This is a genomic window from Enterobacter chuandaensis, from assembly GCF_003594915.1.
GTDB classification, from domain to species: Bacteria; Pseudomonadota; Gammaproteobacteria; order Enterobacterales; family Enterobacteriaceae; genus Enterobacter; species Enterobacter chuandaensis.
In genome coordinates, this window is the sequence record NZ_QZCS01000017.1 from 1 (window position 1) to 98,233 (window position 98,233).

Below are 98,233 nucleotides of genomic sequence, written 5' to 3' on the forward strand. Positions count from 1 at the left end.
TGGTGCTCGATCAATCTCAATAACTGTTTGTACAAGTATGAGGTCGCGAAAGCAGTCATTTTTAATAGCAATTAGATGATATCTAAATACTTTCTGTTTTATGTATTTGTGGCAAAAACGTGGGGGGAACTGCTCATTCCCTGTACAAAACCGTAATGTTCATGTGAGAATTAGAATCTAAAAAAACAACACAAGTACAGGAAGTTATGACCAAAAAGATTCATTTTTATGCACCAGGTACAAACGATTACATCAGCCCAACTTTACTTTTCTCAGTTGCCCGGATGACGGTAAATGATGACGGGGCTCAGTGGTTAGAGACTCAGTGGGCTGGCGGTGGCAATATTCAGGGGATGGCTCTTTACACTTCGATTCTTGATGCGGCAATTGCTGCTGAAGTACTGAATCAGGCAGAAACACCGTCGGAATGGAAGGTTTACTCATTCTCTGATCTGAACATTACAGAGATGATGATCAACACGAAAGCCCATAAATCCCATTACGGCATGATGCTTGTATTTGGGTTCTCAATCGACGATTTCAGAAACCTTATACTGCAATCTGCTCTATACCGAACTCTGCAATTCCCTGAATCATTCCCTATCGGTAACTGCTTAGATCCCATCACAAACAAGGTAATCCTGAAATTCGATGAATCCCTGTTCGAGGGGATGAATGGTTACTGGCATGAAGAGTTTCCCAGCTACTGTGAATCAATGGAGATCCTTAACTCTCAACCTCTCGACTTTATAAAAGAACATGCCCGGAATGCTGTATCAACGGTACTTGTCACCGCAACACCGATTATCAGCTCGGCAACGCAATACTGTGTATCCACCTATTCCATCGAAAAGCAAATGTGGATCGTATCTTCTCTGGCAGTGAATGGTTCTAAACCTGCTAACAAACTTCATTAAGGATGATTCTATGGCTACTGGTCATTTTCTGAGGATTGGCGACAAGACAACGTGCGGCGGTAGCATTCTTTCAGGTTCCCCAAATCACAGCTTTGGAGGGATTGCGACCGCGAGAAATGGCGATTCTGTCTCTTGTGGTAAAGATGGCAAGGTATACCATATCGCAGGTGGTATCCCCACTTACTCGATTCATGGAGTTGCCGCAGCAGGTACTTTGCATAGCCGCAGTACATGCCCCTGTGACACAACTTTCATTTCGTCATTCCCAAATGCTTCCTATTGGGTCGAGGAAAAGAAAGCAGTTAAGGCTGCCCCTTTAGCTGTTCCTGTACCAACAAAAACGGAAGAACCCGTACAGCACGCCCAGACAGCTAAAAAACTACATAAGGAAGAAACCAAACGTGAACCAGTAGATGCTGGCTTCTGTGTACTTCCTTACGGTGCTGAAACTGGTGCTTATGAGCGATACTTATTCGAAGGTAGTTCACCAGCAGGAACAAAGGAACTTTACCGTTCACTAAATGGAGAAGGTAAGGAATACAAAGCTGGTTCTATCCTACTTGTTGTTGATCCAGAAAAACAGCACAGTGATCAGATCGCACATATGCAGGCTGCTAAACAACGTATTGATACAGCATTAGAACCGCTTACGCATAAAGAGGCTAATTTCTTACACGATCACTATGCAACAATAGCTAACTTTAGCAACATCGCCGATAAAGGAATAGGACTTGCTGCTGAACCTGTTGGGAAGTATTTCGAGAATATAGAGGAAATCCTGAAAGAAATTCAGGAAACGTACAAGAATACATACACCACAAGAGGGGTTTTGATTGGTGAGCAATTCTATGTGAGACGTGCTCAACTATTCAAGAAACTTGATCATGTACTTAAAGTCGGCTTCCTTAATAAAGGTATGAAACTTGGTGAGTACAACAACTTAAAAAGTGCTCTTGGTTTATCAACTAAATCGATAACTCATAAATGGAATGAAACGGGAATAAGTGATATTGATGGTTACGCTACACATATAGAGCGAGCTGCAAAATTTGTAGCAGCTATGCGATATGTTGGTTATGTCGGGATTGGCTTTAGTGCTTTGCATTCTATTAATGAAATAAATGAGGCTTGTTCTGTTGGTCGTGAAAGCGAATGTACTAAAAAGAAATACACGGAAATAGGTAGCTTTGCAGGGGGGCTTGCTGGTAGTTATGCTGGCGGTGCTGCTGGTGTTGGCCTCTGTTCTGTTATTTTGGGGACTTTAACAATAGAAGCTGCCGGAGCAGGTGCATTAGCTTGTGGTGTAATTCTTGGTACTGGTGGGGGGTATATAGGCGGAGAGTATCTCTCAGACAAAGGTGAAGAATATGGTGAAATAATTTATAACGCAGTAGGGAACTGATGAAAATTGTATCTGCTATCATATTCATATTGTTTGTCTTATCGACAATTGTAGCATGTGCATATTCGGTGACGAAGAATAAACAACACCTTTTATTGTGCGATATTTTTAAAGAACGATTTGGACACGTACCCGCAGGTATAATCCTTGCGCAAGCAGGGGGGATATTCTTAGCTTTTCAAAAAGATATGTACTTCATCTTCCCATTTGCTTTTAAAAAGGGAAGTTTTCCTGTGAGAAATATGAACCCCGAACATTATGATTTCATCAAAAATTTACCTAAAGAGGAAGTGTCGTGGCTAAAAATTAAGTTTACTTTATTCTTAATAATGATTGTTCTGTTTTGTGCAACCATCATAACATCTTACTTATTTCTCTAAGCCTATTTTATAAAGCCGCTAAAGCGGCTTTTCTTGTAAGTGAATACGAAAGAGATTAGGTTACTGGTCTTTAGAACACAAAATAAGCAAATCCCAGGCCTCACGATTTTTGGAAAAAATCTTAAGTAATCTTTTACTCAGGAAAAAGCAAAGTCTGTTTTTTTCCGCCTAATTTATAATCTCGTTCATCTGATCAGCTTCTACCCCGCCGACAAAATGCCGTGTACTCAGATCTCAGTACTGAATTTTACACTAACCCTGTATTGGCGGAAAAACGATCGATTAAGAATCTCTTTTGGATATAGCGTAAAGGTGTGTAAACCTGCCAGAGGTCATATTTTGGCATAAAAACAGACCGGACAGCAGGACGCTGTCCGGTGCATGTGGCTATTTCGCAGGAGATAAACCGGCGCTTCCCACCGTTTGTCGTGTGGCATCGCCTCCCCACACCTGGTCATACTCGTATCCCGTAAGCTGCTTGATGATCACGCGAGTATTGGCGTCGCAGTCGCGGTAATCTCCGCCCAATTTCCGGCGGGCAATCTCCTTGAGCAGTTGTTTATGCGTCTCGCGGGTGAGCTTAAACTTATAGGTCGTGAAGAAACTCACCGCCAGCAGGGCGGCCGTTGCGAAAATCATCAGGCCGATAATCGCTCCCAGCGCGCTTTCTGGCTGTGCGCCGCTGCCCTTCACGAAGCCGGACTCCTGCAGTACCAGGCCGATAATCATGATGGCAATTGCCACGGTGCTTTTGCGGGTCAGAACCATCACGCCGGCAAAAATCCCCTCGCGGCGCTGCTGCGTCACTATTTCGTCGATATCGGGAATGAAGCTGTAGATATTCCACGGAATATAGTAAAGGCCGGAGCGGGCGGCCCCCAGCAGAATAAAGACCGCCGAGAACAGCAGCGTCGGTACCTGCGTTTTGGTGAGGTAGACCGTAAACAAGAATACCAGCACGCAGAAGATACAGCCGTAGGAGAAACGCAGTGCTGCGGAGGGAGTAACATTCAGCCGGTTCAGCAGCAGCATAAACCCGTAGGTGCCAGGCACCGAGGCGAAGGCGGCGATGCTCAGCCAGCCGGAAACCGCGGCCGCATCCTGGCTCAGACAGTACACGACATAATAGGTAAACACCGAGCCGAATACGTCCATCGCCGTAAACGAAAAGATATAAATAATAATATGCAGGCGGAACGCGCGAATACGGAATGAAGAAAAGAGATCCAGAACCAGATATTTCAGGTGATTAAGTAGCCCGCCGCTGCGCTGGGTATCTATTTTAAAATCGGACTCCTGCGGAACATCTTTGGCTTCCCAGGTGGTGTACCAGGTAATAAACACCGCAATGCAGAATACGCAGGAAAATATCAGCCCGGTGAGGGTATAGGTGAATGGATTGTCTTTGCCCGTGAACTGCATGATCACGCCGGGGACGGACACCGCCAGAAAACCACCTAACTGGGAGCAGATCATGCGCACGCCGGAGAGGCGGCTACGCTCTTCATAGCGGTTTGTCATTTCCGCCGCCAGCGTCTCCCACGGAACCAGCACCATCGCCGACAGCAGTTCAATCGAGAGATAGGTGCCCAGGTAATACCAGTAGCCCATATCCGTCAGCCACAGCAGGGCATACAAAAACATTAATGGGGAGCTGAGTAATAAAAAGAAGCGGCGACGACCAAATTTACGGCCAAGCCAGGTATCGCCGAAATTATCGGTGATATAACCCATAATCGGGCTTAAGAGTGCATCAATGACGCGGGCAATCGCAAATATTGAACCTGCTTCAATAACCGAGAGCCCGCAATAGGTGGTGTAAAAAAATAGCAGCCAGGTGCCGATAATGGCGAAAGCGCCTCCGCCAAACAGATCGGTTACGCCGTAGCCAAGCGCTACGCCATAACCAACTCTACGTTCAGTTGGTTTGACCATAATAATATCCAGTGTAGGGTAATGATTAACCTGTTTTTCAGGTCGTATTTTTATTTACTGCTGGACGACACATTACGTTCTAATTATTGATATCTATCCATTGTCTTAATTGAGATGAGCGATAAATGGCCTCCACAAGGGTGAGTGATTTTCCGGCAGCATGGATATCGGTGTAATCCGTTTCTCCCGGGTGAGTAACGGCATGATAAAAACGGCGGATCGCCTGTTGATGTCCCAGCCCCCAGTAGCTTTTAACTGAGCCGTCAGGGGAGTCATCGCTTACCAGCCTGCGACGCTCTCCGGGGGTGATGCGCCAGAGCACGTTGTCATTCAACAGCAGCGAGCCCCGTTCGCAGTGGATCTCCAGCCAGAGAGGGGAATCCGTGGTATTGCAATTACTGGCGTAAAACAGGCCGCGCGCACCGTTGGCAAAGTGCAGCGTCGCCATCGCGCTGTCTTCCCCTTCGGTCACGTCTGCCAGCTCTCCGCTGTCCACCACACCTTTCAGACGCGTCACGCCGCCGGCGAACCACTGCATCAGGTCGAGGGTGTGGATCGCCTGGTTAATCAGCAGGCTGCCGCCCTCCGTTGCCAGCCGCCCACGCCACGGGCTTTCGGTGTAGTACGCGCCGGAGCGTGACCACGTCAGCACCGCTTTCAGGCTAAGCATCTTCCCCAGCTCGTCATCGCTCAGCGCCTGCCGGATGCGAAGGCTGGTGGGGTTGAGCCGGTTCTGGTAGCACACGCCAAGCAGGCCCGGAGCCTGCTCAGCGGCGCGGGCGATATCACCGAGCTCGCTGCTGTTCATCCCCACTGGTTTTTCGCAGAACACATGCTTCCCGGCGGCGAGCGCCGCCAGGATCATGCTTTTATGTTCAAAATGCGGCGTGCAGATATGGACTACGTCGATGGCATCATCCAGCAGCATTTCCCGGTAATCCTGATAAAAGCGGCACTGATAGGCCATCGCCAGCGTCAGTCCTTTGACGCTGTCGATGTCTACCAGTGCGCGCAGCGCAACGTTGGGGATCTGGCGTAAAGCATTCACATGGCAGCCGTGAATGGCTCCAGCGCCGATTACCGCCGTGTTCAGGATCGTCATGGTTACCTCCCGTTATGCCGTCGCGTTGGCCAGCATCTGCGCCTTCACGCAGAGTTCCGCCGCCTTAAAGGCGTGAGCCTGCGTCATGGCGTTTTCGGTACGATTCAGGCAGTCGAGGATCAGCTCGCCAAAGAACGGGAACCCGACCTGTCCGGCGACCGGGTAACGGAATTCCCCCTCTTTATTGACCAGGTAAACCACGTCCTGCTCGCCGCGGGTGAGATCGACATATTTACGGATTTCGATATAGCCTTCGGTACCGAGCAGCGTCAGGCGGCCATCGCCCCAGGTTGAGAGTCCGTCCGGGGTGAACCAGTCGCAGCGGAAATAGCCGCTGGCGCCGTTTTCTCCCTTCAGCATCGCGTCACCGAAATCTTCGAAGGCCGGGTATTGCGGATGTCTGAAATTTCGCGCCTGGCTGGCCATCACGCAGGCCTCATCGTTGCCGGTATAAAACAGAAACTGCTCAATCTGGTGGCTGCCGATATCGCACAGGATGCCGCCGAAGTAGCGACGATCGTAGAACCAGTCCGGGCGACCGGTACCTTCCCGGTGCGGGCCGGTTCCCAGGGTTTGCACCACGCGGCCAATCGCGCCCTGCTGCACCAGCTGCCCGGCAAAGACCGCGCTCTCCACGTGCAGGCGTTCGCTGTAGTACACCGCGTATTTCTTCCCGGTTTTTTCCACCATCGCTTTGGCGTCCGCCAGCTGTTCAAGGGTGGTGAGCGGCGCTTTATCCGTGAAGTAATCCTTGCCTGCGGCCATCGCTTTCAGCCCCAGCGCGCAGCGCTCGGACGGGATGGCGGCTCCCGCCACCAGACGCACCTCGTCGTCGTTAAGGATCGCATCCAGCGAGTCCGCCGCTTTGGCCTGCGGATACTGCTGAAGGAATTTATCCACTTTCGCCGGGTCGGGGTCGTACACCCACTTCAGCGTGGCCCCGGCTTCAATCAGGCCGTTACTCATGCCGTAGATATGGCCGTGATCGAGCGCGGCGGCGGCAAACACAAATTCCCCCTCGCGAACCACCGGCTGGGGTTTGCCCACCGGGGCGTAGTTCATTCCGTCATTCTTGTTCATGCTGACACTCCTCGATCCAGAGCTTTGCCCAGAGGGATAGCGCCCACTTCGCTGAAGTTGGCGACGCTTGCGGATTTCTCATAAAAACGGGGGGCGAGGGCGTTGATCCCGCCGGTACGGTAAAACGGGTCGTCGCGCTGAATCGGCAGCGCGACCACTGTGCGGGTAATGGCGGATTTATAAATCGCGGCGATCAGCTCCAGCGAGCGTTTGCCCTGCAACCCATCCACTAGCGGCGCCGTGCCGTGCTCGATGGCATACATCAGGTCATTAATCTGCCCGGTGTGCAGCGTCCACTTGAGCTTCGGCGTCTCCTGAAAAACGGCGTTAAGCTGCGCTTCTCGCTCAAGATCGTTAGTTTCCTGCGGGAAGCCGTTATCGGCACTCACGCTGGAAAAGGCCTGCCACGGGGCGGAGATACGGGCTTTTTCACCCTGAATGATGATTTTCTGATCTTCCCCGTGGTGTACCACCGAGGCGGTAAGCTGCGCGAGTGCGCCGCTGGGGTATTTGAAGATTGCGGCGCTCAGGTCTTCCACTTCGGCGTTGTCGTGCGCCACGTTGGTCATCATCGCCACCACCTCGGACGGGAAGCCGAGCATCCACTGCATGGCGTCGATATGGTGTACCGCGTGGTTAAGCGTGCAGCCACCCCCCTCTTTTTCCCAGGTGCCGCGCCACCACAGGTCGTAGTAGCAGTGCCCGCGCCACCAGAGCGAATCCACCTGCGCGTGGCAAACCTTGCCTGCGAGCCCCGAGTCCAGCGCGGCTTTTAAGCGCCAGAAGGCATCGGTAAAGCGGTTCTGGGCGATGATGGAGAGGGTCTTGCCGCTGGCCTGTTGCGCGGCGATCATCGCGTCGCACTCCTCCAGCGAGGCGGCCATCGGCTTTTCGCACAGCACATGACACCCGGCGTGCAGCGCATCAATGCTAATTTCCGCGTGAACGTAGGGCGGCGTGCAGACGTCGACAATGTCGATATTCGGCTCAGACGCCAGCATCTGCTGGTGGCTTGCATACACGCGGGCGTCCGTCAGTCCGTAGCGCGCTTTTTTCTCGTGGGCTTTTTCCGGGTAAATATCCACCAGCGCGACGATCCTGCAGCGCTGGCCAAACTGCAAATAGCCCTGAATATGGTTATGCGAGATATTCCCTGTTCCCACAATGGCGACATTTAACATCGTTTATCTCCGAAGTTACCAGGTGCCTGAGGCGTCCAGCGTGACGCTGGCGGTCTCTTTAGCCACTGAGGTGCTGATACGCTGTTGAAGCAGGCGCAGATACTGTTTCTCGTTGAGCGGCAGATCGACCCAGTCGTCTGTCCAGGTCGAGAGGTGCATGGCGTTGGAGAGCGTCAGCCCGCGGATCCCTTCCAGACCCGGCGCAATCAGCGGCTCGCCGCGCAGGATGGCGGCAGAAAAGTTGGCGGTAATGACGTGGTGTTCGCTGCATTCCGGGGCGACGGGGATCGTCACCTCCCAGCATTCGGGTTCACCAAAGCCGTTTTGCCAGCGGGCGTTGAAGGCGGTTTCGGACTCGCGCAGTCGCCAGTAGCGCAGCTTGCCCTCTTCGACGACCACCTTGCCGCAGTCGCCGACGATTTCCAGCCGGTTAGTGCCCGGCGTTTCCGCCACGGTAGTGATAAACACGCCGGTCGCGCCGTTGGCGTATTCCGCGTAGGCGGTGACCTCGTCCTCCACTTCGATATTGCGATGCTTGCCGAACTGGCAGAACGCGCGCAGGCGGACCGGCATCCCCACCAGCCACTGCCAGAGATCGAGCTGATGCGGATCCTGGTTGAGCAGCACGCCGCCGCCTTCGCCTTTCCAGGTGGCGCGCCAGCCGCCGGAGTTGTAGTAGCTCTGCGAGCGATACCAGTTAGTGATGATCCAGTTGGAGCGGCGGATCTCACCCAGCTCGCCGCTGTCGATAAGATCTTTCACCTTCTGGTAGAGCGGATTCGGGCGCTGGTTATACATGATGCCGAACACCACGCCGCACTCCCGGGCGCAGGCGTTCATCTCCTGCACCTGCGCCGTATACACGCCCGCCGGTTTTTCACACAGGGTATGGATGCCGTTACGCATCGCCAACATCGACAGGCGCGGATGCTCGTAGTGCGGCGTGGCAACAATCACCGCGTCGATAAGCCCGCTCTGGAGCATCTCCTGTGCGTCGCTGAATAACGGGAGGGTGCCGACCAGCTGGCGAATGGCCGGGTGCTTTTCGACGGCATTATCGCAAACCGCCGCCAGGCAGGCGTCGCTGACGGTACCCGCCAGTAAATAGCGCGCGTGGACCGTACCGATATTACCTATTCCAATAATGCCAAAACGTACCTTCTCCATGTCACACCTTAATTTCAGTTGAAAAGAAGTGATGACCGGAAAATAGGAAAGGCGAGCCGCAGCGACAATGTGTTTTTGTGAGAATACTCGCAAGGTGATTAAGTAATCTCCAGGCTTTCTGAAATTTAGTTTTAAAATCAAAAGACTGTTTCTGCAAATATTTGCAAAAACTGAATGAGAGCGAGGTCACACTATGCCTGGCAGGTTAAAAATGGAGGAAATTGCGGCCCTGACGGGCTATTCCGTCAGTACCGTGTCGCGGGTATTAAGCGGCAAATCGTATACCAGCGATAAAGCCCGGGAGGCGATCGTTCGCACCGCCAGAGAATTAGGCGTGCTGGAGTCCATGGCGAGCGGCAGACTATTAATTAACGGAATCGCTGTTTTTGCGCCAGAAAGAACCTTTCAGGGCCGCGGGGATATTTTTTATCTGGAAGTGACGAAAGGCATTGCTGAAGCCTGCGCGCGACATAACGTGTGGGTGACCTGTTGTGGTTTAGAAGAGCAGCACGCCGATGTGAAAGTCTTTATGGAAAAGGCAAGCCAGAAGAATATTAACGCGATAATTATTATTGGGACTGATGATTCCACCATATTTAAACTTGCCAGCACGCTGAATAAACCCTGCGTATTAATTAATTCCGTTGACCGGGAAAGGATGCTGGATGCCGTCTCGCCCGATCACCGGGCGATTGGCTTCACCGCCATGCAGTACCTTTTTGAGCAGGGGCACCGGCGGGTATTAACGCTCACCTGCCTGCGACGAGAAACGCTGTATGCGCGTCTGGACGGCATCAAAGAGGCGTACCGCCATTTTCACGTGGCTTTTGATCCCCAGCATGATTTGCTGGTGACTGAGTGGTTTACCGCTGAGGAGGCCGAACGGGCGCTGGACGCGTGGCTGATGAGTCATGACAGAACCCAGTGGCCGGAGGTGATTTTCCCGAACAGTACCAGCATGGTGGAAGGGGTGATCAGGGCGTTGACGCGTCATGGGCTGCGCATTCCGGAAGACATTTCGCTCGTTACGACCGATTTTGCATGGAACCTGGCGCACCGTCTGGAAAAACCGGTCACGGGCGTGACGGTGCCCTGCCGCGAGCTGGGGATTGAAGCCGTACACCTGCTGCAAACGCGGCTCAACCGACCGCAGGCGCCGGTCTTTAACCTGCTGCTACAGGGAAAGGTGATGGATTACGGCTCGGTCAGCAATGCGACGCGCCACGCGGCTCGCGTGGCGCTGGAGCGGTAATCAGGCCAGCTGTGGCGGCAGGCAGACGCCGATGCCCCCGATCCCGCAGTAGCCGTACGGGTTTTTATGCAGGTACTGCTGGTGATCGTCCTCGGCGTAGTAGAACGGTTTTGCGGTGGCGATTTCTGTCGTCACGTCGCGCGTATCGCCCGCCTCTCGCATGGCCTGCTGGAAACGCTCAAGGCTGGCGCGGGCGGCGGCATCCTGCTCAGGCGTGAGCGGATAAATCGCCGAGCGGTACTGCGTGCCGTGGTCGTTGCCCTGACGCATGCCCTGCGCCGGGTCGTGGTTTTCCCAGAAGACCTGCAGGAGCTGTTCGTAGCTAATGACCGCAGGGTCGTAAACCACGCGGACCGCTTCCGCATGACCGGTTTCGCCGGAGCAGACTTCGCGGTAGGTTGGATTCGGCGTGTAACCGCCCGTGTAGCCGGCCGCGGTGCTGTAAACGCCGGGCAGCTGCCAGAAGAGGCGCTCCACGCCCCAGAAGCAGCCCATGGCAAACAGGGCGATTTCCATTCCATCAGGAACGTTGGTCATTGAATGGTTATTGACGGCGTGTAAGGTCGCCACAGGCATAGGGGTGTTGCGTCCCGGTAATGCATCAGCTTGTGAAACCAGATGCTTTTTGTCGAATAAACTCACGATGGGGCCTCCCGGGGTGCGATGTTTCGGTTAAGGTTGTCACGAAGCGTTTAATTGAACACAATAAATGCGCTGAATGAGACTAGATTTAATCATAAGAAATATTTGGGTGTTACACCCGTTTTCAACCCACGATTTGGGTTTTTGGCTTCCAGGCCGTATTTTGCCGCACCGCGGCATACATTTGCTTCCAGGGTGGAAAAGGGATATTCAGGAGAAAACGTGACAAAAATCCGCCAGTTATGTTTAGTCAGTGTGTTGCTGACAAGCGGGGTTGCCAGCGCGGCGAATGTCCGTTTGCAGGTTGAGGGGTTATCCGGGACGCTGGAAAAAAACGTGCGTGCGCAGTTGTCGACCATCCAGAGCGATGAGGTGACGCCGGACCGGCGTTTTCGTGCGCGCGTGGATGACGCGATCCGTGAAGGGCTAAAAGCGCTGGGGTATTACGAACCCACCATTGATTTCGATCTCCGTCCGCCGCCAAAGAAGGGGCGTCAGGTGCTTATTGCCCGCGTTTCGCCGGGCGAGCCGGTGCTGATTGGCGGTACGAACGTCATCCTGCGCGGCGGCGCGCGTACCGATCGTGACTATCTGGACCTGCTCAGCACGCGGCCGAAAATCGGCACCGTGCTCAACCACGGTGACTACGACCATTTCAAAAAAGAGCTGACGAGCGTCTCCCTGCGCAAGGGCTACTTTGACAGCCAGTTCAACAAAAGCCAGCTGGGCATCGCGCTGGAGCGACGTCAGGCCTTCTGGGATATCGACTACGACAGCGGCGAACGCTATCGCTTTGGCGATGTAACGTTTGAAGGTTCGCAAATTCGTGAAGAGTATCTGCAAAACCTCGTACCGTTCAAAAAAGGCGATTACTACCAGTCAAGCGATCTGGCGGAGCTGAACCGTCGCCTCTCCGCTACCGGCTGGTTTAACTCCGTGGTTGTCGCGCCGGAATTTGATAAGTCTCGCAAAACCAAGGTGTTGCCGCTGCATGGCGTTGTCTCGCCGCGCACCGAGAACACCATTGAGACCGGTGTTGGCTACTCGACGGACGTCGGCCCGCGCGTGAAGGCCACCTGGAAAAAACCGTGGATGAACTCCTACGGCCACAGTCTGACCACCAGCGCCAGCATTTCCGCGCCGGAACAGCAGCTCGATTTCAGCTATAAAATGCCGCTGCTGAAAAATCCGCTTGAGCAGTACTACCTGGTTCAGGGGGGCTTTAAGCGCACCGATCTGAACGACACCGAGTCCGATTCCACCACGCTTGCGGTATCCCGCTACTGGGACCTCTCCAGCGGCTGGCAGCGCGCGATCAACCTGCGCTGGAGTTTGGATCACTTTACCCAGGCTAACGTCACCAACACCACCATGCTGCTCTATCCTGGGGTGATGATCAGCCGCACCCGCTCCCGCGGTGGCCTGATGCCGACCTGGGGCGACTCCCAGCGCTATTCCATCGATTACTCCAACACCATGTGGGGTTCTGACGTGGATTTCTCTGTGATTCAGGCGCAGAACGTCTGGATCCGCACGCTGTATGACAAACACCGCTTTGTGATGCGCGGCAACCTCGGCTGGATTGAAACCGGCGATTTCGACAAAGTCCCGCCGGACCTGCGCTTCTTCGCCGGGGGCGACCGCAGCATTCGCGGCTACAAATACAAATCCATCGCACCTAAAGACGATGACGGCAAGCTGATCGGTGCCTCCAAGCTGGCGACCGGCTCGCTGGAGTACCAGTACAACGTCAGCGGCAAGTGGTGGGGCGCCATGTTCGTCGACGGCGGTGAAGCGGTGAGCGATATCCGCCGCAGCGATTTTAAAACCGGCGCCGGCGTGGGTGTGCGCTGGCAGTCACCCGTCGGGCCCATCAAGCTCGACTTCGCCGTGCCGGTCGGCGACAAAGACGAACATGGATTACAGTTTTACATCGGTCTGGGGCCTGAATTATGAGTTTATGGAAGAAAATAAGCCTCGGGGTGCTGATTTTTATCGTGCTGCTGCTCGGTACGGTGGCGTTTCTGGTGGGAACGACAACCGGGCTGCATCTGTTGTTTAACGCCGCGAACCGCTGGGTGCCGGGGCTGGAAATTGGCCAGGTGACGGGCGGCTGGCGCGACCTGCGTCTGAAGAACTTCCGCTATGAGCAGCCGGGCGTGGCGGTCAACGCCGGGGAGTTTCATCTCGCGGTGAAGCTGGGCTGTCTGCGGGATAGCAAGCTCTGCGTTAACGATCTGTCGCTAAAAGACGTCAACGTGGCGATAGATTCAAAGAAAATGCCGAAGTCTGCGCCGGTTGAGGAAGAGGACAGCGGCCCGCTGAATCTCTCCACACCGTACCCGATTGCGCTCTATCGGGTGGCGCTCGATAACGTCAATATCAAAATCGACGACACCACCGTTTCGGTGATGGATTTCACCTCCGGCCTGCGCTGGCAGGAGAAAAACCTCACCCTGACGCCAACCTCGCTGCAGGGCTTACTGATCGCGCTGCCGAAAGTGGCGGACGTGGCGCAGGAAGAGATCGTCGAGCCAAAAATCCAGAACCCGCAGCCGGAAGAGAAGCCGCTGGGCGAAACGCTGAAAGATCTCTTCTCGAAGCCTGTCCTGCCTGAAATGACCGACGTGCATCTGCCGCTGAACCTCAACATTGAGGAGTTCAAAGGCGAGCAGCTGCGCCTGACCGGCGATATCGATCTGACGGTCTTCAATATGCTGCTGAAAGTCAGCAGCATTGACGGCAACATGAAGCTCGACGCGCTCGATATCGACACCAACCAGGGCTCGGTGAATGCGTCAGGGAATGCGCTGCTGCGTGATAACTGGCCGGTGGATATCACCCTCAATAGCGCACTCAACATCGACCCGCTCAAGGGCGAAAAAGTGAAGGTTAAAGTGGGCGGGGCGCTGCGTGAGAAGCTGGATATCGGGGTGAATCTCTCCGGCCCGGTAGACATGGCCCTGCGCGCGCAAACCCAGCTGGCGGAAGCCGGGCTGCCGCTCAATCTGGAGGTTGTCAGCAAGCAGCTTTACTGGCCGTTCACCGGCGAAAAACAGTATCAGGCCGACGATCTGAAGCTGAAGCTGAGCGGCAAGATGACCGACTACACGCTCTCGTTCCGCACCGCGGTGAAGGGGCAGGGCGTGCCGCCCGCCACCATCACGCTGGATGCAAAAGGCAACGAACAGCAGGTTAACCTCGACAAGCTGACCGTCGCGGCACTGGAAGGGAAAACGGAACTGACCGCGCTGCTCGACTGGCAGCAGGCGATCAGCTGGCGCGGCGAGCTGAAGCTGACGGGGATTAACACCGCCAAAGAGGTGCCGGACTGGCCGTCGAAGCTGGATGGCCTCATCAAAACCCGCGGCAGCCTCTACGGCGGCACGTGGCAGATGGACGTGCCGGAAATCAAGCTCACCGGGAACGTGAAGCAGAACAAGGTGAACGTTGAAGGTTCGGTGAAGGGCAACAGCTACCTGCAGTGGATAATCCCGGGACTGCACGTGGCGCTGGGCCGCAACACGGCGGATATCAAAGGCGAGCTGGGGGTGAAAGATCTCAATCTTGACGCCACCATCGACGCGCCGAATCTGGATAACGCCCTGCCGGGTCTGGGCGGCACGGCGAAAGGACTCGTGAAAGTGCGCGGCACCGTAGACGCGCCGCAGCTGCTGGCAGATATCACCGCCAACAATCTGCGCTGGCAGGAGCTGAGCGTCGCCCGCGTCCGCGTGGAAGGGGATGTGAAATCCACCGATCAGATCGGCGGTAACCTGAACCTGCGCGTGGAGCGCATTTCCCAGCCGGACGTGAACATTAGCCTGGTCACTCTGGACGCCAGGGGGAACGAGAAGCAGCACGATCTCCAGCTGCGCGTGCAGGGCGAGCCCGTCTCCGGGCAGCTGCACCTGACCGGCAGCTTCGACCGCAAGGAAGAACGCTGGAAAGGGACGCTGGACAACACGCGTTTCAATACCCCGGTGGGCCCGCTGGCGCTGTCGCGCTCCATTGCGCTGGACTACCGCAACGCCGAGCAGAAGATCAGCATCGGGCCACACTGCTGGACCAACCCGAATGCGGAGCTGTGCGTGCCGCAGACCATTGATGCGGGCGCGGAAGGGCGCGCGCAGATCAACCTCAACCGCTTCGATCTGGCAATGCTGAAGCCGTTTATGCCGGATACCACGCAGGCCAGCGGCGTCTTCAGCGGAAAAGCCGATGTCGCCTGGGACACCACCAAAGAGGGGCTGCCGCAGGGCAGCGTCACGCTTTCCGGGCGCAATGTGAAGGTGACGCAGGAAGTCAACGACGCGCCGCTGCCGGTGGCCTTCGACACCCTGAATGTGAGTGCAGACCTGCATAACAACCGTGCGGAGCTGGGGTGGCTTATCCGTCTGACCAATAACGGCCAGATGGACGGGCAGATACAGATTACCGATCCGCAGGGGCGGCGCAATCTGGGCGGCAACGTCAATATCCGCAACTTCAACCTGGCAATGGTCAACCCGATTTTCGCGCGCGGGGAAAAAGCCGAGGGCATGGTGAATGCCAACCTGCGCCTGGCGGGCAACGCGCAAAGCCCGCAGCTGTTCGGCCAGCTGCGCCTCAGCGGTGTGGATATCGACGGGAACTTTATGCCATTCGATATGCAGCCCAGCCAGATTGCGATGAACTTCAACGGCATGAGCTCGACGCTGAGCGGCTCGGTGCTTACCCAGCAGGGGCAAATCAACCTGAGCGGTGACGCGGACTGGAGTCAGCTCGACAACTGGCGCGCCCGTATTGCCGCGAAAGGCAGTAAGGTTCGCATCACCGTACCGCCAATGGTGCGCCTGGACGTCTCGCCTGATGTGGTCTTTGAGGCGACGCCAAGTCTCTTCACCCTGGATGGCCGCGTGGACGTGCCGTGGGCGCGCATCGTGGTTCACGAGGTGCCGGAAAGCGCGGTCGGCGTCTCCAGTGATGAAGTTATGCTCAATGAAAATCTGAAACCTGCCGAAGAGAAGAGCGCTGGCATACCGATTAATAGTAACCTTATCGTGCACGTGGGAAATAACGTGCGGTTGGATGCGTTTGGGCTGAAGGCGAGGCTCACGGGCGACCTGAAAGTGGCGCAGGATAAACAAGGGCTTGGCCTCAACGGGCAGATCAATATTCCTGAAGGGCGTTTCCATGCCTATGGTCAGGACCTGATTGTCCGTAAAGGCGAGCTGCTGTTCTCCGGTCCACCGGATCAGCCGCTGTTGAACATCGAAGCGATTCGTAACCCGGAAGCGACGGAAAACGACGTCATTGCTGGCGTACGCGTCACCGGCTCTGCCGACGAACCGAAGGCGGAGATCTTCTCTGACCCGGCGATGTCGCAGCAGGAAGCCCTCTCTTATCTGCTGCGCGGACAAGGTCTGGACAGCGGTCAGAGCGACAGCGCGGCGATGACCTCGATGTTAGTCGGTCTGGGGGTTGCACAAAGTGGGCAGGTTGTGGGTAAAATCGGCGAGACGTTCGGCGTAAGCAATCTGGCGCTGGATACCCAGGGCGTGGGTGACTCCTCGCAGGTGGTGGTCAGCGGCTATGTGCTGCCGGGTCTGCAGGTAAAATATGGTGTGGGGATCTTTGACTCACTGGCAACACTCACGTTACGCTATCGCCTGATGCCTAAGCTATATCTGGAAGCAGTGTCCGGCGTAGACCAGGCACTTGATCTGCTCTATCAGTTTGAGTTTTAGCAATGCGAATATTTGTCTACGGCAGTTTACGAACCAGGCAAGGCAACAGTCACTGGATGACCAATGCCCAGCTACTGGGGAATTACAATATCGAGAACTACCAGTTGTACAGCCTGGGCCACTATCCAGGCGCGGTTCCCGGCGAAGGAACAGTACAGGGTGAAGTTTATCGTATTGATAATGCTACACTTGCCGAACTTGATGCCTTGCGCACCAGGGGCGGTGAATACGCTCGCCAGTTGATCCAGACGCCGTACGGAAGCGCGTGGATGTATGTCTACCAGCGTCCGGTCGACGGGTTAACGCGGATTGTAAGCGGTAACTGGTTAGACAGAGACCAGTACTGAAAAACGACAACGCCACCGTGAGGTGGCGTTGTTTTTTGTGCTTTCAGCTCTCTTCTGCATCCCGGCGCCGGGTTAAAAACAGAGGAACGAACAGCATGATGTACGGAGCAATAAGCCATAACAAGCACAGCGCGCGTGAACGTCCATAGTAGTTTATGCACCGCGTATTGCTTGAAATGACGGGCAGGAAAAACAGTAAAAACAGCAGAATCGCATAATCGCTTCTATACGGGATCCATAAGTAAAACAAAAACCAGGCAAGCTGGAATGTCATGATGCACAGATACTGCCATTTGCTGTCTTTGCCGTAACAGTCAAACGCCTTTATGTAGCCCATTTTTATGCTTTGAAGAAAGAAACTTAGCATGTATAACGCTCACGATCGCGACGGTCAGGAGTGTGCTTGTCACCAACGCCCCTAAAAAATAGCTGTGGGTGATATCAGTAACACCCGAGCCTAAAGTATGCAATTTACTATAACCTCTATCGACTGCAACAAAAAGAGTATATAGCCCGATGTTAATAAATAACTGAAGCAGGCAAGAAGTGATGATATTTTGCGGGATTCTTTTTAAAAGAGTGAGTGCCGCATGGATAATACCTGCCGACAGAGCAAAAAAGAGACCGTTAAATAAACTGGATAGTATGAAGCTATTTATTTCACTAAATACTAAGCTATCACTTCCATAATACCATGCCATGTATTCAACATAGGTACTTCTGCCAAAGATAAAAGCGGCAATAATAAGGATGAGCAGACTCACAATATGCCTTTTCTTACTCATAATTTTGCTCCCTTAGATAACAGCTCCTTCATCGTTTTACTGGCTTCTAGCTGATCTTTGATGATGGCAAGATCACGAGTATTGTGGTTATATTTTGCAATAGCGGTTGGCGTACCCTTTCCACCATTGTCCATAAAGAAGACGATATCCTTACGACCATAAAGAAGAACTTGCGGGATGGGATCTCGTCCATAACTTACCGCTTGTGGAAGGGAGTGGATAGACTCTGTCGTGAGGAAGCGAGGAATATTTTCATGCTCAATATTACCTAAAGGCGTTGTGGCAACAAGGGAGCCAATAAAATCGGTCGTATATACTAACGCATCTGTATCTTTAGTGGTTATTTTTGAACCTGTAATATATTTAATCTGTTGCCAAAGAGTAATATCTTTAGGGATAACCTTAACGCCATCCATAAACATATCTTGCTTGCGTTTTAGCTGAATGACAGTACGGTGCACTTGGGTTAAAGAGGGGCTGATTTCCCCAACTGAAGGCATTAGGCCATCGCGGGAATACAGCCTTTCAATGATAAAATAAATTCCAGTTGGGCGGGCAACATCAATGTTAATGGATGACATATGAATCCTAAAATGAATGGGGATTAATGTTCATAATGACAGTATGTTGTGAACAGACAGGCTATTCAACCACTCCCACTATAAATGATAGGGTGGCTTTTCTGTTTTTTATAGTTCATTCAAAAGGAATGAGATTTTTCTTAAAGAATTCGTCTGTATTGCTTTTAACCAGGGAAATAATAAAGCCCCGACTCGCGGGGCTTTATTGATCGGCAGTAAGAATTACTTCTTAGCAGCACGTTCGAAGGAGGCGATGATTTCTGCTTTCGCCGCTTCTGCGTTGTCCCAGCCGTCAACTTTAACCCACTTGCCTTTTTCGAGGTCTTTGTAGTGCTCGAAGAAGTGAGTGATCTGCGCTTTCAGCAGCTCTGGCAGGTCGTTCACATCTTTGATGTGATCGTATTCTTTGCTCAGCTTGGTGTGCGGTACCGCAACCAGCTTCGCATCTTCACCGGATTCGTCGGTCATCTTCAGGACGCCAACTGGACGGCAGCGAATAACAGCGCCTGGCTGCAGTGGGTATGGCGTTGGGACCAGCACGTCAACCGGGTCACCGTCCAGAGACAGGGTATGGTTGATGTAACCGTAGTTGCACGGATAGAACATCGCGGTAGACATGAAACGGTCTACGAACAGGGCGCCGCTCTCTTTGTCCACTTCGTATTTGATCGGATCTGCGTTGGCCGGGATTTCGATAACTACGTAGATGTCTTCTGGCAGTTCTTTACCCGCTGGGACGTTGAGTAAGCTCATGTCGGTGTCCTTTAAAATGGATGGTAAACAAGTGGCAGGTATTATAGCCAACTCACGCTGAATGTCTCCGCCTGTTTTCGCATTCTCTCCCCGCACGCGCCACTTTTCAGACCGATTCCATGACAGGAAAATCCATAAACTCAGCCGCATTTTTAATGGTGAAATGAAAGCGATTACAAACTTGTGATTAACGTTTTATTCACTTTTCTGAAGTGTGATGTAACGCAATTCGTTACATATTTCATTGGCTATAGTCATTTCGCAGAACATCTTTTAACCAACAATAAACACCCCTACGAGGACGCTCATATGTGGAAGCGCTTACTTCTTGTCACAGCAGTTTCGGCAGCCATGTCGTCTATGGCGATGGCCGCACCCTTAACCGTAGGTTTTTCGCAAGTTGGCTCTGAATCCGGCTGGCGTGCGGCAGAAACCAACGTTGCGAAAAGCGAGGCTCAGAAACGCGGCATCACCCTGAAAATCGCCGATGGTCAGCAAAAGCAGGAAAACCAGATCAAAGCCGTGCGCTCGTTTATCGCCCAGGGCGTGGATGCCATCTTTATTGCTCCGGTCGTGGCGACGGGATGGGAGCCGGTTCTGAAGGAAGCGAAAGACGCTGAAATTCCGGTGTTCCTGCTCGATCGTTCCATCGATGTAAAAGACAAATCTCTCTATATGACCACCGTCACCGCCAACAACGTGCTTGAAGGGCAATTGATTGGTGACTGGCTGGTGAAACAGGTCGACGGCAAGCCGTGTAACGTCGTTGAGCTGCAGGGCACCGTCGGGGCGAGCGTGGCCATCGACCGTAAGAAAGGCTTTGCTGAAGCCATCGCCAAAGCGCCAAACATCAAGATCATCCGCTCCCAGTCCGGAGACTTTACCCGCAGTAAAGGTAAAGAAGTCATGGAGAGCTTTATCAAGGCTGAAAACAACGGCAAGAACATCTGCATGGTTTACGCCCACAACGATGACATGGTGATCGGTGCGATTCAGGCGATTAAAGAAGCGGGCCTGAAGCCGGGCAAAGATATCCTCACCGGCTCTATCGACGGCGTGCCGGACATCTATAAAGCGATGATCGACGGTGAAGCCAACGCCAGCGTCGAGCTGACGCCGAACATGGCGGGCCCGGCATTCGACGCGCTGGAGAAATTCAAGAAAGACGGCACGATGCCTGAGAAGGTGACCGTCACCAAATCCACGCTCTACCTGCCGGATACGGCGAAAGAAGAGTTAGAGAAGAAGAAAAATATGGGCTACTAAGCCCCGCCGCGCCCCTCACCCTAGCCCTCTCCCCGGAGGGGAGAGGGAAAAAGGCAGGGCGGAGCTGGATATTAACAATTGGCACGATCAATCCCCTCTCCCCTATGGGGAGAGGGTCAGGGTGAGGGGGGGCGTTATGAATAATGAACAACACCAGGAAATCCTCCGCACAGAGGGCTTAAGCAAATTCTTCCCCGGCGTAAAGGCGCTGGATAGCGTTGATTTTAGCCTGCGGCGCGGCGAGATCATGGCGCTGCTGGGCGAGAACGGCGCGGGGAAATCGACGCTGATTAAATCCCTGACCGGCGTTTATCACGCCGATCGCGGCACCATCTGGCTGGAAGGCAACGCCATTTCGCCAAAAAATACCGCCCATGCCCAACAGCTGGGGATCGGGACGGTGTACCAGGAAGTGAACCTGCTGCCGAACATGTCGGTGGCGGATAACCTGTTTATTGGCCGTGAGCCAAGACGTTTTGGCCTGCTGCGCCGCAAAGAGATGGAAGCGCGGGCGACAAAACTGATGGAATCGTACGGCTTCTCCCTCGACGTCCGTGAGCCGCTGAACCGCTTTTCCGTGGCAATGCAGCAGATCGTCGCCATCTGTCGGGCGATCGATCTCTCTGCGAAGGTGCTGATCCTCGATGAACCCACCGCCAGCCTCGATACCCAGGAAGTGGAGATGCTCTTCACCCTGATGCGCCAGCTGCGCGATCAGGGCGTCAGCCTGATCTTCGTCACGCACTTCCTCGATCAGGTTTACGAGGTGAGCGATCGCATCACGGTGCTGCGCAACGGCAGCTTTGTCGGCTGCCGCGAAACCCGCGAGCTGCCGCAGATCGAGCTGGTCAAAATGATGCTGGGCCGCGAGCTGGAAACCAATGCCCTCCAGCGCGCAGGGCGCACGCTGCTGAGCGAGAAGCCGGTCGCCGCATTCAGCGATTACGGCAAAAAAGGAACTATCGCGCCGTTTAACCTGGAAGTGCGTCCCGGCGAAATTGTCGGCCTGGCGGGCCTGCTGGGCTCAGGCCGGACCGAAACCGCCGAGGTGATCTTCGGGATCAAGCCTGCCGACAGCGGCAGCGCGCTGATCAAGGGCAAACCGCAAACGCTGCGATCGCCGCATCAGGCCTCCTGTCTGGGCGTCGGCTTCTGCCCGGAAGACCGGAAAACGGACGGCATTATTGCCGCCGCCTCGGTGCGGGAAAACATCATTCTGGCGCTTCAGGCACAGCGCGGCTGGCTGCGCCCGATCCCCCGTAAAGAGCAGAACGCCATCGCCGAGCGCTTTATCCGCCAGCTCGGCATCCGCACCCCGAGCGCGGAACAGCCCATTGAGTTTCTCTCCGGCGGCAACCAGCAGAAGGTGTTGCTCTCCCGCTGGCTGCTGACCAAACCGCAGTTCCTGATCCTCGACGAGCCGACGCGCGGTATCGACGTGGGCGCGCATGCCGAAATTATCCGGCTTATCGAAACGCTCTGTGCGGACGGGCTGGCGCTGCTGGTTATCTCATCCGAGCTGGAGGAGCTGGTGGGCTATGCCGATCGCGTCATCATCATGCGCGATCGCAAACAGGTGGCAGAGATCCCGCTGGATAAACTGTCCGTTCCGGCAATCATGAATGCCATCGCGGCGTAAGGAGTGAATCGTGATGTCTCGTTCGCTTTCGCAAACCGGTGAGTCAAAGCGCCGCTTTAACTGGCCAACCGGCACGCCGCAAATTGCGGCGCTGCTGGTGGTACTGCTGGTAGACAGCCTTGTCGCGCCGCATTTCTTCCAGATTATCGTGCAGGATGGCCGCCTGTTTGGCAGCCCGATTGATATTTTAAACCGTGCCGCGCCCGTGGCGCTGCTGGCCATCGGGATGACGCTGGTCATCGCCACCGGCGGGATTGACCTTTCTGTCGGCGCGGTGATGGCGATTGCCGGAGCGACGGCAGCGTCAATGACCGTCGCCGGGCACAGCCTGCCGGTGGTACTGCTGGCGGCCTTATGCACCGGCGTGCTGGCCGGACTATGGAACGGTATTCTGGTGGCGGTACTGAAAATTCAGCCCTTCGTCGCGACCCTCATTTTGATGGTGGCCGGGCGCGGGGTGGCGCAGTTGATTACCTCCGGACAGATTGTCACCTTCAACTCCCCGAGCCTGGCGTGGCTCGGTAGCGGCAACCTTCTGTTCTTCCCGACGCCGGTGATTATTGCTCTGGTCACGCTCGTTGTCTTTTGGCTCTTTACCCGCAAAACGGCGCTCGGCATGTTTATTGAAGCGGTGGGGATCAACATCCGCGCCGCGCGCAACGCCGGGGTCAATACCCGATTGATGGTGATGCTGACCTACGTGCTGAGCGGCGTATGCGCCGCCATTGCCGGGGTCATCGTCGCGGCGGATATTCGCGGGGCCGATGCCAACAACGCCGGACTCTGGCTGGAGCTGGATGCGATCCTCGCGGTGGTAATCGGTGGCGGATCGCTGATGGGCGGGCGCTTTAACCTGCTGCTCTCGGTGATCGGCGCGCTGATCATTCAGGGCATGAACACCGGGATCCTGCTTTCGGGGTTCCAGCCGGAACTCAACCAGGTGGTGAAAGCGGTGGTCGTGCTCTGCGTGCTGATCGTCCAGTCGCCGCGCTTTGTCAGCATCATTAAGGGGATCCGTGGCCATGATAAAACGTAATTTACCGTTAATGATCACGCTGGGCGTGTTTGTGCTGGGGTATCTCTACTGTCTGACGCAGTTCCCCGGTTTTGCCTCAACGCGCGTGATCTGCAACATTCTGACGGACAATGCCTTTTTAGGCATTATTGCCGTCGGCATGACCTTTGTGATCCTCTCCGGCGGGATCGACCTCTCCGTCGGCTCGGTGATCGCGTTTACGGGCGTATTCCTCGCGAAGGCGATCGGCTTCTGGGGCATCTCTCCGCTGGTGGCGTTTCCGCTGGTGCTGGTGATGGGCTGCGCGTTTGGTGCCTTTATGGGGCTGCTGATTGACGCGCTGAAAATTCCGGCGTTTATCATTACGCTTGCCGGGATGTTTTTCCTGCGCGGGGTAAGCTATCTGGTGTCGGAGGAGTCGATTCCGATCAACCACCCGGTCTACGACACGCTCTCCAGCCTGGCGTGGAAGATCCCCGGCGGCGGTCGTTTAAGCGCGATGGGGCTACTGATGCTGGGTGTGGTGGTGATTGGCATTTTCCTTGCCCACCGCACCCGGTTCGGCAATCAGGTTTACGCCATAGGCGGTAACGCTACGTCGGCAAACCTGATGGGGATTTCCACCCGCAGCACCACCATCCGCATCTATATGCTCTCGACCGGCCTGGCGACGCTGGCAGGTATTGTCTTCTCGGTGTATACCCAGGCGGGTTATGCCCTGGCGGGCGTCGGCGTGGAGCTGGATGCCATTGCCTCGGTGGTTATCGGCGGCACGCTGCTCAGCGGTGGGGTAGGGACGGTGCTGGGCACACTTTTCGGCGTGGCGATCCAGGGGCTGATACAAACCTACATCAACTTCGACGGCACGCTGAGCTCATGGTGGACGAAGATCGCCATTGGCATCCTGCTGTTTATATTTATCGCCCTGCAGCGTGGCCTGACGGTGCTCTGGGAGAACCGACAAAGCTCACCTGTTACCCGTGTGAACACATCGGTAACAGAGCCATAACATGCTGAAATTGCTTAAACTCTAAACATTTTCCGGTAGCGGCCGATACTCTTTTTTTATGCCCAGAAATATCTCGCTACCGGAAATAATATCATGCTTAAAACGCTATCGATTCGTACCGGCTTGCTCTCTTTACTGGCCGTTATGACCCTTCTGCTGCTGATTGTCAGCGGCATCGGCATTTATGCCCTCACACAGAGTTCTTCCTCGCTGCAACGCATTAATCACCTCCAGGGTGAGCAGATGGTGCAGCTGAATACCGGCTATACGCTGATCCTGCGCGCGCGCAATGAGGCGGGGCAGGCCGTCCGCATGATGGAAATCGGCATGCTGGACGATGCGGCCAAAGCGGTAAAAAACATCAATCAGGAAGTCGCCCTGGCCCAGAAAACGTTGAAAGGCGTGATTGACAGCGGCGTGGCTGACGAGCAGGGGCAGCAGCTCCTCGATAAAGTCGCGGCCAGCCTGGCGACGTACAACCAGCAGGGGATCGGCCCGATGCTGAAAACCCTGAATGACCAGAGCGCAGACAGCTATTACGACCTGCTGGAAAACACGCTGATCCCGCTGGCGAAGCAGTTCGATAACGACATGCAGGCGTTTCAGAAATGGAGCGAAGCGCGAGGCCAGGCGGAAGTGAGCGCCGTGCAGGCGAGCAAAACCCGCGTGCTGATCCTGATTATCGTCGCCGCGCTGCTGACGGCGGGCATTATCGTGCTCGCCTGGCTGGTGCTGCGCCATATGCTGCTTAAGCCGCTGTCGGCCTCCATTGCGCAGCTGGAGAATGTGGCGGCGGGAGACTTAACCCATACGCTGAATGCCCCGGCGAGCCAGGAGTTTAACCGCCTCAACGCGGCGATAGAGGAGATGCGTCAGTCGCTGATGAACTCGGTTCTGCGGGTTCGCGATGCCAGCTCGCAAATTGATACCGGCAGCCGCGAGCTGACGGCGGGGAACCGGGATCTGGCTGAGCGCACCGAATCCACCGCCACGTCGCTGGAGCAGACCGCCGCGAGCATGGAGCAGATCACCGCCACGGTGAAGCTTAACGCCGACAACGCCGAGCAGGCGCACCAGCTGGCGAAGTCCGTTTCCGACACCGCCGATCACGGCAGCGAAATGGTCTGCTACGTGATTGAAAAAATGCGCGATATCTCCGGCAGCTCGGCGCGCATCGCCGACATCCTGAGCGTGATTGACGGTATTGCCTTCCAGACCAACATTCTGGCGCTTAACGCCTCCGTGGAAGCGGCGCGCGCGGGCGAGCAGGGGCGTGGGTTTGCCGTTGTCGCCGGTGAAGTCCGTAACCTCGCCAGCCGCAGCGCCGACGCGGCGAAAGAGATCCGCTCTCTTATCAGCGATTCGCAGACCCACGTTAACGAGGGCAGCGAGCTGGCCCAGCAGGCGGGTGAAACGATGGACGAGATTGCTACAGAAGTGCTGCGCATGACCAAACTGATGCGTGAAATTGCCACCGCGTCTCAGGAGCAGAGCCGCGGCATTGAGCAGGTGAATATTGCGGTGAACCAGATGGATGAAACCGCGCAGCAGAATGCGGCGCTGGTACAGCAATCCTCCGCCGCGACCCGCTCTCTTGAGGAGCAGTCGCGCCAGCTGATGGACGCCATGTCATCATTTAAAGTGACGGCTCAGACTGCGGCATAATATTTCCCAGCCCCGGTGCGTTCTGTGCCGGGGATTTATTTCTCGCGGAATTTATCGTCGCAATATTATCGTGAATATCACCCATTAATATTTCCAGCGAGCTGGTTAACGCTAACGCTTTTTCCGTGGGTTCAAGATATAAACCTTTGCGGAAAAATAACGGTTCATCAAACAGTTGATTAAAGCGTTTCAACGCCAGGCTCACCGCAGGACGGGACATCTCCAGACGCAACGAGGCTTTTGCCATACTGCCGCAGCGGACGACTTCAATAAATACAGGAATAAGGTTTAAATCAATGCCGGTATTAGCACGGGAATAATTTTTCATTGCAATTCTGCTCCAGGAAATAATTGTCAAACTGTTATGGAAATAATGCAGGAGCAGGGATAAAGATTAAAGCGTGATTTTTATAAACACTTATACGGTAAAATATATAAATGTGTTGGGGAGCCTGACTGGCTCCCCGGGAGAGGTATTACGCGTCCGGGTACTCACGGATAAAACGTTCAACGTCTTCAACCATATGGTTGTTACCGACGAAGAACGAACGACGCTGGTGCAGGCTTTCCGGCACGATGTCCAGAATACGCTCTTTACCGTCGCTCGCCTTGCCGCCCGCCTGTTCGGCGAGGAACGCCATCGGGTTGCATTCGTACAGCAGGCGCAGCTTCCCGTCCGGGTGGCTGGCGGTGCTTGGGTAGAGGTAGATACCGCCTTTCAGCAGGTTACGGTGGAAATCAGCAACCAGAGAACCAATGTAGCGGGACGTGTACGGACGCTGGGTTGCTTTATCTTCTTCCTGACAGAATTTGATGTACTTCTTCACGCCGTTCGGGAACTTGATGTAGTTGCCTTCGTTGATGGAGTAGGTGCTGCCTTTCTCCGGGAAGCGCATACGTTCCTGGCACAGGCAGAAGACGCCCAGTGAAGGATCGTAGGTAAAGGCGTGAACGCCGCATCCGGTGGTGTAGACCAGCATAGTGGAGGAGCCATAGACGACGTAACCGGCCGCAACCTGTTTACTGCCCGGCTGCAGGAAATCTTCTTCTGTTACCGGCGTGCCGACAGGCGTAACGCGGCGGTAGATGGAGAAAATGGTACCGACAGAAACGTTAACGTCGATGTTGGAGGAGCCGTCGAGCGGGTCCATCAGTACGACGTATTTCGCGTGTTCACACCCTTCGAATACAACAATTTCATCTTCTTCTTCGGAGGCGATACCCGCAACGATGTCGCGCGCGCGCAGTGCAGCTTTCAGTTTTTCATTTGCGAACAGATCGAGTTTCTGCTGAACCTCGCCCTGAACGTTCTCGGCACCGCTGGCACCCAGGATATCGACCAGACCGGCCTTGTTGATATCACGATGGATGATCTTAGCGCCCAGCTTTATTGCCGACAGCAAAGCAGTGAGTTCACCCGTAGCATGAGAGAACTCGTGCTGCTTTTCGACAATAAATTCACCTAACGTTTTCATAACACTTTCCCTGCATCTTTGTGAGTAGAGCGATTGTATGTTCACTAAAACGACTAAAGCCCAACAATCTTAACAAATATTCAAATAGTAGCGCAGAGGTGAATCGCGCCAGCAACATACGGATTTACCTGAAATGCGTTTCACAGCCGCTAACATGTGAGTAAAATGTGCGCCACATTGAAGAAGGATAGTGACGTATGCGCATTCATATATTGGGGATTTGTGGCACTTTCATGGGCGGACTGGCAATGCTGGCGCGCTCGCTGGGCCATGAAGTGACAGGTTCGGACGCCAATGTGTATCCGCCGATGAGCACGCTTCTGGAGAAACAAGGCATCTCGCTGATTCAGGGCTACGATGCCAGCCAGCTGGATCCGGAGCCGGATTTGGTCATTATTGGCAACGCCATGACCCGCGGCAACCCGTGCGTTGAAGCGGTGCTGGAACGCAATATTCCGTTCATGTCCGGCCCGCAGTGGCTGCATGACTTCGTGCTGCGCGACCGCTGGGTGGTTGCCGTTGCCGGTACCCACGGCAAAACCACCACCGCCGGCATGGCGACCTGGATCCTCGAAGCCTGCGGCTACAAGCCGGGCTTCGTGATTGGCGGCGTGCCGGGTAACTTCGACGTCTCTGCGCGTCTCGGCGACAGCCCGTTCTTTGTGATTGAAGCGGATGAATATGACTGTGCATTCTTCGACAAGCGCTCCAAGTTCGTGCATTACTGTCCGCGTACGCTGATCCTCAACAACCTTGAGTTTGACCACGCGGACATCTTTGACGATCTGAAAGCGATTCAGAAACAGTTCCACCACCTGGTGCGCATTGTTCCGGGCCAGGGCCGCATTATCCTGCCGGAGAACGACATCAACCTGAAGCAGACCATGGCGATGGGCTGCTGGAGCGAGCAGGAGCTGGTGGGCGAGCAGGGTCACTGGCAGGCGAAAAAACTCAACGCCGATGCTTCCGAGTGGGAAGTGCTGCTCGACGGTGAGAAAGTGGGCGAGGTGAAGTGGGGCCTGGTGGGCGAGCACAACATGCACAACGGCCTGATGGCGATCGCTGCGGCGCGCCACGTGGGCGTACTGCCTGCTGATGCCGCTAATGCGCTGGGTACGTTTATCAACGCCCGCCGTCGTCTGGAGCTGCGCGGCGAAGCGAACGGCGTGACGGTATATGACGATTTCGCACACCACCCAACCGCCATTCTGGCGACGCTTGCGGCGTTACGCGGCAAGGTTGGCGGCACCGCGCGCATTCTGGCCGTGCTGGAACCGCGCTCGAACACCATGAAAATGGGCATCTGCAAAGACGATCTCGCGCCGTCCCTGGGACGCGCCGACGAAGTCTTCCTGCTGCAGCCGCAGCATATTCCGTGGCAGGTAGCCGAAGTGGCGGACGCCTGCATTCAGCCTGCGCACTGGAGCGCGGACGTGGATGCGCTCGCGGATATGGTGGTGAAAGCCGCTCAGCCTGGCGATCACATTCTGGTGATGAGCAACGGCGGGTTCGGTGGGATCCATCAGAAGCTGCTGGACGGTCTGGCGAAGAAAGCGGAAGCGGCCGCCGACGCGTAAAAAAAAGCCCGGTGGCGCTCGCGCTTACCGGGCCTACATTACTCTTCTCCCTCTCCCCTTTGGGGAGAGGGGCTTACTCTGCGTTCTCAGACAGCTCGCGCAGATACTGGAAAATCAGACGCGCGGACTTCGGCGGCTTATTCCCTTCTTTCTCTTTCTTCGCGTTGCGGATCAATGAACGCAGCTGCTGGCGGTCGGCATCCGGCCACAGGTTCAGCACTTCCGGTACCGCATCATCGCCCTGTTCAATCAGACGATCGCGGATCTGCTCCAGCTTATGGAACAGCGCAACCTGCTGGTTGTGGCGGTTTTTCAGCTTGTCCAGCGCCTGACGGATCGGATCCACGTCGCGCTGACGCAGCATTTTACCGATAAGCTGAAGCTGGCGACGACGGCCTTCTTTTTTGATTTTCTGTGCCAGTTCAATGGCATCACGCAGATCCTGGTCGAGCGGGATCTTATCCAGCGCGTTTTTACCCAGTTCTACCATTTCTGCGCCAAGCTGTTTTAACTCTTCGGCGTCACGTTTAATTTCACTTTTACTGACCCAGATGATCTCATCATCTTCGTCTTCGATGTCATCACCGGGAACGTCGTCGAGCCAGTCTTCGGGCTGCTTAGTCATGTCAGGCTCCTTAAAAAAAGAGGCTAATGTTACCAGTTAAGACGCGCACTGAAAAACGGTTCTCTGTTAGACTTCACTTAACTCTCTCTTACAGTATGGCATTTGCGATGAAAGTAACCTCACAAGTTGAAGCGCAGCGTAAGATTCTGGAAGAAGCCGTCTCCACCGCGCTGACGCTCGCTTCAGGTAAATCAGATGGCGCCGAAGTGGCGGTCAGCAAAACCACCGGCATTAGCGTGAGCACCCGCTATGGCGAAGTGGAGAATGTAGAATTTAACAGCGATGGCGCGCTTGGGATCACGGTGTATCACCAGAACCGCAAAGGCAGCGCGTCGTCTACCGATCTCAGCCCGGATGCCATCGCCCGTACGGTGCAGGCGGCGCTGGATATCGCCCGTTACACCTCTCCGGATCCATACGCAGGGGTGGCGGATAAAGAGCTGCTGGCGTTTGACGCGCCGGATCTCGATCTTTTCCACCCGGCGGAAGTGACGCCGGATGAAGCCATTGAGCTTGCCGCGCGCGCCGAGCAGGCGTCTTTGCAGGCTGACAAGCGCATCACCAATACCGAAGGCGGCAGCTTTAATAGCCACTACGGCATCAAAGTCTTCGGCAACAGCCACGGCATGCTGCAGGGCTACTGCTCCACCCGTCACTCGCTCTCAAGCTGCGTCATCGCCGAAGAGAACGGTGACATGGAGCGTGACTACGCCTACACCATTGGCCGCGCGCTGGGGGATTTACAGTCTCCTGAGTGGGTGGGTAAAGAGTGTGCCGAACGCACGCTGTCACGCCTGTCGCCGCGCAAACTCTCCACCATGAAAGCCCCGGTTATTTTTGCCAATGAAGTGGCGACCGGCCTGTTTGGCCATCTGGTGGGCGCTATCGCGGGCGGCTCGGTTTATCGTAAATCGACCTTTCTGCTCGACTCGCTGGGCAAGCAGATCCTGCCGGACTGGCTGACTATTGAAGAACATCCGCACCTGCTGAAAGGGCTGGCCTCCACGCCGTTCGACAGCGAAGGCGTGCGTACGGAACGCCGCGATATCGTTAAAGACGGCATTCTGACCCAGTGGCTGCTGACCAACTACTCCGCGCGCAAGCTGGGTCTGAAAAGTACCGGACACGCGGGCGGGATCCACAACTGGCGCATTGCCGGGCAGGGCCTCAACTTCGAGCAGATGCTGAAAGAGATGGGTACCGGCCTGGTCGTAACGGAACTGATGGGCCAGGGCGTAAGCGGCATCACCGGCGACTACTCGCGCGGCGCGGCGGGCTTCTGGGTCGAAAACGGCGAAATTCAGTATCCGGTGAGCGAAATTACCATCGCCGGTAACCTGAAGGACATGTGGCGCAATATCGTTACGGTCGGTAACGATATTGAAACACGTAGCAATATACAGTGTGGTTCTGTATTACTGCCGGAAATGAAAATCGCCGGCCAGTAATACCCGAAAAGCGTTTTAATAATAAAAAAGGAAGTGAGCAATGCGTAAACACCTGTTAGCGATCGTCGCGGCTTCAACGCTGGTTCTTGGCTCTTCTGCGTTTGCTGCCGATCTCGAAGACAACATGGACATCCTCAGTCAAAACCTGAAGGTCGTGCAGAAAACGGACAATGCGGCGGAAATGAAAGGCGCACTGACCAAAATGCGTGAAGCGGCGCTGGACGCGCAAAAAGCGACCCCGCCAAAGCTGGAAAGCAAAGCGGCAGACAGCGCAGAGATGAAGGACTATCGCCACGGCTTTGACGTGCTGGTCGGTCAGATCGACGGTGCGCTGAAGCTGGCTAACGAAGGCAAAGTGAAGGAAGCCCAGGCGGCGGCTGACCAGTTTGTTGCGACGCGTAACACGTATCACAAGAAATATCGTTAATTGGGTGCCTGAGCTGTACGTCGTTTCTCCGTATGCGGAGGCGCACTAAAGCGCCCCCGCATCCTTGCTCCCTACTTGCCGGAGCGACAATCCATCCGCGCTGTCACTTCAAGCGAGCCGTTTCGAAAACGGATCTCGCACAGTGTTTTCCTCGTCACCAGCGTTAAGATGATTATTGTCAAAGCAACAATCATCGAAACCCGGATAATTGGGGATTGGCGTTTCATGGATGCCTCCTTGCTTTAAAGCGGGCGAGGTAGCGAACTCCACGGTGTGACGTGTCGTTTCGAGCCCCCGCCCTGATTTTCTATCAGGCGGGGCTTTCCACTTTCCGTCCCATGCCTGAGACGGTCAGTCTCAAGCACCCGCTGCCACTCTAGCGAATCCCCATAAGAAAACCTTATCCACGTCACATTTCTACGAGCCTGCTCGTAAACTTTTCCACTCTGCTTATCTGTTTAGAGCCGCTTAATAGCATGATATTCATCACGTAAATACAGCGGTTTATACGGATTCACCGCATTTATGTGGCACAGATCACTGCTGCGGCTCGCCTTTCCACTTCGAAGTGGAAAACAACTCGCTACAAACCCTTCCCGCCCAACGTTAGTTTTATTCCAGAGCCATTAACGGGGTAAGACGAGTGATTAACGGAGCGGTAATGAACGACGTTGGGGAACAGGCGGTGCAAACAGAACAGCTCGCGACCACCATGCTGCAGCAGGTTTATGCCCTGCTGGCCCGGCACAACATCATCCCCAATGCGGTACAGGAGCAAATGCTCACCTCCCACGTGCGCGCAATGGCGCACCGGTCCGTGACCGGCGAGCCGCTGCCGGAGGTTGAAGCAGAGCTGTTCGACGAAATTTCACCAGATTCAATGCAGCTTGCCCGTGAAGTGGTGGCGCAGTTTGGCAACCTTCCTGATGAAGAGGCCTGGCTGCTCTCCGTTCACTTTGAAGTCGCGAAAGACAACCTTTAAGGAGTAACACATGGAACAGATTACAGTCGTGATTGGCGATCGCCTGGGTAAAGGTCAGAAAGTGGCTGCCGGCGTGGAAAAAGCCGGCGGACGCGCGGTTGTCGTGCCGGGCATGGCGGCGGATATGAAGCTCGGCGACGTGATGAAAGCGGAAAACGCCACCTTTGGCATCTCCTTCTGCGGCAGCGGCGGCGCGGGCACCATCACCGCCCAGACCAAATATGGCTACAAGGCCAAATACGGCATGCGTTCGGTTGAAGAGGGCGTGACCGCCATCAACGAAGGCTGCAACGTGCTGGGCTTCGGCTTTATGGATAAAGAAGAGCTGGGCGAGCGTCTTGTGCAGGCGTGGCAGAAAAAATACGGCGCATAAGCATGAAAGAACAGTTCACAACCACGGTGAGAGTGAAGGGGAAGGGCGACGCGAAAGCGCGCGCCTTTGCCGACGCCCTCAACCACGTTCAGGCCGCGGTGATGAAAGCCTCACCGCATATCTTACTGCGTATTGAGCCACAGGATGTGCAGGTCGTTCAGGCGCATGAAGCGGTGCGAAAAGAAGCGTTTCTGTTCTTCTTTTTGCGCCGGGAAAGACGCACCTACAGCGTGGAGCTGGATGTGACCGTCAACGTGACCGCCATCAATCTTGACCAGGTGGATTTCGTCACGCAACGCTGATTATTCATAAAAGGGCAGACTGATGTTCTTAATTATATTAATAAAATCGCTCATCATTGGCGGCCTGGTTGGCGTCGGTGTCGGAGCCGGGGCTGCACGCATGTTTCATGCGCCTACCACTCAGGGTATGGGCGCGTTTCGTACGTTGGGGGAACTGAACTCCTGTGAAGGGGATCCGGCGTCCCACTTCTCCTTTGGGTTAGGTTTCTTCTTTAACGCCTGGGCCTCTTCCGTGGCCGCAGGTGCCTTCACACAGGACGTAGACCACCGCATCATCCCGAACTGGGGTGCTGCTGCACTGATGATCAAAAACCGTAACGTCGGCGAAACGCTGCACGACCCGCGCAAAATGGCGATTGCCTGCGGCGTGATCGGCATGCTCGTCGTCACCTTCCTGAACCTGACCGCCTCCTCGGTGCCGGCTGCGCTTCAGGTCACCGCCGTGAAGGTGCTGGTGCCCGCCGCGAACCTGCTGGTTAACACCGTGATGCCGGTGATCTTCTGGCTGGCGGCCATTGACGCGGGTAAAAAATCGGGCTTCTGGGCCACCATCTTTGGCGGCGCGGCGCAGTTGATCATGGGCAACGCCGTACCGGGCCTGGTACTGGGGATCCTGATCGGTAAAGGCGTGGAAGAGAGCGGCTGGAACCACGTCACCAAAGTAATGATGGTGGCGATCGTCCTGCTCTTCGTGCTGAGCGGCTTCTTCCGCGGCTTCGACATGAAGATGATCGAATCCTTCCATCTGACCGTGCCGAACTGGCTCGACATGATCCACAACTCGCTCAGCGGTAAATAACAGGAGCCTCTAAATGGAACAGAATAAAGGTTTTTGGTATGCCGACTGGTCGTTCCCGATCTTCGTTGGCCTGCTCTCCTCCGGCGTCTTCGCCGGGACGCACATGTACTACCTCTACGGCATCGGCGCGTTTAACGAAGTGGCCTTCGTGGCGATGCTGAAAGCGGGAATCGATACCGGCGTCTATGGCGCGGTAGCGGCGTTCGGCGCGAGCTTCCTGTTCGCCCGCATTATCGAAGGGTCGCTGGTGGGTATTCTCGACATCGGCGGGGCGATCCAGACCGGCGTGGGCCTCGGCGTTCCGGCACTGCTGCTGGGCGCGGGGATCATGTTCCCGGTGACCAACTTCATTGCCTCGCTGATTACCGGCCTGGTGATTGGTCTGGCGATTGGCTACGTCATCATCCTGGCGCGTAAGTTCACCATCAACCAGAGCAACTCCACCTACGGTGCAGACGTGATGATGGGCGCGGGTAACGCCTCCGGCCGCTTCCTCGGGCCGTTGATTATCCTCAGCGCCATGACCGCCTCCATTCCAATCGGCGTCGGTTCGCTGGTGGGCGCGCTGCTGTTCTACATCTGGCAGAAGCCGATTACCGGCGGTGCGATCCTCGGCGCGATGATTTTGGGCTGGCTGTTCCCGGTCGCTCTTTAATACCCGCGGGCGCTCCGGCGCCCGCCTTATCAGGAGATCCTCATGTTTGATTTACTCCTGCGCCGTGCGCGCCTCGCCGACGATACCCTGACCGATATCGCCATTCAGGACGGGAAGATCGCCGCGACGGGCGAAATTGACGCTCCCGCCCGCAAGACGGTTGAGCTTCACGGTGACGTGTACGTCAGCGCAGGCTGGATTGATTCCCACGTTCACTGCTACCCGAACTCCCCGATTTACCACGACGAGCCGGACAGCGTGGGCATTGCCACTGGCGTCACCACCGTGGTGGACGCGGGCAGTACCGGGGCCGACGACGTGGACGATTTTTACGACATCACCCGCAAAGCCTCCACCGACGTCTTTGCCCTGCTGAACATCTCCCGCGTGGGGCTGATTGCCCAGAACGAGCTGGCTAATATGGCCAACATCGACGCCGACGCGGTGAAGCAGGCGGTGAAGCGCCACCCGGATTTTATCGTCGGCCTGAAGGCGCGCATGAGCAGCAGCGTGGTGGGTGAGAACGGCATTACGCCGCTGGAGCGCGCCAAAGCCATTCAGAAAGAGAACGGCGATCTGCCGCTGATGGTACACATTGGCAATAACCCGCCAAACCTCGACGAAATTGCCGAGCTGCTGAGCTCCGGCGACATCATTACCCACTGCTACAACGGCAAGCCAAACCGCATTCTGACGCCCTCCGGCGAGCTGCGCGCCTCCATTACGTCTGCGCTGAAGCGCGGCGTGCGTCTGGACGTCGGCCACGGCACGGCGAGCTTCAGCTTTGAGGTGGCGAAACGCGCCATCGCGATGGGCATTCTGCCACACACCATCAGCTCGGATATCTACTGCCGCAACCGCATCAACGGCCCGGTCGGCTCGCTGGCAAGCGTGATGTCGAAGTTTCTCGCCATCGGCATGTCATTGCCGCAGGTGATTGACTGCGTGACCTCGAACGCTGCCGATGGTCTGCGCCTGGCGCGGAAGGGCCGCATCCAGCCGGGTCTCGACGCGGATTTAACGCTGTTCACGATTAAACGCCAGCCAACGGTGCTGACGGATGCTGAAAACGACAGCCTGCAGGCTGAACACATTCTGGTGCCGCTTGCCGCGATCCGCGCGGGCAAGGGCTACATGACCGAACAAGGGAGCACGGAACATGTCTTCGATTTATGAGAAGTACAACTTAAAGCAGGTTATCAACACCTCAGGCCGCATGACGGCGCTGGGCGTCTCCACGCCGCGCCCGGAAGTGGTGCAGGCGGCGATGGACGGCATGAATCACTATTTTGAGATGAAGGATTTGGTTAACAAAACCGGGGAATACATCGCGAAGCTGCTGGACGTGGAGGGCGCGACGGTGGTCTCCTGCGCGTCAGCGGGCATTGCCCAGTCCGTGGCGGCGGTGCTGGTAAAAGACAGCGACTGGCTGCTGGAAAACCTGCACGTCACCCCTATCGAGAACAACGAGATCGTGCTGCCGAAAGGCCACAACGTTAACTTTGGCGCGCCGGTCGGCACCATGGTGGCGCTGGGCGGCGGTAAGCTGGTGGAGGCGGGGTACGCCAACGAATGCTCCGCCGATCAACTGGCGGCGGCGATCACCCCGCGCTCCGCGGCGATCCTCTACATCAAATCGCACCACTGCGTGCAGAAAAGCATGCTCAGCGTCGAGCAGGCGGCAGTGGTGGCGCGCAAGCACGATCTCCCGCTGATCGTCGATGCGGCTGCGGAAGAAGATCTGCACGTGTACTACCGCTCCGGCGCGGATCTGGTGATCTACAGTGGCGCGAAGGCGATTGAAGGGCCCACCAGCGGGCTGGTGATCGGCAAAACCCAGTACGTTGAGTGGGTGAAGCGCCAGACGGCGGGCATTGGCCGCGCCATGAAGGTGGGCAAAGAGGGCATTCTTGGCCTGACCTGCGCCATCGAGCACTACCTGACGGCGACCAAAGAGAGCGGCGCCGAGATGGTGGCGAAGATGACGCCGTTTATCGACGCGCTTAACACCCTCAACGGCGTGACCGCGCGCGTGGTCTGGGACAGCGCCGGTCGCGATATCGCGCGCACCGAAATTAAGTTCGACGAAGCCACCACCGGCGTCGGCACGGGCGACCTGGTGGCGAAGCTCAAGCAGGGCGAATACGCCATCTATTTCCGTGGCTACAAGGCCAACGAAGGGATTATCGAAGCGGACGTGCGCAGCGTGACTGCTGACCAGCTGAACATCGTGTATCGCCGCATTAGCGAAGTGTTAGGACAGGAGAAAAAAGCATGAAACTGACCCCCAATTTTTACCGTGACCGCGTCTGCCTGAACGTGCTGGCAGGCTCTAAAGCCAACGCCAGCGCCATTTACGAGGCGGCGGAAGGTCACGTGCTGGTGGGCGTGCTCTCCAAAAATTACCCGGACGTGGCGAGCGCCGTTGCCGATATGCGTGAATACGCCGCGCTGATTGATAACGCGCTCTCCGTAGGCCTCGGCGCGGGGGATCCGAACCAGTCGGCGATGGTGAGCGAGATCTCCCGTCAGGTGCAGCCGCAGCATGTCAACCAGGTGTTCACCGGTGTGGCCACCAGCCGCGCGCTGCTGGGGCAGAATGAATCGGTGGTTAACGGTCTGGTCTCTCCGACCGGCACCGTGGGTATGGTTAAAATCTCCACCGGCCCGCTGAGCAGCAATGCGCCGGACGGCATCGTGCCGGTTGAAACCGCGATCGCCCTGCTGAAAGATTTCGGCGGCAGCTCCATCAAATACTTCCCGATGGGCGGCCTCAAGTGCCGTGACGAGTACCAGGCGGTGGCGGAAGCCTGCGCCCGTCACGACTTCTGGCTGGAGCCAACCGGGGGCATCGATCTGGAAAACTATGAGGCGATCCTGCAGATCGCCCTCGACGCGGGCGTGAGCAAAATCATCCCGCATATCTACAGTTCAATTATCGACAAAGCCAGCGGCGATACGCGCCCGGAAGATGTGCGTACGCTGCTGGCGATGACGAAGAAGCTGGTGAAGTAGAACTCACACATATACAGGAGCCATCATGCACACCCGTAACCTGCTTGTCGCTTCACTCTCAATGCTCGCCACCGCCGCTGTCGCCCAGACGCAATACGCCTGGGTGGGTACCTATAATCCGAACGGTGAAGGGCTGTACCGTTTCACTGTTAACCCGCAAACCGGCGCGCTGAACGATAAAACGCTGGTGAGCAAACTGCCGAATGCGGCGCAGTTGACCCTTTCACAGGACGGCAAAACGCTGTATCTGGCAAGCGAAGTGGAGCAGGGCGTGGTGCAGGCGCTACGGGTGGGCGATGACGGCGCGCTGAGCGAGCTGAATCAGGTGGCGTCCGGCGGCGCGGGGCCGGTGTATCTTTCGCTGACGCCAAACGGTAAGCATCTGCTGGTGGCGAACTACGTCAGCGGATCGATTGCCGTGTTGCCCGTCAACGCGGACGGCAGCCTGGCTGACGCGACGGACACACATCAGGATCAGGGCGAACCGGGTGCGGCGAAGCCGGAAGCGGCTGTCGAGGGGAGCTTTGCCATCAGCGATCACAACGGCCCCCATGCGCACATGATCGCCGCCGATCCGAGCGGGAAATATGTGTTTTCTACCGATCTGGGGCTGGATCGCATCTATCAGTACCGCTTTGACGATCGTACAGGAAAGCTGACGCCGAACGATCCGCCGTTTATCAGCGCCTCCTCAAAAGGCGCCGGCCCGCGCCACTTTGTCTTTACGCCGAAGGGCGATGCCCTGTGGCTGATTAACGAAGAGGCGTCTACGCTCACCCATTATACCGTGAGCGCCGACGGTACCTTAAAAGAGGGCAAAACGCTTTCAGCCCTGCCGGAAGGTTACAAAGGCACCAGCTTTGCAGCAGGGCTCGCATTAAGCGCAGACGGTAAGCAGCTGTATGTGGCGAACCGTTTGCATAACAGCATCGGGCACTTTACCGTAACAGCGGAGGGCACGCTGACGCATCAGGAGGATGTCTGGACCCGCGGCGACTACCCGCGCACCCTGACGCTCGATAAACAGGGACGCTGGCTGTACGTCATGAACCAGCGCAGCGACAACATTACCCGTTTCCGCGTGACGCAGGACGGCAAGCTGAGCTTCGAGCCTGACTATACCCCGGTCGGCAGCCCATCCCAGATGGTCATTTCACCCTGAGCAGTAAGAGGACAACGACGTGCGATTTCCGAACCAACGTTTAGCGCAACTTTTCGATCTGTTGCAAAACGAGACGCTGCCGCAGGACGAACTGGCGCAGCGGCTGTCGGTCTCCACGCGAACCGTCCGCGCAGATATAACCGCCCTTAACGCGCTGCTGGCGAGCCACGGCGCGCAGTTTATTCTGAGCCGGGGCAACGGCTACCAGCTCAAAATTGACGATGCCGAGCGCTATCAGCAGCTGCAGGCATCGCATCCGCGCGCGCTGCGCATTCCGCGAACGGGACCGGAGCGCGTGCATTACCTGGTGGTGCGCTTCCTTACCTCCGCATTTTCCCTCAAGCTTGAAGACCTTGCTGACGAGTGGTTCGTCAGCCGCGCCACCTTGCAGAGCGACATGGTGGAAGTGCGCGAGTGGTTCCAGCGCTATAACCTGACGCTGGAAACCCGCCCGCGCCACGGCATGAAGCTGTTTGGCAGCGAGATGTCGGTCCGCGCCTGCCTGACCGATCTCCTGTGGGAGCTGGCGCAGCAGGACAGCCTCAACCCGCTGGTGACGGAGGTCGCGCTCAACGCCGGAGTACCGGAGCAGATGGTGGCCGTGCTGCACGACGCGCTCACCCGACACCACATTCGTCTGACCGACGAAGGGGAGCTGTTCCTGCGCCTGTACTGCGCGGTGTCGGTGCGTCGTATCAGCGAAGGTTTTCCGCTACCGGAATTCCACGCCGAAGACGTGGAAGAGAACGTGCGGGAAGCGGCGAAAGATATTGCGGTGGCCATTCAGGAGATGGCGGGCAAAGCGCTGTCGCCGTCCGAAGAGAGCTGGCTGTGCGTGCACATTGCGGCGCGGCAGATCCAGGAGATCGCCCCGAGCGCCATTAACGCCGACGACGACGAAGCGCTGGTCAACTACATCCTGCGCTATATCAACACCCACTATAACTACAACCTGCTCAGCGACGCGCAGCTGCACGCAGATCTGCTCACGCACATTAAAACCATGATCACCCGCGTGCGGTATCAAATCATGATCCCTAACCCGCTGCTGGATAACATCAAGCAGCACTACCCGATGGCGTGGGATATGACCCTCGCGGCGGTGTCGAGCTGGGGCAAATACACGCCGTATGTGATCAGTGAAAACGAGATTGGTTTTCTGGTGCTGCATATCGGCGTCGGGCTGGAGCGCCACTACAACATCGGCTACCAGCGCCAGCCGCGCGTGCTGCTGGTATGCGATGCCGGTAACGCGATGGTGCGCATGATCGAGGCGGTGCTTCAGCGTAAATACCCGCAGATTGAGGTGACGCGCACGCTCACCCTGCGCGAATACGAGCTGGCGGATGCCATCGGCGAAGACTTTGTTATCTCCACCGCTCGCGTGAGTGAAAAATCCAAACCGGTGGTGACGATCGCCCCGTTCCCGACCGATTATCAGTTAGAGCAGATCGGCAAGCTGGTGCTGGTGGACCGCACCCGTCCGTGGATGCTGGATAAATACTTCGACGCGGCGCATTTCCGCATTCTCGACACGCCCGTTGACCAGCAAACGCTGTTCCGGGAACTGTGCGCGCAGCTTGAAGACGAGGGGTTTGTCGGCGCGGAGTTCCTGGATTCGGTCATCGAGCGCGAAGCCATCGTCAGTACCATGCTCGGCGACGGCATCGCGCTGCCGCACTCCCTCGGCCTTTTAGCGCAGAAAACGGTGGTCTACACCGTGCTGGCCCCGCAGGGTATTCAGTGGGGGGATGAAACTGCTCATGTGATCTTCCTGCTCGCCATCAGCAAAAGCGAGTACGAAGAGGCGATGGCAATTTACGATATCTTCGTCACCTTTCTGCGCGAACGGGCGATGGCGCGCCTGTGCCAGTGCGGGGATTTTGCCGGGTTTAAGGCGGTGGCGATGGAGAGTTTGAGTCGGTTTTGAGGTAAGGGCGGACGGATAACATCCGCCTTTAATTAGCGCAGATGATGCACAACCTGGTTGCTGCTGCCGCGCCAGATAAGCATAGGATCTTTTAGATCCTGCACGAACTTGCCGTCGACCAGGACGTTAATCAGATCCACCACTTCCATCTGCTGCGCATTCAGTTCATCCAGCTTATATCCCGTCCAGACCCAGATATCTTTTCCCGCACACTCTGCCCGAATGCGCTTCACCAGCTTCAGGATCTCCGGCACGTTTTGCGGGTGCAGCGGGTCGCCGCCGGAGAGGGAAATTCCCTGGCGTTTGATGCGCGTGTCGTTCAGGTCGTTGATGATTCGGTCTTCCATCCCGGCGGTAAACGGCATGCCGGAATTTACGCGCCAGGTGCTTTTGTTGTAGCAGCCGGGGCACTCATGAACGCAGCCTGAAACGAACAGGGTGCAGCGGGTGCCGGGGCCGTTGACGATGTCGACGGGGTAGTACTGATGATAATTCATAGCGTTAACCTGATGCCATTACCCCTCACCCGCCCTCTCCCCACAGGGGAGAGGGGGAAAGGCCGCACCGAGCAGTCCCCTCTCCCCTGTGGGGAGAGGGTTAGGGTGAGGGGAAAATTCGATGAAGAACTTACCCGATCTGCCCATTCCCCAAATGCTTCACGCGGCGCTTCACCTCTTCCTGCTTGCCGGCGTTAAACGGACGCGCGTCCGGGCTGCCGAGATAGCCACACACGCGACGGGTCACGGAGACGCGGGCCGCGTCGTGGTTGCCGCATTTCGGGCAGGTGAAGCCTTTGCTCGTACATTCGAACTCACCGGTAAAGCCGCACTCGTAGCACTCGTCGATCGGCGTGTTGGTCCCGTAATACGGTACGTGCTGATAGCTGTAATCCCACACGTCTTCCAGCGCCTTCAGGTTGTGCTGGATGTTCGGGTACTCGCCGTAGCAGATGAACCCGCCGCTGGCGATCGGCGGATAGGCCGCTTCGAAGTCGATCTTGTCGTACGGGTTCACCTTTTTCTCCACGTCGAGGTGGAAGCTGTTGGTGTAGTACCCTTTGTCGGTCACGCCTTCCACGATGCCGAACTCGGCGGTGTCCAGACGGCAGAAGCGGTCGCACAGGTTCTCGCTCGGCGTACTGTAGAGGCTAAACCCGTAGCCGGTTTCCTCTTTCCACTGGTCAACCGCGTCGCGCAGACGCTGGACAATCGCAATGCCTTTTTCGCGCAGGGCCTCGCTGTCGTACATATGCGCGTCGCCAAACAGGGCGTTGATGGTTTCGTGGATGCCGATATAGCCCAGCGAAATCGACGCGCGGCCGTTTTTAAAGATCTCAGACACGTCATCGTCCGCCTTCAGACGCACGCCGCAGGCCCCTTCCATATAAAGGATTGGCGCGACGCGGGCTTTGACCCCTTCAAGGCGCGCAATGCGGGTCATCAGCGCCTTACGCGCCAGCTGCAGACGTTCATCCAGCAGCTTCCAGAATTCAGCTTCGTTACCTTTCGCCTCCAGCGCGATGCGCGGCAGGTTCAGGCTGATCACGCCCAGGTTGTTACGCCCGTCGTGGATCTGCTCGCCGTTTTCATCTTCGTACACGCCGAGGAAGCTGCGACAGCCCATTGGCGTTTTAAACGAGCCGGTCACTTTGACGACCTGATCGTAGTTCAGGATGTCCGGGTACATACGCTTGCTCGCGCACTCCAGCGCCAGCTGTTTGATGTCGTAGTTCGGATCGCCAAACTTGTGGTTCAGGCCGTCGCGGATGGCGAACACCAGTTTCGGGAACACCGCGGTTTTGCGGTTCTTGCCGAGGCCGGAAATACGGTTGCGCAGAATGGACTGCTGGATCAGGCGCGATTCCCAGCTGGTGCCCAGACCAAACCCGAAGGTTACAAACGGCGTCTGACCGTTGGCGGTGTGCAGCGTGTTCACCTCATATTCCAGAGACTGGAAGGCGTCGTAGCACTCTTTCTCGGTGCGGGAGTGCGCGTAGCCGTCCGCGTCCGGGATCTGCCACTCTTCGGCCGTTTTACGGTGCTTGTTGAAGCTTGCCGCCACGAACGGGGCCAGCACTTCATCAATGCGGTTGATCGTGGTGCCGCCATAAATGTGGCTGGCAACCTGAGCGATAATCTGCGCGGTGACGGCGGTGGCGGTGGAGATCGACTTAGGCGGTTCAATCTCGGCGTTACCCATTTTAAAACCGTGGGTCAGCATGCCTTTCAGGTCGATCAGCATGCAGTTGAACATCGGGAAGAACGGCGAATAGTCGAGATCGTGGTAGTGAATTTCACCGCGCTCGTGCGCCGAGACCACATCGCGCGGCAGCAGGTGCTGACGGGCATAGTGTTTGGCGACGATACCGGCCAGCAGGTCGCGCTGGGTCGGGATCACTTTACTGTCTTTGTTGGCGTTTTCGTTGAGCAGGGCAGAGTTGGTCTGCTCCACCAGGCCACGGATCTCCTGGTTCAGGCGACCGCGCTTCTCACGCTGCACGTCACGATCGTGGCGATATTCAATGTAGGCGCGGGCTAACTGCTTGTAAGGCCCCGCCATCAGCTGGTTTTCAACCGCGGTCTGGATCTCGTTGATATCAACCTGGCTGCGTTCATTCATCTGGCTGCTAACGACTTCTGCGACGGTGGCGCAGTAATCTGCGTCATCGACTCCCGCTGCTTTAGCTGCACGCAGAATGGCTTCCTGGATGCGCTCTGATTTAAACGGCACTTTACAGCCATCACGTTTCATCACATGCGGTGTCATGATCACTCCATTTTTAAAAACAGGTTATCCACAGAGGCGGAGAAGTATTCACCGGGCGTATCCTCAGCCAGTCCAGTTACTTCCCTCGTTCCCAATATTTGTTATCCACAATTCCGGAGAGCTGGCTCGCCGTCTTGTTGTAGGAATAGTAGTCGATTAATACAAGATGTTGGGTTGGAGTGCATTTTAAATGCTACATATAGTGATTTGCATCAAACAAGTTTGCGATTTATTTGATGCAGAACAAAGTAAAAAGACGAGAGTACAAACGGCGGGCGCTTCAGCCTTTGTAAAGACCTGAAAGAAAAAATTGATTAATTATTCAACAAAAACAAGCGCTCAGCATAGCCTGCACTGAGCGCTGCTTGTTTAACTCACGCTGCAGACCCAGCTCAATCCCGCCTGCAAAAAAGCGGCGATAGCGATACTGCCCAGCGCCACCGGGATGAGAAGGGAGCGTTCAGGAGCATCTTCCTGTTTTTGAGGTTCTTCAGCACGCAGGGCGAACATCGCCTCTTCCCGGGTGCGCGCCGCCAGAAGCTGTTCGCGCATCTGATCTTCCGTTAGTCTGCTGGTCAGCGTCGTCAGCAGCTGCATATGGGTACTGCCTGCTTCTGAGGGCGGAATGGCGAGCAGGAAAACCATTCTCACTTCTTCATCACCGTCCAGCCCCGGCCAGCGTATCGGGTCGTCAAAGAGCGCCAGACAAAACGCCGCCTGCTGCACCGCCTCGGTTTTACCGTGCGGAACGGCGAGCGCTTCACCCAGCGCGGTAGGACCTTCACTTTCGCGTTGTAAAACGCTCTGGATAAACGTTTCTTCATCGCTGATGATATTTTGCCCGGCGAGCGGTTCGGCGAGCCAGCGGATCAATGCTTCAGGCGTACGCTGTGGCGGATTGATAAACACCAGTTCGGGATGCGTCAATGCAAGCAAGTTCATATTAAGCCTCCATCAAAAAATCGCAGGTTGCGGAAGGGGCAATTGCCATTACCGGCTGCACAAGCTCTTCCAGATAGTTGATCTGACGGAGCGCTGTCAGACTTTCCGGGACGGGAACCGGCTGCGTCCCGGCGTTAAACACCCGGACGACGCTGCCATTCGACCGTTGCGCATGGGGCAAGGCAGAAAGGACCAGCGGCTCCGGCAGGGTCAATAATGAGAATTCAGCCGGAAGCTGACGCTCGGGCAGACGCAACGCAAAGCGCTCAAGGCGGTGATCGAGCGTGTGCAACGATTGCCGTTGATAGGTGAAGGGCTGTCCGGCCGCATGATTTTCCAGCTGGCGAAGCGTGATATGGTCGGCGTTGTCGGCCAGCGCGACGGTGAATGAAAAGTGCAGCGGTTTCAGCAACTGGGCATCAGGAGTCTCAACTACCGTATTATTAATGCCCGACGCCCGGCCCGGTCGCCAGTCGAGATCGCTGCGTCCGAGCACGCCCGTCGATTTAAACATCGTCAGGGCAATAGCTGCCGGTTCGCTGCCGAGAATCTGAAATTCCTTCATGCCGCGGCTGGTCACAATCAGCGCTTTGCCCAATTCCGCGACAGCGATAATGCCTTCGGTGGTTTCGATATCCACGGGCATCTCGCGATAGCGCTCCTGCCAGTTTTCATCGGCACACCCCGTTTCACGCTGGATGATCGCGAAGGGCTGGGAGGCGATAGCGTGACGGGTGTGAACATCGCTGCCGATCAATACACGTAGCCGGTGATCGCAGTGGCTGTTTTCAAGCGTACTCTCGACATACAGGTTCGGATCGTCATGGCGTAATTCACACACCAGACGAAGAGATAGCGGCGTTCGGGTATCTTCCTGACGACCAGCGAGATCCTGCGGAAGCAGCATCGTGGCCTCAACGATCAGCTTTTCGATAAGCGGCGTTTTCAGGCAGTCGACGAGCGCGAAATGCGAACAGCGCGTCGGCGCGTCGTCCGCAAGCGGTGAGAAATCGTAGCTGTCGCCCGCGTCCGCGCAGTCTTCAAAGGTAAAGAAAGAGGGAATACGTCTGCCGCTGCGTTTGTCCTGCAGGGTAAGCGTTCCGGCGTCCAGCGACAGCCGATAATGTGCATTCTCTATCTCACCGCCCTTTATCGGTTCAGGCTGGCGGAACGGCGCAGGGTTATCTTCCACGTTAACGCTAAGATAGCCGACCGACGGCAGAACCGGGGTCTGCACCGCAACGTGCCAGCGGAAGTAAGGGGGAAGGGGTGTTTCGCACTCGCCTTCGGCGGTAAGGGAGATCGCCGTTCCGCCAGGCAACACGTCTCTTTTCAGGATGTCGAAGGGGATGAGCTGCCCCTGATACGTCAGCGCGATATTTTCAGCGCGGCTATAGAGAGTGGTTTTCACCACGCGCTGCGTAGGGGTGGCCAGCGGGTTGATAATCAGCAGGTCGCCTTCCCGAATGCAGGCGGTGGCCAGGGTTTTTACCACCAGGTTCCACAGGCTGTGGCACAGCTGTTCGGTTTGCTCCAGCCGATGCAGTATGTCGCGGTTGGTGGCGTCACTGTTGCAGCCGCCGACGGAGTCGTGAGCATGGCTTCGCAACAGCTTTTTCCAGAGCGTATCGACCACTGAGAGGTTGACCGGGATCCCCTTATGGCGCGCCATGGCGATGGTCGGCTCAAGCTGCCGCAGGATGAACTGCTCAACCTCATCATTTTTCTTTTTGATATCGTAGCGCACGGAACCGATCGTTTTATGAATGCGGGTGTAGCGCGGTGATTTCAGCTCCCCTTCCCAGATTTCAAACTGTTCACGCTGCGCGCGCAGAATGTCGACGTAGCGTTCCAGAGAACTCATAACGTACTGGTCGTGGTCAGGGGACTGTGCGCTGGCGACCTCCAGGATTTTCGGCAACGCCGGGTCGATACTGACCTGATCGCCGCCGCAGGGCAGGAGCAGGTCATTGATTCCGGCCCGCGAGCGCAGGAGATTGACCATCGGGTAGATTTTACCCTGCAGATGGCAGGCCTCCGGACGCATGTTTTTCGCCGCGCCATAGCCGAGCGCCATCGCGCAGGCGATAACGGTCGCCCCTGACGGCGCGCGCCAGAGGAACTGGCTGCTTTTGGCGTGTCTGTCATGATCGATACCGCGCCAGAAGACGATGTTGTCGAGATTGCAGCCCTGCAAAATCGTGGGCATCTGCGCATTGTGGCCGAAGGTATCCGGAAGATACCCAACCTGCATGGCGTGCCCCAGCTTACGGGCGGCGAAGATGCCGTACTTCAGGTTGCGGATGATGGATTCGCCATGCACGTTGTAGGTGTCCGTCTGGGTATACCACGGCCCCACAAAAATCCTTTTCTCTCTGACCAGCGTTTCCAGCCGGGCGCGATAATCGGGATTGATGGCGAGAAAATCCTCCACCACCGCCATCTGTCCGTCAAGGTGATAGCAGCTGTAAGCCGGGTCCTGCTCCAGCGTGTCGATGACGTCCGCAACGTTATATGACGCCAGCACCATGCTGTCCTGGCGGGTGAAATACCACTCCTGATCCCAGTGCGTGTGGGCAATGACGTGGATCTGATTCATGACGCTCCCCTTATCTGGCGTTCTTTGGGCTGACGTAAAGCACGCCCAGGGCGCAAATCAGTGCGCCAATAAGGACGCTCGCCAGGTAGCCCGCTACGTTGGTTGCCAGCGGCCAGCCCCAGATCGCTGGCAGAGGCAGCGTCTGCTTCACGCCGAGTGCAATGGCGAGCAGCGCACCGGCGACGGCGCCGGTCATGAACACCGGGATCAGGCGTGGGTTTTTCAGGATGAACGGGATCGCACCTTCCGAGATGCCAATCACGCCCAGTAACAACGAGGTGCTACCGACGGTTTTCTCTTCCCGGCTGAAGACATCCGGTAGCCCAAAGCGGCCGTTGAGGAACGCTGCAAAGCCGACGCCAATGGAGGGGATCACTATGGAGAGTTCGCGGGCGGTTAAATCAAACGTCTCGCTCATGCCATTCAGGCCGAGCGCGACCGAGCCTGCCGCCTTGTTGACCGCGCCGCCCAGGTCAAACGCGGTCCCCGCGGCGATCATCGCGGAATAGAACCCGCGCCCGGTGTCACCTGCCGAGGTAAAAAAGACCACCATAAGCTGGTTAAGCGAGCCAAAAATGGGGTTAATCAGATATTCCATGACCATCACCAGCGTAATGCCGGTGATCAGCGGGACGAGCAGCATGGTCTTAATGGTGGTGAGCTGCTGACGGACGTGAATCGAATCATTGAGCCAGCGCACCAGATAGCCCACAAAAAAGCCAATGCCAATGGCACCGAAAAAGCCGGATGGCATAAAGCCTTCGATATCAAAGAAGCGCTTGTAGACTTCATCGGACATGATGCCGCCGATAAGCCCGGGGATCAGCGCTGGCTTACCGGCAATGGAAAATGCCAGATACATGGCGAAGACCGGATACATGAACTTGATGGTCATAAAGCCCACTTTATCCAGCACGCTAAACGGCGAATGTTCGATGTTAATAAACTGGCCGGTAATTTTTGCCGTTGCCATCATCAGCCCGCCCATCACCACCACCGGCAGCATATAGCTGATGGCCGCCATGATATGACCAATAAAAATCTGGTAAGCCGAACGTGGGAGATCGTCTTCGTGGGCGACAGTGGTGACGTTTTTTTCCATGGACAGCGCCTGACGCAGATAGCGATCGGTGTGCTTGATCAGCTCTTGCGTACGGGTCTGAAGGTGAGGAATGTTTTCAAAACGCTCGGCATCCTGAATGGGAACGTCGGTTGCCAGAATAATGGCCGTGGCGGAGGCGATATCCTGTTTAGTTAAGCGGTTTTTGACGCCGTCACTGCCCTGCGTTTCGACCTTTACTTCGATATTGTGCTCTTTAGCCCATGCAATAATTTTATTTGCCGCCATAAAGGTGTGGGCGATGCCTGTCGGGCAGGCCGTTACCGCGACAACTTTTTGTTTCGTCATTGTCATAATTCCCTGGATGTGAAAACAGGGAAAGTATAAAGAGAACCTAAAACAGTTTTTAATGTTTGCTAATACTAATTACGTATCGTGATACGCGTAAATGCAATGTGTGAAGCGCCTTCCAGAGACTATTTTTCTGTTGTGTTAATATCATTCCGGGATTAAACAGGGCGTAACAGATGAATTCATTCCAGGGAAGTGAACGTTTGATATTTGAATACATTCAGCATCACGCGTGTAATATTTCTAATATATCGGCAAAAGAGATTGCCCGTGATACCTTTACAACGACAACATCCGTTAATCGTGTGTGTAAAAAAATGGGCTATAAAAGCTATACCGAGCTTCGGTATCGTTTTTTGCGCGATCACTTTACACCAGCACCTGCCGCCCCCGACGCGGGGCTGCAGGCGGACGATATCGTGGCGGAATTCTCCAGGCTGCTCATCCATTCCAGCCATATCTATCTGTATGCTCGGGGCGCCTCGCTCACCAGCCTCAACTACCTGTCGCGATTTTTATCACTGGCGAGCCTGCCGCATCTTATTTTGAATGACATGCACCAGCTGACACGGGTATCGAAGGGGACGCTGGTGCTGATCAGTAAATCCGGGGAGACCCAGTCGCTGGTTGAAATGGCGCGTAACGCGCTGCGCAAAGGCTTGAAGATTATTGCGATTACCCGCCAGGGCTCGACACTGGCGTCGATCTCAACGCTATGCTGGCCGTTACCGATCGACATTAACGCGGTTTCGCTGTATCAGCGGGAAGGTCAGCTTGAACTGTTAAGCGCCGTGGACCGTATCGGCTGCAGGCTGCTGCAGCACGATACGGTGTAGTCTGGCCGTCAGAGCTGCTTCACTATCCCCAGGCGTACGGCATAATCATTTTCATGGTTGCCGTCATCGTTGATATAGGTTTTATCCAGCGATACCAGCTCGACATAAGGCGTCCAGCCATCGTCGAGCTTGTAGTTGAACGCGACGGTATGTTCCCAGTAGGTATCATCCCCGGTTCCCTGATCGACATTATCCTGCCAGCGGAAGCGCGGGTTGTAGGACATACCGAATTTGCCAATGTTATACGCGAACCAAATGTCGAACTGGTGTGACTGACGGCGGGTGTAGCCGCTGCCGTCGAGTTCTTTGTCGCTGTGCGCATCATTGACGGTGTTATAACGATAGCGGGCGGAGAGGTTCAGACCGTTATCAAACGCTTTCCAGCCCTGAATGAAGGGGCGGTAATGGGTATTGCTGGTGGTGAAAACCGTCACCATGCCAGGCGCAACGGCGAAGCCATTGCCCAGATCGAAGCGCCAGCGCGTTTCGATCTCCTGCGCCGCTTCCGTTAACCCCTTTTCGTCTGGATTATATCGGTCAGTATCACCAAAAAAGGTGTCGTTGTGGTTTTGTGCGGCTTCAACGGAGAAGTAAAAACCGTTATCTGCCTGATGCATGACCTTAATACGAGAATCATTTACGTCTGAGCGCGTATTATGACCAAAGCGAAGATCGACGGACGTATTTCCGCACCATCCCTGTGTGCTCAATAATAATGCGCTAATACATGTTGCTTTAATAATTGTCTTTTTCATAATATCCTGCCGAGGTTATTTAATTGGCAGGCTATTTTTATTTTGGGTGCGGCATATTGTAAAAGTTATCGTCGTACATTTAGCGTATCGCTAAACATAAAAAAAGGAGATACAGCATGCTGTATCTCCTGACGTTTATTCCTGCAGCCACCAGATGGCTTCAAACGGGCGCAATAGCAGCGTATCTGGGCGGGGCGGAACGTCCTCATAGTTGCTGAGTGCAACCCGCCATGTTCCCTGTACCGGGTCCGGCTGCCACTGCTGGCGCTCGCGGCTCAGGTTCGCCACGACTATCAGCGTCTGCCCCTGCCACTGGCGGCGATAGCACCACAGCGAAGGATGTTCCGGCAGCAGATCGTCGTAATCCCCCCATGTCAGCACCGGCAGGGTTTTACGCAGGCTTATCAGCGACCGATAGGTGTAGAACACCGAATCCGGGTCGTCCAGCGCCGCGCGCGCGTTCACGGTTTCGTAGTTGTCACAGACGCCAATCCACGGCTCGCCCTCGGTAAAGCCCGCATTGTGTGAGGCGTCCCACTGCATTGGGGTTCGCCCGTTATCGCGGGATTTACTCGCCAGAATCGCCAGTAACTCCTCCGGTTCGCGGCCGCTGGCGCGCAGTTCCGCGAACATATTCAGGCTTTCCACGTCGCGATAATCGGTGATGCGGCTGAAGTGCGGGTTGGTCATCCCCAGCTCTTCACCCTGATAGATATACGGCGTGCCCTGCATGCCGTGCAGGACCATGCCGAGCATCTTCGCCGCCGCCACGCGGTGTTCCCCTTCGTCGCCAAAGCGCGACACGATGCGCGGCTGGTCGTGGTTACACCAGAACAGCGCGTTCCAGGCTTTGTTGTGCATCCCCTGCTGCCAGTGGCGGAAAAGGGTTTTCAGCGCCACGAAGTCCGGCTTCGCCTTCGTCCATTTTTCACCGCCGGGGTAGTCCACCTTGAGATGGTGGAAGTTAAAGGTCATCGACAGTTCTCGCCCGTCGAGCGACGCGTACTGCTGGCAGTTCTCCAGCGAGGTCGAGGACATCTCTCCCACCGTCATCAGGTTGCGTGGGGTAAAGACGTCGCGGCTCATCTCCTGAAGATATTCGTGGATGCGCGGCCCGTCAGTGTAGAAGCGGCGACCGTCGCCAAGGGTGTCGTCCGGGAAGTCCTGATCTTTTGAAATCAGGTTGATCACGTCCAGACGCAAGCCGTCCACGCCGCGATCGGCCCAGAACTCGCACACCTTTTTCAGCTCGGCGCGCACCGCCGGGTTTTCCCAGTTGAGATCAGCCTGCTCCGGCGCAAACAGGTGCAGGTAATACTGCTCGCTCTCGGCGTGCCAGCGCCAGGCGTTGCCGCCAAACTTGGAGCGCCAGTTGTTAGGAAGCTGCTCCGGCGTGCCGTCGCGCCAGATGTAGAACTGGCGGTACGGGCTCGCTTTGTTCAGCGACTCGCGGAACCAGGCGTGCTGCGTGGAGGTGTGGTTAAACACCATATCGAGAACGATGCGAATGCCGCGTTCGTGCGCTTCGGTAACCAGTTCGTCGAAATCATCCAGCGTGCCGTAGGCTGGATCGATGGCGGTGTAATTCGCCACGTCGTAGCCGTTATCCACCTGCGGGGAGATATAAAACGGCGTCAGCCAGATGGCGTCAATGCCGAGGGTTTTCAGATAGTCCAGCCGCTGGGTTACGCCGCGCAGATCGCCCGTGCCGCTGCCGGTGGTGTCCTGAAAACTCTTTGGGTAAATCTGGTAGATGACGCCGTTCTGCCACCAGTGAGGAAGGGTATTCATAGTGCGTTCCTGCAAATGCGAAGGGGCGCAACTGCGCCCCGAAAGATGAAGTTAAACAATCTGCAGCGTGCCCTGACGGAACTTACGCTGGTAAACCACGGTGGTGAGCGCCATGGGGACGATAATCGCCACCGCCATCGCCAGGGCAAACACCTGCCAGAAAGCGGGCTGGATGGAGAGGATGCCAGGCAGGCCGCCGACGCCAATACCGTTCGCCATCACGCCGTTCAGGCCGCACAGCAGGCCCGCCAGGCCAGAGCCGATCATCGCGCAGAGCATCGGGAAGCGGTATTTCAGGTTGATACCGTACATCGCCGGTTCGGTCACGCCGAGGTAGGCGGAGATGGCCGCCGGAACGGAGATCTCCCGCTCGTTGTGCTTACGGCTGACGATAATGATGCCGGTCACCGCAGAGGCCTGCGCAATGTTAGAGAGGGCGATAATCGGCCAGACAGGCGTACCGCCGAGGCTTTGAATCATCTGCATGTCGATCGCCAGCGTGGTCTGGTGCACGCCGGTGATCACCAGCGGGGCATAGAGGAAGCCAAACAGCGCGGCACCAATCGGGGCGAAGCTGCCGGTCATCAGGTGACGCACCGCGAAGGCCACGCCGTCGCCAATCATGCGGCCAAACGGACCGATAAAAGCGTGCGCCAGGAAGACGGCCAGGATCAGTGAGCAGACCGGCACCACCACCAGATAGAGGTAATCCGGCACGATGCGCTTCAGGCGCGTTTCAATAAAGCCTAGCGCCAGACCGGCCAGCAGGGCCGGGATGACCTGCGCCTGATAGCCCACTTTGGCGATGGTAAACAGGCCGAAGTTCCACACTTCCGGCACCTGCTGACCAAGTAAGTAAGCGTTCATTAACTGCGGAGAGACCAGCGTGACGCCCAGTACAATACCGAGAATCGGCGTACCGCCCATCTTGCGCACCGCGGACCAGCAAATCCCCACCGGCAGATAGAAGAAGATTGCTTCGCCAATCAGCCACAGGAAGTCATAGATGCTTTGCAGCGCCGGGTACATCTGCGCCAGCGTTTTGCCGTCGCTCATCGGCACATCGCCGATGACGTTACGGAAGCCTAAAATCAAGCCTCCGCTGATCAGCGCCGGCAGCAGCGGGAAGAAGATCTCCGCGAAGTGGGAGATCAGCTGCTCGTGCCACTTCATATTCTGGCGCGCGGCCTTCTTCGCCTGCTCTTTATCGGCAGAGGAGTGCCCGGTAGTCGCCAGCAGAGCCTGATAGTAATCGCCCACTTCGGTACCAATCACAACCTGGAACTGTCCGGCGTTGGTGAAGCAGCCTTTCACCATCGAAAGCTCTTCAATCGCCTTCGGGTTGGCTTTGGCCGGATCGTTCAGCACGAAGCGCAGGCGTGTAATGCAATGGCTGACGGTGGCGATGTTTTCGCGACCGCCGACCAGGACGATCAGCCGATCGATATCTGCTTGTTTGACTTTACTCATCATGAAACCTCATGACCGATGTTGAAGGGGGTAATGACCTGAGCGCAAGCCTACTCCTTCAGCGTGACGGCGAAAATGGGAACGTTCCCGAAATCGGGCGAAGATCACAATAAACAATTCAGGAGGGTTATGAGAGACGGGCAGGAATCACGATCTGGCGCGGTTCGATCCGCCCGTTGATCTGCTCAATCAGCTGCAGGGATGCCGGGAAGAGATATAAAAATTTACCAGGATTTTATATGAGCCAACTACTTAATGTTTTTAGAGATTCCGGGTCATTATCTTAAAAAGAAAGTATCAGGTCCTAAATGTGATCAGGTTGGAATATCAATACTGTGTTCAGGCATAGGCTTGCTTCAATTTGCTGAAACACGTATGGAGCGCTTATGTACGGAAACAATGAAATCATCCGTTATTTACAGGCCAATAAAATTCTTGCGCTTAAACTCGACCATGCCGTCACGGCTGTTGGCCAGCAGGTCAAAAAACAGGTGGATACCATAGGGAATGGCGCGACACGTCTTTTGTATTACACCTCATGCTTCACCGATGAATATTATGACGTCTGCCAGCGACAACAGATTGAAGATATACGTTTCAGGGATGCTGTTTATCAGGTAGTGAACGGTATTGATGTAGTCTATAACATGCTTCGAATCTACTTTGAGGAAATTTTCCGGTATAAAACATCAGACCAATTAGAGTATATCAAGCAGCACCTGATGGCGGTAAATGTCCATGTCGCATCGGTCACCCTCACTGGAGCAGGATTTACGTTTGCTGTCGCCACCTGTGTTCGCCTTGGATTAAACATCAGCCTTGAATTAAGCGCCCTTGCGGGTACCTGGGCTTCCCGTGGTATTGCCCTTATTGGTGTCTATGGGGTAGTGCAAAAAGCCGCTGACAGTGCTCATCGCCTGCATGTCGAATTTCCCGCCTTGTACGCTGCTTTTTATGCACAAGGACTTGAAATGCTCTACTTCATTATTGAGCCAGTGTTTCAAAGGTCGCACGCAGTGGATGCGCAATGGGCATCAGATAGTGACATTGCGGACATCATCAGCAGGATGATCTTATAGCCATGTTGAACTACATCAAACGTTTTTTACGCTGGCAGGGGCGAGTCTTTTTTTCAATCTATGGCCCAACGGCGTTAACAATTCTATTTGCCCTGATTCAGGCGCATTTTTCCCCGGGAAGCCCAGTCTGGCCTATTGGTGTTTTCTTTGTTGTCGTAATGATTATTTTTGGTCGTTATGTGAAATGGTAAATGCTGAGCTTCCTAATATTGATACCCACCAATAAGGATATGACATGTCTACTCCTGCACATTTATGGCTTGAAGATGAGAACGGCTCGCCGGTAATTGGTAGCTGTATAATGCCACTTCGGCTGGGTTCTATTGAGTTAAAATCATTTTCCCACGGGGTAACCATTCCTGTTGATCCAAGCTGGGGAAAACTCACCGGAACGCGTGTTCATCGCCCTATCACCATAGTTAAAGAATTTGATCAGACTACCCCACTTCTGTACCGCGCGGTGTGCGAAGGGCGAACCATGAAGAAAGCGACAATTAAAATGTACCGTCTTCTGGAGGCAGGAATCGAGTCCGAGTATTTCAATATCATTTTGGAAAACGTTAAGTTCACCACGGTCGCGCCATACCTTTCTCCTGGCGGCATGAGTAGTACCCACCTTGAAACGCTTGAATTGCGTTATGAGGCGATCACATGGAAGCACATGGAAGGCAATATTATCTACCGTGATTCATGGAACGATCTCTGCTGCAGATGATAACTAACGAGCTAAGAGAGACGGGCAGGAATCACGATCTGGCGCGGTTCGATCCGCCCGTTGATCTGCTCGATCAGCTGCGCAGCGGCCTGTCTGCCGGACTCGGCGTAGCCCGGGTCAACGGTGAGGATCTCCGGGTGCAGGAACTTCATCAGCGGCGTGCTGCCGACGCTTGCCACCTGCAGGTTATCAATGCGCTGCTCCTGCAGAAATTTACTGGCACCCAGCGCCAGGGTATCCGTGGCGCACACCAGCGCGGTGGTCTGCGGCGTCAGGACGCTGGCGACCTGCTCGTAGCCCTGCTTCATGCCGAGCCCCGGCAGGGAGGCCACGGCGGAAAGGTTGTGGTTTTTGCAAAAGGTCAGGTAGGCCTCATGGCGACGCTTGCCGGTAGTGACGTCCGCGTGCGGCACGCCCAGATAGCTGATGTGGCGGTGGCCGTCTTCGTACAGACGCTGCATCAGGGTGATAATCGCCCCTTCGTCGTCATAACAGACGGAGGCAAACCCGCTGGCATCGCGTGCCAGCAGCACCAGAGACGGCTGCCAGGGTTTCAGCATCTCCTCATTAATACCGGTAAAACCAAACAGTACCACGCCGTCAATGTTGCGCCGCTGGAGCATGCCGAGATGTTCTTCCACCAGCTGTGGCGAGAACTGACTCTCCATCATGATCGGGTCATAGCCCTGTTCGTAGAAGGCGGGCAGCATGGTCTGTACGGCGAGGTTTTCTGACAGGGAATCCAGACGCGAAACAATGATCGCGACCACCTTGTCACTCTGCCCGCGCATGGCGCGTGCGGAGCGGGAAGGGGAAAAACCGTGCTGATTCATAACCGCCTCAACGCGTTCGCGGGTGCGTTCGCTGACACCACTTTCGTTGTTCAGCACGCGCGACACGGTGGATTTCCCCACGCCGCTTAAACGCGCGATGTCTTTAATCGTAAGGCGGTTCTGCATGCTGTTTTCCCTGTAACAACGACAAAATGGTCAATTGAGCCTAATGCTATAGCGCGATTTCGCTATGGGCAAAGTCTGGTTTACGTACTGTTTATTTGCAGGCGCGTATAATACCGCCCGAATCGTCACAAAGGGTACGCTTAAATCCTTATACTGCGCGGCGACACCCTGTTTTTTTACTTACCGGAGGCTTTATGGATCCCGATCCCACACCTCTCCTGAACGGGAGACCACGTTCTTTCCGGTAAGCCAGCTTTTGCTGTCTCACCGGTATGTGAGGCAGCAACGTCCTAAACGTTCCTGCTTGAAAATTAAGTGCCTGACAGGTACGACTTTGCCACGCCTGAAGGGAATGCTGCGTCCGCCCTGCGGATGCGGAGGAATGTCTATGTTTAAAAATATCACCCGGCAGCTGCAGGCGCTGCTGAGCCGCCACCTGCCACACCGTCTTGTTCAGCGCGACCCGCTGCCCAATGCCAAAAACATGGCGGGGGCGGAGATCCCCGCGTCCCTGACCGAACGCTGCCTGAACGTGGCGGCGATGGATGAAAACGAAGTCTGGCGTGCCTTTGGCGGTCATCCGGAAGGGCTGAACGCGTCTGAAGTGGAAAAAATCCGCGCCGTGCACGGCGATAACCAGATCCCGGCGCAGAAGCCCTCTCCGTGGTGGGTGCACCTGTGGCTCTGCTACCGCAACCCGTTCAACCTGCTGCTGACCGTGCTCGGCATCATCTCCTACGCGACGGAAGATCTGTTCGCCGCGGGCGTGATTGCCCTCATGGTCGGCATTTCCACGCTGCTGAACTTTATTCAGGAGGCCCGCTCCACCAAAGCGGCGGACGCCCTGAAGGCAATGGTCAGCAACACCGCGACCGTCTCGCGTGTGATTAATGATCTCGGCGAAAACGCCTGGGTGGAGCTGCCTATCGACCAGCTGGTGCCGGGCGATCTGGTGAAGCTGGCGGCGGGAGACATGATCCCGGCGGATTTACGCATCATCCAGGCGCGGGATCTGTTCGTGGCGCAGGCCTCTCTGACCGGGGAATCCCTGCCCGTTGAAAAGGTGGCGCGCAGCCGCGACCCGCAGCAGATGAACCCGCTCGAGTGCGATACCCTGTGCTTTATGGGAACCACGGTAGTCAGCGGTACGGCGCAGGCGATTGTCACCGCCACCGGGGGCAACACCTGGTTTGGACAGCTTGCCGGGCGCGTCAGCGAGCAGGAGAGCGAGCCGAACGCCTTCCAGAAAGGGATTGGCCGCGTCAGCATGCTGCTGATCCGCTTTATGATGGTGATGACGCCGATCGTGCTGCTGATCAACGGCTACACCAAGGGCGACTGGTGGGAGGCGGCGCTGTTTGCACTCTCCGTGGCCGTCGGCCTGACGCCGGAAATGCTGCCGATGATTGTCACCTCCACGCTGGCGCGCGGGGCGGTAAAACTGTCGAAGCAAAAGGTGATTGTTAAACACCTCGACGCCATTCAGAACTTTGGCGCGATGGACATCCTTTGCACCGACAAAACCGGCACCCTGACGCAGGATAAAATCGTGCTGGAGAACCACACCGACATTGCCGGTAAAACCAGCGAGCGCGTGCTGCACAGCGCGTGGCTGAACAGCCACTACCAGACCGGGCTGAAAAACCTGCTCGACGTGGCGGTGCTGGAAGGCGTGGACGAGGAGTCTGCCCGCACTCTCTCCGGCCGCTGGCAGAAGGTGGACGAAATCCCGTTCGACTTCGAGCGCCGCCGTATGTCGGTGGTGGTGAGCGAGCAGCAGGACGTGCATCAGTTGATCTGCAAAGGCGCGCTGCAGGAGATCCTGAACGTCTCCACGCAGGTGCGGCATAACGGCGAGATCGTCCCACTGGACGAGACCATGCTGCGCCGCATCAAGCGCGTGACCGACAACCTGAACCGTCAGGGGCTGCGCGTGGTGGCGGTAGCCAGCAAGTTCCTGCCCGCGCGCGAGGGGGACTATCAGCGTATCGACGAATCCGATTTGATCCTCGAGGGTTACATCGCATTCCTCGATCCGCCGAAAGAGACCACCGCGCCGGCTTTAAAAGCGCTCAAGGCGAGCGGCATCACCGTCAAAATCCTGACCGGCGACAGCGAGCTGGTGGCGGCTAAAGTGTGTCACGAAGTGGGGCTGGACGCGGGCGACGTGGTGGTGGGGAGCGACATTGAGCACCTCACCGACGACGAACTGGCGCAGCTTGCCCAGCGCACGACGCTGTTTGCCCGCCTGACGCCGATGCACAAAGAGCGCATCGTTACCCTGCTGCGTCGTGAAGGGCACGTGGTCGGCTTTATGGGCGACGGCATCAACGACGCGCCCGCGCTGCGTGCGGCGGACATTGGTATCTCCGTGGACGGCGCGGTGGATATTGCTCGCGAGGCGGCGGATATCATCCTGCTGGAAAAGAGCCTGATGGTGCTGGAGGAGGGCGTCATCGAAGGGCGTCGCACCTTCGCCAACATGCTGAAGTACATCAAAATGACCGCCAGCTCCAACTTCGGTAACGTCTTCAGCGTGCTGGTGGCCAGCGCCTTCCTGCCGTTCCTGCCGATGCTGCCGCTGCATCTGCTGATCCAGAACCTGATGTACGACGTGTCTCAGGTGGCGATTCCGTTTGATAACGTGGACGACGAGCAGATCCAGAAGCCGCAGCGCTGGAACCCCGCCGATCTGGGTCGCTTCATGCTGTTCTTTGGGCCGATCAGCTCCATCTTCGACATTCTGACCTTCTGCCTGATGTGGTTTGTGTTCCACGCTAACACTCCGGAGCATCAGACGCTGTTCCAGTCCGGTTGGTTCGTGGTAGGGCTGCTGTCGCAGACGCTGATTGTGCATATGATCCGCACCCGCCGCATTCCGTTCATCCAGAGCCGCGCCGCCTGGCCGCTGATTGTAATGACGGGCATTGTGATGGCGCTGGGCATCGCGCTGCCGTTCTCGCCGCTGGCAGGCTACCTGCAGCTTCAGGCGCTGCCGCTGAGCTACTTCCCGTGGCTGGTGGCGATCCTCGCGGGCTACATGGTGCTGACGCAGATGGTGAAAGGCATTTATGCGCGTCGGTATGGGTGGCAGTAAGTTATGTTTGCCGGGTGGCGGCTTCGCCTTACCCGGCCTACTCACGAAACGTAGGCCCGGTAAGCGCAGCGCCACCGGGCAATAGCTTTCCTCCCAAATTCAACAACCTGTGATCTCCGTCGGCGCATTCGCTTGACGACAATTTGAGCGCATGTTAACAGAATGTTTTGCCTTTATTTGGCCCGTCAGATAAGGAACATTCATGTTACGGTACAGTCTCTTAACCGCCGGGCTGATGCTCGGCGCCTCTGCCTTTGCCGCCCCGGCAGGCGATCTCCCCTTAATGCCCTGGCCCGCGAAGGTTGAACGCCCGACAACCCAGGGCGCGCTGGTGCTTAACGATAAAATTTCCATCAGCGTCAGCGGGGACGATCTTGGTGACGCCGTCAACCGCCTGCGCCAGCGCATTGCCCTGCAAACCGGCTGGACGCTCCAGCCGCAGGCCGAACAAACGGATAAACCGACCATCCGCATCGCCATCGCTAAAAAGGTGAAGCCGCAGCCGCTGCCGGACAGCGATGAAAGCTACAAGCTCACGGTGGATGCCAACGGCGTAAACATCTCCGCCAACACCCGCTTCGGCGCGCTGCGCGGCATGGAAACGCTGCTCCAGCTGATGCAGAACGGCGCGGAAAACACCTCGCTGCCGTGGGTCACCATTGAAGATTCGCCGCGCTTCCCGTGGCGCGGGCTGCTGCTCGACTCGGCGCGCCACTTTATTCCGCTGCCGGATATCAAGCGCCAGATCGACGGCATGGCCGCGGCGAAGCTCAACGTCCTGCACTGGCATCTGACCGACGATCAGGGCTGGCGCTTCAGCTCGAAGCGCTACCCTAAGCTGACGCAGCTCGCCAGCGATGGGCTGTTCTACACTCCGGAACAGATGCGCGAGGTGGTGCGATACGCCACCGGACGCGGCATCCGCGTGGTGCCTGAAATTGACATGCCGGGCCACGCCTCGGCGATTGCCGTGGCCTACCCGGAGCTGATGAGCGCGCCGGGGCCGTACGGCATGGAGCGCAGCTGGGGCGTGCTGAAGCCGGTGCTGGATCCAACAAAAGAGGCAACCTACGCCTTTGCCGACGCGATGGTGAGCGAACTGGCGGCGATCTTCCCGGATCCCTATCTGCATATCGGCGGCGATGAGGTGGACGACAGCCAGTGGAAAGCGAACCCGGCGATCCAGAATTTCATGCGCGACAACAGGCTGGCGGACAGCCACGCGCTGCAGGCGTATTTTAACCGCAAGCTGGAGACGATCCTTGAGAAGCACCACCGGCAGATGGTCGGCTGGGACGAGATCTACCATCCCGACCTGCCGAAAAGCATTCTGATCCAGTCCTGGCAGGGACAGGACGCGCTGGGGCAGGTGGCGCAGAACGGCTACAAAGGCATTCTCTCTACCGGTTTCTACCTCGACCAGCCGCAATCCACCGCCTATCACTACCGCAACGAAATCGTCCCGCAGGGCTTAAACGGTGTGGATGTGATCGCGGATACCGACAGCGCCCAGAGCTGGGCCTTCTCCATGCCGCGACTGAAGGGCAAGCCGGTAGAGGGGAGCTTTACGCTGGTAAAAGGGGATGCCGGCTGGCGCGGATTTATTGATTTTGCCGGGAAATCCCGCCGCGCGGTGGATAACATTCAGTGGCGTGACGACAATCAGGTGACCTTTACCGTCGACACCTGGATGGGTGAAACGCGCCCGGTGGTCAATGTTGATAACGACAAACTCACCGGCTATTTCCTGGTGGGGAATACGCGTTACCCGATTAGCGGCACGCGTCTGGACGAGGTGCCGAAAGGCATTCCGCCCGTCGTGCCGGACGTGGCGAATCAGGCCAACCTGCTCGGCGGCGAAGCCGCGCTGTGGGCGGAGAACGTGGTTGCGCCGGTGCTGGATATCCGCCTGTGGCCGCGCGCCTTTGCGGTGTCGGAGCGGCTGTGGTCCGCGCAGGACGTTAATGACGTCGACAACATGTATACCCGCCTGCAGGCGATGGACAGCTGGTCGACGGTGTCCGTCGGGCTGCAGCAGCATACCCAGCAGCAGGTGCAGTTCACGCGCCTTGCTAACAATGCGGACACCCTGCCGCTGCAAATCCTCGCGCAGGCGCTTGAACCGGCCCAGTATTACACCCGTCAGCACCTGAAGTTCCAGGCCGGAAACTACCATCAGTTTGAGCCGCTTAACAGATTTGCAGATGCGCTTAACGCTGAAAGCGCCACCGTGCGCCAGATGCACAAGTGGGCGGACCGCCTGGTGAGCGACGCGGAAGACACGGAAAGCGCCGACGCGCTGCGCCACGTCTTCAACCGCTGGCAGAGTAATACCAGCGACGCGCTGGCGCTAAGCGAAAACAGCTATCAGCTGAAAGCGATCAAGCCGGTGATTCAGGAAGTCGATAAGCTTTCGTCGATTGGCCTGCGGCTCACCGACCTGGTGGCGCGTCAGGGCACGCTGGACGATAAAGAGATCGCGTCGATTCAGAGCGAGCTGGATAACGCGGCGAAGGTTCAGGACGAGGTGGTGATTGCGGCGGTATATCCGCTGGAGACGCTGCTTAGAGCGACGCGGAATCAGTAACAAAAGCGCCCGGTGGCGCTACGCTTACCGGGCCTACGTAACGTGTAGGCCCGGCAAACGAAGTGCCGCCGGGCGCAAAGGCAACTCAGTTTTTCAACACCCACGCCTCTTTCCAGTGTGCGCCAACGCCTGGCTCAAACTGGGTTGCAAACTTGCTCCACTGCACGCAGTAGCCGCTGTACGGGAATGGCTTACATTCGTAGGTCTTACCGTCTTTAGGCTGTAACACTACGGTGCCCGCTTTGTAGGACGCAATGCCGTCCGGGAAGATAAAGTCATGCTGACCGGTGCCATCTGCGGCTGAACCGCCTTCCAGCATCAGGTTCAGCACGTCCTGGGCGAACAGGGTGCCGTCTTTATTGGTGGCGTAGTATTTCAGCATGTGGTGGCCCGACGTCACGTCATTCAGGGTCATGGTCACGTCCTGGTTGGCGTTGTTCATGTCCTGTTTCAGATACCCTTTTTCCGCACCGCTGTGGTTCATTACGTGTGCTTCAAGGTTCACGTCGCCTTTGGTGTTCACGTGGAAGGTGACGGTTGCCTTGCCGTTCTCGATTTTGCTGTACTGCAGGTTAGAAACGGCAATGGTTTCATGCACTTCCGCTTTCTGCTCTTCGTACGAGATCGCAACGGACTGCAGGGTACTGCCGTCTTTGACGAAGACGCTGTTCGCGCCGTGGACCGGGCTGATTTCACCCGCTTCATCCTTTACCCCGACGCGCACGTCGCTGTGCGCGGCGTTGATCTTCTGCGCCAGATCGTATGCCCACTGGTTCGCATCTCCCTGGGCAGCCGAACTAATAGTCATCTCGGTGCGCAGAGCGGCAACTTCGCCGTTGGCATCGAAGAAGCGTGCAATGACTTTATCGCCTGCGTTCAGGTTATTCCCGGCAATCTGCCCGCTCAGCGTTTTGCTCCACTCGGACACCACCGCAGGCGTGTCGTCCGGGGTCACGTTGCCGCCGTTACCGAAATCTACGTCAATGGCCTGATAAAAACTGTTTGCGGTATCCGCAATTTCCCATACGCCATAAATAACCTGATAGCCCGTACGTTCCGGGACGTTACAGGTCATGGATTTTGTCATCGCTGGTGCCTGACCATTCCCGTTAATAGTACAGAACGGCGTTAATTCAAACTGGTCGCGGGTCAGCGGCTTATTTGGGTCCCAGTTTTGTTTGGTGATGTAATAACGCCAGTTGGTGGTTTTATGCGGTGCGGTATGGTGCCAGACAAATTCATGCGGGCCTGCCGTCATGGGGCTTTTGGACCAGGCGTTCAGGCTCTGCTTATCAAGCTGGGAGTAGTTGGCAATGCCTGCGCTGGCGAGCTGGCCGTCAGGCGGCATCGCGCCGGTCGGGAAGCCGGAGGCCTTTTCTACGCTCTGCGGTTCGTACTGGACGGAGCCACAGTCAATATTCTGGCCGAGCTTACACATATAAGCGCGGCTGGCGGGGGATTCTATATATCCGTGTGCAAGTGCGGAAGACGCCACCGTTAATGTGGCAACGGCCAGCGCAATTTTAGAGAGTTTCATTCTTCATCCATTAATTAGAATATAACAAGGCAGCGTCAGTCTATTAATGGAGTAGGGGAAGCGTCATTTCCTGAAGAGAGTAAAAATGGTCGAAATAAAAAAGGCAGCCTGAGCTGCCTTCTCTTTATTGAAATAAATTAGCGACGTACGGCAATCGCTTCAATTTCAATTTTCACGTCTTTTGGCAGACGAGCTACTTCAACACAGGAGCGCGCCGGGAAGGAGGCGTTATGCTCGGTGAAGAAGGCTTCGTAAGTGGCGTTAACGGTCGCGAAGTCATTCAGATCTTTCACGAAAACGGTCGTTTTCACGATGTCGCCCACTTTCAGACCGGCAGATTCAACGATAGCCTGCACGTTTTCCAGCGACTGACGCGCCTGCGCCGCTACGTCGGCTGGCACTTCACCGGTTTTTGGGTTCACCGGGATCTGGCCAGAGGTGATGATCATGCTGCCCAGATCAACGCCCTGAACGTATGGGCCGATAGCCGCTGGTGCATTTTCCGTCGCGAGTATTTTGCTCATTTTTTCTCCAGAATTACAGCGTTAAGAATGTTCCCGGCCATTATAACAGCCGGGATTTCATTACCAACCTCAATTAGTTGGCCAGCACCACATAATGAGAAAACTCTTTTTCGCAGTATTTGCATTTGAGCGCGATGTCATTGGCGCGTTTTTTCACTGCAAAACTGGAGGAAACCGGCTCAGCATGACTGATGCAGTTGCTGTTCGGGCAGACCAGCACGCTTTCGATGCGATCCGGCAGGCTCGGGCGAGATTTACCCACCACGTCGTAATCATCGATGCGGTTAACGGTGGCCTCCGGCGCGTACAGCGACAGCTGGTTGACCTGCTCGTCGGTCAGGAAGGTGTTCTCGATCTTGATCAGATCTTTGCGTCCCATTTCGCCGGACGGCAGGTTCAGGCCGATGGTGATGCGCTGGTCGGTTTCGGTCAGTTTGAACAGCGTCAGCAGCTTAAAGCCGACCTGCGCAGGGATGTGGTCAATCACGGTGCCACGCTTGATGGCTTCAACCTGGAGTTTGTTATCGTGTGTCATTGTCGTTTCCCCTTACAGTGCCAATTCGCGATTCAGAACCAGTGCCAGTAACGCCTGGCGGGCGAAGATGCCGTTTCCGGCCTGCTGGAAGTACCAGGCGTGCGGCGTTTTGTCCACGTCGGTGGTGATCTCATCGATGCGCGGCAGCGGGTGCAGCACCTTCATATTGTCGCGCGCGCCCTCAAGGTCGCTGGCGCGCAGGACGAACTGCGCCTTCACGTTGGCGTATTCGGACGGATCCAGACGCTCTTTCTGCACGCGGGTCATGTAGAGAATATCCACGTTGCCCATCACCTCTTCGATGCTGGCGTGCAGGCTCCACGCAATGCCTTTCTCGTCCAGCATGTCGAGAATGTACTGCGGCATCGCCAGCGCGTCCGGGGCGATGAAGAAGAAGCGGTTGCCGTTAAATTTCGCCAGCGCCTGGGTCAGGGAGTGGACGGTGCGGCCGTACTTAAGGTCGCCGACCATGGCGATGTTCAGGTTCTCAAGCGTGCCCTGGGTTTCCTGAATGGTGAACAGATCCAGCAGGGTCTGGGTCGGGTGCTGGTTGGCACCGTCACCGGCGTTCAGCACCGGAATGCCGCCGGAAAACTCGGTCGCCAGACGCGCCGCGCCCTCCTGCGGGTGACGCATCACAATCGCGTCAACGTAGGTGCTAATCACTGAAATGGTATCCGCCAGGGTCTCGCCTTTTTTGCCCAACGACGTGTTGCTGCTGTCCGAGAAGCCCACCACGCTCGCGCCCAGGCGGTGCATGGAGGTTTCAAAGGAGAGGCGCGTGCGGGTCGAAGCTTCAAAGAAGCAGCTCGCAATCACCTTGTGCTTCAGCAGCTCCGGTTGCGGATTGGCCTTCAGTTTTGCCGCGGTTTCCAGAACCAGTTCCAGCTCTTCGCGGCTGAGGTCGTTTATGGAAATGATGTGTTTTTGATAAAGCGGATTCATGTTTATCTCCTGACGCCGGGCAAAAAAAAAGCCCCTCAAATGAGGGGCTCTGGGAATAGGTTTAGCAACGGGAAGAAAAACGGCAGGCCAGCGTCTGATTTCAGACGCGGTAAGACGTTATGTCGTACACGCTTGACCATGCTTCCTCCCGGCAAATTGTCGGGCATTATACGCAGCTCGTTATGCGGATCAAGCGATTTAATGCACGCTTTACTCAATGCAAACGGTTCTTTATGAATATTAATGCGTTCTGAGTAAATAATTAATTTGCTTATGCACCAGCGCGGTGCGCTTCACGACGCGGGGGGCGACCCAGACGATACTGCTTCCTGCCACCACGCCTAAAATTTCCGGTAACTGGTGATAATCCAGAATACGCGCCACCGCGCGGCCATATCCGGCAACGGTATGGATAAGGATAAATTCGCTATTGTGCTCCACGCTCACCACCATTTCGGAGACGGTGCGCGCGGCATCGGGGGCAGGGCGCAGTTGGGGATTCAACGAATAAATCTTTAGCCCTTTGGCATTTCGAATTTTTATGACACCAAGCAACTTGAGCAGACGTGAAACGGTGGACTGGCTGATGGTCTCAAAACCCCGCTCCTGCAAATCGCGGCGGATCTCCTCCTGAGAGAGATAGCTCTTTTCCGCGATCAGACGCTGGCAGACCGTCAGCTGAAGCTGTTCTTTTGGAGAGTAATCACCATATTCCGTCATAACTATTTCCCATGTAAGTGGCTGAAACAAAACGCCCGGTGGCGCTACGCTTACCGGGCCTACAACTTCAAAACATCACAACATCGCCCCCAGGCTTAACGCCACCATAATCACCACCGTTAATATTCCCAGCAGCGGCGCGACCCATTTCAGATAGCGCACGTAGGGCACGCGGGCGATAGCCAGCCCGCCCATCACGACGGCTGAGGTGGGAGTGACCAGGTTAACGATGCCGGACGCCGACTGGTAAGCCGTGACCACCAGGTCGCGGTTGACGTTAGCGAAATCGGCAAGGGGCGCCATGATCGGCATCGTCAGAACGGCAAGGCCGGACGAAGAAGGCACAAGAAACGACAGCACCACTTCCAGCCAGTACATCACGTTGATGAACGCCACCGTTGACAACCCGGTGACCATCCCCTCGGCGCTGTGCAAAATGGTGTGGGTAATCATGCCCTTATCCATGATCACTACGATACCGCGTGCGATGCCGATAATCAGCGCGACGCCCAGCAAATCTCGCGCGCCGTTGATAAAGGTTGAGGTCAGCTCCTCTTCGCTCATCCGCGCAATCAGGCCGACGATAATGGCGCTGGCGAGAAACACCGCCGAGATCTCCGCCATCCACCAGCCCAGCACCGCCACGCCGTAGATCATCACCGCGAAGGCGAGGGCGAAGATCACCAGGATGAGTTTGCGCACCGGGGTAAATTCCAGCGACTGCTCGCCCTTGTTACCGAGGAAGTGGGCGAGGTTCTCCTCCTGCTTATCCGCCACGATCGACAGCGACGGATCCTTGCGCACCTTACGGGCGTAGCGCATCACCCACGCCACGCAGATGACCCAGCCAATCACCAGCAGCGCGATGCGCAGCATGATGCCGTTGGTGAAGGGGATCCCGGCGGCGTTGGCGGCGATCACCGTCGCGAACGGATTGATAGTCGAACCGAGGGTGCCGATCCCCGCCCCGAGCAGCACGGTAGAAGCCGCGACGACCGGATCGAACCGCGCCGCCAGCATCACTGGCACCAGCAGGGTGTAGAAAGGCAGCGACTCCTCGGCCATGCCGTAAATCGTGCCGCCAGCGGCAAACAGCGCCATCAGGATCGGGATCATCCACTCCTCGCGTCCGCGCAGTTTAGTGGTGACGCGTTCGATCCCGGCGTCAATCGCTCCGGTTTTGGTGACGATCCCGAGGAAACCCCCGATGATCAGAATAAACAGCGCGACGTCGATCGCCCCGGCCTGGCCGGATTCCGGATCGTACAGCCCGGCAATCGGTGCCATCAGCACCGAAACCACCCCCTGCGGATGCGCCGCGACGTGCGCGTAGGTACCGGCAACCGGCACATCTTTGCCGAGCGCCTCGTTCATCGCCATATGGTACTGCCCGGCCGGCACAATCCACGTCAGCACGGCGACCACGGCAATCAGAAAAAAGAGAATGGTGTAAGCGGAGGGAAACTTGAACTTGCCCATGATGTTCTCCTGAAACCCGGCGCACCCGCGGCGCGCCGGGCGGTGATTAGTCGCCGAGTGTCGCCACCATGACCGCTTTAATGGTGTGCATGCGGTTCTCTGCTTCGTCGAAGACGATGGAGTTCGGTGATTCAAAGACCTCTTCCGTCACTTCCAGCCCCTTCAGGCCGTACGCCATTTCGATCTCGCGGCCCACTTTGGTGTGCTCGTTGTGGAACGCGGGCAGGCAGTGCATAAACTTGACGTTGGGGTTTCCGGTGGCCTTCATCACGTCCGCGTTAATCTGATACGGCTTCATCAGGCTGACGCGCTCGGCCCAGGCCTCCTTCGGCTCACCCATGGAGACCCACACGTCGGTGTAGAGGAAATCGGTCCCCTGCACGCCTTCTTCCACATCGTCGGTGAGGGTGATGCGCGCGCCGGTTTCTTTGGCGATGGCGCGGCACTGCTCAACCAGGCCCGCCTCCGGCCAGAAGGATTTCGGCGCCACAAGGCGGATATCCATCCCCATTTTGGCCGCGCCGACCATTAGGGAGTTGCCCATGTTGTTGCGCGTGTCGCCGAGATAGGCAAAGCTCAGCTCCGGCAGGGTTTTGCCCGGCGCGTGCTCCAGCATGGTCATCAGGTCAGCGAGGATCTGCGTCGGGTGGAACTCGTCGGTCAGGCCGTTCCACACCGGCACGCCCGCGTACTCTCCCAGCTCTTCGACGATGGCCTGGCCGTAGCCGCGATATTCGATGCCGTCATACATGCGGCCCAGCACGCGGGCGGTATCCTTCATCGACTCTTTATGGCCAATCTGCGAGCCGCTTGGGCCGAGGTAGGTCACCTGCGCGCCCTGGTCAAACGCGCCCACTTCGAAGGCGCAGCGTGTGCGGGTGGAGGTTTTTTCAAAGATCAGGGCGATGTTTTTCCCGACCAGGGTTTGCTTCTCGCGCCCGGCTTTTTTGGCGGCCTTTAGCTCGATGGCGAGGTCGATCAGGTACTGGATCTCCGCCGGGGTGTAGTCCAGCAGTTTCAGGAAGTTGCGGTTTTTCAGGTTGATGGTCATGTGGGAAATCCTTTTTAAAATTTTGCTGTCTGGTGCCCTCACCCCGGCCCTCTCCCACGGGGAGAGGGAGAGTCGGGTGAGGGGGAACGAATCAACGTGCCTTTCTCGCCCGCGAGGATCTCCGCGCCGTCATTCAGCGCGCCGATCCCGGCAATGCCGTTGCAGGCCTCAACAAACTCGCGGCAGGCGGCCACTTTCGGCCCCATCGATCCGGCGTCGAACTGCATGCCTCTGAGCAGATCCGGCGTTACCTGCGCCAGCGGGCGCTGGGTCGGCTTGCCCCAGTCGAGGTACACCGCGTCGGCATCGGTCAGGATCAGCAGAGCGTCGGCCTCGATCTGGCGCGCCAGCAGCGCGGCGGAGAGGTCTTTGTCGATCACCGCCTCAATACCGCGATAGCCGTTGGCGTTCTCCACTACCGGCACGCCGCCGCCGCCGTTGCAGATCACCAGATGGTCGCGCTGGATCAGCGCCGTGATGGCGTCGCTCTCGACGATGCGCTTTGGCTGCGGAGACGGCACCACGCGGCGGAAATAGCTCCCGTCGGCCTTGAACACCCAGCCTTTTTCCCCTGCCAGCGTTTTTGCCTGGGCTTCGCTGTACACCGGGCCGATGTACTTGGTCGGGTTGCTGAAGGCCGGATCGGCGGCGTCCACCTCCACCTGCGTGAGCAGAACGCTCACCTCGCGCTGCGGCAGATTGTTTTTCAGCGCCTGCTGGAGCATGTAGCCGATCATCCCCTGGCTTTCGGCACCGAGAACGTCCAGCGGGTAGGGGGTGACTTTGTCGTAAGCGCTGTTCTGCAATGCCAGCAGCCCGACCTGCGGGCCGTTGCCGTGCACCAGCACCACGCGCCACTGCGCCGTCAGCCCGGCGATGGTGTGGGCGGCCTGCTCGATGTTCTGGCGCTGGATCTCCGCTTCCAGCGGCTCGCCGCGCTTGAGCAGCGCGTTGCCGCCCAGGGCCACAACCAGAGTGGGTTTTCGTTCCATGATGGCTCCTTTAAATTCCGTCGCGTTCCAGCGGGCAGCTCATGCAGCGCGCGCCGCCGCGGCCGCGTCCGAGCTCATCACCGGGGATAGGCAGCACGGTGATGCCCGCCTTGTCGTACTTCTCGTTGGTCCAGACGTTGCGCTCGTAGCCAATCACCACGCCCGGGCGGATGGTCAGCACGTTGTTGGCGTCGTTCCACTGCTCGCGTTCGGCTTCAAAGGCGTCGCCGCCGGTGGTGATCAGCCGCACCTGGTTAATGCCGAGTGCTTTCTCGATGGCGTGCAGCAGGTCGGTTTCCTGCGTGCGCAGCAGGCCGCCGCGTCCGTCCGGGGTGAGCGTCCAGCACTGGGCGTCTTTTCGCACCACTTCCGGGTAGACGGAGAAGGTGTCCACGTCGATGTGGGTCATGACGGTGTCGAGGTGCATGCAGGAGCGGTGTTTTGGCAGCTCAACGGCAATCACACGCTCGGCCTGGCGATGTTTAAACAGGCTATTAGCGAGGAACTCCACGCCCTGCGGGGTGGTGCGTTCAGACATGCCAATTAATACCGCGCCGCGGCCAATCACTAATACATCGCCGCCCTCCAGGGTGGCGTGGTCATAATTAATATTCTCGTCGCCGAAATACTTAATAAATTCGCCATCGGCGAATGCCGGGTGCCAGCGATATATGGCTCGCAGGTTATTGGTTTCACGCTGACGGGCCGGTTTGGCCATTGGGTTAATCGACACGCCGTTATAAATCCAGCACGAGGTATCGCGGGTAAATAAATGGTTCGGCAGCGGCTTCATAATAAAATCATTCGCCGTGTGGGTATCGACCACCATATTTTTAATCGCCGCCGGAATTTCGCCGTAGGTTAATCCGCCGCTCAGCCTGCGCGCCAGTTCGCGGTGCGGCATATCCGCCAGCCAGCCGCGCACGTCGCCAGCAAAGGTTGGGCCGAGGCGATAGTCGGAAATTTGTGTTTCAAGAAGCCAGGCTTTCGCTTCTGCAATATCAAGCGTTTGCGTGAGAAGGTCGGTCAACAGCAGGACTTCCACACCCTGCTCGCGCAGCGTGTTTGCGAAGATGTCATGCTCCTCACCCGCCCGCTCAACCGAGAGTACGTCATCAAACAACAGCTCCTGACAGTTTGACGGGGTTAACCGCTTCAGACTTAAATTTGGGCGGTGCAGCATAACGCTACGCAATTGACCAATTTCAGAACCGACGTAATGCTTTTCCATAATTATTCCTTTAACTTTTTTTCAGAATAAAAAGGGCATGCGCCATGCGTTGTGTTTAATTACATGGCGGCTAAGCTCAATTGATTTCGTGATTCATACTAGGCGGTTAAATAATCCGTAATGTGATGCAACTCACGCGAAAATCGATATTTAGGTGTTTGTTTTCATTTGCATGATTCGCATCAGATAATGATTAATTTCATATTATTGCAGGCTGAATAGCTAAGCAGGATCCGGTGGCATTATTTGAGGTTGTTATTAATTTGTAGATTTTAATCTTTTGACATATTTTGTTATGCTACTGATTTTTAATATTTTATTTCACGTTGAGGAATGGCTATGCAATCAACGTAATTAACTATTTTTGACTTAAGAAAAAACCATAAATAATTATTGATTTTTTGAGCAAATAATCAGAACGGTAAAATGTGAGATGGCAATGGGTTTTGTTAATTAAGCTGAATGATCAGTGGGTTAGCCGAGCAGTGCGATAAGCGCCTACCAATGTTATGCATAACCCCTGCATAAATGCCTGTGCAGGTTTAACAGAGAATTAACAGCATTAGCGATAAACATGCGCTCGCGCAAATCTCACCGAAAAAGGGCTGGTATGGCAGCCTGGATTCTCGTATAAAAGATAAAAATGAAACAATGTTTTATATTGAGGGTTTGAACATGATTATCGGCAACATCCACCATTTGCACTCCTGGCTGCCTGGCGAACTGCGTCAGGCCATTGAGCACGTCAAAGCCCACGTCACCGACGCCACGCCGCTTGGGAAACACGACATCAACGGTAACAGCCTGTTTTATCTGATCTCAGAGGACATGACCCAGCCGTTCGCCGAGCGCCGCGCGGAGTACCACGCGCGCTATCTGGACATTCAGATTGTGCTCAAAGGTCAGGAAGGGATGACGTTCAGTACGCTGCCGCACGGTACGCCGGACACCGACTGGCTGGCGGACAAAGACATCGCGTTCCTGCCGGAAGGCGAGCAGGAGAAAACCGTGGTGCTGAGCGAAGGGGATTTTGTGGTGTTTTACCCGGGCGAAGTACATAAGCCGCTGTGTGCGGTGGGAGCACCAGCACAGGTGCGTAAAGTGGTCGTTAAGATGTTAATGGAGTAACCCGTCACCCTAACCCTCTCCCCTTTGGGGAGAGGGCCGGGGTGAGGGGAACAATATGTGATCCAGCTTAAACTTCCCGCACTCCCTCCTCATCTCTCATTTACCTCTCCTTTTTCTGCGTCATAGTATGATCGTTAAATTAATGAACGCTGTTCTATAATGTAGAACAAAATGATTCAGCAAGGAGATCTCATGCCGCAGTCCGCGTTGTTCACGGGAATCATTCCCCCTGTCTCCACCATCTTTACCGCCGACGGCCAGCTCGACAAGCAGGGCACCGCCGCGCTGATCGACGATCTCATCAAAGCAGGCGTTGACGGCCTGTTCTTCCTGGGCAGCGGCGGCGAGTTCTCCCAGCTGAGCGCCGAAGAGCGTAAAACCATTGCTCGCTTTGCTATCGATCACGTCGATCGTCGCGTGCCGGTGCTGATCGGCACCGGCGGCACCAACGCCCGGGAAACCATTGAATTGAGCCAGCACGCGCAGCAGGCGGGCGCGGACGGCATCGTGGTGATTAACCCCTACTACTGGAAAGTGTCGGAAGCGAACCTGATCCGCTATTTCGAGCAGGTGGCGGACAGCGTCACGCTGCCGGTGATGCTCTATAACTTCCCGGCGCTGACCGGGCAGGATCTGACCCCGGCGCTGGTGAAAACCCTCGCCGATTCGCGCAGCAACATTATCGGCATCAAAGACACCATCGACTCCGTCGCCCACCTGCGCAGCATGATCCACACCGTCAAAGCCGCCCATCCGCACTTCACGGTGCTCTGCGGCTACGACGATCATCTGTTTAATACCCTGCTGCTCGGCGGCGACGGGGCAATCTCGGCCAGCGGCAACTTTGCACCGCAGGTGTCGGTAAATCTTCTGAAAGCCTGGCGCGACGGGGACGTGGCGAAGGCGGCTGAGTATCATCAGACCTTACTGCAAATACCGCAGATGTATCAGCTGGATACGCCGTTTGTGAACGTCATTAAAGAGGCAATCGTGCTCTGCGGCCGCCCGATTTCTACGCACGTGCTGCCGCCCGCCTCTGCGCTGGACGAGCCGCGTAAGGCGCAGCTGAAAACCCTGCTGCAACAGCTCAAACTCTGCTGAGCCGGACGATAACGATGACCATTGAGAAAATTTTCACCCCACAGGACGACGCGTTTTATGCGGTGATCACCCACGCGGCGGGGCCACAGGGCGCGCTGCCGCTGACCCCGCAGATGCTGATGGAATCCCCCAGCGGCAACCTCTTCGGCATGACGCAGAACGCCGGAATGGGCTGGGACGCTAACAAGCTCACCGGGAAAGAGGTGCTGATTATCGGCACCCAGGGCGGCATCCGCGCCGGTGACGGACGTCCGGTTGCGCTGGGCTACCACACCGGACACTGGGAAATCGGCATGCAGATGCAGGCGGCGGCGAAGGAGATCACCCGCAACGGCGGGATCCCGTTCGCGGCCTTCGTCAGCGATCCGTGCGACGGGCGCTCGCAGGGCACGCACGGCATGTTCGACTCCCTGCCGTACCGCAACGACGCGGCAGTTGTGTTTCGCCGTCTGATCCGCTCCCTGCCGACGCGCCGGGCGGTGATCGGCGTGGCGACCTGCGATAAAGGGCTGCCCGCCACCATGATTGCGCTGGCCGCGATGCACGACCTGCCGACCATTCTGGTGCCGGGCGGGGCGACGCTGCCGCCGACCGTGGGTGAAGATGCGGGCAAGGTGCAGACCATCGGCGCGCGCTTCGCCAACCACGAGCTGTCATTGCAGGAGGCCGCCGAACTGGGCTGTCGCGCCTGCGCGTCACCGGGCGGCGGGTGTCAGTTCCTCGGCACGGCGGGCACTTCGCAGGTGGTCGCGGAGGCGCTGGGCCTGGCGCTGCCGCACTCCGCGCTGGCCCCGTCCGGGCAGGCGGTGTGGCTGGAGATCGCCCGCCAGTCGGCGCGGGCGGTGAGCGAGCTGGATAACCGCGGCATCACCACGCGCGATATCCTCACCGATAAAGCGATCGAAAACGCGATGGTGATCCACGCGGCGTTCGGCGGCTCCACGAACTTACTGCTGCACATTCCGGCCATCGCCCACGCGGCGGGCTGCACGATCCCGGACGTTGAGCACTGGACGCGCGTCAACCGCAGGGTGCCGCGCCTGGTGAGCGTGCTGCCTAACGGCCCGGACTATCACCCGACCGTGCGCGCGTTCCTCGCGGGCGGCGTGCCGGAAGTGATGCTCCACCTGCGCGATCTCGGCCTGCTGCATCTGGACGCCATGACCGTCACCGGCCAGACGGTGGGCGAGAACCTCGACTGGTGGCAGACGTCCGAGCGCCGTAAGCGCTTCCGCCAGTGCCTGCGCGAGCAGGACGGCGTGGATCCGGATGACGTGATCCTGCCGCCGGGGAAGGCAAAAGCAAAAGGGCTGACCTCGACGGTCTGCTTCCCGACGGGCAACATCGCGCCGGAAGGATCGGTGATCAAGGCCACGGCGATCGATCCGTCGGTCGTCGGTGACGATGGCGTTTACCGCCACACCGGCCGGGTGCGGGTGTTTGTTTCCGAAGCGCAGGCGATCAAGGCCATCAAGCGGGAAGAGATTCAGCGGGGCGATATTATGGTGGTGATCGGCGGCGGACCATCCGGCACCGGCATGGAAGAGACCTACCAGCTCACCTCCGCGCTGAAGCATATCTCGTGGGGCAAGACGGTGTCGTTAATCACCGATGCGCGCTTCTCGGGCGTGTCGACGGGCGCCTGCTTCGGCCACGTGTCGCCGGAGGCGCTGGCGGGCGGGCCGATTGGCAAGCTGCGCGATAATGACATCATCGAGATTGCCGTCGACCGCCTGACCCTTACGGGCTGCGTGAACTTTATCGGCACGGCGGAGAACCCGCTGACGCCGGAGGAGGGCGCGCGCGAGCTGGCACGGCGGCAGACGCACCCGGACCTGCACGCCCACGACTTTTTGCCGGACGACACCCGGCTGTGGGCAGCACTGCAGTCGGTGAGCGGCGGCACCTGGAAAGGCTGTATTTATGACACCGATAAAATCATTGAGGTAATTAACGCCGGTAAAAAAGCGCTCGGCATTTAATTATTTTATTAGCGTAAGCCGTCTGCGGAAAATATTCCGCGGTCGGTTTACGCTTGTCTGTAATTTATTAATTTAAACAATCAGTTGCGATATATCGTTGGCGTCACAAAAGCAAAATAACGTAATTCGGAAATAAGATATGACCATTGCTGGTTAATTGAACAGCTCATTACACTCCATTAACACGATGTTGTAATTCAGCACACTACCAAAGGGTGTAATTCTGATGACGCAATTAACCATGAAAGACAAAATTGGCTACGGGCTGGGTGACACCGCCTGCGGCTTCGTCTGGCAGGCCACGATGTTCCTGCTGGCCTATTTCTACACCGATGTGTTTGGTCTCTCCGCAGGCATTATGGGCACGCTGTTTTTGGTCTCCCGCGTGCTCGACGCCGTGACCGACCCGCTGATGGGGCTGCTGGTGGACCGCACCCGCACGCGGCACGGCCAGTTCCGCCCGTTCCTGCTGTGGGGCGCCATCCCGTTCGGCATCGTCTGCGTGCTGACCTTCTACACGCCGGACTTCTCCGCGCAGGGCAAAATCATCTACGCCTGCGTGACCTACATTCTCCTGACTCTGGTCTACACCTTCGTTAACGTGCCGTACTGCGCCATGCCGGGCGTCATCACCGCCGACCCGAAAGAGCGCCACGCCCTGCAGTCCTGGCGTTTCTTCCTCGCCGCCGCGGGCTCGCTCGCCATCAGCGGCATCGCGCTGCCGCTGGTGAGCATCATCGGCAAAGGGGACGAGCAGGTGGGCTATTTCGGTGCCATGTGCGTGCTGGGGCTGGTTGGCGTGGTGCTGCTCTACGTCTGCTTCTTCACCACCAAAGAGCGCTACACCTTTGAGGTGCAGCCGGGCTCGTCGGTGGCGAAAGACCTTAAGCTGCTGCTGGGCAATAGCCAGTGGCGGATCATGTGCGCGTTCAAGATGCTGGCGACCTGCTCCAACGTGGTGCGCGGCGGGGCGACGCTCTACTTCGTGAAATACGTGATGGATCACCCGGAGATGGCGACCCAGTTTTTACTCTACGGCAGCCTTGCCACCATGTTCGGCTCGCTCTGTTCGTCCCGCCTGCTGGGCCGCTTCGACCGGGTCACCGCCTTCAGGTGGATCATCGTCGCCTACTCGCTGATCAGCCTGCTGATTTTCTTCACCCCGGCTGAGCACATCGCGCTGATTTTCGCCCTCAACATCCTGTTCCTGTTCGTCTTTAACACCACCACGCCGCTGCAGTGGCTGATGGCCTCTGACGTGGTGGATTACGAGGAGAGCCGCAGCGGTCGCCGCCTCGACGGGCTGGTGTTCTCCACCTACCTGTTCAGCCTGAAGATTGGCCTGGCGATTGGCGGGGCGGTGGTGGGCTGGATCCTCGCGTACGTGAACTACTCCGCCAGCAGCAGCGTGCAGCCGGTCGAGGTGCTCACCACCATCAAAATTCTGTTCTGCGTGGTGCCGGTGGTGCTCTACGCGGGCATGTTCATCATGCTGTCGTTCTACAAGCTCACCGACGCCCGCGTGGAGGCCATCAGTCAGCAGCTGATCAAGCACCGCGCGGCGCAGGGCGAGGCCGTTCCCGACGCCGCGACAGCCGCATCCCATTAACCGGAGGCAATATGGAAATCACTAACCCAATTCTGACCGGCTTCAACCCGGACCCGTCCCTGTGCCGTCAGGGCGAGGACTACTACATCGCCACCTCGACCTTCGAGTGGTTCCCCGGCGTGCGCATCTACCACTCCCGCGACCTGAAAAACTGGTCGCTGGTCAGCACCCCGCTGGATCGCGTGTCGATGCTGGACATGAAGGGCAACCCGGACTCCGGCGGCATCTGGGCGCCGTGCCTGAGCTACGCCGACGGCAAGTTCTGGCTGCTTTACACCGACGTGAAGATTGTCGATTCGCCGTGGAAAAATGGCCGTAACTTCCTCGTCACCGCGCCATCCATCGAAGGGCCGTGGAGCGAGCCGATCCCGATGGGCAACGGCGGGTTTGACCCGTCCTTGTTCCACGACGACGATGGCCGCAAGTACTACCTCTACCGCCCGTGGGGGCCGCGCCACCACAGCAACCCGCACAACACCATCGTGATGCAGGAGTTTGATCCGCAGACCGGCACCCTCTCGCCCGAGCGCAAAACCCTGTTTACCGGCACGCCGCTCTGCTACACCGAAGGCGCGCACCTGTACCGCCACGCGGGATGGTACTACCTGATGGTCGCCGAGGGTGGCACCAGCTACGAGCACGCCGTCGTGGTGCTGCGTTCCCAAAATATCGACGGGCCGTACGAGCTGCACCCGGAGGTGACGATGATGACCAGCTGGCACCTGCCGGAGAACCCGCTGCAGAAGAGCGGCCACGGCTCGCTGCTGCAGACGCACACAGGGGAGTGGTACATGGCCTACCTCACCAGCCGCCCGCTGCGCCTGCCCGGCGTGCCGCTGCTGGCCTCCGGCGGACGCGGCTACTGTCCGCTTGGCCGCGAGACCGGTATCGCCCGAATTGAGTGGCGCGACGGCTGGCCGTACGTGGAAGGCGGCAAGCACGCGCAGCTGACCGTGAAAGGCCCGCAGATGGCGGAACAGCCTGCATCCATTCAGGGCAACTGGCGGGAGGACTTCGACGGCAGTACGCTTGACCCGGAACTGCAGACCCTGCGCATTCCGTTCGACGACACCCTCGGCTCGCTCACCGCGCGCCCCGGCTACTTACGGCTCTACGGCAACGACTCGCTCAACTCGACCTTCACCCAGTCGACCGTGGCGCGCCGCTGGCAGCACTTCGCCTTCCGGGCCGAGACGCGGATGCAGTTCTCGCCGGTCCACTTCCAGCAGAGCGCGGGCCTGACCTGCTACTACAACAGCAAAAACTGGAGCTACTGCTTTGTGGACTACGAGGAGGGGCAGGGGAGAACCATCAAGGTTATTCAGCTCGACCACAACGTGCCGTCATGGCCGCTGCACGAGCAGCCGATTCCGGTGCCGGAGAGTGTGGAGAGCATCTGGCTGCGGGTAGGTGTGGATACGCTGGTTTACCGCTACAGCTACTCGTTCGACGGCGAGACGTGGCACGCCGTGCCGGTCACCTATGAGGCGTGGAAGCTGTCGGACGACTACATCGGCGGGCGCGGCTTCTTCACCGGCGCGTTTGTGGGACTTCACTGCGAGGACATCAGCGGCGACGGCTGCCACGCGGACTTCGACTACTTCACCTACGAACCGGCATAGCCCAGTGCACGTGAGAGCGCGAGCCCGGCCTGCTGAAGCTGCTCGCGGAAACTAGCCAGCTCTGCGTCGTCCACGCGGGAGGTCAGCGTCGACAGGCTCAGGGCGGCGATGACGCGGGACTCGTGGTTCCACACCGGCACCGCCACGCAGCGCACGCCCTGCTCGTTCTCTTCGCTGTCCAGGGCATAGCCCTGCTCGCGGGTCTGCGCCAGGGCGGTCATTAACGCTTCACGAGAGGCGAGGGTAGAAGGAGTATAGGTGGTGTACTGATAGCCCTCCAGCAGGGCGTTCAGCTCGGCCTCGCCCAGCCAGGCAATCAACACCTTTCCGATGGCGGTGGCATGAACCGGCAGGCGGCGGCCGATGCGCGAATAGGCGATGGCGGCGAGCTTGCCTTCAATCTTCTCGATATAGACCCCTTCACGCCCATCCAGGATCCCCAGATGGGTGGTCTGTCCGGTCCGCTGTGACAGCTCCGTCAGCCAGCCTTTCGCCTTCTGACGAATATCGATGGAGCCCACGACGAAATGACCGCGCTCGACCAGCTTCATGCCGAGGCGATACTTACCGTTTTCCGGGTTCTGATCGATATAGCCGTGAAGCTGCAGGGTTTTCAGCAGCGAGTGGAGGGTACTCTTGCTCAGCCCCATCAGTTTGCTGATGTCGGTGATCTTAAGCTCGGTGGCCTGCTCGTTGAACAGGTCGAGGATCTGCAACGCACGTTCAACAGACTGAATAATCGGCATAATGCTGGCATGTCCACGCTGGAATTAAGGCGAAAACGTACCTTTTTCGGGGTGAAAAATCAATTGAGTAGAGCGGGTTGTGGGAGAAAGGGCATCAGCCGCATCGTCGCCTTTGTTGCCGGGTGGCGCTGCGCTTGCACGGGCCTACGGGTTTTGTAGGCCGGGTAAGCGCAGCGCCACCCGGCAACAAAGGCGGCTCCATTATTGTTAGCGGGGGGGCATCAATTATTATCCCGAGCGGCGACAGACTGAATTTTCCAGATCCCATCTTCTTTAACCATGCAATCAATGACTGTGTGCTGGGTCTTTTTGCCAAACGTGATATTCACGTTTACACAGACCGGGTCTGAATCATACGAATCAATAGCCACATTCTCAGCCCAGTCCTCGCCGATATATTGCGATTTCATAAAAAAATCAGCCTCGTAAAATTCAGCGTCGGCATAACGGGGATCGTCTGCATGACGTAATTTTTTCATGGTGCTGGCCGTAACGAACTTATCGATTTCATTTCCCTGTTGGATGGGATAACGATCGTTGTTCACTTGTTTAATGTACCAGCGATTGAATTCAAGAGCGCGCTGCATCGGTATCTGAAAATCTTCGGCCCCCAATGCTGCTGTGCTGAATAACACAATTAAGATGAGCTTATTCATATTAATAATGCCTGTATAAGGTTATTGCTGGCTGAAGTTGGCGATAGGTTGGCCCCGGGTACAGTGTTCTCTGTTTAAAATCTGAATACCAGGTTCCAGCTCCATCGTAAATACAGACATGCCCGTACTGATTCGGGCCGGGCAAGGCATCAATCACCGCGATATCCCCCTCTATGGGAGTGCCATAGACTTTTGAGAATCCTGCTTTTTCAAGAGAACGCCAGAAATCCTTAGCGTTTGCCCCTTCGATTTTAAGCCCTCCGGCTCGAATGGCGGCGGCGATTGCTCGAGCGCAATAGTGTCCAGTATGGGTTAGTGCGTGGCTACGGGCGTATGACACAGCTTCATGTTTATTCCATGACATAAAAAATCCTTATTAATGAAATGCAGCAATAAGGAAATATTACGCCGATAATATACGGTGTTTTGTAATTGATAATGACCTGATATTAACCATTATCTACTCAGTAAATAATGGTTAATAAAAATATAAATACCTATTATGGTTAATGCGTATCTGAGAAAGCGTCAGTAAAATGAATTTTTCTGCCTGACGATAACGCTGTTGTCGTTTTTAGGTTTTTCTCCCTCTCCCTGTGGGAGAGGGCCGGGGTGAGGGCACCAACGCGCAGAGGACCCAATCACTCCCCAAGCGTCGCCACCATCACCGCCTTAATCGTATGCATCCGGTTTTCCGCCTGGTCGAACACGATGCTTGCCGCCGACTCAAACACCTCGTCCGTCACCTCCATCCCGCCGTGCAGATCGAACTCTTTCGCCATCTGCTTGCCGAGCGTGGTCTGGTCATCATGGAACGCGGGCAGACAGTGCAGGAACTTCACGTTCGGGTTGCCGGTCAGCGCCATCATCTGCGCGTTCACCTGATAACCGCGCAGTAGCGCAATCCGCTCCGCCCACTTCTCTTTGGCTTCGCCCATCGACACCCAGACGTCGGTATAGATAAAGTCCGCGCCCTTCACGCCCGCCGCCACGTCTTCCGTCAGGACGATCTTCCCGCCGTGCTTCTCCGCCAGCGCGCTGCACTCCGCCACCAGGCTCTCTTCCGGCCAGCAGGCTTTCGGGGCCACCAGGCGTAGATCCAGCCCGGTCAGCGCCGCCGCTTCCAGCATCGAGTTGCCCATGTTGTTGCGCGCGTCGCCCGCGTAGACCAGCGTCATCTCGTTAAACGCCTTGCCCGGCAGGTGCTCCTGCATGGTCAGCAGGTCCGCCAGCAGCTGGGTCGGGTGGAACTCGTTGGTCAGCCCGTTCCACACCGGCACGCCCGCATACTGCGCCAGCGTCTCGACCACTTCCTGGCCGTGGCCGCGATACTGGATGCCGTCGTACATCCGCCCGAGCACCCGCGCGGTGTCTTTAATTGACTCTTTATGCCCAATCTGGCTGCCGCTCGGCCCTAAGTAGGTGACGCGCGCGCCCTGGTCAAATGCGGCAACTTCGAAAGAGCAACGTGTACGGGTCGAGTCTTTTTCGAAGATGAGCGCGATGTTTTTACCGGTAAGCTTCTGTACTTCCTTGCCATTTTTTTTATCGGCTTTGAGCTGTGCGGCAAGGGTCAGCAGAGAAGTGAACTGTGCAGGGGTAAAGTCGAGCAGTTTCAGAAAGTGTTTCTTGTATAAATCGGACATTTTATCCTCACATGGCGAACGCCACTTATTGAATTAAAATTCACTTTATATGTGTAATTATTCATTTGCAACCCCGTTTCACAAATCTTTCCAACAAAGGTGGAGGCAAACCCGTCCGTGTGTGAAAATAGAAGTATCTGCCGCACTTTAAAGAGGATTGAGCCATGGCAAACCCGGAACACCTGGAAGAGCAACGCGAAGAGACGCGTCTGATTATTGAAGAGCTGCTGGAAGACGGTAGCGATCCGGACGCGCTGTACACCATCGAGCACCATTTCTCTGCGGATGATTTCGACGCGCTGGAAAAAATGGCCGTGGAAGCCTTCAAGCTGGGTTACGAAGTGACCGAGCCGGAAGAGCTGGAAGTGGAAGAGGGCGACACCGTCATCTGCTGCGACATCCTGAGCGAAGGCGCGCTGAAGGCGGAGCTGATCGACGCGCAGGTAGAACAGCTGATGAACCTGGCCGAGAAGTTTGAAGTGGAGTACGACGGCTGGGGAACCTACTTCGAAGATCCAAACGGTGAAGACGGCGAAGAAGGCGACGACGAAGATTACGTCGACGAAGACGACGACGGCGTGCGTCACTAAGTGATTCAGGCGGTGGCGCGCGCCACCGCTTTTTTCAAGGCAGAACCATGGATTACCCGCAGATACTCGCCCCCGTACTCAATTTCCTCCAGTGCCCGACCCCGCAAGCATGGATTGATAAAGCCCGCGACCCGGCGAACCTGCCGCTGTTGCTCACCGACCACATGGTGTGCGAGCTCAAGGCCGCCCAGACCGCGCTGCTGCTGGTGCGCAAATACGTCGCCGACGAAAGCGGTGCCGACGCGCTGCTCGACTGGCTCAAACCCTACGAACAGTTCACCTTCCGCGACGGCCCGGAGCCGGACTTCATCGCCCTGCACAAGCAGATTGGCAAAAGCGTGATGCCCAAAACCGACGACCCGTGGGGCCAGGCGCTTATCGACAGCATGGTGCTGCTGATTAAAGAAGAGCTGCACCACTTCTGGCAGGTGCGCGAGGCGATGCTGGCCCGCGACATTCCGTACGTCAAAATCACCGCCAGCCGCTACGCCAAAGGGATGCTGAAGGAAGTGCGCACCCACGAACCGCTGACGCTGATCGACAAGCTTATCTGCGGCGCCTACATCGAAGCCCGCTCCTGCGAACGCTTCGCCGCGCTGGCCCCGTTCCTCGACGACGACCTGCAGAAGTTCTATCTCTCGCTGCTGCGCTCGGAAGCGCGCCATTATCAGGACTACCTGACGCTGGCCCGGCAGGTGAGCGACGACGATATCTCACCGCGCATACAGCTTTTTGGCGAAATTGAAGCCACACTTATCTCGACACCGGACCACGAGTTTCGCTTCCACAGCGGCGTGCCGGTGTAAACCGGCATAACTCAAGGATAAGGATGCGAGATGAATAAAACGTGGACCCGTATTGTGATTGTCGTCATTGCGGCTGCCGCCGTGGCGTTCTGGGTGTTTTTCGACAGGCAGCGCGCCCCAGAACGGCAGATGGATAACGCCCTCAACGCGATGCCCGCCTGGCAGGTGATTAAGGAGCAGGAGCCCGCGCTGCATCAGCGCATCCTCGACCAGATGGCCGCCCTGCAAAAAGCGGGCGAGCCGGAGCAGCAGATTATCGACACCATCCAGCCGCAGATCCTGCATCTGCAGATGACGCGCCTGCAAAACGCCCCGGATGCCAACGTGGTGAACTACATGACCATCAACATGGAGCAGACCGCCGCCATCCAGAAGGTGAGCGATGACGCCTGCTTCCGCTTCCTCTACCCGATGGTGAAGGGCGGCGTGAACCCGATGCGCATGCTGGATAAAGACCTGATGGCGCGGCGCATGCAGGCCGACGCCGACATGATGCGCGCGGCCTACGGCAAAAACCGCCACACCGTGACCCCAGCCGAACGCGAGGCGGCTGTCGAGGATGTGCGGCCGATTATGAATGCGCTTGCCGACAAGTACGGTGAGGACATCCAGCTGCTGCAGATGCCGGAGAAGGCGGCGGGCAAAGAGAAGCTCTCCTGCGATATGGTGCAGGAGATGTGGGCGAAGGTGCTGGCGCTGCCGGAGCAGAAGGCGGCGAGGGTGATTCGGCTGGCGGTGTCTGAGCTGGACTGACGAAGGGCGCTGGTTTTTTGGGCACTTAGCGCGGGTTTCGCGCGTCGTCGCTTGCATGGCGGCGCGCGACAGGTATAATCCACAACGTTTCCGCATCCCCTTCAGTGCCGAAGTGGCGAAATCGGTAGACGCAGTTGATTCAAAATCAACCGTAGAAATACGTGCCGGTTCGAGTCCGGCCTTCGGCACCAAGTCACTAAATTTCTTACAATACAGCTAGTTAGGCAGTAAAATCTGTCTCTTTTGCCTGTAAGAAATGCTCTGTTATGTCCCTTGAAAAAGCCGCTGTGGTTGATAGTGGTAATTGGGATGTTAACTCATAGCGGCGTGTAGTTCCAAGCGTCAAACACGTACTGACTCAACTTGAAAGCTATGACGTAGCCACCGTCTCTAAACAATCCCAAAAACTTTTAGTGAAGCGCATTTTAGCCCGATGCCCCGCTCTGTCGCCGTCGCGAGACGCCGCAGGGGATAAACAGGTTTATGGTGGTCACGGTACTTGCAGACCATATGCAAGCTCTGCCAGCGGTTCGGCCTCGCTCCCTTTAGGTACATGGTCATCCTGATAAGCCTCACTAACTGACACAACCCTGATGAAGTCGCCAGAGGCTCCGCTTGTTGTCTTACCACCAACGGGGCTTTATGGATTCTATTGCGGTGTGTTTGAAAGTGCGCGGGGGGTCATTCCCGCGCGTCCGGCGCTTTATGGTAAGTATTTAAGTATTTCTGCTGCCCAGTTTACACGGTGGATGACACGGGCATGGTGCAAGTTTCCGTCTAGTATTTCGGCTTTAGTTAGCTGGGATAACTGCTGCCAATTATTGTTAAGTATATAAGTTGCGTTATTACATTGTGAGCTTTCTAGCACGTAAATGTTTTGGCCTGTGAACCCAAATATCACGTAGCCTTGGAACCCAGCTTGCCCAACCGCTACGAAATCTGGTTTTTTACTATTGATAAGTTCAAGTCTGCCTTCAACAACAGCGGTATTGCCCTTTCCCCTGATCTTAATAGCTGAAAGGATTTTTGAACCGATAGTACTCCAAGGCTGTTGACCCTGAGGCAGGAGGCTCCAGTTTAGTTTTATAGATTTACTTTTAACGATGGTATTAAGTTGGTCGTCAACAGTTTCGCACAACCCAAAAAGCTCTAAAAAAAGATTAATGCAGTGAGCCACTAACTCTTTGTTGTTAGCTGTCAAACTTAGCTTTGGAGAGATGATCAACTTCTCCCCTTGCAGATTCTCTACAATCTTTAACTCTATGCTTGGTGGAGGGGTGAGGATTCTCTTGTAGCGCTTATACTCAATTTCACGAGTGTCAGTAACTTCTTGAGTTGCGCCCCCTCCGATCCATTGCTTTCTAGTCCATGAAATTTGTCTGTATGCAGTTTCTTTAGGTGCTGTTTTGTCAGGTACTGATTTGCCATTAGCATTGAATCTGGTTATTGGCCCTAAAATTTTGGGGAGGACTTCTTCACCTAAAGCTCTTTGACTTGAGAAACCAATAGAGTCCGTTTTCCCCGCATCTGGCAAAGAATGTGCAATGTAGATATCACGGCCATCAAAGTTAGGTATGTAATTATCAATATTTCGAATACGCTTTTTCTGAATAAGCATGGATCGTTCCTTTTGATTTTATCTTACTGTTTACATAACCAACCAAGCCGGGCACAATCGAGCCGTTAGAAACGATAGTGAGGCTAACAATCGTTATGAGTTTGCAGACTCATGGCGGTCATGCTTCATAGACCGGATTCACGCAGGTGACTCCGGTTTTTTTATGCCCATCATTTATACATGGGCACAACATATAGGGTGTGTTAATAAGATTACCCCCTACATGTTCAGCATTCTAGTTAGGATTCTTTGCAGTACAAGGGTTGATTTTGAGGTTAAATTGAGGTTGTCAAAGGGAAATTTCGACCAACCCTACGTGCCGTAAGGCTTAGGCTGTATGTCAATGTTTCAGAAAAAAAAATGAAAATTTGATCGAGTGCTGATTTCTTTAGCACGAGAACATGAGATCGAACCAAAATATTGCAAAGTTTTGAACAAAACTTGAACTGCCTCGTGTCTCCATAGCCAAGACGAATGCAGTTTAAATAAGCTAAGTCAGCTCTCAAAAGTCCTTTATGACCCGAACCAAAAATTGTACCTCTTAAACCCCCACCGCAAGCGGCTCTCCGGGGTTTGTGCGCATGGAGTAATGCGGTTGTACTGGGTATGTGCGCACAACCCTCTACAAGCCGCATTCTACCGTTAGCCTATAGCTGAATCCCCGGCTTGAAAAATTGCACGCTTATGGTTGCCCCTCCCTCGACAATTAACAGTCCGATTTCCCCCGCATGGCGTCCCTCGCCGAAGGCGAGGCGGGCGCTCTATCGATTTGTATCTGATTTGGCCGTCTGGCCGTCCATATGTTGTCAGCGTTGCTGGAGCTGCGGCTGGCTGTGTTACTGCTGCGATGTGTCTGTGTTTGAGTATCGTATAGGTACACTCAATGGATACTCTGTGCTGATGCCGCATCGCTGTATCAATAATCAGTTTACATGAGTTAATTGATACAGTATCTTTGGTCTCACCTTTTTGATACTGAGGGCTGAGTGATGAGGTTCGGATACATTCGAGTTAGCACCAGAGAGCAGAACATCGCGAGGCAAGAGACTGCTTTAGCTGGCCTGTGTGATGAGCTGCTGATTGATAAGGTGTCGGGCAAGAGCACTGACAGGCCGAAACTGGCCTCGCTGATGCAGCGTGTTCGCGCTGGTGATGTGGTTGTGGTGAAATCCGTTGACCGTCTGGCACGCAACACCAAAGACCTGCTAACCATGCTGGATGAGCTTCTGAGCAAGAACGTGTCTGTTCAGTTTCTGGATAACAGTATGACGTTTGAGCCAGAGAATCCCACGAGCCGCTTTATGATTACCATGCTGGGCGCAGTGGCCGAGCTGGAGCGGAGCTTCATCCGCCAGCGCCAGACCGAAGGGATTGCAATCGCTAAAGAGGCTGGTCGCTTTAAGGGCAAGCCGAAGGATACAGAGTTACGCGCGAAGGTGGCCGATCTGCTCGGTCGTGGCCTGTCGCCTGATGAGGTGGCGAAGTTAGCCGAGTGTGGCCGTGCTACCGTTTTTCGCATCAAGCGAGAGCTGGCCGCCAGCGTTACGGAGTGATGGCCTACAAGCGAATGAGGTGCTATGACTGGCCGTTACTGGGCTGTGGGTGATGGGTGGCCTACAGCTTTTATATGAATATCAGGGTGTTATGTTATGCTTAATCTCGTAATGCTATGATTTATAGTGTATTTTCGTATTACTTGCGGCTCTCGATGTGAAGAGGTGGCGGGGCTTTAGCCGTGCCAGACGATGAACATCGAGATCAGATTGTGAATGTGATTCATCACTGAACAATTCGAGGGATGGGGCAGGGGAAGGGATCAAAGGCTGCGTTGTCCAATCACTAAGCTAGATTTGAAGCTGGTCAACACGTTAGTAGTATCTTTAAAGTTGCATTTAAAATACATGTACAAAAAAGGGTTCTTCCCTTACATCCCTTCTCCTAAATGTAGTTACGAGTGCTTCGCTCTCTTCACTTGCTGCGCTTCTCGCTATGCTCCAGCCCGCTCCATCGCCTTTGGCTCATTCCCGGTCTTCGCCCGCTGCTGATGCTCGGCCCTCCACGCAACCGTGCTTGCCGGGCGGTCAACGCGGCGGGGATGTGTAGTGGAACGGTACTCTTTATAGATATTATTAATGTAATCAACTACATACTGTTATCGGTAGGTATTCTTCAAAACATCTTCATTCATTTCTGTATCGTTCAATCATCTTTCTTGTTCGTTTCCTTTCAGGTCTTAGCCGTTGTTCATTGGTCTTACTGCCTGCTGTGCTACTGCCAGCTATGGCACGCCGTTACGGTCTACTGTGTCACCTGTCCTACTGCCTTCACTGTCTGCCGTCTATCATCCTATCGGATTCTATCCGTCATCCGTTCGGCGCTCGCTCGAATCGGCTGCGCCGCGCTCGCTCTGCGTATCTAGCGATACTTATCACTATAGATGCTTTCATAATTATCTAATGATTACAGTAACTTATATTTTTAATTTTAAAGGCTACTAATAAGGAGATATAGAGCATTACTTTCCCGCTTTTGACCGACAAAAATCGCGTTGTTAAGTATTGCCAGCCCAGGCTCAGTAAGGCTTAGCGAGGTGGTGGTTAAAAATTGACCTAATGAAAGTATCTACTAAGGAGAAAGAATAACTCCCGAAGCGAGACAACCTCTCCGATTTTGAAAGTGACTATTAAGGCAGATAAAGACACTGACACTGTTGCCGACATGAAAACCTCTATAAGGGCAGAGAGTCTGCCGCACCTGTACCACCGCCCCAACCTGAGCTAATACCTACCCCTATTTTCTGGAGATTTCACCATGCCAACAAACCTATGCCGCCTGCTTGTGCAGGCTGCCGACGCTGACCCGCTCAATACTGCGGACGCAGATGTACAGCAAATGATCGCTGACGGGATTGTTATTCGACGTTCCAAGATATGCCCTGTAAAGCGTAAACCCGTTAAGGCGGCATACAACACAAAGACCGAAGAGTTTTATTACAATGCAGATGGCTCCGCGATGACCTTGCGGGAGTGGCGAACGCTGTACGGTGTTCAACCGAAGAAACAAAAACAGCGCTCTGACACTGGGTTGCGGCAAGTCATCCAGCCCGGCGACGCGATTTATTGCCGACGCGCCGAGATTGAGCAATGGTTGAATAAGAAGCCCGCTCGTTATGTTGACCCGCTGTCGCCAGATTTTCCCGGCGTCCGCGTAGACGATGCCGCATTGAAACCGCGCGAGCACGCCGTGCCGGAATCAACAACCGGACAGAATGCTTTTCTCAAAGCCTGCCGCGAGTTTCTGATTTGCGATGAGAAAACCATGCGCCGCATTAACAGGGGCATGAGTAAACTGGAAGCGATACGCAACGCAGATTTCAAACGCTACGGAGACTCAGGGGAGTTTCGTCAATTGTGGTGTGGAGAGTCTAAACCTACCGAGGATAAATTTAACAGTACAAATCATCATTGTGACCCAAACGGCTTGGCAGTGTCGCCGTCTGTGCCGTCACTGAATACAGCCTCTTATGAGTTCCGCCCGCTGGTTCGCTGTGACCGAAACGCACGCGTTAGCCTGCTGCCACCCGATGGGCTGGAGTGGAGGCCGGGGCAGTTGTCTGTTGCTGATGCGATCTTCTCCCGTGGTAGTGATGTGCTGGCCGTTCTGCCGACTGGGTATGGGAAAAGCGCCGCCTTCACTTATCCATTGATTTATGAATCCCGCGCTGGCGTTGGCCTGTCTGTTATCGTTGTTCCTACTAATACCCTTAAACGTCAGATTCTCCGCCAGTTGCGGGAGGCTGGCGTTCACGCTGTGGCATTTGGTGACAAGCTGCCGAGGCACCGCAATGCGCAACAACTGGCGGGGCTGGCTGCCGGGGCGTTCCGGGTTGCAGTCGTTTCGCCTGAACATCTGGTTCCGTCGAGTCAGGTTCTCGCGGCGCTGATGGCTTATGGCGTTGATCGTTTTATTATCGATGAGGCACACACGGTCAAAGACTGGGATTTCCGCCCAGCTTACGACGCAATGCAGCACACACTACTGAATGCCTTTCCTTCGGCTCAACGCTGCGTGTTTACGGCTACGCTGCTGCGCGAAAATGAGCGCAGTTTAATGGAGTCGCTTGGCTGCCGTGGCGATTACGTAACATTCCGCGCTGATGTTGCTCGCGAGAATATCCAGTTGACGCCAGTCAGACAGTGCCGCGAACGTTTCCGAGCGGCTGTTGGTCTGGCTGAGGCTCTGCCGGATGAAGAGAAGACGCTCATTCTCGTCAATGACCTTAAGACGTTGCGGGCGTACCTGAAGCTCTTGGGCGACCGGGCGCGGCCATATCATTCGAAGACGATGCACCTGAGCAACGAGGAACGCCACGCAAACGCTGAGTGGTTTGCCTCTACACCGGGCGCGATTCTGATTGCTACTAAAGCCTTCGGGCTGGGTGCTGATGTTCCTGATATCCGTAACGTTGTAGTGACATACGTCCCCGATGACTTGCCTGATCTCGTTCAGATGATTGGACGAGCCGGGCGCGATGGGGAACCTGCCCGCGCTTTTCTGCTGTGGTCATCGCTGGCGCTGGATGTTGCGCCTGATGAGCTTGCTTACTTCTACCGCCCTGAAAACTGCAACTGGCAGTACATCGCTAAATACCTCTGAGTCGAAAGGCTCTCCCTGATTCTCTGGAGTTAATCATATGCCTGTTACCGAACATGCGCAGCGTCGTGCTGCGCGTGCGGATGCGCTCATCACCGCACAACTAGCTTTCGCCCTGAATGGGTACAACTGGGATGAACTGGCCGAACCTCATCGCAAGACCCTTAATCGTGAGGCCATCATTCGCGAGGTATCTACACCGCTGGAGCGATATTGCCTGCTGAATGATTGCGAGCCGTGGGAGTGTCTGGCCGCTGTACTGAACCGCATGAAAAGGCCGGATGGCTCGCGTCGCTGGAAAGCCGTCCGGTTGTCCGACCGGATTTTCAATGGCCGGGTGCATCCGGTACGCAAGACTCCTGATGAAGTTTACGCCGCCATTGCCCGCCGTTTGTTTCTGCCGAAGCCCGTGCATCAAGAAGTGATTCAGCACATCCGTGCGCTAGGCCTGTTACCAGTTGGAGATAACCACCAATGACGAAATCTGAATTTGAAGCCGGAGCATGGGAACTAAAAACCCTGCTGCTGGGTGCGTTGACGCGCAGGCTTAAGGAGGACGAGGCGGGAGAGTCACGCATGGCTGCTGCCGAGTTGTCATCCTGCGTGAACTTCCTCAAGCAGAACGCCGCCGACTCGCCTGATACAACCTTTAACAACGTGTTCCCGGAGGATGACGACCAATGACCCCTGAACAGTTCCGGCAATGGTTCGCCACGCTGCCGGAGAAATATCAACGTGTAGTCCGCTTCATGTACGACAACGCCCGCAAGTCGGGCACACACACCGCGTCAAGCCTTGCGCTGATTCACACGTTGGTTACTGACCAGATCAAATTTGATTCGGAGTTTAATTTATGACTTTGAGTATTACCGATATCCAGCGCATTAACGCGCTGGCTCATAAGCACCTAAAGAACAATGAAGAGATTGCAGCGGAGACAGGTCATACCCTGACCGATATTGATGCAGTAATCCGTGGCGTCTATGTCGATGACTTGGCCGAACATTGGAAAGACGATGCTGATATTAATCTGGCGGAGTACAACGCCATCCGCAGCCGCTATAAGCCCGGCAAGCTGCACCGCGATACAGAGTTTATGATTGCCCGCGATATGCTGATTCGCCCTGAGACGGTGCTGGCTATCGCCCATTCCCGCTTTAGCAACGCCCACACGCACCCGGTACAGAAACCCTTGAAGGTGAAGCCAGCGAAGCCGAAAGTAGTGCGCAAGTTAGTGCCTACTGATTTAGATGAAATCCACAAGTTAGAGCGCTTCGGTTGGCCTGCTGCGGAGATCGCCGGGAAGCTGGGCGTCCCTGTTGAGGTCGTCGCGCATGTGCAACGCTGCCTGAGAAATCGTTGGTCGTACCCGGATACTCTGGAGTCTGTTAACTCCAAATTCAGCGAGGCTGAATGATGGCAGAGAACGAACCGCTGCACCCCGCCGTTAACCCTGATCTCTACGTGAACCTTGACGAACAACGCGAAGGATACGCTCCGATTGAATCACGGGGTTGGGATGTGCTGACGCAGAACCTGACCGGGAAAGGTCGAACTGACCCCAGCCAAACACTTAACCAGAATCCGAAACAACGCCCGCGCGGCTCCGTTGGTGAGCGTCGTTGGCTTCGTAAACGTGGATTACTTTAACGAGGAATTACCATGAGCAAAACTATCGTATTGCTGCCGCCCCGCAAGAATACAGACTGGGCTGCACAATTAAAGCTGATTTCTGAATCGCTTGAGGTGAGTCAGGCAGACCTCGCCCACGCCTATCAGGTTGATCGTCGGGATATGGGTAAAGCGTATCACGGTGTGCGCAAACTGCCGGAACGTTGTGTGCCTGTTCATATGCTGTTGTTAGCGCAGGTACACGACCTTAGAGCATTATCAGGAGAGTAATTTATGTCTGACCAGAATGTTAATCCGTACCTTTCCGGTGCTGATGCTGCATCGCAGCAATCGCCATACATGGCTGCACCTGTTGGAGCTGACAATGGAGCATCCCGCTTTAGCTCTGCGCCTGCTGATGCTGATTTCCTCCGTACCCAACCCGTTAACGGCAATGATGGCGGACAATGGAATAATGGCAATATCGCAAATCAGCAAGACCAGAACGCTGACAGCTCTGGGGCGCAAGTGGGCGACACACTGCAATTACAGGATGGCACCACTGTTGAGTTGACTCCTGAACTTCATGGGCTGATGGGGCAGTTTCACCAGTCTGTCGAAAGCCAGCTAGGTCAGGGTACAGTTGACGCGATGTTGCAGTACGCTGGCACGCTCGACGCCGGGACGCAATCAACCCTTGAACGGATGGTCATGTCTGGCGATCCCGCGCAGATGTCGCGTGCGGTTCAGTATCTGCAAGAGCGTATGGCTGGCGGTTCCATTACCGGTTACGTCCCGAACGGCCAGACTGCCGCGCAACCTGTCGGAATGTCACATGCTGAGTTTATAGCAGCGTATGACCAGCTTTCGCAGTGGGCGCAGCAATCAGGGTATGGCCCCGGCCATCGCCAGTACGATGAACAATACCGCGCTCTGGTTGCGCAGCGCTCCGCTGGCAAACGTGCTGGTCGCTAACGCCCAACTGTGGAATGCGCCCTGCAAGACCGAGTGCGCACCGACCCGGTACTACCACACCAATCTATGCGCATGAGTCCCCGCAAGCCGCATTCTGCGCGGCATCTGAAAGCCTGTTTTTAATTAACCGAGGTTCGTAATGAGTACCTGTAATTTCCATGCTGTGGAGCGTGTCGCTGACGTGCGCCCGGATTTCGCCTTGCCGCTGGGTAGATGTGATCATGTTTACCCTGAGCGTGTGCCGCACGTTTTCAATCCAGACGAAGCGGTTTATATCGTTGCACGGTCTGCCACATCCGGCACCCGCACATCTGGCGTTAGCCGTGGGCTTTCCCCTGTGCTGCCGCCGAAGATGGCCGAGCGGATGCGCGAACGTGAACGGCACGAGAAGAATCGAGCCAGACCCCGCAAGGTAATCACTGAGGCGATACGCGCTGACATTATCGTTCGCTCTGCAAAAGGCCAGAAGAATCGTTACATTGCAAGCAAGGTTGGCGTGTCTGAAACCTCTGTGCGGAAGGTGTTGAACATGGCGCGTATGAGTGCGCACTAATGCAAGGTAATACGTTCGCCTTACTTCACGCGCACTAACCCCTGAGAACCGCGCCAGCTCTGGCCTCAAAACGCCCATTTCGGGGCACCTTATCCCTTTAATCGATACCGTTCTGAATCCTGCCTCGGCGGGAGGATTCCGCACGTCTGTGCCATGACGATGGCGCGGGCTTCATCAACCTACGTAGGAGTTTTGTTTATGGCTGATACTTCGTACAGTCCCGATCTGTTTCGCCCACATTATGGCGGGGTGGAATCCGACAATGATATTCACATCGAGGCTTATGACCGGGATGTCCAGACCCGTTTAGAGTCCAAATCCGTATTTCTGGCCGAGGGGCTGTCTACATACAGGCCGCTGAAAGGCAGCAACCAATACCGCATTGATCGCCTGAGTGGTGATCTTGAGGTGAAGGGCAGAACCGCAGGGCAATCGCTGGAGCCTACCGCCGTTAAGTCGGACAAGTTGGTTATCTCTGTGGATACGCTGAGTTATATCCGCGTCCCGATTGACTATCAGGACGATTGGACAGCACCCACATTTCGCGCAGAGCTGAGCCGCAATATCGGCACTGCGCACGCTAAGTTCTACGACGAAGCGCACACCATCCAGTTAATCAAAGCGACTGACTTTGTACCGCCGCCGACACTGCAACCAACGTTTAACCCGCTTACGAATAACGTTGTCTCGCTCGACCTGACAGCGGGGAGCGAAGAGGACGCCGCAAACGAATTGGTTCACGCCGTCAAAGCGGCTGCTAATCGCTTCCTCACTGAGAAAGATATTCCGGTGGCCGAGCTGGTGCTTCTCATTGACCCTGCATGGTTCAGCATCCTGATGGAACATAAGAAGCTGATGAACGTCCGTTACAGCCGGGATAGTGGCAACGATTACGCATGGCGTCGCGTTGGCTATGTCGCTGGGGTGCGAGTCATTGAGCTGAACAGTTACCCGCAGGAAGTCATTACCGGGCATGAACTGGGCGCTGATTATGACGTTACCGCAGAGGAAGCGATGACGAGGGCGACGCTGTTTAAACCTTCCTCTGTGCTGCTGACGGTCGAAGCGCAGAGCGTCATCAATCGCCAGTGGGATGATGAACGCGAAATGACAATGGTGATGGACTCATATCGGCTGTTCAACGTTGGGCTGCGTCGTCCTGACTGCGTTATCAATTTCCGACAAGCTGCATAACTGGAGGGGCTGAGTCATGGTTAATGATGCTTACGCCCCTGAGCTGCTGTGTTCCCTTTTCCTGTATGACCCGGTGACAGGCCGCCTGCACCATAAAGCTAACCGACGCCGGGTTAAGACTGGCTCCTATGCTGACTCCACCCGGCGAGCTGATGGCTATCGTCAAGTTGCCCTGCGACTTGATGGCAAGCAGTACCAGCTAAAAGCCCATCGCGTGGCGTGGATTCTTGCGCATGGCGCTATTCCTCATGGTAAGCAGATCGATCACATCAACGGTATCCGTGACGACAATCGCCTATGCAATCTGCGCTTGGTTACGCAGCGGGAAAACGACCAGAACCGACGCAAGGCAAGGGGATATAGCTGGAATAAAGGCTGTAGCAAATGGGAGGCTTACATACGCGTTGATGGTGTACTCCGTCACCTTGGCTTATTTACTACCGAAGCGGCGGCGCGTGCTGCCTATCTAAAAGCTAAAGCCAGATACCATCCCTCAACGCCAGCCGATTTGTTGCAGGCTGCCTAATCCTCGGAGGTTCCATATATGGCTGATGAAAAGCCGATTAGAGCGCTGGCAGATGATGACCCACGCCGCCAGCGGTACGCTGAACTGATGGCGCAGGCTGGCCGCATGACTATTCCCCGACTGCATCCGGGCGATGCTAATAGTGTTATGAGCCAACTTGCGACGATGCTCGGCGCACCTGTCCCGATAGTCGGTGCTATGACTGAGCACGCCGCTGCATGGCGTGCCTGTATGCTGGAGCAAGGGCTTGGCGATCTTCTGGATGGCTTGAGTAAACAGGTGCTGACCATCTTCTTTCTGCTCTGCTGGAGAGACAGCGCCTTGCGATTGGCGGGTAAGCAAAAGGAACGGCTTACAGCGGCCAGCGAGGGTTTGACCATTGAGCAATACCGGGCAATGCACCCGGCTTACAGAGAGAATAAAGAAGATGATAACCACGATTAAATTAAGGTGGCGGTACATCGAGCCGCCGCCAATGACTGGCGCACTCGCTGACCTGAAACAGTGGGTAATGGATACCGAAGAGCCTGAGCTGGAAGCTGAATTTCGTAAGCTGCTGGGGCTAATGCGCCGCAACGGTATCAGTGACGAACGCGTTAATGCGATGGCTGATGAGCTTTATGTTCTGGTTTGCCAACGCCAGTGCGAAGAATACGAAGCCTGCAAGCGGGCTGCGTCTGACAATGGAGACTTTGAATCATGGTTACACGGACAGACCAACTACTAAGAAAAGCGATGCGGGACTATCTGGAACACCTCGGCAACATGCCGTTGGCTGAACGGATTACAAATGCTGCTGTATTCGAAGATGTGTATCGCTTCCTGTTGAATGGTTCCGGTCGGCTGGAGTTGCGCCGCGCTGATGTGGCCGCTGTCCGTATCTTCCTGTGGAATTATCAATACCGACGCTGTGCGGTGACAGGTAAGCCGCTGCGCCTTACGTCTGCCGTGCTAGATCACTGCCACCGAACCGGGCGCGTGCGTGCTGTGGTGCATCGTTCTGCTAACGCTGCTGAGGGAGGCCGCTACGTTGGGCGGACGTGTGGTGTTAGCGTTGCGAACTTAAGGGCTATGGTTGGCAGCTATCGCAAGCAATACACTGGTATTGGCGTGTTATATCCATAACTGCGGGGTAATAAACCCCGCCGAAACAGTAACGTAGCTACTCAAACAGGAATGTTGTAGTAATGGCAAATGGCGTTAGTCAGTAGCGCGGGAGCAGCGGAGGCAGCAATGTTTAATGTACCAGCATATGCTTTACCGATCATATCTCCGACCCATTTACCAATCTTTCCTCCAAACGCGTCTGAACTGGTGGGGGGCGTGGATTCCTGTATCGCTTGGTGTAATGCCTCAATATCTTCGTCAGTTGCACCCCATTGTTTGAGCTGTTCTTTGAGAGAGTTGAAGTCCCCCGCTGTTATTTTATTTGCTTGCTTAATATTTCCTGTACTACCCGCAACTATCGTTCCAGCGTTATTGACAGGTGCGTGGAAATTATTAGTGTTATTGTTCACAGTCACGGTCATGATCTCCCTTTGCTGTTGAGTAATTGATAAGTTTTCGCAAAGCACTCCTTTTTCTTCTAATTCTAAGGCCCAATTAAGTATCATCATTTTTACATCTAAAATGATCTTCACCATATGTGAACGATGAGGGAATTGAGCATAGTTTTTAAAATTTCCAAAGAGATTAGAAAAGAACTGCTTTTGCTTTTCAGATAAGAAAGCTGTTATTGGTTCGTCAGAAGAGGCCATTCGTTCAATATCAGCTATAGGGTTTTGAACCGCGCACATCTTAAAAAGGTTAAAGTTATCGTGCTCAAGTATATCTTTTAAAAAAGTTCGATCTAGGTTCATTGGCTGCCAACTGCCATTGTGTAGCTGGGCGTAATGGGGAAGATCAAAAAGCCTATAAACTGGTGTGAGAGCTTTAGATGGGTATCCCCTGTACTCGTATTCGAGCCAATCGCCGAACTCTTTGTCCCCGATTTTCCTAGCAATAATAATAGATTGCATTAATATCGAAGACATACCATAAGAGTCGGCGTGTATCATCTGTCTTAGCTGTATTACTGGGGAATTTTGCATGGGACTTCCTCTTCGCGTTGTCGCTTAGCATTCTACCCCAACCTAAAAGCTCCCCCACCGTTTTTAACTGATTTTTATACCCTCGCTTTCAAGCATTTCTATGTAGCGTTTAAGCTCTTGGGGAGCTGCTGCGTTTTTTGAGTAAGTCTTGAAGCTCTCAGTATTCCCTCGCTCATGGCCTACCAGTAGCGCAATTCTGTCCTCTGGCACTTGAGCACGGTCGAGCTGTTGCACAAACGCATGGCGGAGTGAGTGAAACACTTTTCTCTCTGCGGCAAGTTCGCCAAGAGCTTTACGCTTTGCCCGTGTGAACTGCTGCGTATGCCACGTTGAGCGCTTCCCATCCGCCCGGTCTGTGATTGAAGCGTGATAAAACAGAAAACCGCTATGTGTGTTTTTGAGCAACGATTTTACGAGGGGGATTAGCTTACTGTGTACAGGGACGATTCGCGCCGCGCTCTTGGTTTTCCCCTCGGTGATCTCAAAGCACAAAACGCCCTCGATAGTTTTAATACTGCTCTCACGCAGCGTACATATTTCATTGATCCGCATACCGCTGTAAGCACCAATAGCCGTTACCGCCTTCATCTCGTCATCAAGCAAGGTATAGACCTTTGCCAGCTCTCCCGGTGCGAAGACTTCATAGCTGACCTTGCTGCTTTTGGCTTCGAGTGCATGACCACGCCAAGGGTTATCCTGTGGCGCATCGTGATAGCGATTGCGTGCCAAATCCCATATCTGTGCCAGTGCACTGATATAGTTCTGGATGGTTTGGGGCGCTCGCTCAGTTTTGAGTTTATCTAACCAGCCTGTAACTATGGTTCGGTTAATATCTCGCAACTGAACATCTTTCTTTTTCAGGTGGGTTAACAGCACCTCTACGGCTTTGTTGGTCTTGGATAGCGTGGTCAGCTTTCTCTTCTCGCTGTATTGGAGAAGATACAGATCGCGCATTTTAAGTAGGGAAGGGCAAGCCTGAACCGATGCACCAAATGATGCGGGGGCTTCCTTAGCATACACACTGACACGGCGTAGCTCATCAATGATTTGATCTACGGATGAGCCGCCTTGCGGCTTAAGCAGATTCCGTAAGCGAGTCCATTCCAGAGCAATAGCATCGCGAAACAAACGCGCTTGCCGTATGTCTCGTGTCCCTGTGCTTTTCATAAAGTAGCGCTTCCCTTGGAACAGGTGGCGCATGTAGATGGGAATAGCTATCCGCACGAGGTAATTCCCGCAGGGATCTAAAACTAGATAACGATCTCTCTTGAAACTCATACAAACCCCGGTTATGTTGTCGGGGCTTTTTCATGACTAAACAGTCGGTGAAATGTGCCGGGGTTATGAGCTTTAGTCTCGCTAGTTCAATGAGTTAACAATGATTCTTGAAGCAAGCTAAGCCGCTATAACCCGTGCCGGTTCGAGTCCGGCCTTCGCACCAAGTCACTAAATTCCTTTAAAAACAATGAGTTAGCGTGAAAGACCTGCCTCATTTGCATATAAGAAATGTCAGTTTCCTATCAAGTACAAAAGCCACTGTGATTGTTAATGGCTTTGGTATGTTAGCACGCAGTGGCAAGTAGTTACCAGGCTCAACCTTGTATCGCTTTTCCTTTGAAGCCGGAAGACGTGCCGCCGTCTCAAAACTCCATACCAAAACAGATTGATCACACGCATTTAAGCCCGATGTGCGGCCTTATGAGCCACGTAAACAGGTTTATGGTGATTAACGTACC

General features: G+C 55.9%; 94 protein-coding genes, 1 tRNA gene and 1 pseudogene. 56 read left to right on the forward strand and 40 right to left on the reverse strand.

From position 1 onward, the window contains the following. Positions 1 to 206: 206 nt before the first annotated feature. From D5066_RS19965 to D5066_RS19975, 3 genes are read left to right on the forward strand one after another with little or no spacing between them, the layout of a single operon-like run. Positions 207 to 917, forward strand: a complete 711-nt coding sequence (locus tag D5066_RS19965; RefSeq protein ID WP_119917005.1) for a hypothetical protein — start codon at positions 207 to 209, stop codon at positions 915 to 917. Between the two features lie 10 nt (positions 918 to 927). Further along, positions 928 to 2,319, forward strand: a complete 1,392-nt coding sequence (locus tag D5066_RS19970) for a PAAR domain-containing protein (RefSeq protein WP_119917006.1) — start codon at positions 928 to 930, stop codon at positions 2,317 to 2,319. Then, positions 2,319 to 2,699, forward strand: a complete 381-nt coding sequence (locus tag D5066_RS19975) for a hypothetical protein (protein ID WP_244288159.1) — start codon at positions 2,319 to 2,321, stop codon at positions 2,697 to 2,699. Before D5066_RS19970 ends, D5066_RS19975 begins: the two co-directional genes overlap by 1 nt. Positions 2,700 to 3,086: 387 nt before the next feature. Here D5066_RS19975 and D5066_RS19980 read toward each other — a convergent pair whose 3' ends face one another. From D5066_RS19980 to D5066_RS20000, 5 genes are all read right to left on the reverse strand, one after another. Continuing rightward, positions 3,087 to 4,634 (reverse strand): MFS transporter, encoded by a 1,548-nt coding sequence (locus tag D5066_RS19980; RefSeq protein ID WP_119917007.1) that lies wholly within the window; start codon positions 4,632 to 4,634, stop codon positions 3,087 to 3,089. 79 nt (positions 4,635 to 4,713) lie between these two features. Further along, positions 4,714 to 5,736, reverse strand: coding sequence for a Gfo/Idh/MocA family protein (locus D5066_RS19985; RefSeq protein WP_119917008.1), 1,023 nt, complete (start codon positions 5,734 to 5,736; stop codon positions 4,714 to 4,716). A gap of 12 nt (positions 5,737 to 5,748) precedes the next feature. Further along, a complete protein-coding gene (locus tag D5066_RS19990) occupies positions 5,749 to 6,816 on the reverse strand; it encodes a Gfo/Idh/MocA family protein (RefSeq protein WP_119917009.1) in 1,068 nt (355 codons plus the stop codon). Next, on the reverse strand, positions 6,813 to 7,997 hold the full coding sequence (locus D5066_RS19995) for a Gfo/Idh/MocA family protein (protein ID WP_119917010.1): 1,185 nt from the start codon (positions 7,995 to 7,997) through the stop codon (positions 6,813 to 6,815). Before D5066_RS19995 ends, D5066_RS19990 begins: the two co-directional genes overlap by 4 nt. A 15-nt stretch (positions 7,998 to 8,012) precedes the next feature. Next, positions 8,013 to 9,164, reverse strand: coding sequence for a Gfo/Idh/MocA family protein (locus tag D5066_RS20000; RefSeq protein WP_119917011.1), 1,152 nt, complete (start codon positions 9,162 to 9,164; stop codon positions 8,013 to 8,015). Positions 9,165 to 9,357: 193 nt separating this feature from the next. On the opposite strand from D5066_RS20000, the gene D5066_RS20005 reads away from it, so the two are divergent. After that, complete coding sequence (locus D5066_RS20005) at positions 9,358 to 10,416, forward strand: LacI family DNA-binding transcriptional regulator (RefSeq protein WP_119917012.1); 1,059 nt, start codon at positions 9,358 to 9,360, stop codon at positions 10,414 to 10,416. On the opposite strand, the gene msrA is transcribed toward D5066_RS20005, so the two are convergent. Further along, positions 10,417 to 11,058 carry a peptide-methionine (S)-S-oxide reductase MsrA gene (gene msrA, locus D5066_RS20010; protein ID WP_080328827.1) on the reverse strand — a complete coding sequence of 214 codons (642 nt, stop codon included), beginning with the start codon at positions 11,056 to 11,058 and terminating at the stop codon, positions 10,417 to 10,419. Between the two features lie 222 nt (positions 11,059 to 11,280). Here msrA and tamA point away from each other — a divergent pair, with 222 nt between their 5' ends. The 3 genes from tamA to D5066_RS20025 are packed head-to-tail and all read left to right on the forward strand — an operon-like array spanning position 11,281 to position 17,134. Further along, entirely contained in the window at positions 11,281 to 13,014 is a 1,734-nt protein-coding gene (gene tamA, locus D5066_RS20015) for an autotransporter assembly complex protein TamA (RefSeq protein ID WP_119917013.1), read from the forward strand. Continuing rightward, entirely contained in the window at positions 13,011 to 16,787 is a 3,777-nt protein-coding gene (tamB, locus tag D5066_RS20020; RefSeq protein ID WP_119917014.1) for an autotransporter assembly complex protein TamB, read from the forward strand. Before tamA ends, tamB begins: the two co-directional genes overlap by 4 nt. A 2-nt stretch (positions 16,788 to 16,789) precedes the next feature. After that, entirely contained in the window at positions 16,790 to 17,134 is a 345-nt protein-coding gene (locus tag D5066_RS20025) for a gamma-glutamylcyclotransferase family protein (protein ID WP_008501424.1), read from the forward strand. A 314-nt stretch (positions 17,135 to 17,448) separates the two neighbouring features. Here D5066_RS20025 and D5066_RS20035 read toward each other — a convergent pair whose 3' ends face one another. The 3 genes from D5066_RS20035 to ppa all read right to left on the reverse strand — a co-directional run bounded on the left by D5066_RS20035 (position 17,449) and on the right by ppa (position 19,253). Continuing rightward, positions 17,449 to 17,919, reverse strand: a complete 471-nt coding sequence (locus D5066_RS20035) for a hypothetical protein (protein WP_119917016.1) — start codon at positions 17,917 to 17,919, stop codon at positions 17,449 to 17,451. Continuing rightward, complete coding sequence (locus D5066_RS20040) at positions 17,916 to 18,500, reverse strand: hypothetical protein (RefSeq protein WP_119917017.1); 585 nt, start codon at positions 18,498 to 18,500, stop codon at positions 17,916 to 17,918. The genes D5066_RS20035 and D5066_RS20040 overlap by 4 nt, the downstream gene beginning before the upstream one ends. A gap of 222 nt (positions 18,501 to 18,722) precedes the next feature. Beyond that, complete coding sequence (gene ppa / locus D5066_RS20045) at positions 18,723 to 19,253, reverse strand: inorganic diphosphatase (protein ID WP_008501423.1); 531 nt, start codon at positions 19,251 to 19,253, stop codon at positions 18,723 to 18,725. Between the two features lie 309 nt (positions 19,254 to 19,562). Between ppa and ytfQ the strand changes: the two genes are divergently transcribed. From ytfQ to D5066_RS20070, 5 genes are all read left to right on the forward strand, one after another. Next, positions 19,563 to 20,519 carry a galactofuranose ABC transporter substrate-binding protein YtfQ gene (ytfQ, locus tag D5066_RS20050; RefSeq protein ID WP_014882271.1) on the forward strand — a complete coding sequence of 319 codons (957 nt, stop codon included), beginning with the start codon at positions 19,563 to 19,565 and terminating at the stop codon, positions 20,517 to 20,519. Between the two features lie 136 nt (positions 20,520 to 20,655). Further along, positions 20,656 to 22,158, forward strand: a complete 1,503-nt coding sequence (ytfR, locus tag D5066_RS20055) for a galactofuranose ABC transporter, ATP-binding protein YtfR (protein WP_119917018.1) — start codon at positions 20,656 to 20,658, stop codon at positions 22,156 to 22,158. A gap of 10 nt (positions 22,159 to 22,168) precedes the next feature. Next, the gene (gene ytfT / locus D5066_RS20060; protein WP_165853360.1) at positions 22,169 to 23,194 is read left to right on the forward strand and encodes a galactofuranose ABC transporter, ATP-binding protein YtfT; all 1,026 of its coding nucleotides are present in this window, start codon (positions 22,169 to 22,171) and stop codon (positions 23,192 to 23,194) included. Then, positions 23,181 to 24,182: a galactofuranose ABC transporter, permease protein YjfF gene (gene yjfF, locus D5066_RS20065; RefSeq protein ID WP_119917020.1), complete on the forward strand. Its 1,002-nt coding sequence runs from the start codon at positions 23,181 to 23,183 to the stop codon at positions 24,180 to 24,182. Before ytfT ends, yjfF begins: the two co-directional genes overlap by 14 nt. A 93-nt stretch (positions 24,183 to 24,275) precedes the next feature. Next, a complete protein-coding gene (locus D5066_RS20070; protein WP_080328835.1) occupies positions 24,276 to 25,847 on the forward strand; it encodes a methyl-accepting chemotaxis protein in 1,572 nt (523 codons plus the stop codon). On the opposite strand, the gene D5066_RS20075 is transcribed toward D5066_RS20070, so the two are convergent. Next, the gene (locus D5066_RS20075; protein WP_119917021.1) at positions 25,819 to 26,175 is read right to left on the reverse strand and encodes a helix-turn-helix domain-containing protein; all 357 of its coding nucleotides are present in this window, start codon (positions 26,173 to 26,175) and stop codon (positions 25,819 to 25,821) included. The two genes, D5066_RS20070 and D5066_RS20075, sit on opposite strands and share 29 nt — an antisense overlap. Positions 26,176 to 26,323: 148 nt before the next feature. Continuing rightward, positions 26,324 to 27,322: a class 1 fructose-bisphosphatase gene (fbp, locus tag D5066_RS20080; protein WP_080328837.1), complete on the reverse strand. Its 999-nt coding sequence runs from the start codon at positions 27,320 to 27,322 to the stop codon at positions 26,324 to 26,326. Between the two features lie 197 nt (positions 27,323 to 27,519). Here fbp and mpl point away from each other — a divergent pair, with 197 nt between their 5' ends. Then, complete coding sequence (gene mpl, locus D5066_RS20085; protein WP_119917022.1) at positions 27,520 to 28,899, forward strand: UDP-N-acetylmuramate:L-alanyl-gamma-D-glutamyl-meso-diaminopimelate ligase; 1,380 nt, start codon at positions 27,520 to 27,522, stop codon at positions 28,897 to 28,899. A gap of 73 nt (positions 28,900 to 28,972) precedes the next feature. Here the strand turns inward: mpl and yjgA are convergent, their stop codons facing one another. Continuing rightward, complete coding sequence (gene yjgA, locus D5066_RS20090) at positions 28,973 to 29,524, reverse strand: ribosome biogenesis factor YjgA (RefSeq protein ID WP_028015295.1); 552 nt, start codon at positions 29,522 to 29,524, stop codon at positions 28,973 to 28,975. A gap of 95 nt (positions 29,525 to 29,619) precedes the next feature. Between yjgA and pmbA the strand changes: the two genes are divergently transcribed. Then, complete coding sequence (pmbA, locus tag D5066_RS20095; RefSeq protein ID WP_119917023.1) at positions 29,620 to 30,972, forward strand: metalloprotease PmbA; 1,353 nt, start codon at positions 29,620 to 29,622, stop codon at positions 30,970 to 30,972. Positions 30,973 to 31,012: 40 nt separating this feature from the next. Then, positions 31,013 to 31,399 carry a cytochrome b562 gene (gene cybC, locus D5066_RS20100; RefSeq protein ID WP_028015297.1) on the forward strand — a complete coding sequence of 129 codons (387 nt, stop codon included), beginning with the start codon at positions 31,013 to 31,015 and terminating at the stop codon, positions 31,397 to 31,399. Between the two features lie 71 nt (positions 31,400 to 31,470). On the opposite strand, the gene D5066_RS20105 is transcribed toward cybC, so the two are convergent. Next, positions 31,471 to 31,626 (reverse strand): Hok/Gef family protein, encoded by a 156-nt coding sequence (locus D5066_RS20105; RefSeq protein ID WP_080328839.1) that lies wholly within the window; start codon positions 31,624 to 31,626, stop codon positions 31,471 to 31,473. 416 nt (positions 31,627 to 32,042) lie between these two features. Between D5066_RS20105 and D5066_RS20110 the strand changes: the two genes are divergently transcribed. The 10 genes from D5066_RS20110 to D5066_RS20155 are packed head-to-tail and all read left to right on the forward strand — an operon-like array spanning position 32,043 to position 40,617. Then, complete coding sequence (locus tag D5066_RS20110; RefSeq protein ID WP_119917024.1) at positions 32,043 to 32,381, forward strand: PRD domain-containing protein; 339 nt, start codon at positions 32,043 to 32,045, stop codon at positions 32,379 to 32,381. Between the two features lie 10 nt (positions 32,382 to 32,391). Further along, positions 32,392 to 32,754 (forward strand): SFCGS family glycine-rich protein, encoded by a 363-nt coding sequence (locus tag D5066_RS20115; RefSeq protein ID WP_119917025.1) that lies wholly within the window; start codon positions 32,392 to 32,394, stop codon positions 32,752 to 32,754. A 2-nt stretch (positions 32,755 to 32,756) separates the two neighbouring features. After that, positions 32,757 to 33,056: a DUF4312 family protein gene (locus D5066_RS20120; protein ID WP_119917026.1), complete on the forward strand. Its 300-nt coding sequence runs from the start codon at positions 32,757 to 32,759 to the stop codon at positions 33,054 to 33,056. Positions 33,057 to 33,078: 22 nt separating this feature from the next. Then, positions 33,079 to 33,855, forward strand: a complete 777-nt coding sequence (locus D5066_RS20125; protein ID WP_119917027.1) for a DUF4311 domain-containing protein — start codon at positions 33,079 to 33,081, stop codon at positions 33,853 to 33,855. Between the two features lie 13 nt (positions 33,856 to 33,868). Further along, on the forward strand, positions 33,869 to 34,510 hold the full coding sequence (locus D5066_RS20130) for a DUF4310 family protein (RefSeq protein WP_003856081.1): 642 nt from the start codon (positions 33,869 to 33,871) through the stop codon (positions 34,508 to 34,510). Positions 34,511 to 34,552: 42 nt separating this feature from the next. Continuing rightward, positions 34,553 to 35,686 (forward strand): amidohydrolase/deacetylase family metallohydrolase, encoded by a 1,134-nt coding sequence (locus tag D5066_RS20135; protein ID WP_119917028.1) that lies wholly within the window; start codon positions 34,553 to 34,555, stop codon positions 35,684 to 35,686. Next, complete coding sequence (locus D5066_RS20140) at positions 35,670 to 36,788, forward strand: DgaE family pyridoxal phosphate-dependent ammonia lyase (protein ID WP_119917029.1); 1,119 nt, start codon at positions 35,670 to 35,672, stop codon at positions 36,786 to 36,788. Before D5066_RS20135 ends, D5066_RS20140 begins: the two co-directional genes overlap by 17 nt. Continuing rightward, the gene (dagF, locus tag D5066_RS20145) at positions 36,785 to 37,525 is read left to right on the forward strand and encodes a 2-dehydro-3-deoxy-phosphogluconate aldolase (RefSeq protein ID WP_062932457.1); all 741 of its coding nucleotides are present in this window, start codon (positions 36,785 to 36,787) and stop codon (positions 37,523 to 37,525) included. Before D5066_RS20140 ends, dagF begins: the two co-directional genes overlap by 4 nt. A gap of 25 nt (positions 37,526 to 37,550) precedes the next feature. After that, positions 37,551 to 38,687 carry a lactonase family protein gene (locus tag D5066_RS20150; RefSeq protein WP_346807224.1) on the forward strand — a complete coding sequence of 379 codons (1,137 nt, stop codon included), beginning with the start codon at positions 37,551 to 37,553 and terminating at the stop codon, positions 38,685 to 38,687. 19 nt (positions 38,688 to 38,706) lie between these two features. Continuing rightward, the gene (locus tag D5066_RS20155; RefSeq protein ID WP_119917031.1) at positions 38,707 to 40,617 is read left to right on the forward strand and encodes a BglG family transcription antiterminator; all 1,911 of its coding nucleotides are present in this window, start codon (positions 38,707 to 38,709) and stop codon (positions 40,615 to 40,617) included. A gap of 32 nt (positions 40,618 to 40,649) precedes the next feature. On the opposite strand, the gene nrdG is transcribed toward D5066_RS20155, so the two are convergent. The 5 genes from nrdG to D5066_RS20180 form a co-directional block, all read right to left on the reverse strand. Next, positions 40,650 to 41,114, reverse strand: coding sequence for an anaerobic ribonucleoside-triphosphate reductase-activating protein (gene nrdG, locus D5066_RS20160; protein WP_119917032.1), 465 nt, complete (start codon positions 41,112 to 41,114; stop codon positions 40,650 to 40,652). Positions 41,115 to 41,244: 130 nt separating this feature from the next. Continuing rightward, complete coding sequence (gene nrdD / locus D5066_RS20165; RefSeq protein ID WP_119917033.1) at positions 41,245 to 43,383, reverse strand: anaerobic ribonucleoside-triphosphate reductase; 2,139 nt, start codon at positions 43,381 to 43,383, stop codon at positions 41,245 to 41,247. 369 nt (positions 43,384 to 43,752) lie between these two features. Further along, positions 43,753 to 44,325: a fructose PTS transporter subunit IIA gene (locus tag D5066_RS20170; protein ID WP_119917034.1), complete on the reverse strand. Its 573-nt coding sequence runs from the start codon at positions 44,323 to 44,325 to the stop codon at positions 43,753 to 43,755. A gap of 1 nt (position 44,326) precedes the next feature. Beyond that, positions 44,327 to 46,924: a glycoside hydrolase family 38 N-terminal domain-containing protein gene (locus D5066_RS20175; protein WP_119917035.1), complete on the reverse strand. Its 2,598-nt coding sequence runs from the start codon at positions 46,922 to 46,924 to the stop codon at positions 44,327 to 44,329. Between the two features lie 10 nt (positions 46,925 to 46,934). Next, positions 46,935 to 48,332 carry a PTS fructose transporter subunit IIC gene (locus tag D5066_RS20180; protein WP_119917036.1) on the reverse strand — a complete coding sequence of 466 codons (1,398 nt, stop codon included), beginning with the start codon at positions 48,330 to 48,332 and terminating at the stop codon, positions 46,935 to 46,937. Positions 48,333 to 48,511: 179 nt separating this feature from the next. On the opposite strand from D5066_RS20180, the gene D5066_RS20185 reads away from it, so the two are divergent. Then, positions 48,512 to 49,171: a MurR/RpiR family transcriptional regulator gene (locus D5066_RS20185; protein WP_119917037.1), complete on the forward strand. Its 660-nt coding sequence runs from the start codon at positions 48,512 to 48,514 to the stop codon at positions 49,169 to 49,171. Between the two features lie 8 nt (positions 49,172 to 49,179). Here D5066_RS20185 and D5066_RS20190 read toward each other — a convergent pair whose 3' ends face one another. The 3 genes from D5066_RS20190 to treB all read right to left on the reverse strand — a co-directional run bounded on the left by D5066_RS20190 (position 49,180) and on the right by treB (position 53,187). Further along, entirely contained in the window at positions 49,180 to 49,926 is a 747-nt protein-coding gene (locus D5066_RS20190; RefSeq protein WP_080328850.1) for an oligogalacturonate-specific porin KdgM family protein, read from the reverse strand. Between the two features lie 135 nt (positions 49,927 to 50,061). Continuing rightward, positions 50,062 to 51,717 (reverse strand): alpha,alpha-phosphotrehalase, encoded by a 1,656-nt coding sequence (treC, locus tag D5066_RS20195; protein WP_119917038.1) that lies wholly within the window; start codon positions 51,715 to 51,717, stop codon positions 50,062 to 50,064. A 51-nt stretch (positions 51,718 to 51,768) separates the two neighbouring features. After that, positions 51,769 to 53,187 (reverse strand): PTS trehalose transporter subunit IIBC, encoded by a 1,419-nt coding sequence (treB, locus tag D5066_RS20200; protein ID WP_047346434.1) that lies wholly within the window; start codon positions 53,185 to 53,187, stop codon positions 51,769 to 51,771. A 386-nt stretch (positions 53,188 to 53,573) separates the two neighbouring features. On the opposite strand from treB, the gene D5066_RS20205 reads away from it, so the two are divergent. From D5066_RS20205 to D5066_RS20215, 3 genes are read left to right on the forward strand one after another with little or no spacing between them, the layout of a single operon-like run. Then, a complete protein-coding gene (locus D5066_RS20205) occupies positions 53,574 to 54,266 on the forward strand; it encodes a hypothetical protein (protein WP_119917039.1) in 693 nt (230 codons plus the stop codon). A 2-nt stretch (positions 54,267 to 54,268) separates the two neighbouring features. Further along, on the forward strand, positions 54,269 to 54,457 hold the full coding sequence (locus D5066_RS20210; RefSeq protein WP_119917040.1) for a hypothetical protein: 189 nt from the start codon (positions 54,269 to 54,271) through the stop codon (positions 54,455 to 54,457). Positions 54,458 to 54,501: 44 nt separating this feature from the next. Next, the gene (locus D5066_RS20215; RefSeq protein WP_119917041.1) at positions 54,502 to 54,981 is read left to right on the forward strand and encodes an Hcp family type VI secretion system effector; all 480 of its coding nucleotides are present in this window, start codon (positions 54,502 to 54,504) and stop codon (positions 54,979 to 54,981) included. Between the two features lie 11 nt (positions 54,982 to 54,992). Here D5066_RS20215 and treR read toward each other — a convergent pair whose 3' ends face one another. Next, the gene (gene treR / locus D5066_RS20220) at positions 54,993 to 55,940 is read right to left on the reverse strand and encodes a trehalose operon repressor TreR (RefSeq protein WP_119917042.1); all 948 of its coding nucleotides are present in this window, start codon (positions 55,938 to 55,940) and stop codon (positions 54,993 to 54,995) included. 388 nt (positions 55,941 to 56,328) lie between these two features. Between treR and mgtA the strand changes: the two genes are divergently transcribed. Further along, on the forward strand, positions 56,329 to 59,037 hold the full coding sequence (mgtA, locus tag D5066_RS20225; protein ID WP_119917043.1) for a magnesium-translocating P-type ATPase: 2,709 nt from the start codon (positions 56,329 to 56,331) through the stop codon (positions 59,035 to 59,037). Positions 59,038 to 59,239: 202 nt separating this feature from the next. Continuing rightward, positions 59,240 to 61,624 carry a beta-N-acetylhexosaminidase gene (locus tag D5066_RS20230; protein ID WP_119917044.1) on the forward strand — a complete coding sequence of 795 codons (2,385 nt, stop codon included), beginning with the start codon at positions 59,240 to 59,242 and terminating at the stop codon, positions 61,622 to 61,624. 85 nt (positions 61,625 to 61,709) lie between these two features. On the opposite strand, the gene gbpA is transcribed toward D5066_RS20230, so the two are convergent. The 5 genes from gbpA to D5066_RS20255 all read right to left on the reverse strand — a co-directional run bounded on the left by gbpA (position 61,710) and on the right by D5066_RS20255 (position 65,305). Next, positions 61,710 to 63,161 carry an N-acetylglucosamine-binding protein GbpA gene (gene gbpA / locus D5066_RS20235; protein WP_119917045.1) on the reverse strand — a complete coding sequence of 484 codons (1,452 nt, stop codon included), beginning with the start codon at positions 63,159 to 63,161 and terminating at the stop codon, positions 61,710 to 61,712. A 137-nt stretch (positions 63,162 to 63,298) separates the two neighbouring features. Then, positions 63,299 to 63,685 carry a 2-iminobutanoate/2-iminopropanoate deaminase gene (gene ridA, locus D5066_RS20240; RefSeq protein ID WP_119917046.1) on the reverse strand — a complete coding sequence of 129 codons (387 nt, stop codon included), beginning with the start codon at positions 63,683 to 63,685 and terminating at the stop codon, positions 63,299 to 63,301. A 73-nt stretch (positions 63,686 to 63,758) separates the two neighbouring features. Beyond that, entirely contained in the window at positions 63,759 to 64,220 is a 462-nt protein-coding gene (pyrI, locus tag D5066_RS20245) for an aspartate carbamoyltransferase regulatory subunit (RefSeq protein WP_080328857.1), read from the reverse strand. 12 nt (positions 64,221 to 64,232) lie between these two features. Beyond that, positions 64,233 to 65,165 (reverse strand): aspartate carbamoyltransferase, encoded by a 933-nt coding sequence (gene pyrB, locus D5066_RS20250; RefSeq protein ID WP_003863368.1) that lies wholly within the window; start codon positions 65,163 to 65,165, stop codon positions 64,233 to 64,235. A 35-nt stretch (positions 65,166 to 65,200) separates the two neighbouring features. Further along, a complete protein-coding gene (locus tag D5066_RS20255; protein ID WP_022646880.1) occupies positions 65,201 to 65,305 on the reverse strand; it encodes a pyrBI operon leader peptide in 105 nt (34 codons plus the stop codon). On the opposite strand from D5066_RS20255, the pseudogene D5066_RS20260 reads away from it, so the two are divergent. Continuing rightward, a pseudogene (locus D5066_RS20260) lies at positions 65,285 to 65,402 on the forward strand (hypothetical protein). The gene D5066_RS20255 and the pseudogene D5066_RS20260 overlap by 21 nt on opposite strands. Before the next feature lie 3 nt (positions 65,403 to 65,405). Here the strand turns inward: D5066_RS20260 and D5066_RS20265 are convergent. The 5 genes from D5066_RS20265 to arcA form a co-directional block, all read right to left on the reverse strand. Next, a complete protein-coding gene (locus D5066_RS20265) occupies positions 65,406 to 65,885 on the reverse strand; it encodes an arginine repressor (RefSeq protein WP_080328859.1) in 480 nt (159 codons plus the stop codon). Between the two features lie 75 nt (positions 65,886 to 65,960). Then, the gene (locus tag D5066_RS20270) at positions 65,961 to 67,364 is read right to left on the reverse strand and encodes a YfcC family protein (protein ID WP_119917047.1); all 1,404 of its coding nucleotides are present in this window, start codon (positions 67,362 to 67,364) and stop codon (positions 65,961 to 65,963) included. Positions 67,365 to 67,410: 46 nt separating this feature from the next. After that, on the reverse strand, positions 67,411 to 68,415 hold the full coding sequence (gene argF, locus D5066_RS20275; protein WP_119917048.1) for an ornithine carbamoyltransferase: 1,005 nt from the start codon (positions 68,413 to 68,415) through the stop codon (positions 67,411 to 67,413). A gap of 38 nt (positions 68,416 to 68,453) precedes the next feature. Continuing rightward, the gene (gene arcC, locus D5066_RS20280) at positions 68,454 to 69,407 is read right to left on the reverse strand and encodes a carbamate kinase (protein ID WP_119917049.1); all 954 of its coding nucleotides are present in this window, start codon (positions 69,405 to 69,407) and stop codon (positions 68,454 to 68,456) included. Positions 69,408 to 69,417: 10 nt separating this feature from the next. Further along, on the reverse strand, positions 69,418 to 70,638 hold the full coding sequence (gene arcA, locus D5066_RS20285; RefSeq protein WP_050871229.1) for an arginine deiminase: 1,221 nt from the start codon (positions 70,636 to 70,638) through the stop codon (positions 69,418 to 69,420). 675 nt (positions 70,639 to 71,313) lie between these two features. On the opposite strand from arcA, the gene D5066_RS20290 reads away from it, so the two are divergent. The 5 genes from D5066_RS20290 (at position 71,314) to D5066_RS20310 (ending at position 78,080) form a co-directional block, all read left to right on the forward strand. Further along, the gene (locus tag D5066_RS20290; RefSeq protein ID WP_119917050.1) at positions 71,314 to 71,766 is read left to right on the forward strand and encodes a YhcH/YjgK/YiaL family protein; all 453 of its coding nucleotides are present in this window, start codon (positions 71,314 to 71,316) and stop codon (positions 71,764 to 71,766) included. A gap of 192 nt (positions 71,767 to 71,958) precedes the next feature. After that, on the forward strand, positions 71,959 to 72,867 hold the full coding sequence (gene yagE / locus D5066_RS20295; RefSeq protein ID WP_119917051.1) for a 2-keto-3-deoxygluconate aldolase: 909 nt from the start codon (positions 71,959 to 71,961) through the stop codon (positions 72,865 to 72,867). Positions 72,868 to 72,881: 14 nt separating this feature from the next. Next, the gene (yagF, locus tag D5066_RS20300; protein WP_119917052.1) at positions 72,882 to 74,849 is read left to right on the forward strand and encodes a xylonate dehydratase YagF; all 1,968 of its coding nucleotides are present in this window, start codon (positions 72,882 to 72,884) and stop codon (positions 74,847 to 74,849) included. Positions 74,850 to 75,075: 226 nt separating this feature from the next. Then, positions 75,076 to 76,458: an MFS transporter gene (locus D5066_RS20305; RefSeq protein ID WP_119917053.1), complete on the forward strand. Its 1,383-nt coding sequence runs from the start codon at positions 75,076 to 75,078 to the stop codon at positions 76,456 to 76,458. Positions 76,459 to 76,469: 11 nt separating this feature from the next. Beyond that, positions 76,470 to 78,080: a glycoside hydrolase family 43 protein gene (locus tag D5066_RS20310; RefSeq protein ID WP_119917054.1), complete on the forward strand. Its 1,611-nt coding sequence runs from the start codon at positions 76,470 to 76,472 to the stop codon at positions 78,078 to 78,080. Here D5066_RS20310 and xynR read toward each other — a convergent pair. The 5 genes from xynR to argL form a co-directional block, all read right to left on the reverse strand. Then, positions 78,065 to 78,826: a DNA-binding transcriptional repressor XynR gene (gene xynR, locus D5066_RS20315; RefSeq protein ID WP_119917055.1), complete on the reverse strand. Its 762-nt coding sequence runs from the start codon at positions 78,824 to 78,826 to the stop codon at positions 78,065 to 78,067. The two genes, D5066_RS20310 and xynR, sit on opposite strands and share 16 nt — an antisense overlap. Positions 78,827 to 79,047: 221 nt before the next feature. Next, positions 79,048 to 79,482: a DUF3828 domain-containing protein gene (locus D5066_RS20320; RefSeq protein ID WP_017383897.1), complete on the reverse strand. Its 435-nt coding sequence runs from the start codon at positions 79,480 to 79,482 to the stop codon at positions 79,048 to 79,050. Between the two features lies 1 nt (position 79,483). After that, entirely contained in the window at positions 79,484 to 79,846 is a 363-nt protein-coding gene (locus tag D5066_RS20325; protein WP_017383896.1) for a hypothetical protein, read from the reverse strand. 277 nt (positions 79,847 to 80,123) lie between these two features. Further along, positions 80,124 to 81,128, reverse strand: a complete 1,005-nt coding sequence (gene argF, locus D5066_RS20330) for an ornithine carbamoyltransferase (RefSeq protein ID WP_047059078.1) — start codon at positions 81,126 to 81,128, stop codon at positions 80,124 to 80,126. After that, on the reverse strand, positions 81,098 to 81,193 hold the full coding sequence (gene argL / locus D5066_RS23175; RefSeq protein WP_213845421.1) for a putative translational regulatory protein ArgL: 96 nt from the start codon (positions 81,191 to 81,193) through the stop codon (positions 81,098 to 81,100). The genes argF (D5066_RS20330) and argL overlap by 31 nt, the downstream gene beginning before the upstream one ends. Before the next feature lie 99 nt (positions 81,194 to 81,292). On the opposite strand from argL, the gene rraB reads away from it, so the two are divergent. From rraB to D5066_RS20350, 4 genes are all read left to right on the forward strand, one after another. Further along, positions 81,293 to 81,718, forward strand: a complete 426-nt coding sequence (gene rraB / locus D5066_RS20335; protein WP_014882320.1) for a ribonuclease E inhibitor RraB — start codon at positions 81,293 to 81,295, stop codon at positions 81,716 to 81,718. A gap of 47 nt (positions 81,719 to 81,765) precedes the next feature. Further along, the gene (miaE, locus tag D5066_RS20340; RefSeq protein ID WP_032103164.1) at positions 81,766 to 82,524 is read left to right on the forward strand and encodes a tRNA isopentenyl-2-thiomethyl-A-37 hydroxylase MiaE; all 759 of its coding nucleotides are present in this window, start codon (positions 81,766 to 81,768) and stop codon (positions 82,522 to 82,524) included. 30 nt (positions 82,525 to 82,554) lie between these two features. Then, complete coding sequence (locus D5066_RS20345; RefSeq protein ID WP_119917056.1) at positions 82,555 to 83,277, forward strand: topoisomerase II; 723 nt, start codon at positions 82,555 to 82,557, stop codon at positions 83,275 to 83,277. 106 nt (positions 83,278 to 83,383) lie between these two features. Continuing rightward, a tRNA-Leu gene (locus D5066_RS20350) sits at positions 83,384 to 83,468 on the forward strand. A 512-nt stretch (positions 83,469 to 83,980) separates the two neighbouring features. On the opposite strand, the gene D5066_RS20355 is transcribed toward D5066_RS20350, so the two are convergent. After that, positions 83,981 to 84,895: a hypothetical protein gene (locus D5066_RS20355; RefSeq protein ID WP_000908169.1), complete on the reverse strand. Its 915-nt coding sequence runs from the start codon at positions 84,893 to 84,895 to the stop codon at positions 83,981 to 83,983. 989 nt (positions 84,896 to 85,884) lie between these two features. Between D5066_RS20355 and D5066_RS20365 the strand changes: the two genes are divergently transcribed. The 15 genes from D5066_RS20365 to D5066_RS20430 all read left to right on the forward strand — a co-directional run bounded on the left by D5066_RS20365 (position 85,885) and on the right by D5066_RS20430 (position 95,532). Continuing rightward, positions 85,885 to 86,448, forward strand: coding sequence for a recombinase family protein (locus D5066_RS20365; RefSeq protein ID WP_032994201.1), 564 nt, complete (start codon positions 85,885 to 85,887; stop codon positions 86,446 to 86,448). Positions 86,449 to 87,706: 1,258 nt separating this feature from the next. Next, the gene (locus D5066_RS20370) at positions 87,707 to 89,551 is read left to right on the forward strand and encodes a DEAD/DEAH box helicase (RefSeq protein WP_119917057.1); all 1,845 of its coding nucleotides are present in this window, start codon (positions 87,707 to 87,709) and stop codon (positions 89,549 to 89,551) included. Positions 89,552 to 89,588: 37 nt separating this feature from the next. Then, complete coding sequence (locus D5066_RS20375) at positions 89,589 to 90,026, forward strand: hypothetical protein (protein ID WP_001145399.1); 438 nt, start codon at positions 89,589 to 89,591, stop codon at positions 90,024 to 90,026. After that, on the forward strand, positions 90,023 to 90,232 hold the full coding sequence (locus tag D5066_RS20380) for a hypothetical protein (protein ID WP_000167303.1): 210 nt from the start codon (positions 90,023 to 90,025) through the stop codon (positions 90,230 to 90,232). The genes D5066_RS20375 and D5066_RS20380 overlap by 4 nt, the downstream gene beginning before the upstream one ends. Next, positions 90,229 to 90,405 carry a hypothetical protein gene (locus D5066_RS22930; protein WP_000187174.1) on the forward strand — a complete coding sequence of 59 codons (177 nt, stop codon included), beginning with the start codon at positions 90,229 to 90,231 and terminating at the stop codon, positions 90,403 to 90,405. The genes D5066_RS20380 and D5066_RS22930 overlap by 4 nt, the downstream gene beginning before the upstream one ends. Then, positions 90,402 to 90,965 (forward strand): hypothetical protein, encoded by a 564-nt coding sequence (locus D5066_RS20385; RefSeq protein WP_000175823.1) that lies wholly within the window; start codon positions 90,402 to 90,404, stop codon positions 90,963 to 90,965. The genes D5066_RS22930 and D5066_RS20385 overlap by 4 nt, the downstream gene beginning before the upstream one ends. Further along, positions 90,962 to 91,198 carry a hypothetical protein gene (locus D5066_RS20390; RefSeq protein WP_225391100.1) on the forward strand — a complete coding sequence of 79 codons (237 nt, stop codon included), beginning with the start codon at positions 90,962 to 90,964 and terminating at the stop codon, positions 91,196 to 91,198. Before D5066_RS20385 ends, D5066_RS20390 begins: the two co-directional genes overlap by 4 nt. A gap of 12 nt (positions 91,199 to 91,210) precedes the next feature. Beyond that, the gene (locus D5066_RS20395) at positions 91,211 to 91,450 is read left to right on the forward strand and encodes a hypothetical protein (protein WP_000047582.1); all 240 of its coding nucleotides are present in this window, start codon (positions 91,211 to 91,213) and stop codon (positions 91,448 to 91,450) included. Between the two features lie 3 nt (positions 91,451 to 91,453). Further along, positions 91,454 to 92,134 (forward strand): hypothetical protein, encoded by a 681-nt coding sequence (locus D5066_RS20400; RefSeq protein WP_119917058.1) that lies wholly within the window; start codon positions 91,454 to 91,456, stop codon positions 92,132 to 92,134. Between the two features lie 139 nt (positions 92,135 to 92,273). After that, on the forward strand, positions 92,274 to 92,687 hold the full coding sequence (locus D5066_RS20405; protein ID WP_023277338.1) for a hypothetical protein: 414 nt from the start codon (positions 92,274 to 92,276) through the stop codon (positions 92,685 to 92,687). A gap of 198 nt (positions 92,688 to 92,885) precedes the next feature. Further along, the gene (locus D5066_RS20410; RefSeq protein ID WP_023277337.1) at positions 92,886 to 93,881 is read left to right on the forward strand and encodes a hypothetical protein; all 996 of its coding nucleotides are present in this window, start codon (positions 92,886 to 92,888) and stop codon (positions 93,879 to 93,881) included. A gap of 16 nt (positions 93,882 to 93,897) precedes the next feature. After that, positions 93,898 to 94,407: an HNH endonuclease signature motif containing protein gene (locus tag D5066_RS20415; RefSeq protein WP_119917059.1), complete on the forward strand. Its 510-nt coding sequence runs from the start codon at positions 93,898 to 93,900 to the stop codon at positions 94,405 to 94,407. Positions 94,408 to 94,425: 18 nt separating this feature from the next. Then, the gene (locus tag D5066_RS20420) at positions 94,426 to 94,851 is read left to right on the forward strand and encodes a hypothetical protein (protein ID WP_105640680.1); all 426 of its coding nucleotides are present in this window, start codon (positions 94,426 to 94,428) and stop codon (positions 94,849 to 94,851) included. Next, positions 94,835 to 95,134, forward strand: a complete 300-nt coding sequence (locus D5066_RS20425) for a hypothetical protein (RefSeq protein WP_119917060.1) — start codon at positions 94,835 to 94,837, stop codon at positions 95,132 to 95,134. Before D5066_RS20420 ends, D5066_RS20425 begins: the two co-directional genes overlap by 17 nt. Next, complete coding sequence (locus D5066_RS20430) at positions 95,107 to 95,532, forward strand: endonuclease domain-containing protein (protein ID WP_035892806.1); 426 nt, start codon at positions 95,107 to 95,109, stop codon at positions 95,530 to 95,532. The genes D5066_RS20425 and D5066_RS20430 overlap by 28 nt, the downstream gene beginning before the upstream one ends. Before the next feature lie 41 nt (positions 95,533 to 95,573). On the opposite strand, the gene D5066_RS20435 is transcribed toward D5066_RS20430, so the two are convergent. Together D5066_RS20435 and D5066_RS20440 are read right to left on the reverse strand one after the other, a co-directional pair. Next, positions 95,574 to 96,497, reverse strand: coding sequence for an AbiTii domain-containing protein (locus tag D5066_RS20435; RefSeq protein ID WP_119917061.1), 924 nt, complete (start codon positions 96,495 to 96,497; stop codon positions 95,574 to 95,576). A 63-nt stretch (positions 96,498 to 96,560) separates the two neighbouring features. Then, positions 96,561 to 97,775 (reverse strand): site-specific integrase, encoded by a 1,215-nt coding sequence (locus D5066_RS20440; protein ID WP_119917062.1) that lies wholly within the window; start codon positions 97,773 to 97,775, stop codon positions 96,561 to 96,563. Between the last annotated feature and the right edge of the window lie 458 nt (positions 97,776 to 98,233).

Coding starts and splice junctions, on each gene's coding strand:
- D5066_RS19965 (WP_119917005.1), top strand. CDS start 207: ATGACCAAAAAGATTCATTTTTATGCACCAGGTACAAACGATTACATC.
- D5066_RS19970 (WP_119917006.1), top strand. CDS start 928: ATGGCTACTGGTCATTTTCTGAGGATTGGCGACAAGACAACGTGCGGC.
- D5066_RS19975 (WP_244288159.1), top strand. CDS start 2,319: ATGAAAATTGTATCTGCTATCATATTCATATTGTTTGTCTTATCGACA.
- D5066_RS19980 (WP_119917007.1), bottom strand. CDS start 4,634: ATGGTCAAACCAACTGAACGTAGAGTTGGTTATGGCGTAGCGCTTGGC.
- D5066_RS19985 (WP_119917008.1), bottom strand. CDS start 5,736: ATGACGATCCTGAACACGGCGGTAATCGGCGCTGGAGCCATTCACGGC.
- D5066_RS19990 (WP_119917009.1), bottom strand. CDS start 6,816: ATGAACAAGAATGACGGAATGAACTACGCCCCGGTGGGCAAACCCCAG.
- D5066_RS19995 (WP_119917010.1), bottom strand. CDS start 7,997: ATGTTAAATGTCGCCATTGTGGGAACAGGGAATATCTCGCATAACCAT.
- D5066_RS20000 (WP_119917011.1), bottom strand. CDS start 9,164: ATGGAGAAGGTACGTTTTGGCATTATTGGAATAGGTAATATCGGTACG.
- D5066_RS20005 (WP_119917012.1), top strand. CDS start 9,358: ATGCCTGGCAGGTTAAAAATGGAGGAAATTGCGGCCCTGACGGGCTAT.
- tamB (WP_119917014.1), top strand. CDS start 13,011: ATGAGTTTATGGAAGAAAATAAGCCTCGGGGTGCTGATTTTTATCGTG.
- D5066_RS20025 (WP_008501424.1), top strand. CDS start 16,790: ATGCGAATATTTGTCTACGGCAGTTTACGAACCAGGCAAGGCAACAGT.
- D5066_RS20035 (WP_119917016.1), bottom strand. CDS start 17,919: ATGAGTAAGAAAAGGCATATTGTGAGTCTGCTCATCCTTATTATTGCC.
- D5066_RS20040 (WP_119917017.1), bottom strand. CDS start 18,500: ATGTCATCCATTAACATTGATGTTGCCCGCCCAACTGGAATTTATTTT.
- ppa (WP_008501423.1), bottom strand. CDS start 19,253: ATGAGCTTACTCAACGTCCCAGCGGGTAAAGAACTGCCAGAAGACATC.
- ytfQ (WP_014882271.1), top strand. CDS start 19,563: ATGTGGAAGCGCTTACTTCTTGTCACAGCAGTTTCGGCAGCCATGTCG.
- ytfR (WP_119917018.1), top strand. CDS start 20,656: ATGAATAATGAACAACACCAGGAAATCCTCCGCACAGAGGGCTTAAGC.
- yjfF (WP_119917020.1), top strand. CDS start 23,181: ATGATAAAACGTAATTTACCGTTAATGATCACGCTGGGCGTGTTTGTG.
- D5066_RS20070 (WP_080328835.1), top strand. CDS start 24,276: ATGCTTAAAACGCTATCGATTCGTACCGGCTTGCTCTCTTTACTGGCC.
- D5066_RS20075 (WP_119917021.1), bottom strand. CDS start 26,175: ATGAAAAATTATTCCCGTGCTAATACCGGCATTGATTTAAACCTTATT.
- fbp (WP_080328837.1), bottom strand. CDS start 27,322: ATGAAAACGTTAGGTGAATTTATTGTCGAAAAGCAGCACGAGTTCTCT.
- mpl (WP_119917022.1), top strand. CDS start 27,520: ATGCGCATTCATATATTGGGGATTTGTGGCACTTTCATGGGCGGACTG.
- yjgA (WP_028015295.1), bottom strand. CDS start 29,524: ATGACTAAGCAGCCCGAAGACTGGCTCGACGACGTTCCCGGTGATGAC.
- pmbA (WP_119917023.1), top strand. CDS start 29,620: ATGGCATTTGCGATGAAAGTAACCTCACAAGTTGAAGCGCAGCGTAAG.
- cybC (WP_028015297.1), top strand. CDS start 31,013: ATGCGTAAACACCTGTTAGCGATCGTCGCGGCTTCAACGCTGGTTCTT.
- D5066_RS20105 (WP_080328839.1), bottom strand. CDS start 31,626: ATGAAACGCCAATCCCCAATTATCCGGGTTTCGATGATTGTTGCTTTG.
- D5066_RS20115 (WP_119917025.1), top strand. CDS start 32,392: ATGGAACAGATTACAGTCGTGATTGGCGATCGCCTGGGTAAAGGTCAG.
- D5066_RS20120 (WP_119917026.1), top strand. CDS start 32,757: ATGAAAGAACAGTTCACAACCACGGTGAGAGTGAAGGGGAAGGGCGAC.
- D5066_RS20125 (WP_119917027.1), top strand. CDS start 33,079: ATGTTCTTAATTATATTAATAAAATCGCTCATCATTGGCGGCCTGGTT.
- D5066_RS20130 (WP_003856081.1), top strand. CDS start 33,869: ATGGAACAGAATAAAGGTTTTTGGTATGCCGACTGGTCGTTCCCGATC.
- D5066_RS20135 (WP_119917028.1), top strand. CDS start 34,553: ATGTTTGATTTACTCCTGCGCCGTGCGCGCCTCGCCGACGATACCCTG.
- D5066_RS20140 (WP_119917029.1), top strand. CDS start 35,670: ATGTCTTCGATTTATGAGAAGTACAACTTAAAGCAGGTTATCAACACC.
- dagF (WP_062932457.1), top strand. CDS start 36,785: ATGAAACTGACCCCCAATTTTTACCGTGACCGCGTCTGCCTGAACGTG.
- D5066_RS20150 (WP_346807224.1), top strand. CDS start 37,551: ATGCACACCCGTAACCTGCTTGTCGCTTCACTCTCAATGCTCGCCACC.
- nrdG (WP_119917032.1), bottom strand. CDS start 41,114: ATGAATTATCATCAGTACTACCCCGTCGACATCGTCAACGGCCCCGGC.
- nrdD (WP_119917033.1), bottom strand. CDS start 43,383: ATGACACCGCATGTGATGAAACGTGATGGCTGTAAAGTGCCGTTTAAA.
- D5066_RS20170 (WP_119917034.1), bottom strand. CDS start 44,325: ATGAACTTGCTTGCATTGACGCATCCCGAACTGGTGTTTATCAATCCG.
- D5066_RS20175 (WP_119917035.1), bottom strand. CDS start 46,924: ATGAATCAGATCCACGTCATTGCCCACACGCACTGGGATCAGGAGTGG.
- D5066_RS20180 (WP_119917036.1), bottom strand. CDS start 48,332: ATGACGAAACAAAAAGTTGTCGCGGTAACGGCCTGCCCGACAGGCATC.
- D5066_RS20185 (WP_119917037.1), top strand. CDS start 48,512: ATGAATTCATTCCAGGGAAGTGAACGTTTGATATTTGAATACATTCAG.
- D5066_RS20190 (WP_080328850.1), bottom strand. CDS start 49,926: ATGAAAAAGACAATTATTAAAGCAACATGTATTAGCGCATTATTATTG.
- treC (WP_119917038.1), bottom strand. CDS start 51,717: ATGAATACCCTTCCTCACTGGTGGCAGAACGGCGTCATCTACCAGATT.
- treB (WP_047346434.1), bottom strand. CDS start 53,187: ATGAGTAAAGTCAAACAAGCAGATATCGATCGGCTGATCGTCCTGGTC.
- D5066_RS20205 (WP_119917039.1), top strand. CDS start 53,574: ATGTACGGAAACAATGAAATCATCCGTTATTTACAGGCCAATAAAATT.
- D5066_RS20210 (WP_119917040.1), top strand. CDS start 54,269: ATGTTGAACTACATCAAACGTTTTTTACGCTGGCAGGGGCGAGTCTTT.
- D5066_RS20215 (WP_119917041.1), top strand. CDS start 54,502: ATGTCTACTCCTGCACATTTATGGCTTGAAGATGAGAACGGCTCGCCG.
- treR (WP_119917042.1), bottom strand. CDS start 55,940: ATGCAGAACCGCCTTACGATTAAAGACATCGCGCGTTTAAGCGGCGTG.
- mgtA (WP_119917043.1), top strand. CDS start 56,329: ATGTTTAAAAATATCACCCGGCAGCTGCAGGCGCTGCTGAGCCGCCAC.
- D5066_RS20230 (WP_119917044.1), top strand. CDS start 59,240: ATGTTACGGTACAGTCTCTTAACCGCCGGGCTGATGCTCGGCGCCTCT.
- gbpA (WP_119917045.1), bottom strand. CDS start 63,161: ATGAAACTCTCTAAAATTGCGCTGGCCGTTGCCACATTAACGGTGGCG.
- ridA (WP_119917046.1), bottom strand. CDS start 63,685: ATGAGCAAAATACTCGCGACGGAAAATGCACCAGCGGCTATCGGCCCA.
- pyrI (WP_080328857.1), bottom strand. CDS start 64,220: ATGACACACGATAACAAACTCCAGGTTGAAGCCATCAAGCGTGGCACC.
- pyrB (WP_003863368.1), bottom strand. CDS start 65,165: ATGAATCCGCTTTATCAAAAACACATCATTTCCATAAACGACCTCAGC.
- D5066_RS20255 (WP_022646880.1), bottom strand. CDS start 65,305: ATGGTCAAGCGTGTACGACATAACGTCTTACCGCGTCTGAAATCAGAC.
- D5066_RS20265 (WP_080328859.1), bottom strand. CDS start 65,885: ATGACGGAATATGGTGATTACTCTCCAAAAGAACAGCTTCAGCTGACG.
- D5066_RS20270 (WP_119917047.1), bottom strand. CDS start 67,364: ATGGGCAAGTTCAAGTTTCCCTCCGCTTACACCATTCTCTTTTTTCTG.
- argF (WP_119917048.1), bottom strand. CDS start 68,415: ATGACCATCAACCTGAAAAACCGCAACTTCCTGAAACTGCTGGACTAC.
- arcC (WP_119917049.1), bottom strand. CDS start 69,407: ATGGAACGAAAACCCACTCTGGTTGTGGCCCTGGGCGGCAACGCGCTG.
- arcA (WP_050871229.1), bottom strand. CDS start 70,638: ATGGAAAAGCATTACGTCGGTTCTGAAATTGGTCAATTGCGTAGCGTT.
- D5066_RS20290 (WP_119917050.1), top strand. CDS start 71,314: ATGATTATCGGCAACATCCACCATTTGCACTCCTGGCTGCCTGGCGAA.
- yagE (WP_119917051.1), top strand. CDS start 71,959: ATGCCGCAGTCCGCGTTGTTCACGGGAATCATTCCCCCTGTCTCCACC.
- yagF (WP_119917052.1), top strand. CDS start 72,882: ATGACCATTGAGAAAATTTTCACCCCACAGGACGACGCGTTTTATGCG.
- D5066_RS20305 (WP_119917053.1), top strand. CDS start 75,076: ATGACGCAATTAACCATGAAAGACAAAATTGGCTACGGGCTGGGTGAC.
- D5066_RS20310 (WP_119917054.1), top strand. CDS start 76,470: ATGGAAATCACTAACCCAATTCTGACCGGCTTCAACCCGGACCCGTCC.
- xynR (WP_119917055.1), bottom strand. CDS start 78,826: ATGCCGATTATTCAGTCTGTTGAACGTGCGTTGCAGATCCTCGACCTG.
- D5066_RS20320 (WP_017383897.1), bottom strand. CDS start 79,482: ATGAATAAGCTCATCTTAATTGTGTTATTCAGCACAGCAGCATTGGGG.
- D5066_RS20325 (WP_017383896.1), bottom strand. CDS start 79,846: ATGTCATGGAATAAACATGAAGCTGTGTCATACGCCCGTAGCCACGCA.
- argF (WP_047059078.1), bottom strand. CDS start 81,128: ATGTCCGATTTATACAAGAAACACTTTCTGAAACTGCTCGACTTTACC.
- argL (WP_213845421.1), bottom strand. CDS start 81,193: ATGAATAATTACACATATAAAGTGAATTTTAATTCAATAAGTGGCGTT.
- rraB (WP_014882320.1), top strand. CDS start 81,293: ATGGCAAACCCGGAACACCTGGAAGAGCAACGCGAAGAGACGCGTCTG.
- miaE (WP_032103164.1), top strand. CDS start 81,766: ATGGATTACCCGCAGATACTCGCCCCCGTACTCAATTTCCTCCAGTGC.
- D5066_RS20345 (WP_119917056.1), top strand. CDS start 82,555: ATGAATAAAACGTGGACCCGTATTGTGATTGTCGTCATTGCGGCTGCC.
- D5066_RS20355 (WP_000908169.1), bottom strand. CDS start 84,895: ATGCTTATTCAGAAAAAGCGTATTCGAAATATTGATAATTACATACCT.
- D5066_RS20365 (WP_032994201.1), top strand. CDS start 85,885: ATGAGGTTCGGATACATTCGAGTTAGCACCAGAGAGCAGAACATCGCG.
- D5066_RS20370 (WP_119917057.1), top strand. CDS start 87,707: ATGCCAACAAACCTATGCCGCCTGCTTGTGCAGGCTGCCGACGCTGAC.
- D5066_RS20375 (WP_001145399.1), top strand. CDS start 89,589: ATGCCTGTTACCGAACATGCGCAGCGTCGTGCTGCGCGTGCGGATGCG.
- D5066_RS20380 (WP_000167303.1), top strand. CDS start 90,023: ATGACGAAATCTGAATTTGAAGCCGGAGCATGGGAACTAAAAACCCTG.
- D5066_RS22930 (WP_000187174.1), top strand. CDS start 90,229: ATGACCCCTGAACAGTTCCGGCAATGGTTCGCCACGCTGCCGGAGAAA.
- D5066_RS20385 (WP_000175823.1), top strand. CDS start 90,402: ATGACTTTGAGTATTACCGATATCCAGCGCATTAACGCGCTGGCTCAT.
- D5066_RS20390 (WP_225391100.1), top strand. CDS start 90,962: ATGATGGCAGAGAACGAACCGCTGCACCCCGCCGTTAACCCTGATCTC.
- D5066_RS20395 (WP_000047582.1), top strand. CDS start 91,211: ATGAGCAAAACTATCGTATTGCTGCCGCCCCGCAAGAATACAGACTGG.
- D5066_RS20400 (WP_119917058.1), top strand. CDS start 91,454: ATGTCTGACCAGAATGTTAATCCGTACCTTTCCGGTGCTGATGCTGCA.
- D5066_RS20405 (WP_023277338.1), top strand. CDS start 92,274: ATGAGTACCTGTAATTTCCATGCTGTGGAGCGTGTCGCTGACGTGCGC.
- D5066_RS20410 (WP_023277337.1), top strand. CDS start 92,886: ATGGCTGATACTTCGTACAGTCCCGATCTGTTTCGCCCACATTATGGC.
- D5066_RS20415 (WP_119917059.1), top strand. CDS start 93,898: ATGGTTAATGATGCTTACGCCCCTGAGCTGCTGTGTTCCCTTTTCCTG.
- D5066_RS20420 (WP_105640680.1), top strand. CDS start 94,426: ATGGCTGATGAAAAGCCGATTAGAGCGCTGGCAGATGATGACCCACGC.
- D5066_RS20425 (WP_119917060.1), top strand. CDS start 94,835: ATGATAACCACGATTAAATTAAGGTGGCGGTACATCGAGCCGCCGCCA.
- D5066_RS20430 (WP_035892806.1), top strand. CDS start 95,107: ATGGTTACACGGACAGACCAACTACTAAGAAAAGCGATGCGGGACTAT.
- D5066_RS20435 (WP_119917061.1), bottom strand. CDS start 96,497: ATGCAAAATTCCCCAGTAATACAGCTAAGACAGATGATACACGCCGAC.
- D5066_RS20440 (WP_119917062.1), bottom strand. CDS start 97,775: ATGAGTTTCAAGAGAGATCGTTATCTAGTTTTAGATCCCTGCGGGAAT.